This window comes from Arenibacter sp. F20364, from assembly GCF_023015905.1.
Lineage (GTDB): Bacteria > Bacteroidota > Bacteroidia > Flavobacteriales > Flavobacteriaceae > Arenibacter.
Genome location: NZ_JALKBD010000001.1, coordinates 1 through 115343 on the forward strand (window position 1 = coordinate 1; position 115343 = coordinate 115343).

Annotated in this window: 90 protein-coding genes and 1 tRNA gene; 48 read left to right on the forward strand and 43 right to left on the reverse strand. The window is 39.0% G+C overall.

From position 1 onward, the window contains the following. Positions 1-83 precede the first annotated feature (83 nt). Positions 84-1229: an IS91 family transposase gene (locus MWU84_RS00005; RefSeq protein ID WP_246896135.1), complete on the forward strand. Its 1146-nt coding sequence runs from the start codon at positions 84-86 to the stop codon at positions 1227-1229. A 274-nt stretch (positions 1230-1503) separates the two neighbouring features. Here MWU84_RS00005 and MWU84_RS00010 read toward each other — a convergent pair whose 3' ends face one another. Further along, entirely contained in the window at positions 1504-1941 is a 438-nt protein-coding gene (locus MWU84_RS00010) for a c-type cytochrome (RefSeq protein ID WP_085496281.1), read from the reverse strand. Between the two features lie 634 nt (positions 1942-2575). Here MWU84_RS00010 and MWU84_RS00015 point away from each other — a divergent pair. Together MWU84_RS00015 and MWU84_RS00020 are read left to right on the forward strand one after the other, a co-directional pair. Then, the gene (locus tag MWU84_RS00015) at positions 2576-3406 is read left to right on the forward strand and encodes a nuclease-related domain-containing protein (protein ID WP_085496279.1); all 831 of its coding nucleotides are present in this window, start codon (positions 2576-2578) and stop codon (positions 3404-3406) included. A gap of 3 nt (positions 3407-3409) precedes the next feature. After that, on the forward strand, positions 3410-3685 hold the full coding sequence (locus MWU84_RS00020) for a hypothetical protein (protein ID WP_085496277.1): 276 nt from the start codon (positions 3410-3412) through the stop codon (positions 3683-3685). Between the two features lie 367 nt (positions 3686-4052). Here MWU84_RS00020 and MWU84_RS00025 read toward each other — a convergent pair whose 3' ends face one another. The 10 genes from MWU84_RS00025 to MWU84_RS00070 form a co-directional block, all read right to left on the reverse strand. Further along, positions 4053-4655, reverse strand: coding sequence for a hypothetical protein (locus MWU84_RS00025; RefSeq protein WP_139827128.1), 603 nt, complete (start codon positions 4653-4655; stop codon positions 4053-4055). 580 nt (positions 4656-5235) lie between these two features. Continuing rightward, positions 5236-6174: an alpha/beta hydrolase gene (locus MWU84_RS00030; protein WP_111622090.1), complete on the reverse strand. Its 939-nt coding sequence runs from the start codon at positions 6172-6174 to the stop codon at positions 5236-5238. Between the two features lie 114 nt (positions 6175-6288). Continuing rightward, positions 6289-6852 carry a helix-turn-helix domain-containing protein gene (locus MWU84_RS00035; RefSeq protein WP_085496272.1) on the reverse strand — a complete coding sequence of 188 codons (564 nt, stop codon included), beginning with the start codon at positions 6850-6852 and terminating at the stop codon, positions 6289-6291. Between the two features lie 588 nt (positions 6853-7440). Next, entirely contained in the window at positions 7441-10170 is a 2730-nt protein-coding gene (locus MWU84_RS00040; protein WP_085496271.1) for a hypothetical protein, read from the reverse strand. 189 nt (positions 10171-10359) lie between these two features. Next, positions 10360-11256, reverse strand: coding sequence for a signal peptidase I (gene lepB, locus MWU84_RS00045; RefSeq protein WP_085496269.1), 897 nt, complete (start codon positions 11254-11256; stop codon positions 10360-10362). 72 nt (positions 11257-11328) lie between these two features. After that, positions 11329-13020, reverse strand: coding sequence for an O-antigen ligase family protein (locus MWU84_RS00050; RefSeq protein ID WP_085496267.1), 1692 nt, complete (start codon positions 13018-13020; stop codon positions 11329-11331). A 353-nt stretch (positions 13021-13373) separates the two neighbouring features. Further along, a complete protein-coding gene (locus MWU84_RS00055; RefSeq protein WP_085496264.1) occupies positions 13374-15581 on the reverse strand; it encodes a hypothetical protein in 2208 nt (735 codons plus the stop codon). Positions 15582-15680: 99 nt separating this feature from the next. Next, complete coding sequence (locus MWU84_RS00060; protein WP_085496262.1) at positions 15681-16121, reverse strand: DUF1573 domain-containing protein; 441 nt, start codon at positions 16119-16121, stop codon at positions 15681-15683. A gap of 34 nt (positions 16122-16155) precedes the next feature. Continuing rightward, positions 16156-17328, reverse strand: a complete 1173-nt coding sequence (locus MWU84_RS00065) for a BF3164 family lipoprotein (protein ID WP_176225580.1) — start codon at positions 17326-17328, stop codon at positions 16156-16158. A 1306-nt stretch (positions 17329-18634) separates the two neighbouring features. Continuing rightward, positions 18635-18856 carry a hypothetical protein gene (locus MWU84_RS00070; protein ID WP_085496254.1) on the reverse strand — a complete coding sequence of 74 codons (222 nt, stop codon included), beginning with the start codon at positions 18854-18856 and terminating at the stop codon, positions 18635-18637. Between the two features lie 315 nt (positions 18857-19171). On the opposite strand from MWU84_RS00070, the gene MWU84_RS00075 reads away from it, so the two are divergent. Next, on the forward strand, positions 19172-20245 hold the full coding sequence (locus MWU84_RS00075; RefSeq protein WP_111622089.1) for an ISAs1 family transposase: 1074 nt from the start codon (positions 19172-19174) through the stop codon (positions 20243-20245). A 675-nt stretch (positions 20246-20920) separates the two neighbouring features. Here the strand turns inward: MWU84_RS00075 and MWU84_RS00080 are convergent. After that, positions 20921-22168: a site-specific integrase gene (locus tag MWU84_RS00080; protein WP_085496253.1), complete on the reverse strand. Its 1248-nt coding sequence runs from the start codon at positions 22166-22168 to the stop codon at positions 20921-20923. A 226-nt stretch (positions 22169-22394) separates the two neighbouring features. Beyond that, positions 22395-22468: transfer RNA gene (locus MWU84_RS00085), tRNA-Pro, on the reverse strand. 261 nt (positions 22469-22729) lie between these two features. Between MWU84_RS00085 and MWU84_RS00090 the strand changes: the two genes are divergently transcribed. The 4 genes from MWU84_RS00090 (at position 22730) to MWU84_RS00105 (ending at position 29539) form a co-directional block, all read left to right on the forward strand. After that, the gene (locus MWU84_RS00090) at positions 22730-24649 is read left to right on the forward strand and encodes a VCBS repeat-containing protein (protein WP_246896138.1); all 1920 of its coding nucleotides are present in this window, start codon (positions 22730-22732) and stop codon (positions 24647-24649) included. An 82-nt stretch (positions 24650-24731) separates the two neighbouring features. Beyond that, positions 24732-25370 (forward strand): DUF1080 domain-containing protein, encoded by a 639-nt coding sequence (locus MWU84_RS00095; RefSeq protein WP_246896140.1) that lies wholly within the window; start codon positions 24732-24734, stop codon positions 25368-25370. Positions 25371-25417: 47 nt separating this feature from the next. Then, the gene (locus MWU84_RS00100; protein ID WP_246896142.1) at positions 25418-28300 is read left to right on the forward strand and encodes a PVC-type heme-binding CxxCH protein; all 2883 of its coding nucleotides are present in this window, start codon (positions 25418-25420) and stop codon (positions 28298-28300) included. A gap of 54 nt (positions 28301-28354) precedes the next feature. Then, positions 28355-29539 carry a VCBS repeat-containing protein gene (locus tag MWU84_RS00105; protein WP_246896144.1) on the forward strand — a complete coding sequence of 395 codons (1185 nt, stop codon included), beginning with the start codon at positions 28355-28357 and terminating at the stop codon, positions 29537-29539. A gap of 493 nt (positions 29540-30032) precedes the next feature. Here the strand turns inward: MWU84_RS00105 and MWU84_RS00110 are convergent, their stop codons facing one another. The 12 genes from MWU84_RS00110 to MWU84_RS00165 form a co-directional block, all read right to left on the reverse strand. Beyond that, positions 30033-30371, reverse strand: a complete 339-nt coding sequence (locus MWU84_RS00110; protein WP_246896147.1) for an SdrD B-like domain-containing protein — start codon at positions 30369-30371, stop codon at positions 30033-30035. A gap of 25 nt (positions 30372-30396) precedes the next feature. After that, positions 30397-32391, reverse strand: a complete 1995-nt coding sequence (locus MWU84_RS00115; protein ID WP_246896156.1) for a SusD/RagB family nutrient-binding outer membrane lipoprotein — start codon at positions 32389-32391, stop codon at positions 30397-30399. 16 nt (positions 32392-32407) lie between these two features. Further along, positions 32408-35719: a SusC/RagA family TonB-linked outer membrane protein gene (locus MWU84_RS00120; protein WP_246896159.1), complete on the reverse strand. Its 3312-nt coding sequence runs from the start codon at positions 35717-35719 to the stop codon at positions 32408-32410. Between the two features lie 435 nt (positions 35720-36154). Beyond that, on the reverse strand, positions 36155-37873 hold the full coding sequence (locus tag MWU84_RS00125; RefSeq protein WP_246896161.1) for a SusD/RagB family nutrient-binding outer membrane lipoprotein: 1719 nt from the start codon (positions 37871-37873) through the stop codon (positions 36155-36157). Positions 37874-37882: 9 nt separating this feature from the next. Beyond that, on the reverse strand, positions 37883-40984 hold the full coding sequence (locus MWU84_RS00130) for a SusC/RagA family TonB-linked outer membrane protein (RefSeq protein WP_246896163.1): 3102 nt from the start codon (positions 40982-40984) through the stop codon (positions 37883-37885). Positions 40985-41430: 446 nt separating this feature from the next. Further along, entirely contained in the window at positions 41431-42921 is a 1491-nt protein-coding gene (locus MWU84_RS00135) for an alpha-L-fucosidase (protein WP_246896166.1), read from the reverse strand. An 11-nt stretch (positions 42922-42932) separates the two neighbouring features. Then, positions 42933-45176, reverse strand: a complete 2244-nt coding sequence (locus MWU84_RS00140; protein ID WP_246896168.1) for a DUF4838 domain-containing protein — start codon at positions 45174-45176, stop codon at positions 42933-42935. A gap of 18 nt (positions 45177-45194) precedes the next feature. Then, positions 45195-47435, reverse strand: coding sequence for a GH92 family glycosyl hydrolase (locus MWU84_RS00145; protein WP_246896170.1), 2241 nt, complete (start codon positions 47433-47435; stop codon positions 45195-45197). A 330-nt stretch (positions 47436-47765) separates the two neighbouring features. Next, on the reverse strand, positions 47766-50093 hold the full coding sequence (locus tag MWU84_RS00150) for a family 20 glycosylhydrolase (RefSeq protein ID WP_246896178.1): 2328 nt from the start codon (positions 50091-50093) through the stop codon (positions 47766-47768). A 53-nt stretch (positions 50094-50146) separates the two neighbouring features. Next, on the reverse strand, positions 50147-51220 hold the full coding sequence (locus MWU84_RS00155; protein ID WP_246896180.1) for a carbohydrate-binding family 9-like protein: 1074 nt from the start codon (positions 51218-51220) through the stop codon (positions 50147-50149). A gap of 57 nt (positions 51221-51277) precedes the next feature. Next, positions 51278-52243 (reverse strand): glycoside hydrolase family 130 protein, encoded by a 966-nt coding sequence (locus MWU84_RS00160; RefSeq protein WP_246896182.1) that lies wholly within the window; start codon positions 52241-52243, stop codon positions 51278-51280. Positions 52244-52333: 90 nt separating this feature from the next. After that, positions 52334-54211: a sodium:solute symporter family protein gene (locus MWU84_RS00165; protein WP_246896185.1), complete on the reverse strand. Its 1878-nt coding sequence runs from the start codon at positions 54209-54211 to the stop codon at positions 52334-52336. 313 nt (positions 54212-54524) lie between these two features. On the opposite strand from MWU84_RS00165, the gene MWU84_RS00170 reads away from it, so the two are divergent. The 7 genes from MWU84_RS00170 (at position 54525) to MWU84_RS00200 (ending at position 63766) form a co-directional block, all read left to right on the forward strand. Then, positions 54525-55610, forward strand: coding sequence for a histidine kinase (locus MWU84_RS00170; RefSeq protein ID WP_246896187.1), 1086 nt, complete (start codon positions 54525-54527; stop codon positions 55608-55610). Next, positions 55607-56323 carry a LytTR family DNA-binding domain-containing protein gene (locus MWU84_RS00175; RefSeq protein WP_246896190.1) on the forward strand — a complete coding sequence of 239 codons (717 nt, stop codon included), beginning with the start codon at positions 55607-55609 and terminating at the stop codon, positions 56321-56323. Before MWU84_RS00170 ends, MWU84_RS00175 begins: the two co-directional genes overlap by 4 nt. A 349-nt stretch (positions 56324-56672) precedes the next feature. Beyond that, complete coding sequence (locus tag MWU84_RS00180; protein WP_246896192.1) at positions 56673-58997, forward strand: PSD1 and planctomycete cytochrome C domain-containing protein; 2325 nt, start codon at positions 56673-56675, stop codon at positions 58995-58997. Positions 58998-58999: 2 nt separating this feature from the next. Beyond that, positions 59000-60493, forward strand: a complete 1494-nt coding sequence (locus MWU84_RS00185; RefSeq protein ID WP_246896195.1) for a DUF1501 domain-containing protein — start codon at positions 59000-59002, stop codon at positions 60491-60493. A gap of 16 nt (positions 60494-60509) precedes the next feature. Continuing rightward, a complete protein-coding gene (locus tag MWU84_RS00190) occupies positions 60510-62567 on the forward strand; it encodes an FN3 associated domain-containing protein (RefSeq protein WP_246896197.1) in 2058 nt (685 codons plus the stop codon). A 93-nt stretch (positions 62568-62660) separates the two neighbouring features. Further along, complete coding sequence (locus tag MWU84_RS00195) at positions 62661-63224, forward strand: YeeE/YedE thiosulfate transporter family protein (protein WP_246896200.1); 564 nt, start codon at positions 62661-62663, stop codon at positions 63222-63224. Positions 63225-63352: 128 nt separating this feature from the next. Then, the gene (locus tag MWU84_RS00200; protein ID WP_246896203.1) at positions 63353-63766 is read left to right on the forward strand and encodes a DUF6691 family protein; all 414 of its coding nucleotides are present in this window, start codon (positions 63353-63355) and stop codon (positions 63764-63766) included. Between the two features lie 189 nt (positions 63767-63955). Here the strand turns inward: MWU84_RS00200 and MWU84_RS00205 are convergent, their stop codons facing one another. The 5 genes from MWU84_RS00205 to MWU84_RS00225 form a co-directional block, all read right to left on the reverse strand. Next, on the reverse strand, positions 63956-64231 hold the full coding sequence (locus MWU84_RS00205; protein WP_246896206.1) for an ATP-dependent Clp protease adaptor ClpS: 276 nt from the start codon (positions 64229-64231) through the stop codon (positions 63956-63958). Between the two features lie 22 nt (positions 64232-64253). After that, positions 64254-65090, reverse strand: coding sequence for a 50S ribosomal protein L11 methyltransferase (gene prmA, locus MWU84_RS00210; protein ID WP_246896208.1), 837 nt, complete (start codon positions 65088-65090; stop codon positions 64254-64256). 140 nt (positions 65091-65230) lie between these two features. Next, entirely contained in the window at positions 65231-65983 is a 753-nt protein-coding gene (gene tpiA, locus MWU84_RS00215; RefSeq protein WP_246896211.1) for a triose-phosphate isomerase, read from the reverse strand. Between the two features lie 78 nt (positions 65984-66061). Then, positions 66062-67159, reverse strand: a complete 1098-nt coding sequence (locus MWU84_RS00220) for a BT_3928 family protein (RefSeq protein ID WP_246896213.1) — start codon at positions 67157-67159, stop codon at positions 66062-66064. 130 nt (positions 67160-67289) lie between these two features. Further along, on the reverse strand, positions 67290-67838 hold the full coding sequence (locus tag MWU84_RS00225; RefSeq protein ID WP_246896215.1) for a DUF1599 domain-containing protein: 549 nt from the start codon (positions 67836-67838) through the stop codon (positions 67290-67292). A 108-nt stretch (positions 67839-67946) separates the two neighbouring features. Between MWU84_RS00225 and folP the strand changes: the two genes are divergently transcribed. Both folP and MWU84_RS00235 read left to right on the forward strand, forming a co-directional pair. Further along, entirely contained in the window at positions 67947-68783 is an 837-nt protein-coding gene (gene folP, locus MWU84_RS00230; RefSeq protein WP_246896217.1) for a dihydropteroate synthase, read from the forward strand. A gap of 113 nt (positions 68784-68896) precedes the next feature. Next, positions 68897-69682 carry a diadenylate cyclase gene (locus MWU84_RS00235; protein ID WP_246896220.1) on the forward strand — a complete coding sequence of 262 codons (786 nt, stop codon included), beginning with the start codon at positions 68897-68899 and terminating at the stop codon, positions 69680-69682. Positions 69683-69698: 16 nt separating this feature from the next. Here MWU84_RS00235 and MWU84_RS00240 read toward each other — a convergent pair whose 3' ends face one another. Continuing rightward, the gene (locus MWU84_RS00240; RefSeq protein ID WP_246896223.1) at positions 69699-71465 is read right to left on the reverse strand and encodes an ABC transporter ATP-binding protein; all 1767 of its coding nucleotides are present in this window, start codon (positions 71463-71465) and stop codon (positions 69699-69701) included. Beyond that, complete coding sequence (gene truA, locus MWU84_RS00245; protein WP_246896225.1) at positions 71458-72210, reverse strand: tRNA pseudouridine(38-40) synthase TruA; 753 nt, start codon at positions 72208-72210, stop codon at positions 71458-71460. The genes MWU84_RS00240 and truA overlap by 8 nt, the downstream gene beginning before the upstream one ends. Positions 72211-72451: 241 nt before the next feature. On the opposite strand from truA, the gene MWU84_RS00250 reads away from it, so the two are divergent. Further along, a complete protein-coding gene (locus MWU84_RS00250) occupies positions 72452-72949 on the forward strand; it encodes a metallophosphoesterase family protein (RefSeq protein ID WP_246896229.1) in 498 nt (165 codons plus the stop codon). A 285-nt stretch (positions 72950-73234) separates the two neighbouring features. Here MWU84_RS00250 and MWU84_RS00255 read toward each other — a convergent pair whose 3' ends face one another. Next, positions 73235-73645: a DUF4293 domain-containing protein gene (locus MWU84_RS00255; protein ID WP_246896237.1), complete on the reverse strand. Its 411-nt coding sequence runs from the start codon at positions 73643-73645 to the stop codon at positions 73235-73237. 197 nt (positions 73646-73842) lie between these two features. Here MWU84_RS00255 and rho point away from each other — a divergent pair, with 197 nt between their 5' ends. The 4 genes from rho to MWU84_RS00275 all read left to right on the forward strand — a co-directional run bounded on the left by rho (position 73843) and on the right by MWU84_RS00275 (position 78389). Further along, complete coding sequence (rho, locus tag MWU84_RS00260) at positions 73843-75528, forward strand: transcription termination factor Rho (RefSeq protein ID WP_246896240.1); 1686 nt, start codon at positions 73843-73845, stop codon at positions 75526-75528. Positions 75529-75764: 236 nt separating this feature from the next. Continuing rightward, on the forward strand, positions 75765-76457 hold the full coding sequence (locus tag MWU84_RS00265) for a hypothetical protein (protein ID WP_246896243.1): 693 nt from the start codon (positions 75765-75767) through the stop codon (positions 76455-76457). A 31-nt stretch (positions 76458-76488) separates the two neighbouring features. Then, positions 76489-77178: a hypothetical protein gene (locus tag MWU84_RS00270; protein ID WP_246896244.1), complete on the forward strand. Its 690-nt coding sequence runs from the start codon at positions 76489-76491 to the stop codon at positions 77176-77178. Between the two features lie 602 nt (positions 77179-77780). Beyond that, complete coding sequence (locus MWU84_RS00275; protein ID WP_246896246.1) at positions 77781-78389, forward strand: nitroreductase family protein; 609 nt, start codon at positions 77781-77783, stop codon at positions 78387-78389. Positions 78390-78393: 4 nt separating this feature from the next. On the opposite strand, the gene MWU84_RS00280 is transcribed toward MWU84_RS00275, so the two are convergent. Beyond that, positions 78394-79755 carry an NAD-dependent succinate-semialdehyde dehydrogenase gene (locus tag MWU84_RS00280; protein ID WP_246896249.1) on the reverse strand — a complete coding sequence of 454 codons (1362 nt, stop codon included), beginning with the start codon at positions 79753-79755 and terminating at the stop codon, positions 78394-78396. A gap of 86 nt (positions 79756-79841) precedes the next feature. Then, a complete protein-coding gene (locus tag MWU84_RS00285) occupies positions 79842-81131 on the reverse strand; it encodes a DUF2254 domain-containing protein (protein ID WP_246896256.1) in 1290 nt (429 codons plus the stop codon). Positions 81132-81615: 484 nt separating this feature from the next. Between MWU84_RS00285 and MWU84_RS00290 the strand changes: the two genes are divergently transcribed. The 9 genes from MWU84_RS00290 (at position 81616) to MWU84_RS00330 (ending at position 89291) form a co-directional block, all read left to right on the forward strand. Further along, positions 81616-82500: a mechanosensitive ion channel family protein gene (locus MWU84_RS00290; RefSeq protein WP_246896262.1), complete on the forward strand. Its 885-nt coding sequence runs from the start codon at positions 81616-81618 to the stop codon at positions 82498-82500. Between the two features lie 138 nt (positions 82501-82638). Further along, positions 82639-82800, forward strand: a complete 162-nt coding sequence (locus MWU84_RS00295) for a DUF1328 family protein (protein ID WP_246896265.1) — start codon at positions 82639-82641, stop codon at positions 82798-82800. A gap of 69 nt (positions 82801-82869) precedes the next feature. Continuing rightward, on the forward strand, positions 82870-83061 hold the full coding sequence (locus tag MWU84_RS00300) for a hypothetical protein (RefSeq protein WP_246896268.1): 192 nt from the start codon (positions 82870-82872) through the stop codon (positions 83059-83061). 187 nt (positions 83062-83248) lie between these two features. After that, positions 83249-83569, forward strand: coding sequence for a hypothetical protein (locus MWU84_RS00305; protein ID WP_246896271.1), 321 nt, complete (start codon positions 83249-83251; stop codon positions 83567-83569). A gap of 285 nt (positions 83570-83854) precedes the next feature. Beyond that, positions 83855-84418 (forward strand): AraC family transcriptional regulator, encoded by a 564-nt coding sequence (locus tag MWU84_RS00310; protein WP_246896280.1) that lies wholly within the window; start codon positions 83855-83857, stop codon positions 84416-84418. 12 nt (positions 84419-84430) lie between these two features. Further along, the gene (locus tag MWU84_RS00315) at positions 84431-84877 is read left to right on the forward strand and encodes a response regulator (RefSeq protein WP_246896282.1); all 447 of its coding nucleotides are present in this window, start codon (positions 84431-84433) and stop codon (positions 84875-84877) included. A 13-nt stretch (positions 84878-84890) separates the two neighbouring features. Continuing rightward, positions 84891-87470, forward strand: coding sequence for an ATP-binding protein (locus tag MWU84_RS00320; protein ID WP_246896286.1), 2580 nt, complete (start codon positions 84891-84893; stop codon positions 87468-87470). 415 nt (positions 87471-87885) lie between these two features. After that, positions 87886-88026 carry a hypothetical protein gene (locus tag MWU84_RS00325; protein WP_246896288.1) on the forward strand — a complete coding sequence of 47 codons (141 nt, stop codon included), beginning with the start codon at positions 87886-87888 and terminating at the stop codon, positions 88024-88026. Between the two features lie 233 nt (positions 88027-88259). Continuing rightward, positions 88260-89291, forward strand: a complete 1032-nt coding sequence (locus MWU84_RS00330; protein WP_246896291.1) for a response regulator transcription factor — start codon at positions 88260-88262, stop codon at positions 89289-89291. Between the two features lie 250 nt (positions 89292-89541). On the opposite strand, the gene MWU84_RS00335 is transcribed toward MWU84_RS00330, so the two are convergent. Both MWU84_RS00335 and MWU84_RS00340 read right to left on the reverse strand, forming a co-directional pair. Continuing rightward, positions 89542-90030 (reverse strand): DNA starvation/stationary phase protection protein, encoded by a 489-nt coding sequence (locus MWU84_RS00335; RefSeq protein ID WP_246896292.1) that lies wholly within the window; start codon positions 90028-90030, stop codon positions 89542-89544. Between the two features lie 347 nt (positions 90031-90377). Then, complete coding sequence (locus MWU84_RS00340) at positions 90378-91949, reverse strand: hypothetical protein (protein ID WP_246896295.1); 1572 nt, start codon at positions 91947-91949, stop codon at positions 90378-90380. A 196-nt stretch (positions 91950-92145) separates the two neighbouring features. Between MWU84_RS00340 and MWU84_RS00345 the strand changes: the two genes are divergently transcribed. From MWU84_RS00345 to MWU84_RS00375, 7 genes are all read left to right on the forward strand, one after another. Then, positions 92146-92616 (forward strand): hypothetical protein, encoded by a 471-nt coding sequence (locus MWU84_RS00345; protein WP_246896297.1) that lies wholly within the window; start codon positions 92146-92148, stop codon positions 92614-92616. Between the two features lie 238 nt (positions 92617-92854). Continuing rightward, complete coding sequence (fabG, locus tag MWU84_RS00350) at positions 92855-93598, forward strand: 3-oxoacyl-ACP reductase FabG (protein ID WP_246896299.1); 744 nt, start codon at positions 92855-92857, stop codon at positions 93596-93598. A 64-nt stretch (positions 93599-93662) separates the two neighbouring features. Continuing rightward, complete coding sequence (locus MWU84_RS00355) at positions 93663-94451, forward strand: glucose 1-dehydrogenase (protein WP_246896301.1); 789 nt, start codon at positions 93663-93665, stop codon at positions 94449-94451. 57 nt (positions 94452-94508) lie between these two features. Then, the gene (locus MWU84_RS00360; RefSeq protein WP_246896303.1) at positions 94509-95843 is read left to right on the forward strand and encodes an enoyl-CoA hydratase-related protein; all 1335 of its coding nucleotides are present in this window, start codon (positions 94509-94511) and stop codon (positions 95841-95843) included. An 86-nt stretch (positions 95844-95929) separates the two neighbouring features. Beyond that, positions 95930-97108, forward strand: coding sequence for an acyl-CoA dehydrogenase family protein (locus MWU84_RS00365; RefSeq protein ID WP_246896305.1), 1179 nt, complete (start codon positions 95930-95932; stop codon positions 97106-97108). 5 nt (positions 97109-97113) lie between these two features. Continuing rightward, complete coding sequence (locus MWU84_RS00370) at positions 97114-98196, forward strand: phosphotransferase family protein (protein ID WP_246896308.1); 1083 nt, start codon at positions 97114-97116, stop codon at positions 98194-98196. A 75-nt stretch (positions 98197-98271) separates the two neighbouring features. Then, complete coding sequence (locus MWU84_RS00375) at positions 98272-99693, forward strand: sulfatase (protein ID WP_246896311.1); 1422 nt, start codon at positions 98272-98274, stop codon at positions 99691-99693. A gap of 59 nt (positions 99694-99752) precedes the next feature. On the opposite strand, the gene MWU84_RS00380 is transcribed toward MWU84_RS00375, so the two are convergent. The 5 genes from MWU84_RS00380 to MWU84_RS00400 all read right to left on the reverse strand — a co-directional run bounded on the left by MWU84_RS00380 (position 99753) and on the right by MWU84_RS00400 (position 103911). Further along, entirely contained in the window at positions 99753-100742 is a 990-nt protein-coding gene (locus MWU84_RS00380; protein WP_246896313.1) for a bile acid:sodium symporter family protein, read from the reverse strand. 236 nt (positions 100743-100978) lie between these two features. Then, entirely contained in the window at positions 100979-102007 is a 1029-nt protein-coding gene (locus MWU84_RS00385) for a zinc-dependent alcohol dehydrogenase family protein (protein ID WP_246896315.1), read from the reverse strand. A gap of 4 nt (positions 102008-102011) precedes the next feature. After that, positions 102012-102179 (reverse strand): hypothetical protein, encoded by a 168-nt coding sequence (locus MWU84_RS00390; RefSeq protein WP_246896319.1) that lies wholly within the window; start codon positions 102177-102179, stop codon positions 102012-102014. Positions 102180-102191: 12 nt separating this feature from the next. Beyond that, positions 102192-103274: a DUF6544 family protein gene (locus MWU84_RS00395; protein WP_246896322.1), complete on the reverse strand. Its 1083-nt coding sequence runs from the start codon at positions 103272-103274 to the stop codon at positions 102192-102194. Positions 103275-103461: 187 nt separating this feature from the next. Next, complete coding sequence (locus tag MWU84_RS00400; protein ID WP_246896326.1) at positions 103462-103911, reverse strand: hypothetical protein; 450 nt, start codon at positions 103909-103911, stop codon at positions 103462-103464. Positions 103912-104068: 157 nt separating this feature from the next. On the opposite strand from MWU84_RS00400, the gene MWU84_RS00405 reads away from it, so the two are divergent. The 3 genes from MWU84_RS00405 to MWU84_RS00415 all read left to right on the forward strand — a co-directional run bounded on the left by MWU84_RS00405 (position 104069) and on the right by MWU84_RS00415 (position 106751). Continuing rightward, entirely contained in the window at positions 104069-104911 is an 843-nt protein-coding gene (locus MWU84_RS00405) for a universal stress protein (RefSeq protein ID WP_246896348.1), read from the forward strand. Positions 104912-105240: 329 nt separating this feature from the next. Then, positions 105241-105585: a carboxypeptidase-like regulatory domain-containing protein gene (locus tag MWU84_RS00410; protein ID WP_246896350.1), complete on the forward strand. Its 345-nt coding sequence runs from the start codon at positions 105241-105243 to the stop codon at positions 105583-105585. An 11-nt stretch (positions 105586-105596) separates the two neighbouring features. Beyond that, positions 105597-106751, forward strand: coding sequence for a PepSY-associated TM helix domain-containing protein (locus MWU84_RS00415; RefSeq protein ID WP_246896353.1), 1155 nt, complete (start codon positions 105597-105599; stop codon positions 106749-106751). A 162-nt stretch (positions 106752-106913) separates the two neighbouring features. Here MWU84_RS00415 and MWU84_RS00420 read toward each other — a convergent pair whose 3' ends face one another. Beyond that, on the reverse strand, positions 106914-109148 hold the full coding sequence (locus MWU84_RS00420; protein WP_246896356.1) for an FUSC family membrane protein: 2235 nt from the start codon (positions 109146-109148) through the stop codon (positions 106914-106916). Between the two features lie 201 nt (positions 109149-109349). Here MWU84_RS00420 and MWU84_RS00425 point away from each other — a divergent pair, with 201 nt between their 5' ends. From MWU84_RS00425 to MWU84_RS00455, 7 genes are all read left to right on the forward strand, one after another. Beyond that, positions 109350-110249 carry a MerR family transcriptional regulator gene (locus MWU84_RS00425; protein ID WP_246896358.1) on the forward strand — a complete coding sequence of 300 codons (900 nt, stop codon included), beginning with the start codon at positions 109350-109352 and terminating at the stop codon, positions 110247-110249. Between the two features lie 238 nt (positions 110250-110487). After that, positions 110488-111144: a TetR family transcriptional regulator C-terminal domain-containing protein gene (locus tag MWU84_RS00430; RefSeq protein ID WP_246896360.1), complete on the forward strand. Its 657-nt coding sequence runs from the start codon at positions 110488-110490 to the stop codon at positions 111142-111144. A gap of 9 nt (positions 111145-111153) precedes the next feature. Next, on the forward strand, positions 111154-112464 hold the full coding sequence (locus MWU84_RS00435; protein WP_246896362.1) for an AarF/UbiB family protein: 1311 nt from the start codon (positions 111154-111156) through the stop codon (positions 112462-112464). Continuing rightward, positions 112464-113099 carry a flavin reductase gene (locus tag MWU84_RS00440; RefSeq protein ID WP_246896372.1) on the forward strand — a complete coding sequence of 212 codons (636 nt, stop codon included), beginning with the start codon at positions 112464-112466 and terminating at the stop codon, positions 113097-113099. Before MWU84_RS00435 ends, MWU84_RS00440 begins: the two co-directional genes overlap by 1 nt. Before the next feature lies 1 nt (position 113100). Continuing rightward, positions 113101-114525, forward strand: a complete 1425-nt coding sequence (locus MWU84_RS00445) for an SDR family oxidoreductase (RefSeq protein ID WP_246896374.1) — start codon at positions 113101-113103, stop codon at positions 114523-114525. Positions 114526-114642: 117 nt separating this feature from the next. Then, positions 114643-115074, forward strand: coding sequence for a hypothetical protein (locus tag MWU84_RS00450; RefSeq protein ID WP_246896378.1), 432 nt, complete (start codon positions 114643-114645; stop codon positions 115072-115074). Beyond that, positions 115071-115343: a TIGR03643 family protein gene (locus MWU84_RS00455; RefSeq protein ID WP_246896387.1), complete on the forward strand. Its 273-nt coding sequence runs from the start codon at positions 115071-115073 to the stop codon at positions 115341-115343. The genes MWU84_RS00450 and MWU84_RS00455 overlap by 4 nt, the downstream gene beginning before the upstream one ends.

The following is a 115343-nucleotide window of genomic DNA, read 5'->3' on the forward strand; positions in this document are numbered from 1 at the left end:
ACCACGCTTACCTACCTGCACGTGGCACAATTGGGCAGGCAAAGGCCGTTCAGTCCGTTGGAGCGGCTTTACGATAAATAGGCATGGAACGCGCCGCTTACGAAGTGGCCCAGGTATTGGAACGCAACAGGGAACACCTGGCCGGCCTTTGTGCCAATAGCTGGCAGCTAAGGACCCTGCACGCCCTGCGCAAATGCCGGACCGCAGCATTGGGCGGGCATATCGACCGTTGCGACAACCCGGACTGCCATAGGCTGCACCTTAGCTACAACAGTTGCCGGAACCGCCACTGTCCCAAGTGCCAGGGACACAAACGGGAACAATGGATCAGGGCAAGGGAGGCCGAACTGCTGAACGTCCCTTACTTCCATGTGGTCTTTACCCTTCCATCGGAACTTAACAGGATATGCCTTTATGACCCCAAAACGATCTATAACCTTTTGTTCGCGACGGCCTGGCAGGTGATCAAGGGGTTTTCGTCCAACCCCAATTTTCTGGGGGCCGACCCGGGAATGGTCGCCATCCTGCATACCTGGGGCCAAAATCTGTCCCTTCACCCGCACCTGCACTGCATTGTACCGGGAGGTGGGATCTCAAGATCGGGCAAATGGAAACCCGCTAGGAACAAAGGGAAATATCTGTTCCCTGTAAAGGCAATGAGCAATGTATTTAGAGCCCGGTTCGTGGCAGGGCTGCGAAAAAGTCTGAAAAAAGAACTGCCCTGCGGATTTTGTGAAAGCCTTTTTAGAAATGAATGGGTAGTCTATTGCAAGCGTCCATTTTTAGGGCCGGCACAAGTGGTAGAATATCTTGGCCGATATACCCACAAGATTGCCATCGGTAACCATCGGATAAAGAATTTGGACGGTCAGGGCATTACTTTTTCCGTAAAGGATTACCGCCATGCAGGAAAGAAGTCCCTAATGCTGTTATCCGACAAAGAGTTCATCAGGCGGTTTGCAATGCATGTGCTCCCGAAAGGGTTCGTGCGGATACGGCATTATGGGATCCTGAGCAGTTCCAAGAAAAAAGAGTTGCTCCCAATACTGCAAAAGGTCCTGGGCGGTCAGGTGCCCAATGGACGGCCTCCCTTGAAACATCGCCGATGTCCTTACTGCCAGATCGGGATTATGGCGACCGTAGCGGTCTTCGACAGCCGTGGCCCGCCCAAAGCATGGTCGGACCGTTTGAAAAAAAGTGCCCCAAGGACAACGCTACAAGAAGCGTAAGGGGAGGCCCATGGCCAAAATTAAAATAACAGGAGGGAAAGGCCGCTCCGGAGAGTAAAATGGGCCAAGGAAATTAAAAAAGGCACCAGGACAGACCAGGAAAAGGGGCGACCACCAAATTATGGGAACCGCTCCGGCCTCAAGATCCATCTGAAAAACTCCATCAAACCATAGCAATCCCCATAGTAAGGGACAAACGGACCCGGTTCAGTCAACACTGCGTTCATGTTTGGCCGTACCGGCCACACGAACGCTTAGTTATTGTACCCAGTTTTTATTTTAAATATTCTATTAATAAATTCAGTTCTTTTTCTGTGTAATTAAATTTATGCATTGTTCCGTTATTGCCCCAAAAACCTTTAAGTTTTAATGCGTATTCATCTTTTGCTTTGAGTAAAGAATCTTGTTTGGTCAAATAAGTTTTTAAGTAAGTGGTTCCGACTTTTTCCACAACTCCAGCTAGATAGTTATGTCTCATTTCTTTTGACACGTGACATTTTCGACAATCTTCCATAAAAATTTTTTTTCCGAGTTCAAATTCAGGCGTTGTCTTTTCGGCTTGGACTACTGTTGGCTCATAATCAATTGTCTTTTGGTAAAATTCCGTAATTCCGGTTTTTTTAACCACAAAAATGAAAAGTCCGATGAGTAAAATCAGAATTATACTTGAAGCAATTAAAATCCGAAGTATAAGTTTTTTCGGGTTTTTCATTCAGATTACGGTTTTTCTCAAATTGGGTACAACTTGTTTATATAACTGTATGATACATCTTTATACCTCCAAAATGGAATAAAACTGAAGTAATAGTTCATTGTTTATTAACAGTATATAGGGTTATCCTTAAATGAATATATACCAAGTAGTGGGGGGAAGTACTTGTAGATCAAGTCCCTAAAATAGGTGTTAATTATCGTATTTTCTACGCTTTTCCATAAGATTTAGGCCCAAGCCTTATCATTTCTACGAAGTGCTATAATAATCCGATAAAATACGCAACTATTATGAGAATGGTTAATGGGTTATCTTATGAAGTTATTTGGCGGTGTTACCCACAATCATTTAAATATAGTTGATGGCTACTGATAGGTAAACCTCCTTGGGCTAACATCGAAACCTTGGTCACGGATATAAAGAAATCGCTTGCAACAGTTGCTTTAAAGATTGGTCCCCACTTGTGCAAACCGGCTACATTTTTTCATCACAAGCTACATGTTCCCACAACAATTAGGGTATAGCAACCGTTCTATACATGGTTTGCCATAACGTATAAAAAAGGGCGTGGGGATCCATTCGGCAAGCAGCATTGCATAACCATCCACACGCTACTGTCGGTAATTTACTTGTCATGACGGTCATCCACGGGCAAATAGGGACTTTAAAACAGATCAGGAAAACATTGGACGTCCATGGGATCAGTAGGTTCAATTCTACTGCCGACATCAATAGGTTCCTTAAAAACTTCGACAATGAAAGAGAGGAACTCTTCTTTAAGATCGAGCGCGATTTTGATCTGGAACTGGACAAAATGCAGGCCCAGGGGTACCACCTGGAAAAAGATTTTGATCTTTTAAAGACCACTGCCAAAGCTAATCTCAAAAACTATATAAGACGGCTGCATTCCAAATGTGACGTCTTAAGAAAACCTGCCAAGAATGCAGTTATGGAACTGCTATATTGGTATGGGTTACAATTCCTCCTCCTTATAAAGTACATCCTAGAAAAAAACTTTGACCGCATTGTAGGTCTGCGGGTACGTGGGAGTAAAAAACGGCTGGAAGTGGTCCTAAAGGCCATCAATGGGTATAGTGCCGATCGGCATGCCCTGATTTCCACACGTTGCGATGATCAATTTAGGAAGCTTCTCCATATGCGTTCGGTGGCCACCGATCTATTGCCCATGATTGCAGGGGCCGTTGGGGAAGATATGGTGGTAGGGGAACTGAAAAAATTATCCGGCAACCAGGTGTTGATCAATGATTTTTCCATTGTATTTGAAAACCCCCGCTATCATAAACAAACTAATTCGCGCATTCGTAGTATCCAAATAGACCACTTACTGATCAATACTTCCGGTATCTTTATCATCGAGACCAAAAATTGGAGCAAGGCATCCATTGCAAGCTTGGACCTTTGGTCCCCTTTACAACAGGTGCAAAGGGCAAATTTTGCGCTCTAAACCATGCTCCATGGTCATAGTACAAACACGGATCGTCTTCTAAGGGAGCACCATTGGGGAACCAAAAAAGTTCCCATTAGGAATATTTTGGCGATGATCCGTCACAGGCCCAGGGAAAAGTTCAGCAATGTCGCCGTAAAAACCCTCCAGGAACTCAATGCCTATATTGGGTATCATGAGCCCATTTTTGCGCCCGATGAGGTCCACCGGATTGCCGAATACCTACTAAAGATCAACAATAAAGGGTGTTTCACTTTCCCCGCGGGCAACCGAAAGTGATGTGTGCCCACCTAAATATGACATCGAACTCCATGCCTAAAAAGCCGCCGCCAAGCCTACTTGGAAGCGCAGCCTATAATCATGCAAAGAGGATCGGTAAGGACGATTGTTAAAACGCTAGTGCCCATGGGGGAAACTGGGGGATGGGTTTAGTTAACTGGGTGTTTTATTTCCATTCCTGTTTTAAGATACTATACACATAAGTTCCTGCACTTTCTCCATAGGATTGAACATTATAATTTCTCAACAATCCTTCTTTGACAGCTCCGAGTTGGTCTTTTCCATTTCGTTTTTTAATTCCACCCTAGTAAAAAATCCGGCAACGCAACAGTTGCATCCGAGTAAAAAGTCCATCGTACGGTTTGCATTATTTCAGCTGATTCTTCTTGTATTTTTGGATAAGTTTTTCCGCCCCTTTTAGCATAATCATATGTGAACTCGGATTTATTGTAGGTAAATTTTTATCATCAGGAAAAATAGGGTCTTGATGTTCCGTCTTTCCATAAACCTGAGAAGAAGAGATTAAAATTTGTGAATTTAAGTCATATATTGAAATTGAAACAGAAGCGCTATTACTGGAATTTTCTATTTGATTCGGGAAAGATATAGAACCAGCACCGTCACTAATAACATTTCCTCCAATATTGATAATGTAATCACAACCAGTGTCTCTTTTTAATTCTTTCAAATCCGAGTCCGATAAATCAAATTTAATTTTTGGTGCCACCAGTTTGGTACTTCGCAAATCGTTCATTTCAATCAAAGAGTCCCCAAGAATTTTTTTGAAATCTTTAAGTGAATGGTGATAGAGTTCAGTATCGAATATTTTCGAGTTTGATTGTGTTCTGTTGAGAATCCATTTCCCATTGCTAAAGTCCAATTGCTTTCCGGTATCGAAGAAATAATTGTATTTCGCACCGGCACAAGAATAAAGGGTAGAAATTATGAGTATTAAGTATATTTTTTTCATTGAAAATTTATATGCCATAATAGTTGGCAACATTATAGGATTAAATAATGTAAGACAAGGGCGCAGTTTTTTTGGTTCGCCGTTGAATTTTGAGATTTCGGTTTTGCGCTATCCTAGTGTCAAGTCAACGTTTAAATGACGGGTAAGGAATGATGGATCTTGAGTTGGGCCAAGGCGCAAAAAACGCACATAGCCGCCCGCGTGTCGCAGAAGCTTTAGCGGAGGCACTAGCTACGTAAGGATTTTTGCAACGCAGGAGCGGCTCAAGAGACACTTTAAATTACCCGTAGGTTTAGGCTTGACTGGACACTAACTATTGATTTGGATCCTTTTTATTTCTTACCAATTTAGGGAATTTTGGTTTGTGTATGGAGGATTTTTCTTTGCTTTCCTTAAGTGGTAATGATTAAATAGGAATGGCTGGCATTAATAACCGGGATATATTATTAACTGGCAGGCCACTTGGTAAGGGGAAACTAGGCTAAGGTTCAGTCAACACGGCGTTCATGTTTGGCTCCCGCAAATTTCGCGGGACAGGCCGTACCGACCACACGAACGCTTAGATATCAGCTGTAGTTATTTATTTTTCTTTGATATTGCTATTATAGTTTTCAATAATCAGTTTTGCTACCAATTCTGGATTTTGATAATATATGCCGTGGCTGTATTTTGGCAACAAAATAATTCTACTGTTATCATTGTCCTTTATCAAATCCGTGAAATGCTGTATTCTCAAATTATCGTATTCTTTCCACCAAGGCTTGAAATTAATTCCTAGATTAAGGTTCTTATTTAATTCTTCGTCTGGTTGTTCGATAGGTTTGTTATATGAAATAATTACCGTTGCAGCAATATTCCTATTCAATTCAGGTAAGTGTTGATATTCTTGAAAGTAACCCGATACACTAGATTTCAAAGCCCTTGTGGCATCATTCCTTGCTCCTTGGCCAAAACTATCATTTTCGGACATCATTTTCTGAATTAACAAAGACGTTTCCCGATAACCAGTAGCACTTTTAGATTTTATTCTTGCTTCTTCATCCTCTTCAACAGTCAACATAAAGTCGGTTGGGTCCGAAAAAACGAGCCCACAAACTTCGTTTGGGAACTTAGATGCGAATAATCTTATGTACGGTCCACCTATGGAATGCCCAACCAATAAATATGGTGGTTCAATGTTCAAGGTTGTTAATAAATTATGTAGTCGATCGGCAAGTTGAGAATCAGATGTTATTTCAGTATCTAGCTCTGATTTTCCAACTCCATTTCTAGCGTATTGAATACCCGAAATATTACTAGGTAGAAAAGGAAGAATAGGGCCAAAAGTTCCGCCACCTAATCCCGTTTCGAAAACAAGAATTGGTTCCCCTTTTTTTCTGTTTTCAATATTGAAGGATTTGTACGCTATTCTTTTGCCATCGACAACAACTAATTCGTTATCGTTATTTTGAGCATGATTTGACGGATTTAAGGCAATTACAAATAAAATGCTCAGAATTATTTTAAGTTCACTTCTCATATTTAGTGATTCAGATGTTTGTATTTTCTCCTGATGCAAAATTATTGGAGTAAATAGGAGAGAATTGAAAAAGACGTATGTCATTTTTACGCCATCTGTATGACAATGTAGGATTTAAAGAACATTTGGGACGAAGCTTAATACTTCCTTTTCTTTATTTATCTGAACTGATATATGTATTGTAATGATGATATTTGCTAACCCATAAGTTAAATAAGAGACTATTAAAATTATAGGAAATCCTCCATACCCTTTTCCTGCTAACAGGAATAGAATAACTAGGAAAAAAGGTAGTGCTAACATACTTAAAATTTGAAAATTCAAAATTTTCTTTCCAATAGTATTCATCTTTCTATCATTTCTATTCTTGAAAAATATAATTGATGGGAAAATAATATTACCAAATGGGATTACCAACATTGTTAAAACACTAAAATTCATAAGTTTCAATGTTTTTATGTTGTTTTTTACAAATAATTTGGGGTTACCTTCATCATGAAATATATCTGAGCTTTCAATGGATAAAGTTTTCGCTAAAGTTTTGAGGGTATGAGAACTTCCCGTTGACAATCCTTTTTCGATTCGCTGAATAGTTCTAATGGATATTCCAGAAGACTTTGATAACTCTTCTTGAGTCAGGTTTTTAAGTCTTCTATGCTCCTTTAAGCTATTCTTCATTGTGGTTTTCAAATTACCGTTAACATTATAGGATTAAATCAGGTAAGCCAAGGGCGCAGTTCTTTAATGTAACTATGCGGTCTCGGTTTTGCGCTATCCTTGCTACAGGGATTGGATCCTTTTTATTTTTTCCAATTTAGGGATTTTTAGTCAATAATATGCAAAGAGGTTGGACAGGAGCGGTGTTTGGCCAGCCAATTTAAGGGAAGGCACGAGCCAGTGGGGAATTTTATTTGTTTTCTTTAAAGTGGTACAATTTAAAACGGGATGGCTGGCACTGATGCATTAAAGAAAGCCTGTAAAGCGGTTTAAATAAGCTGGATTTTCTAAAAATTAGGACTTGTACAACGGCTGCCCGTGTTGGTTTTGTTGAAAGCTGGTTTGCAAAGGCCTCCAAAAATATCCGGTTACTTGCTGACCTAAAAAGAGAAACTGCCTTAAAAGGGAGTTATAGAAGTTTGTTTTTTTTATAATTTATTTGCTTGTGCAACGGTTACGTTCGTTTTATGGGACTTTAAAAAACTAGAATTTAACGTCTCACCAAACGCAGTTTCTTTTAACGAGGTGATGTACTTCATTTATTTGAACTCACTTTTCTGATACAACATAATGCTTCTTTCCATAACCGACGCGCCCGTCCCTTGAAATAGCCTCTACAACAATTATATAGTCGCCCGGAACGTCTCCATTATAAAAACGAGCCGATGCGCTTCCTGACTTATCAGTGCTCAGATGGGGTTGCCAGTGGATAAGTGCCCTAAGATCCGGCTTTTGTTCTTTGGTGGGAATCGGACTGTCGTATTTTGGGGTGTAGAATTCCATGACCGGGGAAAAGACCTCGACAGACGTATTAAAGGTGCCAGGTGTCGGCCTTATGGAAGTATTGATACCTAAACCGCCTTTGGTAACCACAGAAATGATATGTCCAAGAGATGGCGTATTCATGGGACTTACCTCTGGAAAAACACTCTGGTACAAGCTCCTAAAGGAACTGGCGTACTGGATAAGTTCTACCCGCTCTATAATTTCGGGGGACATATTGGACACCTGACCATATTGGTGTTTGTCAAGCGGTTTACCGTCGACGATCAATAAAGTCCCCTCCTTTTTTGGATTTCCCGGTACGATACCGCGTCCGGATTGATATCTTACGGCTCCATACTGTCCCGCTCTGACATGCGCAAGCATAAACCCGTCGCTATATTTTTCAATAAATACCTGATCTCCGTAATTGAAAAGAAGGATACTGTATAGCCCATAGGACCATTTTTTCTCCTTTGCCCTTAAATCATCTCCATTGACGATCCCATCTGGTTCTCCGTATTTGTCGTAAAGTTTTTTGCGCTCGGGACTTAAGAGGTTGTCGGTAACAATCACCTCGTCCAGTTGCGTAACCCCATAGAGGGAATCTAATATGGCTTCTGTTCGGACACGTTCCATTCCCGCCACGGCCACACTTCTGATCAGGGTATCCAGTTGACGAAAGGCCGGCCTACGATCATAGGTTACTTTTGGAGGCTTTGGGTTATTCAAATTGATCCTATAATCAAGTTTATTCCCCTTTTTTCCATCATCTACCGTAAGTAGGACCCGCATGGGTGGGCCATAGGTATCCTCCATCATGAACCTGAAGTTACCCAGACTATCGGTGGTTCCTGAGTAGAAGACCGGTGACTTTGAGAAGGAAGATAAGGTAAGCCCCACGCCTTCCTTAGAGAGTTTGCTCCTTCCGGGGGCCTGTACCGAGCCCCTGACCTCGAGGCGAGACTGAGGCCAATAAAGGGTCTTCTCGATGCGTTTTGCAGGATATTTGTAACGGCGCCAGCCCTGGGAGAGCATAAGGGCGTCGAGGTCCTGGGCACGTCCGGTATTCTGGGAATTAAAGTAGTAATCGGGATCCTCGATCGTTCCCCGCAGTTCCGAACTTAAAAGAAAGTAGGATTTAATGTTCCCAAACGTATGCTGGCCCTGTACTGAATTGATGGCCAAAACGGACAATTCTACGGGGCCCTGAACGGAATCTTGTCCCGTGATAAGGATATCCAATTGGGTAGGTTGGCGCCGTGCATACGTTTCCCTGTCCGTAGCCAGGTCCACCTTCAAATGGTCTTCGGTCTTTTCATTGAAGAACAGCCGCTCCGCAACGGTATTTTTGTTCTGGTCCATCAGGGTAAAGACGAGTATGCCCTCTGGCAATGCCTCCGATAAAAGGCTCTTGGACAGATATCCGTCTCGCAACGGACCCTCTATCATAATAAGATCCTGCCCCCGGCAAGAGACCTTGATATACACATTGCCGGAAAGGACATTTGAGTATACCCCCGCCCAAATATTTTTGCCAGTTCGTTGAACAGAGATAATACTTCCATTGGATGCCGATTTGGGCAAAGGGAATTTTACGATGGTTTTCGGTCCGTTCGTGGAACGAATTTCGGCATGGTAGGTACGGGAACTTTCGGCGTAAATTGAAAAATAGCCCATTCCCAAACGGTTTGACACAAAATCAATGATATGTTTCCCCCTGTCGTCGAAAACGGTTCCCTGGACCCTGCTTCCCTTGCCGTCGATGCCTATGGCCTTGTACGCTATCTTGTTGCTGTACCCCTCAATTAACGTACCGCTTTCAGGAAAGAATTGCAGGTCTACCTCGTTTTGATCCAGGACGACCGTTTCGGATAGCCCCTCTACTGTCACGGTCACCCAGCTAGGGTCTTCCAGCATCTCGTATTCAAATGCATAAGCTCCATGGCCATTTCTTTTTATAAGCAGGGTGTCGCTCCCCTTATCTCTTTCTATGGCGACCTGTACCTGCTTGGCCCCGGTCGATTCTATGGCGTCTGACCTAACCTTAGCGCTCAAAAGGAACCGCCCGTCACCTACTTTCTCCAGTTTTAGGGAATCCAATAATTTCGGGTTGTTTGAGGGCCAAGGAGCTACAATGTCCACGTAGCGCTTATAAATGAAATCATCCCCAAAGTTTCTGTTCCATTGGGTATAGGCCTGTACCAGATAGCGGCCCTCCGGCAAGCCCTTTTCGGGTTCAAAAGACCCCCTCCCTACCCCTTTGGACAACTTGACCAATTTACGCGACACGATTTTCCCGTCTGGACCAATCAATTCAACATGAAGTACACCGCTAATTTCCGTGAAACGGTGGGAAATTGCATCGGTTACGATGGCCTTGAACCAGATAGTTTGGTCGGTAGCGAACACTTCGGAGGCAAGCTGCAAATAGATCTTTTCGGGCGACCACCTATCTTGTGAAAAAACGGAGGTTGAAATCGACAATAATAGCAGAATGATAAACTTTCTTGACATTTTTATTTCGAATAGTAAACTTCTAACCAAACGCACACTTTAATATCTAGATATCTAGAGTTTGTACTTAAGTTAGTCATTTGAATTTATTTAAAATGAAATACCATCCTATTGGAAGGTATTAATGCTTTAAAAAATTTACTCTTTAAACATTAGCGACCTAAATACTTAAAGAAGAGAAAGCTTGTTTTATATTTTGAATATTACTTTTCCGATAATATTCTTTTGGGCAACAGGGCCAAATGACCTAGAGTCAATAGACTTGTTTCTGTTGTCCCCAATCATAAAATAGTAATCGTTTTTGAAAATATAAAATTCACTTTCTTTATTATCATAATAAAAAGAACATTCTTCTCCAATTTCACCCCCTTCTTCCCATTCCATAATATCACGATAATCCTTTATTTTGTTTGACTCAAAGCTAATCTTTAATCCTTTGTAGGGAATTACAAATTTATCCATGTTGTTTTCCGAATAGGGTGGGAATTGAATCATTGAGTTATTATGTTTGGCGTCTGGCTCGATTGCCCCGATCGAATCGACGCTTTTACAACCCATAAGCAATTTTTCCTGGTTCAAATCAAGATTGATTATAACGTAACCGGAATATTTCTGTATAATACTGCTTGAGTCCTTATTCATACACTCTTTTAAGTCATTAAAATTTCGGTACCAAACCTTTCGAAAATGACACGAGGTACGGGGAGGGTGTGCGTATCGCCCATTAATAAAAATATCCGTGTCTTTTATTTCAATTATGTCACCTGGCAGACCAACACATCTCTTCACGTATATCGTTGATTCTTTACCTACGCTGAAGACTAAAAGATCGTTTATTTTTGGTTTTTGCTTAAATTTCAGCTCTTTTAAGATTTTTGCTAGGGGGCTGCCGTAAAAAATCTTGCTAACAATTATAAAATCGTTTTTTTGTAAGGTGTTCTCCATCGAAGAACTTGGTATATGGAAAACATCAAAAAAAAATAACCTTAAAACAATCGTACTCAAAAAAAACCAAAATAAGACATTTAATAGCTTAAGAAAAAAAAAGCGAGCTATCTTTAGTCGTAAATTCAAACGCTTTTCCATAATTACAGTTATAATGATTTCATTTTTAATTGATTGTGCCTGCCGCAACCATAAACAACAGGTATTGTCGAATCAATCAACATAGTTCACACCTTGAAGTTTTAGAAAATTTTTTGCTCCATTTATTATTTCAAACGTTGTCTCGGAAGGAACTGTAACCTTTAAATTCAATATTCTATTAGCAACATTCACAGCATTTTCCATTTGATTGTTGTCGGAATACATTTTAAGCAATAAGTAATGGCTCCTAAAACTTCCTGGAACCATATTAATGGAACGTTGATAACATATTTCAGCATTTTTGTAATCTTCTATTTCCTTATAGCAATTCCCCAACACATTTTCTATTACGGAATTATTAGAATAATTCTTGGCTTTGCTCAATATATTAATGGCAGCATATGTATCCTTTGCACTATATAAAGCCAGACCATAGTCGGTAAGGAACTTCCCGTCGGTATCAAAAAACGGGTATATTAACCTGTAACCCTTAACTGCCAAATTAAAATCTTTATCCAAATAATTTTCGTGGGAATTATTCCAAACATAATAAGCTTTTGCTAGTTTCAGTGTCTTATAAAACAGTAAGCAAGAGATAGATAGACTAATCAATAGTATGTAAAATGATCTTGATTTTGATTTATTTTGGGGTTTAAAACGGTTGCAAAAGGAACTAGCCTGGTTTGCAGATAAAATTGCCACGTAAAGGATTAACACCAATTTAATAGGCAGAATTTTAGAAGGATACGAGAATAGTGAGAAGATAATTATCGACAAAATTCCGGCCATTGCCATCTCGTACAATGGTTCATTTTCTTTTAAAGTCCCTCTTCTAATAATTAAAAAATATAGCACTAGCAACAAAATTGACAATCCTAATATTCCATTTTCTACGGAAAACTGTAATGGTTCGTTAAAGGCATAAGCTGTATTCCCTGCCCTTAGCGCCATTTTTATGTTATTGTGTTTTTCAAAATATTCTGACTGATAAAGCATATAGTTACTATGGAACCTGTCATAGCCAAAACCCATAACAGGCCTATCTTTCAACATTTCCACAGTAGTTTTCAATATCAACAACCTCCCTTCAGTTGACCCTTTTTTAAAATTATATATAAAAATAATGGAAGTAATCATGCAACATATTGCCCCCAAAACCAACAAAACCTTTACAACCCTTTTCTTTGTGTTTTTTTCAAAAAAGGACTGAATATTCTTGCGATAGATATATCCTACAGTAAAGAAAATAACAATAAAGGCGGCTCTCGATCTTAATGCAGGAATTATTGTCACACACCCAATAATGTTTAAAACAACAGCAAAGTGAACGATTGCTTTTCGTATATTAATATATTTTTTCCCATCTTCAATTAGGAAATTACCATTCTTTAAGAACTGTAGGCCAATTGGAAAAACGGCTACCAAGTAACCACTGTAGGGGCCACTGTTAAAAAAACCACCTGTTACCTTTAAAACCGAACTGTTAGATTCTATCAAGCCGTATAATTGTAACCATCCTATAATGATTTGGATATTGGCACCGATAATGGCCGCAATAAGTAGCCAAGAATGATGTTTAGGTGTAAGCGATTTTATCACAAAATACAATGCCAGCAACCCCAGCAATTCGTAGAACCTTATTGAAAAACCGTAAGTGGGTTGAAAAAAATATCTATTGAACGTTATATAAACCACGAGTAGAAGAATTGAAATATCTATCCGGCCAATAGAAAAGGATTCATCAGAAACTTTCAGCTTTCCCAAAAATAAGCAGACGATTAATAGGGTTGCGAGTAAGAATATAATAAATTTTCCGGTCACTGGGGAGCGTCGAAATGGCAAGAAATCAATCGATGGCAAAAATACGTATAGAGAGAATAACAACAGCACTATCAATAAGTTAATACTATGTTCTAATCTTAATATTCTAATTTTGGTACAATCTATCTTAAGTGTCATTTCAATGTCCTTTTGCAAAATAACTTTCAGGATTCAAGGGGCTAAGGCTTTTTCAAATTTTATAGAAAGTGAGTATTACAATAATCGGAAATTATCCACATCTCCATATAGTCCATGTAAAATGAAAAAAATATTCACAAACTCCGAAACCTGTTAAACTAACGTTCGTTTACGAATATTTGCTTACCGTCCCTATAAACAAAGGGTAATTCTTCCTTACCGTGGTCCTTGTTTCTTAACCAGTATATCGTATTCTCGGGTACATTCTCAAATTTTAAAAAGTTATACTCTGCAATTTTGGAGCCTCCACTTTTCCATCTCTTATCGTAATATAAAAGCTCGTAATTATCCCCAATCACTATTCCATTGTTGGCATTTCTGGGGGCAAACCTTACTTGTGAAATGTGCTGAGGGCTTCCAAAATCGATACCTATGGAAAAAGTTGTAACGTATGTTTCTAGGTTGCCATCCAAGGCCCGCTCTACATCTTGGCTTGAAGGTAAAAGGTTACCATTCAATTTTGTATAAAGACCAACATCCACGTTTCTTAATTTTTCCTCAGACAAGATAGAAGGTTCCGACCCTTTGACAATATTCATGTTTTGATTTACTGAAGAGAACACCTCAAAAGTTGCAATATTAAGCGGTTTACCATTACTAATACACCTCACATACCTAAATTTCTTTTTTGTCGAAATAGGTAAGGCTTTCACTGAAAAATCCAAAATGTCTGATGAGCCAATGGAATAGAGGTCTATTGCATCCGAAAAATCCGCGCTGTTGGCCCCTTGTATTTTGGAGCCAATCATATCCTTCATGAACTCAATTAAATGGTATTTCAAGGGAAATTTACGAGTAAGTCGTAAGGTAATCGGATTGTTGTTGGGAGCTATTTCCATAACCTTTCTGTCGAAATCGATATGTAATGGGTTGGAGATTGGAATGAACCCATTGGAATCATAGATACCAACAATATAAGTTGCATTTACAGGAACTTTTTCAAAATTGATTTTTTTACGGTCATAATCAATCTCTCCCCAGGCAATGGGCTTCCAGCCTCTAGGGCTAAATATCGCCAAATAGCCCAATTTTCTATTGGTACTATCCTTCTTAAACTTGTAGGGAACTGAAAAGGTGGTAACCTTGTGGTATTCCTCGGTTACATCCTTCATATATGGGTTTTTGAATGTATTCGGGACGTATTCATTAATGCTGGCCAATGTTCTTGGGCACCTCTGTTTGACATACATATTTCTGTACATTTTGGATAATTCGTTTTGATGCCTGTAATCACCTAACTGTTGCCATTTAGGGGAATAATGGTGATAAATTCCTGAAGTATCCCGTACCGATACCCCATAATGTATTTTGTCCCTGTTAAAGTAACCCGAAGTATAGTCCAAATAAGCGGGAACGCCACATGCGTTTAATACCCTTACTGTCCATTCGGAATGTCGGTCGCAATCGAACTTATAAAACTGTAAAATATCGTAAAACCCTAAATTTCCGATTTTATGGCCATTGTCCTCGAAAACATCGAGACAATAGGTGGCAAAATTTAAGCGTCTCACGGTATTAGCAAGGTTTAAAGAATCATTAGAATGAACAATACCGTAAAAATAATTATTAATATAACTGGAATATGTATCCACAGATTCATTCATGCTCCTATATGTCAACAAGGTGTTCTTGAACTCGTTATAACTCAAATCCCTTGCAAAAGGGGACTTCTTCCAACAGGAAAACGCATTATCAATATGGTCAATCAACCAGTTGCAGGAGATATTTTTCAAATCGGGATAAATTCCGTTGGTTTGATTTTCCGTTTGGATATTGAATAGCAATTCCTTGCCAATACTATCTACAAAGTGCTCAAAATGTACAACTTTTTTTCTATGGAATTTTACGTCAACAGTATCAGGGTAAGTTCTTTTTATCAGGGAATCTACAAAGCCCTTTGTCGGAGCGAAATCCTTTGTGTCTAGAATATTATGAAGATAATCTGCAAACCGGAAAAGTGAAGTATCTGCCTCATGAAAGAAGATTACTTTGGTAAGCGAGTCAATTTTTTTAAATGATTCTTTTACTAAATCTGGGTAGGACTCAATCCTTTTTGATGAAAAATGACCCTTCATATTAGATATAAGAAAACAGGCCGCCCTATATTTTAAACTGTCTTGTGGATACTTTTTATAATGATCTAGCACTTTAATCAATTCCATTTTATTTTCCCCCGCTTTTTCTAAAGAGGAAAGCACACCTTTCGGATATGGATATCTTCTTAAATCCACACAATTATAGAATAGGAGAAGAAAAAATACCAATATTTGTAGATTTACCAAAAGAACAAATAATCTTTTACTCATTGGAAACAAAATAGAATATGAAGTGGAATAGCCCTTATGCTTAATAAATGTAACAAGCCAACAATCATTGGTTCTATAGTACTGTAAAGAGCCAAAGTTTCATTCCACCCTACCATAAAATGTCAATAAAAATGGGGATAATGGTGAATTACTGTTAACAGTCACTACTTTGTTTACAAAACCTTTCATGTGTTCATCACTTACAAAGATGCCAATTATCGAATCAGTCTTTCCAACAGGTAAAGGGCTATCATTAAAATAAGCTACCGTACAGCCACAAGTAGCCTCTGCGTTATAAATTAAAAATGGGTGTTGCCCTACATTCTTATATTTAAAAACCCTTTTAATTGTATCGCCTATCTTAACGGAACCTATATTGATAGTAGTATTTGTAATAAACTCAATCTTAACACTATCGTTTTGCACATTCTTAAATTCCAAATTATATTCATTATTCTTGTCTTTGTGTTTTTGATTACATCCAGTCAATCCAATAAAAAGTAATATTGTCCATAGCAATATTTTGTATTCATTTTCCATTTTCTAAAATAATTAAGTCACTAACTTTTACTGACTAGTTTTCAGATAATACATATTTAATTAATTTGTTAGAGTCCATCATTCCATATAAATGTGTGAAATTTTCTCTGTCGATAGCTATTGTATTCACTTTTCTGTCCAATTTAATTCTATTTACTGGATTCCCTTCCCAATCATAAACCAAGACAATATCGGATATATTGAAGTTTTCATCACTGTCGTTCAACAAAGGGCCACTGTAAAGGGCGAAGATATTTTTATCACTAACCGCAATATTGCGAAAGCCTTTTTTACTGTCCTTCCCTGCAACAATTTTCTTTGAATTTGGTCCTACAAGAAGATTAAAAGTAGGCAGATAGTATACTTTTTGATATTTTTTCTTTAAACGATAATTTTTGTCAACCGATATTATTTGAATTACTGCTCCTTTACCAGAAAAACAAGCAAATTCATGGAAGCTTCCTGGTCTATAGGCTACTCTATTATCCATTCTCATATTTAAATATTTGAAGTACAAAGAATCCTTTTCGCTTTGGGTTTTATTATTTTCATTTCCGGGTACTTCAATACCCGTTGTTAATTTGTTTGTATAGAGGTTCAAAACGCCAAAGGTTTTGTTATCCATATTTGAAGTTAAAAACTTACCGAATAGAATTGAATCGTTCAAGAAATAAGTATTCGAAAAAGTAATTTTTGTTGAATAAAAAATAGGTTTCGGCCTGTATTCAGATTTATTTAATAAACTGTCCCAATTATAGCGAAAGATTTTATGCGGAGAGTTTACCTGGGTAATACTAAAAACTGAATCATTGTTTGCGACACCATTTTCCATTGAAACTGCATTAATATTCATTTCGGATTCTCCATTGCCCGCAAAACCAAACTTCTCTACTAAACGGCCATCTTTTAAATTGACAATACTAAAACCCGCCTCACCTGTATTATCATTAAAAATGGCCAAGGTGTCATAAACTTCGAATTTACGGGGCCGAAATAGTATTGTGTCGCTTTGAAATCGGATTTCCTCACCTACCAGTACAATCTCATTATCTTTAGAAAAATCGTTTAACGGATTATTGTAGTTGTTAGCACAACCCAACAGAACACACGTTGCTAGTATTTTTAAACAGTATATATGTAGAGGCGGATGTATCTTATAAAATCCTTTATAAATATTCCTATAACATGTTCGTAAAATACGTATCATAAAAACAAAGCGCAACTTAAAATAATTAATCATCACAAGGTCGATTATACTAGCATATGTATGTTTTGATTTTTTGTGAATACATCCAAAAAATACTTTTTAGGGTGTTCCGTATCCAATTTTTTCCTTGATCTGTCATCAAGTAATTTAACTACATGACCAATTTGGTTGTTTTGCACGTTGCCCAAAGGTGAATCCTTGGAAAAATACTTTCTCAATAATTTGTTGGTATACTCATTGATGCCCGTTCCCAAGATACTTATGGATATATGAAAAATACATTACAACCGATTTCTTGGCGATTTTCATATGCCCAGAGATCTCCTTACCTTTGTCATTGGATTAATATGGATTCATTCCTTATAAAGTTCTTGTGCATTTACTGTGATCTTGAAGAACTTATCGATTGCATTTCCACCGACATTTTCGACTAACAGTAAGCTGGAGCACCTGTCCAAAATGCACCCTTATGCCCCTTTTCGATGATAAGGTCTTCCTTGAAGTTCCCGACAGTTTTCTTGTTTTCCACAATCGAGAGGAACTTATCTATGGCGACCCTTCCCAGTATGCCCACTATTGTCTTTTCTCAGTATCGTTTATATTTTACGTAAGAATTCCTCAAACTCTTGTAAAGTTTACCTCCAATAGCCTTGTCCTCCCATATCCTTATTTAGATGCGCTCACGACAGACCATATCTATATCCCTCAGACGTGCACTACTTGTTATCACTTAGAGGGACCATTAGTAATTCCAGAGCTTGTCCCATTCATAAAGCTACATCTTGGGCGTAAAACGCTTTTTCACATGTCCTTCCCTCATTCGCTCGTCTACAATTATTTCGGTATCTTTGGTATTGTTAACGCCCCGTCTTCCCTAGTTCCTTTCCTGCTCTTGGGAAAGGGACGACTCGGCAATGGATGCTTTATGAATATATCTATCTTCTTAAGGCCGTTTTTCAACTTCCACTCAACAACAGACCTTTGTTCCAAGGTCATTTGTTTGTAGCTCTTAACACAACTATTTGACTTTTTTGGGGAATTTTTCCTTCGGGGATACCCCCGAAGGAAAACTCCCATCAAAAACTTTCAATAGCAATTGAATCTAAGCCAAATTCCCCTTCTATGATATAATAAATCCAAGAGGCAAAATAACATATCTCCAAAACGTTAAAGCAAATCATACTTGGATACACTTTGAACTACAGTCTATTCATCTGAGATAAATCAATAAAATTTAGCAGAACCCCCTTAACTTGACAACAAATATGATAGTACAAAGTAAAACAATGAATAATCCATGAGACTTTTATATTTCTTCAAAATCATAAAGTGTATACCATTCACCACCACCCTCTTCAATACATGTATCCCAATCACTGTAAACACAAAAGCCAGATGCCTTGGCATCTTTAACCTCTATAACAGAAAAAGAATTTGCCGAACTACTATTAATGTTAACATAATTAACCGCCATCACAACAGCTACTAATAAACCACCTAATAATTTTAAATAATTTTTTGTTTTCATAATTAAAAATTTTTAAAAGATTAATAAAAATTACTTATGTATATACACATTAATAAAATTAGTAGATTATTTATTTAATATACACTATTTCTTACTTTTTTGTAATAAAATATTAACTATAAAAGAAAAAAAAACTTAGGTAATAGCTCAGGGCAAACTCACACTTTCCAATAAATACATCTTCAATAAAATTTCATCCAAATAGATGTAATTCAAGTAAATAAGTGTTGTTTTTTAGGTCGATTATTTGTATATTGTACTGATAATTGATTGTTGTTGAAAACAATCCACAATTTCAAGTCCATTTTCAGCAAGATGGACGACCCCAGGAGCGATATAAACAAGCTTCACAGATTGGACGATATCCTTCTTATTGGTATAATTTCGGTGATCTGTGCCGCGGATACATGGAAAGATATGGAAACATACGCCAGGGCAAAAGAGGATTTTTTACGTTCGTTCCTGGATCTTCCCAATGGCATACCTTCCGATGACACCTTCAACCGTGTATTCTCATCAATAGATCCAGAACAGTTCGAATCCTGCTTTATGGGCTGGGTATCGGGATTGGCCGATCTTACCGATGGCGAGGTTATCCCCATTGATGGCAAAACGCTAAGAGGATCCAGATCCAATGGAAAGAAGTCCCCTTTTCATATGGTAAGTGCCTGGGCCAGTGACAACAACATGGTTTTGGGCCAGGTCAAGGTCTGCGAGAAGTCCAACGAAATTACCGCCATCCCAAAACTCTTGGAGCTTATTGCCATAAAAGACTGTGTAATCACCATAGATGCCATGGGTTGCCAAGAACATATTGCCAAGACCAATGTTGGGCAAGGGGCCGATTACATCTTGGCCGTAAAGGACAATCAAAAGCGGTTGCACCGGGATATCGAAGATGAATTTAGATTTGGCAAAGCTATCGGGACCCATATCCATGACGACCTGGGCCATGGTAGAATAGAGACACGTAGCTGTAGTGTCATCAATACTTTTGACTTTATAGAAAACACGGATAAATGGACCAAATTAAAGAGCATCATAAAAATTGAAAGCATCAGGGAGTTTAAAAATAGTGCAAGATCCAAAGAAACGGCTACCCGATATTATATCTCAAGCTTGGAGAACAGTGCGGAGGCCTTCCAGAAAATGATACGCCTACATTGGGGAATTGAAAATAAATTACATTGGGTATTGGATGTCGCCTTCTCGGAAGATGCATCAAGAAAAAGAGCGGGAAATGCCGCCCAAAACTTCTCGATACTGAGCAAAATTGCCTTAAACCTGTTGAGACAGGACAAACAGACCAAGCAAGGCTTAAAAGGCAAAAGACTTAAAGCGGCCTATGACAATAACTATATGACCAAAATATTAGGAATAAAAGTGTGAGTTTGCCCTGGGTAATAGCTTACATTTAATATGTGCCTAGCAAAAGCTGGAGTATTTTTTCTTTTTTACCTTAAGTGGCACAGATTGAAACGGAATGGGTGGCACTGATAAACGGTTCTTCCCCAAATTTGAGGAAGAACCCATCACTCCGAAATAGCCATATCGCTATTAATTTCAAATTCTTCATATAAATGTTCTTCAATCTCTTTAGAAATAAGACTTAAATAGTTCTTAATACGCTCTATCATTAAACTAGTGGTAATTGATGTTTTGTGTTGAATGGTCTAAATCAAATATATCAAAATTTAACAAGTAATCGTTTACGGAAAACCGTAACATATTTTGGAGAAAATAGTAAAAATAACATTCCACACATATTACACTCCCCTCCTATTGTCGGCTAGCATAAAAAGTGTTCCATTAATTTTTTAGAAGAAACTTTTAGAAGACCACATAATTTTTGAAGATTGATAATCTTAAAAAATTTGTACGAGATGCAGCGAGGGCCTGAGAAAACAAATACCAAATACGCCAGCACACCTCCCGATAGCCATATCGGGACACTCAAAAAAGTAAAGAATCTCAATCTTTACTTTTTATGCCGCACCCAAAGCAAAGTTACATAACCTGCCTGAATGAATTCGTTCAAACAGCCGCAAAACATTATTTTATAGCTTAATAAATTTCCTCAGCTCTAACCTTTTTTAGCTTCATCGTAGCCATCAAATTCTGCATATCCTCCCCTACCTTCTTTTCAACCACTCTAGCATAGATTTGAGTAGTTGAAAGCTTGGTATGCCCCAAAAGTTTGGAAACGGTTTCAATTGGCACCCCATTGGAAAGTGTAATCGCCGTGGCAAAGGTATGTCGGGCTACATGAAAGGTTATCTTTTTACGAATACCGCAGGCGGTTGTGATATCCCGAAGGGTGCGGTTGATCATTTGGTTGCTGTATATAGGTAATAATCTTCCATTTTCAAGCAGACTAGCATGGCTTTTATATTTATCAATGATTTCCATGGCCTTGGGTAGCAAAGGAATCTTCAAAGGTTCATCTGTCTTTGTTCTTTTAGTATATAACCAATCGTTACCGTCCATTCCTTTTACCAAATGGTCAATTTTTAGCCCACTAACATCAATAAAAGACAAACCCGTATAACAGGCAAAAATGAACAGGTCTTTTATGTGTTGGGTACTTGGAATATTAAACGTGGTATCCTCAATGAGCTGCAGTTCCCTTTCCGTCAGAAATTGACGTTCTGTTTTTTCAAAACGTAGTTTATAATTGATAAAGGGGTCCTTTTCCAACCATTCCAGTTTTACGGCAAGCCTGGACATCTTCTTTAAGCGCTCCATGTGTTTCATGGCACCGTTATTGGCACAACCCATTCGTGTGGCCGGTTTATACTTCCGTATATATTGTTCAAAATCTACAATAAAACCATAATTCAGTTTTTTAAGAGGAATATCCTCAACGCCCATTTTCTCTTTTAAAAATTCCTTGATACAACGTTCCGTACTGTAATAGTTCTTCATAGTTCCTTTTCTAAGGACGCTGATCATGGAGGTATTGTGATAGCTTATCAAATCGAGCAGTGTCTTGCCCCTATCGTCCTCTCCTAAATATCGAGCCTTTATTCCGGCCGAAGTAATGTCAACTTCCTCCTGCAAAAGTTGCCGGTGTGCCTCGTGCAATCCCGTAAAAACCTGATCCAAATACTTGTTTAGAGAGATTACATATTTGGAAAACCCCTTACCTCTTTTGCGTTTTTCGTCCCAAAGGGACACTGGCAATTCCCGATTTAAACTGAATTCCGCTCTTTTTCCATCCACGGTGACCCGAGCATAGATCTTAATGTTCCCATTTTCCAAATTCAATTTTCGAGTGACAAATACCACCGATAATCTACTGTTTTCTAACATATTACATAGCTTTAAATTAATAAATAAACGGTAAAAAACACAGGGTCAAATACCCTCTAAAGCTACTTCAATGTACAAAAAATACTGTGGTTTCAAAATCCCTTTATGGACACCAGAGGGGTGTTTTCAGGTAGTTTCAAGTGGTTTCATCTGGACCCCCTAAAAACATAAAACGTTGCAAATCAGGTGATTTGCAACGTCATGCGACTAGATGAAACTAGTCAAGTCGGGATGACAGGATTTGAACCTGCGACCACACGGCCCCCAGCCGTGTACGCTACCGGACTGCGCCACATCCCGAAAATGAGATTGCAAAAATAGGAAAGATCAAACAATTTAACCCTAATCTTTTAGCAAAAAAATGAATCTTTTTTGTTTATACTCTATATTTCAGCTCATTAGTTGAACCACCCCCCTTTTTCCCAGATTCCAATAACTTGGAATATTGTACAAAAATCAATCCGTCCATATAAAAACAAAAGATTGGTCAATTGAAAAATAAATACTAATTTGAAAGTTTTAATACATCAACCTTCATAAAAATAGATAAATCTATCCAAAATGCTTAAACGATTAATCATTTTCATGTTCATAACATGTACAACTGTTTCCTACAGCCAGTCCCCTGACGAAACATTAATACGATTACAATACAAGGATACCACGACTACCAAGGATCTGGCAGTTGGTCTCTGGGCCAATCCCTTACCCATGGATTACGATCAGGATGGAGACTTGGATCTCGTTATTTCTTGTACCGATGTTCCTTTTAATGGCACCTATTTGTTCAAAAATAACAGCAAAGACCAAAATGGTAATCCCATATTTGATGCCCCCGTTAAAATTGATGACGGTATGCGCAATGTTGCCATTTCCTATGTGGAAGGCGAACCCAGGGTCTTGGGTGTTGGCCTGGAATATGACAATTTCAGAAGATATGGATATACCAGACCTATTGGGCTTTATCAGGCATCTGAACTGCTGGATCTCTACAAGGAACGATTTAGCGACTGGAAATATGTTGATTACGACAATGACGGGGATATGGACCTGATCGTTGGAATTGATGACTGGAACGAATATGGATGGGATAACGCCTTTAATGAAAAAGGGGAATGGACCAATGGAGACCTTAGAGGCTACCTATATTTATTGACCAATGACCAAGGAAAATATAGAAATGACGGAAAAATATTGGCCGGAAACCAACCGATTGATGTCTATGGCAATACCTCTCCCAATATAGCGGATTTTGATGGCGATGGTGATCTTGATATTATATGTGGCGAATTTGTAGACCGATTTACCTATTTTGAAAACACTGGTAGTCGTGAAAACCCCTCCTATGCAAAAGGTAGATTTCTGGAAAATGCTTCAGGGTTTCTAGAAATGGATTTGGAAATGATGCGGCCCGTTGCATTGGACTGGAACAATGATAATAAGATAGACCTAGTGGTGGGTGACGAAGACGGGAGGGTGGTATTTATTGAGAATACTGGTACCGTAAAAGAGAATATGCCCATTTTTAAATCGCCCATATACATTCAGCAGAAAAGCCAAAATCTAAAATTTGGAGCCTTGGTTACCCCGTTCAGCGTTGATTGGGACGATGACGGGGACGAGGATTTGATCTGCGGAAATTCGGCCGGTTATATTGGTTTTATTGAGAATTTGGACGGGGGAACAAACCCCGATTTTAAAGAACCTGTCTATTTGGAAGCAGATGGGGAAGTGATTAGGATAATGGCAGGAAACAGCGGTTCCATTCAAGGTCCGGCCGAACGCAAATGGGGTTATACCACACTCACAGTTGCCGATTGGGATGGTGACGGACTAAAGGATATAGTACTGAATTCTATCTTTGGCAAAGTAGAATGGTATAGAAACATAGGCACGGAAGGTGCCCCCAAATTAGCAAAAATGGGAGGTGTTAAGGTGGCATGGGAGAAAAACAAGGTTCCAAAACCAGCTTGGAACTGGTGGAATCCAGAAAAAGACGAATTGGCCACCCAATGGAGAACAACACCATACGCCATAGACTGGAACAAGGACGGACTAATGGATTTGGTGATGTTGGATCACGAGGGTTATTTGGCGTTTTTTGAAAGGTTCAAAAAGCGAGGTAAACTTTTTTTAAAACCAGGACAACGCATCTTTAAAAATGCGGATGGCACCATAGGCAACGATTTATTACGCTTAACAGAGCGGGAAGCTGGTGGAAGTGGCCGAAGAAAAATTCAATTCACGGATTGGGACGGCGACGGAGACCTTGACCTTTTAGCCAATAGTGAGAATATAGAATGGTACGAGAATGTGGGGAAATCCAACGAAAGTACTATCTTTAAGAAAAGAGGAAACTTGGTCAATACTAAATTGGCCGGCCATACAACCAGTCCAACCGTGGTTGACTGGGATAAGGACGGGAAACCCAATTTATTGATTGGTGCAGAGGACGGCCACTTTTACTATCTAAAAGAATAAGACCATTCCGATCCAGGGATAATTCATCCTGGATTGTGCAGTTTTAAAGGAAAATTAAGAGCTTAATTAAAATCGAATTTCAATGAAGCGTTTACTCTTAGCTTCTTTCGCCCTATTGCTTCTCATAATAGCATATAAAAATACTAGCGACAAGAAAGCATTTTCCCTTTTTGACGGGAAGACATTTTCTGGCTGGGAGGGAGATACACTAACGACATGGAGAATTAAAAATGGAACTATTGTGGGCGGTTCTTTGGACCAAACGGTCCCGCACAATGATTTTCTATGCACAGAGCGTTCCTATGCCAATTTTATTCTGAAATTAAAGATTAAATTAACCGGTCAGGAAGGTTTTATCAATTCCGGAATCCAATTTAGAAGTAAAAGATTAATAGATCCACCCTATGAAATGACAGGCTATCAGGCCGATTGGGGAGAAAACTACTGGGCAAGCCTTTATGATGAATCCCGTAGAAACAAGACGTTGATGGCCCCAGATTCCACAAAAGTACTCGAATGGATAAAGGTGGGCGACTGGAACGACTATGAGATTAGGGCCGAAGACCGACGAATACGCCTCTACATCAATGGTCACATGACGGTTGATTATACCGAAGCTGATACTACTATTCCACAGTCGGGCTTAATAGGCCTTCAAATTCATGGCGCCGGAAAAGCACTGGTTGCCTTTAAAGATATTATTATTGAAGAACTGAAATAAAACAGCATACCCCAGCCAAGATAACCAACCATTCTAAATATACCCCCATGAGTAATCAATTATCACTAACCCGTACTTCCATTGTATTGCTCCTTATGGTCTTTACGATAGGTTGCAAAACAAAAAACGAAAAAGATACTGCAGACAAAATTGTTCTGGACAGCACCATTATTGACCGGGACTATACATTGGAAGCTACCATGTTGGGCTATTTCGCTCAAGACGGGACCCGAAACCCGACCTTAAGGGCAAACCAAGGAGATCGTGTTCGAATAACAATAACCAACGGGGAAACTATGACCCATGATATTGCCATGGAGAAACTCGGTATAAAGAGTGGCACACTCCTGGAAAAAGGATCCAGTACCAGTATTTCCTTTTGGGCGAAGGACAATGATACTTATTTCTGTACAGTACCTGGACATCGCGCAGCAGGAATGGTGGGTAAATTTGAAGTAGTGGAAGGAGATCTTTCCGGACCAACAATCGCGGGAGTTTTGCCGTCCAAAAATGAAAAACCAATCAACTTGGGCTTTGAAGCGGGATCACTTATGGATTGGACAGCCACAGGCAATGCTTTTAAAACACCTCTCTATAACCAGGACCCTTCTCCCATACACGAAGCCGATGCTAAAATTTCTTTTGATGGCAACTATTTTCTAAGCAGTGGCGGCAACACTAATTACAAACTCACTGGAATATTAAATTCCGTCCCCTTTAAGGTTTCCCATCCCTATGCTTCCTTTAGGGTTTCAGGAGGGGCCTTGGCCGATACCCGGGTAGAATTAGTCCTTGCAGAAACCAAGAAAGTTATCTTTAGTTCTACTGGCCAAGGTAGGGCTACCCTTCAACCAGTAGTGGTAGAACTTGAACCTTATTTGGAAAAGGAAATCTTTATCCGCATCATTGATAACGAAACAGGTATTTCGCAAATTCCTTATATAAAGGATGATAAATGGGCACATATCAATTTTGATGACTTCCGATTCTACCCCTCTCGCCCCTACTTTCCCAATGAGTTGAACAAGGACGACATTATTGTACTACCACCTCTGGACCCTATTCTAAATTCCGGACTCTCCGGTAAGGAAGCCGCCATGGCGATGACCTTGCCCGAAGGTTTTAAAATTAGTTTGGCCGCCTCAGAGCCGGATGTAGTGCGCCCAATCAGTTTTACTTTGGATGCCCGTGGGCGACTTTGGGTAGTTGAAGCCCACACCTACCCTACCCCTGCCTCTGAAGGCCAAGGAAGGGACCGAATTCTTATTTTCGAGGACACCAATGGCGATGGCATCTTGGATAAGAGAAAGGTGTTTACCGAAGGCTTAAATCTGGTCAGTGGTATAGAAGTAGGTATGGGAGGAGTATGGTTGGGAGCCGCTCCCTATTTGCTGTATATTCCCATTGATGCCGAAAAGGATAAGCCAGCTGGCCCACCTCAAAAATTATTGGATGGCTGGGGCCTGGACGATACCCATGAGGTTTTAAATAATTTGCGTTGGGGGCCTGATGGATGGCTATATGGGGTACAAGGAGTTTTTACCCACTCCAACGTAGGTAAACCAGGCGCATCTGACATAAACAGGACTAAGATCAATGCTGGGGTCTGGCGCTATCACCCAACAAGACATGAGTTCGAAGTATTTGCCGAAGGGAGCAGTAATCCTTGGGGCATAGATTTTAACGATTATGGACATCCCTTTATAACGGTTTGTGTAATTCCACACCTCTATCATGTAATCCAGGGCGCGCGATACCAGCGGCAGGCCGGGGAACATTTTAATCCCTATACTTACGATGATATTAAAACAATAGGCGACCATGTACATTGGTTGGGAGACCGTGGACCCCATGCGGGCAATTTTAGGTCGGCAGCAGCCGGTGGCGGACATGCGCATGCCGGGGCCATGATTTATTTGGGTGGAGATTCCTGGCCAAAAAAATACCGAAATACCATTTTTATGAACAACATCAACGGATCTAAACTTAACAATGACCAACTCACAAGGTCAGGTTCCGGATATGTTGGCTCCCATAATCAGGATTTTTTAGCGATGAACGATTCTTGGTCCCAATGGCTAAACTTTAAGTACGACCCCAGTGGTTCTGTCTTTGCCATAGACTGGTACGATCAGAACCAATGCCATAGTTCCAACCCAGATGTACACGACAAAACCTTGGGACGGATCTTTAAGATAAGCCATGACAATGATAGCTGGGTGCAGGTAGATCTATACAAAGCATCGGATCTGGAACTGGTCAACTATCAATTACATCCCAACGAATTTTTTGTAAGGCAGGCAAGGACCATACTGCAAGAAAGAGGCGGTAGCCCTGAAGTACATACAGCCCTAAAGGACATTCTGGCCAACAATCCCGATGTAACCAGAAAACTACGGGCGCTATGGACTTTACATGTCACCAATGGACTAAATGAAAAAGCGCTAAATGAATTGTTGGGCAACAACAATGAATACATCCGAAGTTGGGCAGTGCAATTAATTACCGAGGATAAAAAGATTTCAACGACTACTTTGGAGCGATTTGTAGACTTGGCCAATAACGACACCTCAGCCTTAGTCAGATTATACCTGAGTTCCGCCATGCTACGTTTGGAACCCGCTAATCGATGGAGAGTTATAGAGGCCTTGCTTCAAAAAACGGAGGATGTAGCCGATCACAATCTGCCCTTAATGTTATGGTACGCTACCGAACCATTAATTCCAATGGATGCGAAACGTGCTCTAGAATTGGCTAAAAAGGCTAAAATCCCTAATATTTTATCCTATACTCTTCAAAGAATAGATGCATTGAATACTGTGGACTCCAAAAATTTATTAAAAAAATACAAGGAACAATTGACAGATGGGGACAAGAAAGAAAATCAGGCACATATAATGCTCATTGACAATTTATTAAGTGAACAATAGCAAAGAATTTTCAACTAAAAATAACTAATTTTAGAACTACAAACAGGCCATAAAATGAAAAGGAAAATAACTAGGACTATTGGACAGCTTTTAGGTAGGCTTATTTTATATATGGGCTGTATTGTGGGGGCCAATGGCCAGACCGAAACCTCAAAGGATTTCAAAAAAACCGTTCTTACAAGGGATTTTATTTCTGAGGGAGTCGCTGTGGCAGATTTGAACAAGGACGGCCAAATGGATATTATCGCAGGCTACTACTGGTTTGAAGCCCCTGATTGGACACGTCATGAAATGGCACCCTCACGTACTTTTGACCCATGGAAGGAATATTGCGAATCTTTCCTAAACTTGGGTATGGACGTAAATCTTGATGGATGGGAGGATGTAATCATCATAGATTATCCGGGGAAACCAGGTTTTTGGTTCGAAAATCCGAAAAACAATTCCGGAGTATGGAAAAAACATATTATTGCCGAGGGCATGGGCATCTCCAACGAATCCCCAGGTTTTGTGGATATTGATGGAGATGGCAGGTTGGATATTCTTTGTGGGGACGTGGAAAAAAAACAAATCGTATGGCTTCAGGCACCACTGAATCCCGGAGAAACCCAATGGAAGCGTTTTCCCATCAGTGCTGAAAACGTGCCGGGCACTGAACGTTTTTCCCACGGTATTGGCCTAGGCGATCTTAATAATGATGGAATTGATGATGTCCTAATTGCGGAAGGATGGTTTAAAGGCAAGACCGATAAAACTAGTGGCAATTGGGAATTCCAACCCACCAAGATAAGCGAACCCTGCTCCCATATGCAGGTGTTGGACATCAATGGGGATGGCAACAATGATGTGGTCACTGCCTCGGCCCATGCCCTTGGCATTTGGTGGCATGAATGGCAAGAAGGGGAAAACTTTAATACCCATTTAATAAGCACTACAACAGCACAGACCCATGCTACTATTATGGCCGATTTAAACGGAGATAGCAACAAAGAATTAATTACAGGGAAGCGATATTTGGCACATAACGGAAATGATGCCGGGGACAGCGATGCTCCCATACTACTTTACCTAGAGTTTACTCCGGACAATGCTCCATATTTCCAAGAACATATTATTGACAATGATTCGGGTGCCGGACTTAATATTGTGGTGCAGGATATAAACAAAGACCAGACACCGGATATAGTCATTGCCAATAAAAATGGAGTTTTTCTTTTCGAGAATATGATGAAAAAATAAAAGGAAACGCACCGTTCAATCTAATCCTTTTAACGCCATAAAATGCAATTGAAAAGGATTGCTGAACTATCTACTTATGACCTTATAAATACGGCTGTAAACTATTCCCAGGCCTTTAATGTCTACACCCTATTACACTTCCAACTAGTCTTTCATCAATATCACTGAAGACTACGTATTAAGCATTAAGCGCCTTTAAAGAAAAAGCCCGATACAGTAACTGCACCGGGCTTTGAGGAAATAAAATATTAGAAGTTATTTCTAAAACTGTCGACAATGACAATAATGGTTTTGAAACTGTAGATAATCTATAGACATTTCCGTAAATTTTAAAATCAACTTACTATTTGTTTCAATTCCAAAAATTATATTAGATTCAGAACTTTAATTGGCATCGTATTTAAAAAAAGAACCAAGAATTTATTTAGTAAATAAATTCTTGGCCTTTCCTCAGAACTGTTAAATCAACAGTTTTTTTAAACTCTTTTAACGCCTATTTAGCATTAAGAGTTAACGCAACCTCTTTTACGATCTCACCACTTACATAAATAATTTGTGGGGTATTACCTGTATCCCAAACAACATCACCAACTGTAATTGTAGCTCCAACATAGTAATTACCTGCATCAAGGCCGGTAAAAGAGAAATTACCTTCACTATCAGTTTTAGTATCGAAAAGCAATTCAGTACCTTCAGAATATAACTTTACCGTTATCCCTGATAAAACCTCACCACCATCTGCACTTGCCGATCCAATAATAGACGCTTCATTATTTTTATCACATGAAACAAATAAAACCAATGACATTACTATAAAAAGTATCTTTTTCATTTTTTTAATTTATAAAGTTAATAGTTTATTCCAAAACATTTTTCCATTTGGTTTGACGACCGGTAAACCAAAGTGGCAAATTGTAATCATCATGCTGACTGATTCTGCTCCAATTTTCTGGATCAGTCGCCTGAATGCTTGGATTATAAAGAAAACGCTCTTTCCACTGAAATACTTCATATGGTGATCCTGGATTATCTCCAAGATATTTGACCAAACGACGGGCAGAAGCATAAGGAGTCTCAAAATTGAACATATTATAGTGCAACTGCAACTGGTTAAATATCGCTTGAACCTTATCCTCACTTGACAATCCAGAAAAACGCTGAGTCTCATAATTGGCATAGGCACTAGGATTGAACTCCATAGTTGGTCTATCCCTGTCTATTCTAGTCTGATCCATATTACTCGGGAATGATGGAGATGTTTGCTTAGAATACTTATTATCTGTATTCAAATTGTACCAATATTGACACGATAGTTCAATAGCGTTTCTATAGTGATCTTCTGCAGACCCATTCACAGTTCCAAATCCTCTTACAGCGGCCTCAGCCAAGGAAAGTTCTGTCTCCACCGAATGAAGTGTAGGGTATCTTACATCAAAATTGTATTGTGGACGAACATTGTATTCCGAAATCATATTTTTGTCAGTTCCTATGGTCCAACCAATATCACTATATTGACTACAATGCTCACGGAAAGCCTTCAAAAGATATGCCTCACGTATGGATAAGTCAGCGGCAGCCTCAGTACTCAATGTTATCTTTTGCTCATTTCCCGGGGTACCAAATGTAATCTCAGTAACATTAATATCCGTCATAATAGGATGGTTGATGTAATATGCCCTCATCGCCTTACTAAAATAACTATTTGGGTCAGTCCCATCGTCCCATGTTGTTTCAGCGCCAACATACCTACCTAGTATATCCTTGGAGTAAATATAAGCTACCCGAGGATCTACCGTACCGTTAATTAACCCTTCTTCAGAATTATCACCATCAAAATAGTACAGCGTTTCTCCATTGACTACTACACTACTTTCTGTTGGAACACAATGCATAACATCCTGTAGGAATCGTTTAGGAGCGCGGCACTCATCTGCCCGTTCCCTAAAGGCCCTTGTTATACCAAGTTCTACCTGTAAACGGTAAGGTTCAACAATGGCAATATCAGCTAAACCAGCCACATCATTAAACTGGTTAAAAAGTGGCTTTCCGTTCAACTCGGAAAGAACAGTAGAAGTAATTCCCGGCTCCATCTCACTTATATTCATAGCCCATCTTAAACGAAGAGAATTGATATACTTACGCCACTGCATAATGTCTCCATTAAAAATAACATCCTGCTGTTGAAAAGAGGTCAATTCCGCAGAACCCAATTCTACATTCGCTAAATAGGCTTCAATTTCCTTTAATTCCTCTATAATAATAGGGTATATATCCTTTTGACCTAAATATTGGGCTTTTTCACCATCTAGTGCACCGGCAGAACCTGTTTGGAAAAATGGTACCTCATCATATAGGTCAGTAGCACGTTGATACCCGTAAGCCTTCATTACATGTAACAATCGCATATAGAGTACATCAAGGGTCGTGCGGTCTTCCTCAGCTATTTTATTGAATTCCTTTTGAGCCCAAAGTACCTGTTTTATCCAAGCGCTATTTATATTATTAAATACCCCTCGATTGAAGGAGTTGGATCCCCAGTCGTTTTCAACATTTTGCAAAGTATAAGAAAGACCATAGTCACTGACAGTATAATAAAGTTGAACTCCAGTTCCCATAATTCTCGAACCACTTCTTAATTGATGGTATGCAGAACCATAATCGCCTCTTAAGAAGAAGCCTCTAGTAAGTTGTGATGTAAAATAGCCAGCTATAATACTAATACCAGCATTATCTGCCTGCTGTTTTGAAAACCCATCGGGATCTTGATATAAATCCTCCAAATTATCCTGACATCCAACATTACTCACCAAAAGCAAGATGGATAAGATTGATTTTAAAATTATATTTTTCATATTGTTAATTGTTTTATTATAGTTTAGCCTTTACAGACAATCCTAGCGATCGCTGAGCGGGAAGTGCGGTTGTACCTGAAGCCCCTTCCGACCATCCAGTACCGTTAGACGATTCAGGAATTGTATTCGGAGCAGCTTTATAAAGATAGGCAAGATTATTTGCAAATATAGAAAGCTCAATATCCCTCAATCCTATTTTATCTGAAAGATCAGGCAATCTATAGCTTAGAGAAACATTACGTAAGGCAATGTAGTCACTCTTGAATAAGCGATCTTCTGGAAAGAAACCGTTGGAGAAATAGGAAGCGTAGTAATATTCCTCAGCAGAAACCACTTGGGAATTGGCCACACCGCTAGCGTTAACACCTGACAATAGTACACCATCATTATATGTTGGACCACTACCTGGATCAGCACCAATTACCTTCTGACCACTACCGTTCAAATGATAGGCAATACCCCCACTTTCAGCATCTCTATAACTCAAAGTTTCATTTAACACCCCTGCGGCCATCATATAGGTTTCGGCTTCATGTATAAAAGTTGCACCGAAGGAATAATCCATATTAACTATAAGGCTAAAGTTTTTATAGTTAAAACCACTAAAAACACCTCCTGTTACATCGGGCAATAATTTGCCAACTTTTCTATTACTTTTTGTTGAATAACTATAACGTTGTCCATTACTATCAACTATTCGTTCTCCATTATTGGGGTCATTGTCATCTGAAGGGTTGATGTAGTTCTGCCAACCACTTTGTTGATAAATTACACCATATTCACCACCTACTTCTGCTACAGCATTCAAGCCATTAGTACTCCATAGCGATAAAGAGGTTAATTCTCCATCCAGTCTTTCAACCTTTGTTTTACTTGATGCAAAGGTCATGTCCAAATTCCATTGAAAATCCTCGCTGAATATCGGTTTTGACTTCAGTGCCAATTCCCACCCAGTGTTAGCTACATCACCGGCATTTAACCTGATGTTATTTACACCAAGTCCCGGAGGGGCGGTTACTTTCATTATCTGATCATAAGTATTTGAATGGTATAATGAAAAGTCAAGACCCAATCTGCTATTTTCGAATAAATAAGCTTCGAGACCAACCTCGTATTCACGCTTACGCTCAGGTTTCAAATTTGGAACAAAATTTTCATCTATAGGAGGAAGGTCACTTGGAGGGGAAAGGATAAACCCTCCTCCAGATGCTGAAATTCCCAAATTTACATTACTGAAGTAACGTGGTCCAGGACGCCCTACATCTGCCCAAGAAGTTCTAAATTTCAAAAATTTAACGACTTCTGGCATATCGAAAGAACTTGAAGCTATCCAAGTTGCACTGGCTCCTGGATAGAAATAGCTGTTGTTCTGTGGTGGCAATATTGAAGACCAGTCCTGACGACCTTGTACCTCAACATACAATTGATCCTTCCAATCTACCTGAAAAGAACCAAGTACACTATACAATACATCTTCTCCATTATCGAAGGTATATTGCGGTTGAACGCCGGAAGGAAGGTTAGAGAAAGAAAAATAATTAGGAATTACCATACCTCCGATCACTGTGGCTCCTTTTTTCTCTAAATAATTATTTCTTATAGCGCCTCCAATAAAACCTGAAAGACCGAAATCTTTGACATCTGTATCAAAATTAAGGGTAGCTTGACCGTAAGTTTTACGAATATCCCTACTTTCATCGGTATAGATGGATCCACTATTAGGTCCTATCAAACTCGGATCTTGTAATTTCCCTTTGTACTCATTATGTTCGTTGGTATTATCTATACCTCCCAAAACAGTTGCACTTAAAAAATCACTAAATGTAAAGTCCAATGTTAACGACTGTATATTGTGAACTCGATCAAATATAGATTCGTTCTGAGTCCAGTCCCATAAAGTTCCTATAACGGACGACCTACCTTGAGAAATAAAATTGCTCGTTAAATCTGGATTTGCAAAATAATTATACCCATTTTCAGTAACCATGTAACTTCTTAACAGATCAACGTCTATATCAGCTGAATAAGCTCCCAAACTAGAAGTTGCCCCTTGAGCATCGAAAGAGCCCGCATAGGCAGCATTAAGATTTGTGGTCGTATAATAATTACCTACATACTTTAAAGATATAAAATCGTTCAAATCATAGGATGCACTAATACTGAAAGTATTCTTTTTATACTCGGCATTTGGAATTATGGGCTTTACATTCATATTAGTATATGAAAATCGCACAGATCCCTTGTCATTACCTGAACTTACAGCAACATTGGAAGTTTGCTGCACACCAGTTCTGAACAATTGGTCAGTTACAGATTGATTGCTCCCTACCCAGGGTCTTTGGGATCCGTCCCACCAATTTAAGGTAACGCTAGGGTCAAATTTCGGTCCAAATGCAGCTCCAGCAACGTCCAACGCTCTTTGGTTATTGTCGTCAAGATAATAGCCTTGCGCATCAGTTTGACTATTGCTAGGACTTCTGCCCGTACCATATTGGTTTTGAAGCTCTGGCAAAAAAGCACTTTTATCCATTGAAGTAGTAAAAGAAGCGGAAACACCAAGCCCCTGACTTTTAGAACCACTCTTAGTAGTTATCAATATTACCCCGTTTGCACCTTCACTTCCATACAAAACTGAGGCTTTTGCTCCTTTTAGGATTTGAAAGGATGCAATATCATCTGGATTAATATCATTAATCCCAGTACCATTATCCCTTCCGCTTCTTGCGTTTTGGCTAATACCCGTGTTTTCATCATGGATAGGAATCCCGTCAACCACTATTAATGGCCTTGTAGTAGAGTTAGAATCAAACGACACAGCATTACGAATATTAATTTTCATTCCCCCGGAAGGCCCAACTGCAGTCGAAGCTACGCTAACACCAGAAGCAGCACCGTAAAGTGACTGTAGGGCATTAACGGGCGTACCACTAGACATAATACGGTCAGAATCCACTTGAGCTACGGAATAGCCTAATGCCTTGGCATCTTTTTTAATTCCTAAAGCAGTTACTACCACTTCACCCAATTGTTCTGCATCTTCTTCAAGAACAACATTAATTGTAGTTTGTGCGCCTACGGCGATTTCCCTTGTGCTAAATCCTAAAGAAGAGAAAACCAAAGTAGCATTAGTCTCTACATTAATAGAAAAATTTCCATCAAAATCGGTAGAAACACCATTATTCGTACCCTTTTCTACTACATTAACCCCGGGCAATGGAGTTCCAGTATCATCAGTCACCGCACCGGACACGGTCTTGTTCTGAGCCATCATTCCTTGTACCATAAGAAATGACGCCAGTAATAAATAGTAATGAAATTTTTTAATCATACTAATAATTTTTAGTTAGTTAATTAGATGTTAAGGGAGTTACCCCCAATGTTAAATAATTACTAAATTTTAATTTTCGAGTTTAGGTGGAGAAATTAATTCGACTAATGACAATTGCCAAAAGCCTAATGACGTATTATCGAAAACGTTTTAGTAGAAAATTGAAATACTATTTTGATATTAATGTATAAAAAATACCTTATTAGGTAAAAATAATATCATAATAGTGGTGGGGTTTTTGATTTTGGATAACCGATTTGATTGCACACAATGAAAACATATCGATTATAAGTGATATTGGCCAGGGCAATATCAGCAGTAAGAAATAAGAAACTTGCAAATACCTTAACAATATCGAAGCTTAAATACTTCACAAAAAAAAGAGGAGGGCAACCCCTCCTCTTCTTTAATTTAAACAAACTAAAAATAAATTTATTACTTGGCCCACCAGAGTTTGGTACCCTGAACATCTGGCCCTTGCTGTTGTAGTGCAGCATTTGTATTGTCACCATTGGTGTTATAAGCACCATTCCCATAGCGCATGCGTTGGGGATAAGCACCATTTAAGGTAGTTCCCGCTGCGAAAATATCAAAATCACTTACTCCTTCATACAACTCAGTCGGATATCCGGTATCACGAACTACAGCCCAGGCTTCAAAACCATCGGTATAGGAAACGATCCATCGCTGTATCGCAATCTTCTCTAGATTCTCGTCTACCGATCCGTTCAATTGTGCCATATCCTCCGTTCCTAGAAACGTAGATATATCCCCTTCTGGAACATCCCACATGGCCATAGCCTGGCGAATACCTTCCTGATAAAGTGATTGGGCATCTCCTGAGGCCAAGCCTTTTACAATTGCCTCTGCCTGTAGAAAATTACCTTCCGCTGCGGTCATTACCACTTCAGGAAAAATTTCCTTTCCCTGGTTTTTAGGGTTAATTACAATATCTGCCGGTCTGGAAAACAGCTGTTCCTTTACCTGGCCATAGACAAATCCGTTCAAGCGAGTAGGCTGACCAACGTAATAATCTCCTGCTGCTATGGAAATACCTACGGTATCAATAGTAACCCCATCATCAGTTTTAGTCCCAGAAGTAGAAGAATAAGATACTCCGGCGTCATCGAGTTGTTGCAAGATAAAAGCGGAATGCTTGGAAAATAGATCCCTTGAATCACCTTCTGCATCCTGCGTTAAAACTACATCACCGCCATCAATTGGCTTTGCGTAGTATGTCAATCGCGGATCGTTATTGTTTCTTAGGTAGTCGATCAACGTTTTACCTACATTCCAATTTGAACCAGTTCCAAAATTCCACCATACGTCACCATATGCGGCATTGGCCCATTGGCTAATATCCGGATCCTTTTCCATCAATGCATTTTCGTCAGAAGCGGTCAATAGTGGTGCCGCCAAAGCCTCCTCAATGGCACCTTCCGCAAATGTAGCACCATCGGCCCCTTCAGCCCTTAACGCCATTCTCAATTTTAAGGTATTGGCCAATTTCTTCCATTTTTGCATATCACCACCAAAGAACAGGTCGTTATTGGTCAATAATTCAACCCCTTCTCCTGATACTTCGGCATCTCCTATAATTGCCATGGCCTCATCCAAATCAGCGATCGTCCCTTGATAAATGGTGGATAGATCGTCATATTTTGGCGTAATATTGTCTGGGTCGAAAGCTTCGGTGTAAGGAGCCATACCAAAAGTATCCACATACATTTGATAATACAGACCCTTCATTATAAGACCGATGGCATAGAATTTCTCGTTTTGAAGATCACCGCCCTCTTTCACAAAATTGATAAATCCACTTAATTTACCAAGATACCCCGACATCCAGTCGTATGCAGCATCTGTATAACCGGAATTGTAATCATATCCCAAGGCATCTGTCCACCAACTACCGCTAAACCCAAAGGTAAAATGACCGGCATAACGATCCGCGTGGATAAGTTGTGCTCTCCAATAAGGATAACGGTTTGGAGCGTATAACTGAATCTGTAATTCCGTCATAAAAAATTTGGCACTCACTTCATCCGAAGTAAAGGCATTTGGATTTTCATTGATTTCGTCAAAATCCGAACAACTGTTAAATCCAAGAATCACCAAAAAAACAAAGGCTATCTTTTTTAATATACTTTTCATAGTTTTTTTTTAGAAATTAAGAATAAAATTCAAACCAATACTTCTAATAGTCGGTACGTTGTTGAGTGAAATACCTTGACCACTAAGTCCAGTTCCAAGTACAGCTTCTGGATCGATATCCGGTGCATCTTTATAGAAGAAAAATAAATTTCTACCTATTAATCCAAGTGAAGCAGAATTTACTCCTAAAGATTTTGACACCCTATTTGGCAAACTATAAGTTAAAGAAAATTCCCTCAACCTTACATTGGTTTGATCATAAATATAATTTTCAGCTATTCCTGACATTGCTCCCCAATAGCGCTGTCCAGAGACGTTTACTGTATTCTGGGCACCAGTGTCGGTATTAATGGCATCAACTATAATACCATCTTCCCTATAAGCCAAACTTCTTTCAGAAACACCTGTACCGTCCAGGGAAGAAGAAGTGGCGGAATATACCTTACCACCAAATCTTCCGTCCACTAAAAAGCGCATGGACAAGTTTTTGTATGTAAACGTATTGGTAATACCCCCTTGCCAATCCGGTTGTGAATTTCCTATCAATACGGTTTCCGAAGAGGCAATTGGTAATCCTTCGGCATTTACCAATAGATTTCCACTATCGTCTGTATCCCATACCGTTCCATAAATATCGCCTATACCACCATCAATCTGAGCTCTAATGGAAACGTTACCACTATTGGTCGTATTTAATGTCACCGTTTCCAATTCCTGAATCATTTCGTTTACAGTATTCTCATTCTTGGAGTAATTTAAATTAACGTCCCATGAGAAATTATCCGTTCTTACAGGTGTACCTCCAAATTGCAATTCAATACCCTTATTCTGTACCTCTCCAAAATTATCCAGGAAAAAACTGTACCCGGTAGCCGGATTAACAGGAGTCCTGAAAATCATGTCTTTGGTAATAATGTTGTAATAAGAGAAATCAGCAAATAATCTATTTTGGAATAGACGCGCCTCAAAACCTATTTCAGAAGATGTCACATTTTCCGGTTTAAGATTTGGATTGTATTTCACATCTGGAAAACCCAATACAGTTAAACCCAAATAACCGATCGTACTTACAGGATAGGTTTGTGAAAGTTGATAAGCTCCAGTATCATTACCCACTTGTGCCCAACTTCCCCTGATCTTAAGTAGGTCCAAAACCTTTCTTTCAGGATCTATAAAACGGTTCGTCAAGAACGACAGGTTAACCGAAGGGTAGAAGAAAGATCTATTTTCTTCTGGCAAGGTAGACGACCAATCATTTCTTCCCGTAACATCAAGATAAAGAAAATCGTCATAGGCAAAATTGAATGCGGCATATAAGGAATTTACCTTTTTAATGGCACTTGGTGAGTGGCTAGTGGTCTGCTCTTGTGTATTCGCCAAAATATGTCGGTTAGGTATCTTGAAACGAGACCCCGATACACCAATGCTCTGGGCAGAAGTTTTAAACAAGTTACCACCAAGGTTGGCTGAAAGATTCAACTTTTCTGTAATATCAAGATTGGAAGTAAATAAAAAGTCCGAATTCAATTCTGAAATCTTAGTTTCCGAAAAAGAAAGTCCTCCAAATCTGGAAAAATGATTTCCTTCAGCTGTTATCCGTGCATTGCTTATATTGGTAACATCACCACTCATGCGCACGAAAAGGGAAAGCCAATCATTAAACTTATAATTTACCTTTGCCAAGCCCAAAAAGCGGTTTCTTGACTCTTTGTTACTATCCTCATTTAAGATCCAATAAGGGTTTCCAGTACTATTTCCCTGACCTGTGTAACTAATAACATCGTAATCACTGATATTGTTATCCGGGTCATATAAGCTCGGATTTTCAACTTGATAATTTTTAAGATCGGCAGTTCTTACGTTACGTGGCATATAAAAAACATAACCCAACACCCCTTCAGAACCGAGTGATATCCTATTGTTAAGGTTTTGTGTAAAATAGGTCACCTTGGTATCAAAGCTCAATTTATCGGACAGATCTGTCATTGCCCTTAAATTAAAGTTATGGCTTTCAAGTCCCGAATTGGGCAAAATAGTATTTGTATGGTTATTGGTATAAGAGAACCTAGCGTTGAACTTCTCCCCGCCACCAGTAAGTGCAAAGGAGTTAATATTCTGAACACCGGTTTCGAAAAAATCGGATACATTATTTTCCTGTTCTACATAAGGCCTTTCCGTGCCATCAAAATAAATTTCAGGTGAACCATCCAATCTTGATCCCCATGAAGAACCTCCCAGACTTCCCATATCCGGATAAACGGTTCCACTAGTGCCTTGACCATATTCATTTTGATAGTCCGGCAAAAACATTGGGTTTTCCACGGTAATATTGGAATTAAGGGTTACTCCTAACCCTTTGGACCTTGTACCACTCTTAGTAGTAATTACAATGGCTCCGGAAGCCGCTCTAGAACCATACAGAGCCGCTGCGTTTGGACCTTTAAGTACAGAAACCGATTCGATATCCTCTGGATTTATATCGGTAATACCTCCTCCGGAAACAGAACTATTGTAAACACTACCACCAGATTCGTTACCCGAATCATTGATCGGGATACCATCTACTACAATTAGCGCCTGGTTTCTACCGGTAATTGAGTTATTTCCACGAATAACTATTCTAGATCCTGAACCTACGCCTCCGGACTGACTAACCGTTAAACCGGCAACCTTACCCACAAGGGAATTGGCCACGTTATAGTTCTTAACGGTATTGATCTCATCTGACTGGAGTTCCGTCATGGCATAACCTAAGGACTTTTTCTCCCTGGAAATACCCAAAGCTGTAACCACAACTTCCCCAAGTTGTTCCGCATCTTCAAGTAAAGAAACGTTAACGGTGGACTGCCCATTAATCGAAATTTCCTTAGGGGAAAATCCAAGGGAAGAAAAAACCAAAACACCATTCCCATTGGTAACCTCTATAGTATAGTTACCATCAAAATCGGAAGATGTACCATTGGACGTACCCTTCTCCACAACGTTTACACCGGGCAATGGAACTCCCTGGTCATCGGTCACCGTCCCGGTAACCGTAATATTCTGAGCCATTAATCCCTGAACACAGAAAATGGTCAGAACCATAAAATAGTAATGAATTTTTTTAATCATACTAGTAATTTTAAGTTAGTTTAATTTATAAATTATAGGGTGTTACCCTAAAGTTAAATAAATACTAAATGTTCCAATTATTAGTTAAATGAAGAAAATAATTCGACTAACAACTTAAGACAAAAGCCGAACAACGAATTTAATAGGCAAAAAAAGAATCTCGGAAAGCATAAATTGTATCAATATTCGCATAATTTTCGCAACTTTATCATCTGCCCCAAGAATAAGTAGCCCCCTGTTTCATAATTATGAAACAGGGGGCTACTTATTTTTACAATGGACAAGTCCCTGAAGTCAATTATTTCAGGGCAAGCCCTTGAGGTATCAGAAGGAAACTACCAATAACATTTCGACGCCCGCCTGAATGGAACGGGCAGGCCAGCCTGAACACGGGCAGGTAAGCGTCGGAGCATTTTAATCTCGATTATCGAGTAAAAGTTGTTGCACTATTTAATTTTAATAACAAATGCTTCGGTATCCAACAATTCACCCCACAATTCCTTAGGGAGCTGAATAGCCATTCCATCTTCTTTTTGGGTCCATTTTAATTTTTGTTTGGACCCAAGTAATTGTGCCTTAGCACTCCTTTTTGGCTCATAGTCCGGAAAAATTATTTCGGAAGGCAAGGAAGTCTGCCCTTTTTCAACTAAATGTGTAAGATACACACTGCCATCAGGCTTGGCCGTAACACAAACATTGTCAAACTTAAAGGGAGCCAAAGACCGAGTACCATAAATGGCTTCCTTATTTATAGCCATCCAATCGCCAATTTCAGTCAATAGATCATACGCTCCCTTGTCCCATTCCCCTTCTGGGCTTGGCGCGATATTCAACAAAAGATTACCTCCTTTGGCCACAATATCTACCAGTGTGTGAATGGCTTCCCGTCCGGACATGTACTTGGCATCAAAAGAATAGGACCAACCGCCTCCTGCTATAATACAGGACTCCCAAGGGTAAGGAAGTGGTTTTTCGGGCACCCTATTTTCCGGTGTTAAGTAATTTTGATTTTTACCATGAACGGCACGGTCCACTACAATTAACCCTGGTTGCTTTTCCCTGGCCTTTACTACCAGTTCATCCATCTTAATATCTTGATTAACAATACGGTTCTTCAGATATCCATTGTCATTGTTGACCAACTGTTGCTCATACCAATTGGTAATTTCAGATTTTGGTGTTTTGGCCACCCAGCCACCATCCAACCACAAAATATCTACCTTGCCGTAATCTGTTAGCAATTCCAATATTTGATTGTGGGTAAAATCTATATAAGACTGCCACTTTTCTGGATTTGCCTCGGGCTCATAATTAACATTCCTATCCCTTGGAGGATAATAAGGATCCCAATACGTAGGCGTATTCCAATCCGGCTTGGAAAAATAGGCTCCCGCCCATAACCCTTGACCCCTGAAGGAATTGAATATTTCCTTAGTAATATTTGCTTTGGGGTTAGTTGAGAACGGAGTTTTTGGGTCCGTTATTTTATAATCCGTGTATTTGGAATCGAACATTGAAAATCCGTCATGGTGCTTGGTGGTGAACACCACATACTTCATACCTGCGTTCTTAGCCGCCTTGGCCCATTTATCTGGGTCAAATTTTACGGGATTAAAGGTTTTCTGCAAGCCTTCATACTCTTTTTTGTAGGTATTATAATCACTGGGGTTAGAGCCCTTTGTCCGATCGCACCAACCGTACTCTTCGGGACATAGCGACCATGATTCCACAATACCCCACTGACTATAGGTCCCCCAATGCATTAAAAGACCGAATTTCATATCCTGCCATTGCTCCAATTTTTCCAATACTAAAGGATCAGTCTCCGGAACATACCTTTCATCCTCATAAATTGCCTGTGCTCCCATTTCCTGAAAAAAGAAGGCAACTGCCAGAGTGGTCAAAAAGATTTTATAACTGTTTTTGGTAATCTTCATTTTTAACTGCTTTAATTAATTATTATTTCATCCGCAAAAAGCCAAGAAGGCAGTCCGGCCGCATGGTGCCAATAAGGTGTTTTTGTATTGGTAGCCTTTACTTTTATATAGCGAGTATCTGTTTTATCAAAATCCAACTTAAAATATTGAATTTGGTTTACCTTGCTTTCCTTAGTTAGGGGCATGGGATTAGTAATGGTTCCAAAATTTTCAAAATGCTCATTATCCAAGGAGCCCGAATAAGTAACTCTTTCCGGAAAAAATACAATGTGATTGGTCACTTGTAAAAAGGCCAAGGAAATGGTACTTATGTCCATTGGCCCACCTAAATCTACCACCACCTCCATATCATTACCTTCATACCCCAACCAGTTGGCGTAAAAACTGCTTCCTCCCAGAGCTCCATCCGTTAGTGCCATTGGGTCCTCCTTTGCATATTTTTTGGGTTTTGTAATGGTAACGACCTTCTTTCCCATAGCCACATTGGGCATTCTTATCACCTCTAGTGCCGACATATAATTTGCCAAATACTCGGTCACCGTAAAACCCATCTCATTCATTAAGGTAATATTGTTCTTGTCACTGGTGGCCCTAAAATTATCCAGCAATGTTGTTACCAATGGATTTATAATCTTTTTACCTTCTACATTGGGAACCAAAAGTCCATATACGTCTGTAATATTCTTCCTACTGGCCTCCAATACAGCAAAATCCACCCCCAAGCGCGCCATCTTTACCCGAGCCAAAATTTCCGGTTTTTCGGCTACAGCCTTTTCGGCTTTATCAAATAGTTTAGAATATTTTGAAAGCATCTCCGGGCTTAAATAAGATGAAAATGCCTCCGATGGATCTCCGTAGAGGAATAGAAAAAATTCCTTGTCCTCCTTTAACTTGGCATGAATTTCATCTATGTATTCTTTTATAAACACACCCGCTTCTTGGTAATAACCCGTGGTGAAATCGGTCAAAAGCATATCAAGATCTTGATCCGGATTCCATAGCAGTTGGGCCGTTATATAGGATCTAAGTTCAAAAAGTTCACTGGGATTGTTACTGTGCTGTTCAAACACCCACTTGGCATTATTGTCCCTAAACAATTTAATATTGGGCTGCAGCGTCTGAATATTGGGAAAGGGGGTAAAAAAATTGGTAAACTGTGTAGTATAATCCCATATTCTAATGTTCTTGGTTAGTTTACTCCATCCTATTAGATCGTTTGCAAAATCGGTACATTTTTTGGCAATGGGCGCGCTTCTATCACATTCTATAGAACAAAGTGTAATCAATACATTGTCCAAGGGTTTCGTCTTACATGGCTTCCGCGTATATTGATAGGCCAAGGTAGAAATCATCTTGTCCGGGAAAGTAGCCGCCACCTCATTTACAAATCGTATCATAGTTCCCGATGGGCTACCTTCTTCTTCATCTATTTTACTGCAATTGTCGCACTGACAATGCTGCTGATTATCATCCTGACTTACCGATAGAACCTTTGCTTTAGGATATTGTTGAAACAAAGAAGCCACGGAATCCTTTACAATTGAAAGCACCTCGGGATTGGTAAGGCACAATTGTGTCGGCAGACGTTCATCGCCCCTTAGTGCATAAAACTCCGAATGGGACTCATAAAATTTTTCCTCCGGTATAAACTTATGGAAAGTGTGTACCCTTGCACTTGGAACATAACTTGGAAACGATTCATGGGTTACTTTTTGCTGGTCCGCATAGTCGGGATTGTCATAAAACAATCTTGAATGTACGGTTCTAGTAGTGATATCCGGGCTGTAACGAAAATCCAAAGCTGGTAGATCAATAGTTTTAGAGGTCGGAATTTTTTCTGCTCCGGGTGCATACCATCTGCAACCCAAGTAGCGTTCCAAAAATTCATATATGGCATATTTTGTTGCCCGATTAGATCCGCCATAAATTAACAAGTGCTTGTCTTCTGTCCTAATAACAATGTCTTCCCTTCCCAAATTCTCGCCCTTTAAATTTCCGATATAGAGCTTGTTTTTTTTTATGTCCTGAGAACTTTCATCAACCAAGGGCAATTCCACCCCACTAATATCCAGAATATATTTTTGGAGAATTTCCGCTGATTTGTATTGACCTTCTGTTGCACTGCCCATGAAGACAATCTCGTAGTCCGACTGCCCATCACGAACCAATTCAATTCCATCCTTTTCACAGGAGGTTAAGATTGATAATATTAATAAGAAACCTAGTAATTTGAAATTTGTCCTTAATATTTTCATTCACAATGCTGTTTTGATCTATTTATTCAATTTAAACTCCAAAGTTTTGCCATTTACCAGTTCGTCATGGTTTATAAAGTAACCCTTGTGCGGTTTTCCATCAACCGTAATATTCTCAATAAACTGGTTTTGCTCCGAAAAATTGGAAGTTATTGTAATTTTTTCCTGTTGATAATAATCACTATCCAAATGTATGGTTATCTTATTAAACCGAGGTGTTGTGAGAGAATAAATTGAATTTGCCGGGCTTATGGGATATATTCCCATCATTGAAAAAACTGCCCAGGCGGACATGGTGCCCGTATCATCATTACCAGGGAGTCCGTCAGGTGAGTTCTTATAATACTCGTCAAGCAAATGCGAAACCATTTTTTGGGTTCTCCTCTCCTCTCCCTCCACGTAATTGAATAAATAGGGATATGCGATATCTGGCTCGTTGGCCATATCATAATGTCCCTTATCAAAGACATCCTGTAATCTTTTCACGAAAGGTTTTGCCCCTCCCATAAGCTTTATAAGACCTTTGGTATCATGAGTAACCATAAAAGAATACTGCCAGGCATTACCTTCAATAAATCCTAGATTTTTTACAAAGTTGGCCCCGGCTTCAGGGTTATAGGGAGTCAACCAAGTGCCATCATCATTCCTGGGCCTCAATAAATTAAATTCCTTATCGAATAGATTTCTGTAGGAAACGGACCTTTTGGAGAAGCGGCGATAATCCTCCTTTTTACCCAAAGTCTTGGCCAATTGGGCTATGGCATAATCTGAAATATTGTACTCCTGAGTAGTAGATACGGATCCGCTATTGGTTGTCTTGGTGGTAAGGTATCCTTGCTCCAAATAATCCTGCAGTCCCGGACGAAGGGGATTATCCTGAATCTGATCTGCGCTTTTGACCATTGCGGAATACGCCTTTTCCACATCAAAATCCTGGATACCCTTTAAATAGGTATCGGCAATAACAATACCTGCCGGATCACCTACCATAGTAGTCGTTTCCGTGGCATTCAACTCCCATTTTGGCAACCACCCGCTCTCATCATAGATCTGCAGCATACTCTTCACCATATTGGATTGTTGCCTTGGATAAACCAAGCTCATAAGCTGATGCAAATTACGATACGTATCCCATAAAGAAAACACCGTATATCTAGTATCCTGGGTCCTTAAAATTTCCCTGGTTTTCATTTTGGGATAGTCTCCATTATAATCATTCAAGGTACTGGGGTGTATCAGTGTATGGTATAAAGCCGTATAAAACTTAACCTTATCCTCTTCCTTACCTCCTTCAACCTCAATTCTGGATAAATATTTATTCCAATTTTGCTTAGCCTCTGCCAAAATTTGGTCGAAACTTTCTATTGCTGTTTCCTTTTCCAAATTTTCACGGGCATTTTCAATGCTAACATAAGAGACCCCAACCTTCATTTCCACTACCGTGGGTTCTTTAAAATTATATCGCATATAACCACCTATGCTATCGCCTACAACTTCCATGGCATACCCCGGCATTACCCGTGTCTTTCCGTTGTAACCCATCCATTCAGCCTCGGCACCTTTGTAGGTGGTCGGCTTTTTCCAAACCCCAAATTCGTCCGCAGGCCGGGAAAACCGTGCTACAAAGTACACCGGATATGCTTCCTCCGGCTTATAATAACAAAACGAACCAACAGAACGAATCCCTTCAATTTCGGTTGGTGAAACGACCTTAAGGGTGGCTCCTTGTTCATTGGTAAGACCCAAGCCCAAATTTATCAAGATGTTGGCATCTCCTTCTGGAAAGAAAAATTTGCTTACCCCTACTCTGGTCGTTGCCGTGGCCTCAACTTTTATATCATATTTGTCCAAAGTATTGGAATAATAGCCAACTTCCGAAACCTCATTGGAATAGGACGTTCCATATTTTAAATAATCCACTTCCAGGCTACCCGTGGTGGGCATGGCCAAAATTACTCCAAGATCAGGGCAGCCAACACCGCTTAGATTAACGTGGCTAAACCCTGTTAAGAAGGTGTTTTCCTCTACATAGGGGGTCGACAGCCATCGACTGTCCTTTTCCAAAGGTAAATTTTGGGAACCAACCACATTAAATGGGGAAACACTAACCATTCCCCTTACCGCAATAGGTCCCGGATTGGTGGTTCCAAAGTTTGAGGTGCCAATAAAGGGGTTCACGTAGTCTACGGGTTGCTTTTGTGCATAAGCCACAAGGGTAAAAACCGTCAGTATTAATAATATTATACGTTGTAATCTCATTGTTCTTTTTTGATAATTTTACCTATGTTGATCTGGCTTCAATCTTTAATTCACACACCCCATACCCCACTCTAAAGGGGAGTAATCCCTACCCAAATCACAAAGTTTAACCAGTCCATATAATATCTATCCTAATATTAAATGCTAAGAAAATCCAGGTCAACTAAAAAATCCAAAACACTTAGACTTTAGCTTTTTTAATGCTACTTCTATTAAAATTCATTCCCTTTTGAGGGGAGCCTGCCCGGCCCTTTGGCGGGGCTAGGGGCTGTTTTCTACAGGAGCTAGAGGTATATGTTCAAAAGCTTTTTATTATTTCAATACTTCCATCTATTCCACAACCACCTCATCAATAAACATCCAGGAACCTCCCCCATTGGGAGGAGTTCCTAAATTAGTTGCCACGACCTTAATATATTGGGCGGATTGCTTATCTATATCAATAACAAAATCCTGTAACTCCGAACCAATATTGTCCGCAAAATCCCTTTTTAGGATTCCAGCACTTTTAAAAGCTTCGCCATCTTCCGATAGCAGAACCTCCATTTGAACAGGAAAATAGATACCTGATCCCTGGTTTTCCATGGCTCCGACAGTTATCTTTTCCAATTCCGTAAGAGATTCCAGATCGATTACCAATTCCATATCGTTATCCAACCACCCTTGCCATTGTCCGTCGTGAAAATTTTTGGAGCCGCGAACTACATTTACCATCCCCAAATCCTCAGCTCCCTTATAACTATCGTGATATTTATTTATGTAGGTTACAGGTTTCCCCACAGCCTTATGATATTTAATAGTTTTCTCGAATATGGCACCCACAGGTTCACCATCTTTAAATACCTGGGCTTTGATATTGGTTGTCCTATCAATATCTACTGGAGCGGAATATTTTTCAGAGGCCGAAGTAATATCGCTACCATCTAGGGAAAACCGAATATCCGCTTGGGGAAATTCTGATTTAAGGGCAATTGATATAACACCATTTTCAGTATTGACCGAAGTTTCAGTAGTTACCTGATAGGCACTTTTGGCATAATGGACTCCCATTATCCCATATCTTTGAAATAGACTACTTACCCGGTTTGAAAAATCGTCCCAATTTCTATTATCCTTACTACTCCAAACAGCTTCCGCCAAGGCAGCCAGACGTGGATAGGTCATATACTCCGCTTGGGCATTGGAAGGAACATATTCTGTCCATAAATTGGCCTGGCCTCCCAGAACATGCTTGGCCTGCTCCTCGCTCATTCCCTCAACGACAGGGTCAAATTGATAGACCTTGCTCAGGGGCAGGTTTCCGCCCCACGCCAAAGGTTCAGCATCTTGATCGCCTTGATAATAATCAAAATAACAATGTGAATTAGGGGTCATGACTACATCGTGACCAGCATCGGAGGCCTCCAAGCCTCCTTTTACACCGCGCCAACTCATAACGGTAGCGCCCGAAGCCAAACCGCCTTCCAAAATTTCATCCCAACCCAGCAAAGTTCTTCCTTTGGAACTCAGAAAACGTTCCATACGCCGGATAAAGTAGCTTTGCAATTCCTCAACATTTTCGAGACCTTCCTCTTGAATTCTTTTATTGCAATCCGGACAAATTTTCCAATTGGTCTTGGTAGCCTCATCCCCTCCAATATGAATGTATTGGGAAGGAAATAACTCCATAACTTCCAGCATTACATTTTCCAAAAACTCAAATGTGGTATCTTTTCCTGGACAGTAAATTTCGGTTATGGGCCACACTCCTCCGGAAGGGACCATAATAGGTTTTTGAAAACAGGACAATTCAGGGTATGCAGCTATGGCACTCATTACGTGTGCCGGCATTTCTATTTCCGGAACTACCGTAACTCCCCTACTACTGGCGTAAGCAACTATTTCTTTAATATCTTCCTGGGTATAAAATCCACCGAAGGTAGCGTTTGTCCCAAATTCGGCTGTAGGCCTGGCATTCCACGGCTTGTCTTCTTGATCCACTCTAAAGCCACCTACTTCCGTTAATTTTGGATATTTCTTAATCTCTATGCGCCACCCTTGGTCATCAACCAAATGTAGGTGCAGAGTGTTCATTTTTAACAAGGCCAATTGGTCTATGGTCTCCATAACATAATCCTTATCGAAAAAGTGCCTGGAAACATCCAACATGAAACCACGCCATTCAAATCGTGGACTATCTTTGATATCCACATTTGGAATATCCCAAAGTACATTGGAGGCCAAAGATTTGCTTTCAATTTCTATAGGAAGTAACTGTCTGATCGTTTCCAAAGCATACAAAAAACCATTATATCCTTTGGCATTTATTACAACATTATCATCCGTCACATGTAAGGAATATTCCTCCTCGCCCATAGATGGATCCTTGGATAATTCAACAAAATTCATATCGGGAACGGTAGATACCACCTCCATATTCCATCCGGCGGCTACGGAAAATTTATCCTGCAATATTTCCAAGGTTTTCACCATGTCCTCTTCCACCACAAATTTTGTATCCTTGGTAAACCGAAAAGCCCCTGGGCTAAACTTCACTTCCGTGGGCTTGGGAACGATATTTATGTCACTTTGCGCAAAAATCGTTTTGCTTTCCTCTCCACAGCCCACTAAAAATACCAGCAGGAATACACTTAAGCCTCGCGCTATTACGTTTTTCATTTTAACTCCACTATTTACTTAAATCGACCCCTCCTAAAATTTACTGGAACGAATTAATTTTTATCATCCATACTTCGAAATTCCCCGTCTTCCTTAATCACCAATACTTTTCCTGTAAATGGACTCTTTACCCAAATATTATAACCAAATCCATGCTTTTCCAAACTAGGTTTTATGGTCTTTCCCAAAATATTCTTTGGCATTGCCACTGACTTTTCAGCATCTTTTTTCCCCTGCAAAACTCCCCTGTAGAGCGAATACAAATGCCATTTTATATAATCATCATTAGGAATTGAAAAACTGGCAATTCCACCTGCTTCTTTGGAAGAAAAATAAACGTAACCCCAATGCTCCGGCTCATGCATGTTAATAACGCCCTGTGGTGACCACACCCAGTTATACTCGGGCAGGAACTTTCCTTTATCGTCTTTTTTTCTGGAATAACGCCCGTCCGTTAGATCGAATTTCCAATTGACCCTGGAAAAGTTGATCCTCCAAAAATCGTTCTCCGGCACATTACCACCGCTGCTTGCCTCGGTTATCACCTTCCATGGAATAGCTATTTCTACCATCCAACCTTTGTCGGTATCCGATGAATCATTCAATGTTCCATCTATACTCACGGCCGATTTAACCCCTTGAATATCCCAACTATCCACCACTTTACCATGATTTCTATAAGGCTTGGTCAAAAACAAATCCCAAAGAGTATTATGGGCATTCATCTCATATTCGTAATAATTGTGTGTATCCCCATCCGGGTCTATAAAAATCTCAAAATCATTGTTGTAAAAAATAACGGTGTCCCTTTGTTTTAAAGTGGCCCATACATGGGGCTCCTCCATTTCCGCCAAAATATATAGGTAGTCATTGTCCCACAACATTTTCATTCTGGTCCTGTAATCAGGTATCATTTTGCCTTCGATATCAATATAATCCTGGGACCAAGTCGCTTTTTGCCAAGAAGCATCATCGCCTTTCCCGTCTATACTCAGGGTTTCACTTGCCTTATACGCAATATAGTTTCTTGGCACAAGCTCTTGCCCTTTTACAGTGGCAATGCCAGCGCAGAAAAGCAAAAGCGCTAATGACCAGGTTCTGCTGTGGATTGAAAAAGTGGTCTTCATATTTCGATTTTAATGATTTCTATTTATTAAGCACAAGCTGGGCAGAATAAACCCAGATTACAGACTATTCTCCTTCGTAAATTTTACAATTTCAGATATACGTCCAAATGCCAAGCCGGTAACCGTATCAGCAGCCCCATAATAGATGGCGACCTTATCCTCTTCCGTTGAATGTAGCGCAGCACATGGAAAAACTACATTTGGCACATCACCCACACATTCATAATTCGTCTGAGGTGACAACAAATAGGGTTTGGTTCTATACAAAACCTGATCTGGCCGCTCTTTATCCAAAATAGCCGCTCCCATGGAATATCTAAATCCGTTGCAAGTATTTATTACCCCATGATAAAAGGTTAACCAGCCCTCATCCGTTAATATGGGAATTGGCCCGGCACCAATTTTGGTACACTGCCATGCACTGTCCACAAAAGGGGTTACCTTCATTACACAGCGATGCTCTCCCCAATATTTCATATCAGGACTATAGCTAATGTAAATATCCCCAAATGGGGTGTGTCCATTATCACTTGGGCGACTCAACATGGCATATTTCCCGTCTATTTTCCCAGGGAACAATACACCATTTCTATTGAAGGGCAGAAAGGCATTTTCACATTGAAAAAATTCCTTAAAATCGAAAGTATACCCAATACCAATAGTTGGGCCATTATAACCGTTGCACCAGGTTATCCAATACCTATCCTCTATGAAGACCACCCTGGGATCGTACTTATACTCAGATTCTATCATATTGGTATTGCCCGCCTGAAATTGAATGGGCTCATGGTTTATGTCCCAATCTATCCCATTCTTACTAAAACCGGCAAAAATATTCATTTGAACCGCCTTGTTATCACAACGGAATACTCCGGCAAAACCATCTTGGAACGGTACTACCGCGCTATTAAAAATACTGTTGGAAGATGGAATTGCATCTCTCTTAACCACAGGGTTCTCTGTATATCGCCAAACTACATCTGCACTATTGGCAGGCCTTTCTTGCCATGGAATGTTACTCACTATGTTTTGATTTAAAAATTACAATTAAACTCTTTCACTACCTAATGTACGCCCTCCAAAACTTTGATCAAGGGAGTGATCCCTTTTATTTTAATTGGGTATTTGCCTCACCTTATCCAGCCAGGTAAACTTTAGAAATGTAGTGGTTACCCCAAAAACTGCCAATGCAATGATCGCCTTTGGGTAATCCCTGATCATAAAATATATGGGCAGAACGATCATACTAGACTGCCAAATGATACCAACGGCACAGTTCATCATGTCCCACCAAAACTCGTTGTTCTTTTCAAAACTAGGATCCTCTGCCTTTAATTCTTTATAGACAGGATTCCACCAGCCCCAAGGCTTCACATTTTTATAGAACGATTTAAGCACTTCTTTATCCGTAGGGGGACTAAAATAGGTTCCCAAAAATGACCCCAGCATTGAAACCCCAAAAATAATTGGGAAAAGATAAATGGCGTGCACATGGGAAAGATCGTACAACAAAGTACCCTCCATAAAATTGCCCTTGTTGTTATCCAACACAAATTGCAATGAAGCTATAATCAAACCGGACAGCATTCCCCAAAAATAGCCCCATCCGTTAAATCGCCACCATATCCATTTTAAAAAATTAGCTGCCACGTACCCCCCAAATAAGGCACTTGTTATCCAAAGCGTCAGCGAATTGATGGAATCTGCAAAAAAACCCATAAAAACACCAAGGAAGACCACTAAAAAGGAGGCAATATGACTCACCTTAATATAGTGCTTATGTGAAGCATCGGGTCTAAAATATTTTTTATAGATGTCATTGACCAAATAAGCCGGGCCCGCATTTACAAAAGCGGAAAAAGTAGACATAAAAGCTGCGAGCAACCCTGCCAACAACAATCCCTTTATCCCCACCGGTACATGAAAATTAATTACTTTGGGTAGTATAACCTCTAATTCCGCACCTGTAAGTCCAGGGTTTCCAATCATTTCAGGAGTCAGTACCACCAAGGCGATGACAACAATCCCAGTAATAAGCAAATATCTGGGGATAAACAATACCAGATTGGTAAACCCGCTCATATATGCAGCATCCTTTACCGTTCTGGTAGACAATATTCTCTGGAGGTCATAACTAGGGGTTGGTCCCGCTATACTGGCAAAGAAACCCTTAAAAAGAGTCATTCCTATCAAGGCACCGAACATCTTATAACCCTCAGAATCTATCAAATGGTTGAAGGCCTGAAATTCCTTATCCCAGTGAGTACCCAATTCCCAGCCAAAAAATACATTTTTCCATTCGGCACTTATTACCGAATTGATCTCTACATCGGAAAAAGCAAAAAAAGCGTAACCTGCCACAAGTATTCCCGCAACGACCATAATAATGTATTGCAATACTTCTGTGGCTACTACCGAGAACATCCCGCCCTTTATGGTATAAATGGTCGTGAGAAATATAATGACCATCGCGTAGGCCTGTTCGGAGTTCAACAAAATCATCTCCCCTATTTGCAAAGTCATGTCCCATGGTAGGATAATCGTCAAAAATTTACCGACACCTTCAAAGAAATAAGCTATAAAGCCTACGGCTGCAACAATAGCGAAGACAGCAACAATACTATGGGAAGCCCTCCCTGCCCTATCGTCCCCGAAACGGGTAAGTATCCATTCCGATCCAGTCATAATATTGGAACGCCGAATCCAAACGGCCAAAAACATCATAACAAAAATTTGGTTCCATATTGGCCAAAGCCACATGAACATAAAGCTCTTTACTCCATACAAAAACAGGATACCGACCATCCAGGCGGTACCGGAAACATCAAACATACCAGACCCATTACTGAGTCCCAGGTAATACCATTTTATATTGTTCCCCCCCAAAAAATAAGACTTAAGTCCCTTGGATGCTTTTTTGGACACCCAAATACCTACGAAGAGGGTCAACACAATATATGCAACAATTATTGCTACATCGATTACATTCATACAAATTAATTTTTAGGCTGAAGCAAAAAGCTTATCAGCCAGGAATATTTTTCAAGATAGTGGTAAAAAAACACTACAACCCTGTGTTTTTTCTCTCCAATAGTCAACTACTCTTATTTTTTTTATAAATTCCCCAAATTTTCAAGACTGTATTGGCGGCAATTCAAAAAAAAGAAGTTAAACCAACATGGTAATTCCGCTTACCAGAACTAAATATTCGATTTTTTTTCAGGAAGAAGAATAAAATTAGACCAACAACCAACCCGTAAAGCCGAACGCCAATTTTTAGAAATATAGACTGTGATCAAGACTTATGCTAATCAAAAAACTAAATTATAAATTACTTAGTAGAAATAGTTCCGGCGATTTCAACATAAATTACAGGCACCATATCATTTTTTGGGCGGTATATATCCTATTCAATATTTTCCGTTGGGGCAATCTGCATCAAGATTTTGCCTATTCCATAAAAACCAACTTGTTGGGTTTCCCCATACACATGGTCTTGGCCTACTTCAATATATATTTTCTGATGCCAAAATTTGTATATACAAAGCGCTATATCACCTATACCGTTTTGCTTGTGGCATCTTTATTCATAGGTCTATTGATAAAATTCAACCTCACCTATTATCTGGTAAGCAATAATGTAATGCCTGAAGCCGGGGATGTTGAAAGCCTCACTCTCAATTATGCCATAGTTACCATGTTGGGAGAACTTTATGTAATGTCTTTTGTTACGGCCATAAAAATTACGGTGGACTGGTTAAATGAAAATAGCAAACTCCATGAACTGGAAAAAAGACAGTTGACCACAGAATTAAAATTCCTAAGATCACAGGTCTCCCCGCATTTCTTTTTTAATACACTAAATAATATTTATTCCCTGACCTTGGAAAAATCGGACAGAGCACCCCAAATTGTACTGAGGTTGTCAGAATTAATGCGTTATTTGCTGTATGCCACGGACAAACCATATCAAGATTTGACCAAAGAAATTGAATGTATCCAAAACTATATTGATTTGGAACGAATCCGATTTGACAATTCCTTAAAAATTGATATGAATGTTTCGGGGGATATTGAAGGAAAAGGCATAGCTCCCATGCTATTGATGCCCTTTGTTGAAAACTGCTTTAAACATGGCGCCAGCAAAAATATTGGCAAAATGTACATTAAAATAAAATTCGAGGTAGTGGACGATATCCTAAATTTTGAAATCAGCAATAACATCCCTCCAAGCAAAACACGGGAAAAATTAAAAAATGCGGATTGCGGCATCGGTCTCAACAATGTAAAAAAACGTTTAAAATTGGGGTACGAACCACAGGATTACAATCTTTCCATATTTGAAAAAGACAAAATGTTTAATGTTATTCTTAATTTAAAAGTGAAATGAGTTTAAAGGCTATAATAATCGACGATGAACCACTGGCAATTAATATATTAAAAAATTATGTAGACCAAATTAAGGAACTGGAGTTAGTACAAACCTTCACCAATGCTATTGATGCTTCCACCTTCTTACAGAGAAATGAAGTAGATATTGTATTCCTGGACATCAATATGCCCATAATGAACGGTCTTGACCTACTGGGAAGTGTCAATTCCAAGGCCATGGTAGTCATGACTACCGCCCATGAGGACTACGCCCTTAGAAGTTATGAATTGGAGGCCATAGATTATTTGGTTAAACCTATTCCATTCAACAGATTCCTAAAAACCATTAACAGAATTATAACATTAAAGGAAGGAGTTACAAAAAACGAAGTCAATAACACGAATGACAATTCTAGTATTTTTGTAAAGGTCGATAAGAAAAAATTACAAAAAATTTATTTGGATGATATTATTGTCATAGAAAGCCTCAAGGATTACATCAGGATAAAGACCAAAGCCAACAAACATATCATTCACAAAACCTTAAGTAGTTTCACCGAAGAACTCCCTTCGGATAAATTTATTAGAATACATAGATCCTACACCATAGCCATTAATAAGATCGATGCTATTGAAGGCAATAGCGTAGAAGTGCAAGGCATTAGATATACCATTGGCCGAAGTTACCTAAACGAGGTAAAAAGCAAAATTCTTGATGTCGATTCGGAATAAGAAACCATAGGGCAAGCCCACAAAGACTATTAAGGAAATTGTTTTCTTTTGTATTTTATAAGCTAACCTTTAGGCCCTCGGCCTATTTATCCCGTTTAAAGCGGGTTTATTTCTATGAATGCTTTAAATTTGTTACAAAGCAACTTTTTATAACAGGGTTTCACTGATAAACCGTATTAATTACACTTCTTTCCTTTTTTTTAGCTGCATTTAGCTACTACGGACTGTCATTTGTCGAAATTTGCTGTTAATTAATTGTAAACTAGCTAATTTAGAAGGTGTTAATATCATTTATAGTCAAATGTCGATAAGCCCCCTAAGAAATTCTTGTAAGCCGTCAATAAACAGGATGTATTTACTTCTGGCAATCGTTCTCGCCTTAGCGACACAAGGCTGCAATAGTGGAGTTAAAACCTCTGAAACTATTGCTGGCAATGAAAGTCACGGAAAAATTCCAGATAAGATCGACTTTACCTTTCATGTAAAACCAATTATATCGGACCGATGCTTCAAATGCCATGGCCCCGATAAAAATGCCATAGAGGGTGGACTATCCCTGAACACCGCTGAAGATGCCTATATGGCATTGGGCAAAAAGAAAGACCATTACGCCATTGTTCCGGGCGATGTCGAAAAAAGCGAATTGGTACATCGATTATACACTACGGACGAATCCTTAATGATGCCCCCACCGGAATCCAACCTCACTCTTTCCAATTACGAAAAGGAAATCCTTAAGAAATGGATAGAGCAAGGCGCTGAATATAAAGAACATTGGGCATTTATAGCCCCGGAAAAACCCAGCGTTCCCAAAACAAATAATACTACATGGGCTCAAAATGAAATTGACCTATTTGTTTTATCACAATTGGAACAAAACAATTTGGAACCCAATGAAAAAGCCTCAAAAGAAAAGTTGTTGAGGCGGGTGTTTTTCGACCTGACCGGTTTACCTCCCAGTGTGGAACAAATTGCAAATTTCCTGAACAACGATTCCCCTTCAGCCTATGAAGAAATTATAGATTCATTATTGAATACGGTCGACTATGCCGAGCACATGTCAGCAGAATGGATGGATATTGCCCGATATGCGGACACCCATGGATACCAGGACGATTTTGAGCGCATTATGTGGCCCTGGCGCGATTGGGTAATTCATGCCTTTAAGCAAAACATGCCCTATGATCAATTTGTAACCTATCAATTGGCCGGGGATCTTTTGCCCAACGCCAATGCGGAACAAATTCTCGCTACGGGCTTTAACAGAAACCATAAAATTACGTTTGAGGGTGGAGTTATCCCAGAAGAATATCGTATTGAGTATGTTGAAGACAGGGCTGTGACATTTGGTACTGCTTTTCTAGGTCTAACTTTTGAATGCGCCCGTTGCCATGATCATAAATACGATCCCATAAGTCAAAAAAACCATTTTGAACTGTTCAGCTTTTTCAACAATATAGATGAATTGGGACTGACGCCCGGGGGAGCTGGAAAAATTCCAAAGCCTTATATGACTATTACGGAGAAAGAAAAGAATGGGGTGTTGAGTTTTGTTCAGCTTCAAAAATCCAATATGAAAGAAGTTCCTGTAATGGTAATGAACGAAATGGAGGAAATTAGGCCTTCGTTTATCTTGAACAGGGGCGTGTATGACCAACCCACCACTCAGGTATACCCAAATACACCCGAATCCATACTCCCTTTCCCGGAGGAATATCCTAAAAATCGATTGGGATTGGCAAAATGGCTTTTCCACGAAGACAATCCATTAACCGCCAGGGTTACCGTAAATAGATTTTGGCAACGCATGTTCGGTACGGGCTTGGTAGCCTCCTCCTTCGATTTCGGTAATCAGGGTTCATTGCCTACACATCCTGAATTATTGGACTTCCTAGCTATTAAATTGAAGGAAGAAGGTTGGGATTCAAGAAAATTGTTAAAATATATGGCACTTTCTGCCACCTATCAACAAAGCACCAAGGTGACCAAGGAATTACAGGAATTGGATCCAGAAAACCGTCTATTGGCACGTGCCCCAAGATTAAGGCTTACAGCCGAACTAATTAGGGACCAAGCATTAAAAATTAGTGGATTGCTCAACAAAGAGGTAGGAGGCCCAAGTGTAAAGCCCTATCAACCCGAGGGTATTTGGGAAGCTACCACTGGAGGTGGAGGTGGAAGCACGGCCACTTATATCACCAGTACCGGAAAAGATCTATATAGAAAAAGTCTGTATACCTTTTGGAAAAGAACAGTTCCTCCTCCAAGCATGATGACCTTTGATGCGGCATCAAGAGATCTTTGTACGGTAAAACGTCAAGAAACAAATACGCCCTTACAGGCCTTGGTCTTGTTAAACGATCCGCAAATCATCGAGGCATCGAGACTAATTGCCAAAAACGCTATGGACCTAAAAAAAGAAATAAATGACCAAATAATATACATTTTTAAATTGGCAACCTCCAGAGCACCTGATGAGGAAGAATTGTCCATGTTGAACAACTATTACAATAACATGCTCCAAAAAGTGGATGATGAAGGTATAACGGCTCAGGAATATCTTTCCATTGGAGCTTTTGAAATGGATAAAAATTATTCAGAAAAAGAATTGGCTGCGTTGGCATTAACGGCACATACCATTTTAAATTTAGATGAAACTATAACGAGGGGTTGATCATGAGCGAAAAAAAAATTATAGAGGAACGATCCTTGATTCTGAACAGAAGGTCTTTTTTAGGCAAAACAGCCTTGGGCGTGGGCGGGGTTGCACTCGCATCCCTTTTAGGTGCCAACCTATTTAGAAAGGATAAAAACGGCATACTTACCAAGGATGATAGTTTAAACGGAGTTAAGGGCATACTAAACTCGCTGCACCATCCTGCAAAAATTAAAAGGGTAATCTACCTGTTTCAAAGCGGTGGACCTTCCCAATTGGAACTTTTTGACTATAAGCCTCTGTTAAACAAACGCCGTGGGGAAGATCTCCCCGAATCTATACGGAACGGACAACGGCTTACTGGTATGACCGCCGGTCAGGATTCTTTTCCCTTGGTAGGATCTCTTTTCAATTTCAATCAGCACGGCAAGAACGGCACCCACATCAGTGAACTTTTGCCATACACGGCCAAGATGGTGGACGACCTATGCATCATAAAATCTATGTATACAGAGGCCATCAATCATGACCCTGCAGTAACATTCTTTCAAACTGGCTCCCAACAACCCGGAAGACCCAGTATTGGTTCATGGTTGAGTTATGGCTTGGGTAGTGAAAATGAAAACCTCCCGGCATTTACGGTTTTATTGTCCCGAGGAACAGGTAGACCCAATGGACAACCTTTATATACTAGATTATGGGGCAATGGATTTTTACATTCCCTGCACCAAGGGGTCCAATTCAGGGCAGCCAAGGATCCTGTATTGTATTTAAATGACCCCAAGGGTATTACCAAAGAGGTTAAACGTGAAATGTTGGACAATTTAGCCGCCTTAAACGATAAACATTATCAAGAATCCGGTGATCCAGAAATAAAAAGTAGAATTGCCCAATATGAAATGGCCTATCGGATGCAAACCTCTGTCCCCAATGTGATGGATACAGCCAGCGAACCCGATTATATCTATGAGATGTACGGGCCAGATGCCAAAATCCCCGGTACCTACGCGGCAAATTGCCTCTTGGCCAGAAGATTGGCGGAACAGGATGTACGCTTTATCCAATTGTACCATATGGGATGGGATCAACACGACAATCTACCAGGAGCCATTGCCAAACAGGCCAAAGATGTAGACCAAGCTTCAGCAGCACTAGTGGCCGATCTAAAACAACGTGGGTTATTGGAGGACACTTTGGTGATTTGGGGAGGAGAGTTTGGAAGGACCAATTATTCCCAAGGGCTTCTAACAGATACCAATTATGGTAGGGACCATCATCCTAGGTCTTTCACCATCTGGATGGCAGGTGGTGGCATTAAGCCCGGCATGGTCTATGGGGAAACCGATGATTTTGGATACAATATCGTAAAAGATCCTGTCCATGTCCATGATTTCCAGGCTACAATGTTACATTTATTGGGCATAGACCATGAAAAATTAACCTACAAATACCAGGGAAGAAGGTTTAGATTAACAGATGTGGAGGGACATATCGTAAAGGATATTCTAACCTAAACCTATAAACCAAAGAATGATACTACAGATTATAAGCCTTGGTCGTTTACATCCTCTATTGGTACACTTGCCCATAGGCATATTGGTATTGGCCTTTTTAATAGAACTATACTCTAGAAAGAAAGATACCGGAACGGAGAACAATATTATCAACTTTTCCCTTGCCATTGCTGCAGTGAGCACAGTACTATCCGTGGCCAGTGGTTGGTTATTGGGTGAAGATGGCGGTTATGATGAAACCTTATTGTTTAGGCACCGCTGGATGGCCGTTGGATTGGCTGTAGGCAGTACCCTTTTATATTTTATTAAAAAGTACCCTAAGGCCTGGTCTAAAAATGTATACCTACCCCTTTTTGTCGTCGTAATAGTTCTTTTAGGCCTAACCGGACATTATGGGGGGAGTATGACCCATGGGGAGGACTATCTTTATAAAAATAAAGAAACCAAAAAAATTGTTATTACCGACGTTAGCAAAGCACTGGTATTTAACGATATCGTACAGCCTATTCTGGATGACAAGTGTGTAAGTTGCCACAATCCCAATAAGATCAAAGGAGGTTTGGTAATGACCAACAAAGAGCAACTACTTCTTGGGGGTGACTCGGGTAGTTTATTAATGGCAGACGAAGGGGAATCACCGAGATTGATACATCATATTAAACTACCGATGGAAGATGATGATCATATGCCCCCTAAGGGAAAAGTACAACTTACAAGTCATGAAATTGCGCTATTGGAATGGTGGTTGAGCCATGAAAATTGCTTTGATTGTGTGGCCGGGACTTTGGATAAAACAGAAAAGATCAGTGATATTTTAAATTCCTTGGAAGAAGACACCTCCACAAGGGCGCTTATTGCAAAAGAAGTGGCAATGGTTCCCGAAGACTGGTTGGCCTCCATAAACAGCAATAAACCCATTATTACAAAATTGGCGGAAAAAAATCCCCTATTGATAGCAAACTTGTCCGGCAATAAAAGTCTAGGGAAAAACGATCTTAAAGCATTAAAAGAACATGCCGAAAATATTGTTGAACTCAATTTGGCCAACTCCAATTTTAATGACACCATTTCTGCACTTCTATCGTCCTTTACGAATCTCACCAAACTACAACTGCAAAACACCAAGATTACGGATAAGTCTATGGAGTCTATACGGGATCTGAAACACCTGGAATCCCTCAATATTTATGGTACGGACATTACGGATGAAGGTCTGGAAAAATTAACTGGCCTAAGTAGTTTAAAAACATTATATCCCTGGAATTCCAAAATAACCAAGGAAGCTCTAGATCGCTATAGTAGTAAATTAAAGGCTGTAACAGTTGTAAGTATTAATGAGGATCTTTTTACCCCCACTGGATTGGAACCACCTTCCATAATTGCAGATACGGATTTCTTTCGGGATTCCATGGAAATTAAAATGGATTATTTTTATAAGGGAGTAGACCTATACTACACCTTGGATGGCTCGGAACCCGACACCACTTCCACTAAATACGACCAACCTATTTTGCTTACCAATTCCACCCTGGTCAAAGCTGTTAGCCATAAAGTCGGATGGGAATTAAGCCCGGTCAGAACGGTAAGTTTTAAAAAATCGAATATTCTACCCAATTCCATTACCCTAAACAACAAACCCAATGAAAAATACAAGGGCAATGGCGGAAATACCTTAATTGATCTCAAAAGGGGAACCAGCAATTTTATCGATGGCAATTGGATTGGTTACGAAGGCAGTAGTTTTGCCGCCACCTTAAAGCTACAGAAAGAAGAATTGATATCTACGGTATCGGTAGGGGCATTTTCTTCACCTGAAAAATGGATCTTTTACCCAACTGGTTTCAAGGTATGGGTATCTATGGATGGCAATAATTTTAAGCTTGTACACACGGAGAAAGTTCCAACGGAAAAACCCAACTCCGATACTAAATTCCAATTTTTCGACATCAACATACCCCCAACGCAATCCAATTTCGTAAAGATAGAGGTGATTAGTCAGACCAGGAACCCTTCCTGGCACACCAACCCGGGAGGAAAAAGTTGGTTATTTGTGGACGAGATAGTTCTTAATTAAATTAGAGGGTGTTTCAAGCTCTAAAATTCTCTGTGTAACAATTGTTACACAGAGAATTTTAGATACCTTTATATTTGCATCTTAATAAATAATATGGATTATATACTTCAACCCTGGCCCTGGTATGTATCCGGGCCTTTAATTGCCTTTGTGATGCTTCTTTTGGTATATTTTGGCAAAACTTTCGGCATGTCGTCCAACCTACAAACACTATGTTCCATTGGTGGTGCAGGGAAATATTCTGATTACTTTAGGTTCGATTGGAAGGCCAATCGCTGGAACCTGACCGTTGTTCTCGGTGCTGTTCTTGGTGGGTTTATTGCTACTCAATATTTATCCGATGGTTCAGCGATTGCATTGAGCAGCGAGACCATTTCGGATTTAAACGCCTTAGGGTTTAATGAGGTTGGCGAAACCCTCTTACCCCCTGAGATCTACAAATGGGAAAATATATTGAGCCTTAAAGGAATCTTGATATTGGTCATAGCCGGTTTTTTGGTGGGCTTTGGCACAAGGTATGCAGGCGGATGTACTTCGGGACATGCCATTACCGGTCTGAGTAACCTTCAATTGCCCTCACTTATAGCCGTGATAGGATTTTTTATAGGTGGCCTAATAATGACGTTCTTTATTCTACCCCTTATTTTCGGGTCTTAAAAACGACTTTCAATGGAAAATCATTTGTAGAAAGGAGTAAAATAATTCTCTTGCATGTATCAATTAAATAATAATCAGCTTTAGGTGGAACAAAAAAATTTCAGCCAAAAGTAGAAAGCATAAAAGAAATGAAATTCTTAAAATTCTTGTTGGTAGGGGTATTCTTCGGAATAGTTCTTGTAAAATCGGAAGCAGTATCCTGGTACCGTATCTATGAAATGTTCAAATTTCAATCCTTCCACATGTACGGAATTATTGGTTCCGCGGTATTCCTTGGCATCCTATTTATTTGGCTTTTCAAAAAATTTAAGGTCAAAAGTACTGAAGGAAAGGAAATAGACTTGATTCCAAAAGATAAAGGAGTAACGAGATATATTCTTGGTGGCACCATCTTTGGATTTGGCTGGGCTTTGGCTGGTGCTTGCCCAGGGCCCATGTTCATTCTGGTGGGCACCGGAGTTTTTAGTATGCTTATCGTAATAGCAGGAGCACTATTGGGTACTTTTGCCTATGGGGTACTTATGAAAAAACTGCCTCATTAAGCAAATTCCGTTGTGAAAATTGGAAATTGAATTAAAAAAAATAATTTGATCCAATTACCATAATAAGAGAAATATAAATGATTGTGGCACCATTTTGGCCTTAATTGCTTTTTTCAGTAATTGCCAAGCCAAATTTCCAAAAAAGTGAATCACTTTTGGCGAAGAAATTAACTATTTCAAATAATCCCTTTAAACGATCTCTGCGCTTAAACCCGCATTTAAGAGCTTACTGCACCTTGGCTTTAGATCGTTGTATTCTCCAGTCTTAACGGTACACTTACCATTGTAATGGACAATTAGCGAGCATTGCTCCGCCTGTTCCGGAGTGTGGTCACAGGCCATTATTAATGTTTCAATAACGTGGTCAAAAGTATTAACGTCATCATTGAACAAAACAATTTCATTTTGCTTTATCGTCTCCTCATCCAAAAGTAATTCTTCCGAGACTTTTTCTTTCGTACTCATAGAATTCATTTTTTAATACCTTCTAAAATACATATTTTACCGCAACCCAATTATTCTTTTCCAGATTTTTTTTAAATTTTAACCCTACAGCTTCGCATCTTTCCGAAATCTGCGGAATATCCTCTTTATAAAAACCACTTAAGAACAAAATACCGGCATTTTTTAGACATTTCACATAGGCAGGAATGTCTTCCAACAAAATATTTCTGTTTATGTTGGCTATGATAATGTCGTATTTCTGGTCCACCAATAAGTCGGCAGTCCCTTCATAGACATTAATATGGCTGCAATTGTTCCGATCAACGTTTTCTTTGGCATTTTGATAGCACCAATTATCAATATCTATGGCATCTACGTCACTGGCTCCCTTCATGGCCGCCAAAATGGCCAAAACCCCAGTTCCGCTTCCCATATCCAAAATGGATTTTCCGGTAAAGTCATGATCCAAGATATGCTGTAACATCATATGGGTAGTTTCGTGATGGCCGGTACCGAAACTCATCTTTGGCTCTATAATAATATCATAATCTACCTCGGGCTTTTCATGAAAGGGCGCTCTAATGATACATTGCTGCCCAACTTGAATAGGGTTGAAATTACTTTCCCAAGTAGCGTTCCAGTTCTCCTGCTCAATCTCTACAAAATCATAATCTATATTAAACAAGGGATTAGTAAGGATATGTAGGTCGTCCAGGATATTCGGATACCAATCTTCCTTTTTGATATAGGCCTGAACCCCATCTTCAGTTTCCACGAAACTTTCAAATTCAACTTCTCCCAATTCGGCAATAAGAATATCCGAAGCTGGCTGAACAGGCTCTACCTTAAAGTTATACTCTAAATATATCGTATTCGACATTTTGACTGAAACAAATTAATATGGATACCCTAATATAGGAAAAGAACCCGTTGATGATTCAACGGGCCTTTACAATCTTATTGCTTACCCAAAATCCTTGTAAAACATAAATTTCACCTGGCCTGGGCATAAATTAAATACTATGCTATTGCCTTTATTATAGCGACAAAATCGTCCGCTACCAGTGATGCTCCCCCTATTAAACCACCATCAACATCCGGCTTAGAAAAAATCTCAACGGCATTATTAGGTTTTACACTACCGCCATAAAGTATGGAAACATTGTTTGCTATGCCTGCGTCATAGGCATTTGTAATGGTCTTACGAATAAAGGCGTGCATTTCCTGTGCTTGTTCCGGGGAGGCTGTTTCTCCTGTTCCAATGGCCCATACAGGCTCATAGGCAAGGACGATCTTACTCCAGTCTGCCGCATCCAAAGAAAATAAGGCATTTTTCAATTGACTTTCCACAATTTTAAAGTGGTTTCCAGACTTACGGTCTTCCAACTCCTCTCCAAAGCAAAACATTACCCTCATATTTTTTGCCAAGGCAGCAACAACCTTTTTGGATAAAATGTCATCGGTCTCCCCAAAATAAGCCCTTCTTTCAGAATGACCTATAATAACGGTATCTATACCAACCCCCAACAGCATATCAGCAGATATTTCTCCAGTGTAGGCCCCATTTTCAGCAAAGTGCATATTCTGTGCAATTACCTCAATAGTAGACGTTTCTAATTTATTGACCGCTGCGGCCAAGTTTACAAATGTTGGTGCCACCATTACTTCTGCATTGGTCTCCGGAAGTTTAGCCGAAAGTTCTGCCAACAACACTTCCGTTTCCGCCAAATTCTTATTCATTTTCCAATTACCTGCTACTATTTTACTTCTCATTTTGATTCTATTTTATGTTGTTCTCTTATACTATTTATGGGTGATTTTCTTTGTGTATTGTAAAGTTCTCCACTTAGACTATTCAAACTTTAGATCCCCCAAGTCGTTGTAATGAACTTTTTGGATAATAGTACCCTGCTCCAACACCAACACCCCTGGATTGGACCGCACAATGGTTTTTAAGGTAGTCTCATCAGTAAAATAAAAATCGAAACCCAATTGATATTCGCTTTTCATTTTTTGAGTATAATCCACTCCGGAAGCCGACATTCCTATTACCTTAAAACCATTCTTCATGGCCCTATCGGTTACTTCCTTTATTTCCCGAAATGCTCCGTAATGGCTCTTGGCCAAATCATAAGCTATTACCATAACCAATTTAGGCTCCTGCAATAAGGAGATGGCCATATCCTCCCCGTCTCGCTCAATAGTAAAATCATGGATAGGGGGCTCATATCCCTTTTGAATTTCTTTGGTTTCCACACCAATAAACTCTCCATCAACAGAAGGGTAATCCCCGTTGGTAACCACCACTTTTTCTTCTCCATTTACATTAAACTTCCAACTATAATCAAAAATGGCAACAGGTGCATTTTCTGGAACGCTCATGCCTTCTTCAATATTGGCCCCAATTTTATAAGGTCTAAAATCCAAAGCAGGCAAATGATTAAGCACATAATAGGCAAAGATAGCACTAAACAGCAAACTAAGCCCAACAATAAGTCTTTGAGCCCTATCCCCAAAAGGCGATTTGATATACTTTATTCCTAAAAAAAGAACAATTATAAGCACTAATAAAATTACATCCTTGGTAAAGGACTCCCAAGGGGTCAGCTTTATGGCATCACCAAAACATCCACAGTCAGTAACCTTATTGAAATAGGCAGAGTAAAAAGTTAGGAATGTGAAAAAGACGATCATTAAAAGTAGGCTCCAAATAGTAATTTTAGCCCGAAAACCGATCAACAGCATAACCCCTAGCAATACCTCCAAAACAACCACAAATATGGAAATTCCTAAGGCATAAGGCATTAGCAAATCCAAATCCAACACTCCGGGACTAAAATATTCCTCCAATTTAAAGGAAAATCCGACCGGATCGTTCAATTTAATAAATCCACTAATGATAAATAAAATGCCGACAATAATTCGACTCAATGCCACTATATATTTCATATGCTAAAACAATTCCATTTTAAATATTTTGTTAAACCAAATCTAATTTGGACATAAACTTTGATCATTATTTTCAATAGCGATATTATCACTGGATTTACTTCAAATTCCAATATCGAATTATGGAAATCTAGGACCTGTTTTTTTGTCCCAGATGTATCATTGCAAATACGGCATAATTGATCATATCCTGATAGTTGGCATCTATGCCTTCGCTAACCAACGTTTTTCCTTTATTATCCTCTATTTGCTTTACGCGCAACAACTTCTGCAAAATTAAATCTGTCAGGGAACTTACCCTCATTTCCCGCCAGGCCTCCCCGTAATCGTGGTTCTTATTTTCCATTAAGGTCTTGGTGATAGCAATGTGTTTATCAAATAGGGCCACCGCTTCCGAAGGGGAAAGATCTGGCTGATCTACAACCCCTTTTTCGATTTGAATCAATGCCATTATGGAATAATTAATAATCCCAATAAACTCTGAAACCTCATCCTCATCTACCTTGCGCACTTCATTTTCCTGCAAACTCCTAATGCGCTGTGCTTTGATGAAAATTTGATCTGTAAGTGATGGAAGCCTTAGAATTCGCCATGCACTGCCGTAATCTTGCATCTTTTTCAGGAAAAGGTCCCTACAAATTTTAATAACGGCATTGTATTGCTCGGAAGTATTATGCATTTAATCTTTCTAATTTGTGTAAATTTCGCTTAAAATTTTAAACTATTCAAAAATCGAGGTTTAAACTTAACTACCCAAAGTTTTACTCCCATTTATCAAATAAATAACATGACTATTAACTGTAAAGGTAATTTATTGGATCTGAGCACGCCCGTAGTAATGGGTATCATCAATATTACCCCGGATTCGTTCTATGATGGCGGCAAATACAAGAACGAAGCAGACATTATTGCCCAGGTAAAAACCATGCTGACCAATGGGGCGAGCTTAATAGATATTGGGGCCTATAGTTCAAGGCCGGGTGCAGACCATGTAGATGAAGAAGAGGAGTTGGGACGCATTATTCCAATCGTAAAATTATTGCTCAAGGCTTTCCCGGAAATTCTTTTATCCATAGACACCTTTAGAAGTAGGGTTGCCGATGAATGCCTTAACCTTGGAGCGGCAATAATAAATGATATATCCGCCGGAAATCTTGATTCTAATATGTTACCAGTAGTAGGGAAGCATAGAGCTCCATATATTATGATGCATATGAAAGGTACTCCCGGCACCATGCAGGGCAAAACCAATTACGAAAACCTACTAGGAGATATACGCTATTATTTTTCGGAAAAAGTAGCCGAGGCACGGACTTATGGCATTAAGGATATTATTATAGACCCAGGCTTTGGATTTTCAAAGACCATGGAACAGAACTATGAAATTCTGAAAAAATTGGAATTGCTACATGCGCTGGACCTACCCATTTTGGTGGGTATTAGCAGGAAATCCATGATTTACAGACTACTTAAAACCACTCCTGAAAATGCCTTGAACGGAAGCACGGCCTTACATATGTACGCACTCAACAAAGGTGCGCACATATTAAGGGCACATGATGTTAAGGAGGCTATGGAATGTATTCGTTTATTTAATGCCATTGACGGAACCAGTGATCACTAGGGATCAATTTGAATTCTTGATTATCAGAAAATTGTTGAAAAAGTGGCCAAAACATTTTTTCGAAATTAATTTGAGGTTATAGCTTATTTCCTATTTTTACAAAAACCACAAGATTGGATTTTTTAAACTTCTTAGATTTTAGTGTTACCGATATTATAGACATCTTTTTGGTGGCTGTGCTAATGTATTATGTTTACCAATTAGTTAGGGGAACCGTAGCCATTAATATATTTATTGGTATCGTTATCGTCTGGGCGTTTTGGAAACTGACCGAAGTTTTGGAAATGAAAATGATCAGTAGTATGGTCGGGGGTTTTATGCAAGTGGGACTAATTGCCCTTATCATTGTTTTTCAACAGGAAATCCGAAAATTTCTGTTAATGGTAGGATCTACCAATCTTGCCTCCAAACGCAACTTTTTAAAACATTTTAAATTCCTAAAGGAAGACGCACTGACTATTGGGACCAATGTAGACGCTATTTTAGCTGCCTGTGAGAAAATGGCAAGTTCCAAAACCGGTGCCCTGATCATTATTGCCCGAAATAATTCCTTGGATTTCGTTAAATCGACTGGCGATAAAATGTATATAGAAATCACCCAGCCCATTCTGGAAAGCATTTTTTATAAGAACAGCCCCTTACATGATGGAGCCGCCGTTATTGAGGATAATTATATAGTGGCCACCCGCGTAATCCTACCTGTTTCAAATGAACGGTCCATACCACTTCGTTTTGGTCTTAGACATCGGGCCGCCGTTGGCATTACCGAAAAAACGGATTCCCTGGCGCTAATCGTCAGCGAAGAAACGGGCCTAATCTCCTATATTAAAAATGGGGAGTTTGTATTGTTTAAGGATTTGGCCGAACTGGCCAGTTTAATCAAATCCGATCTAGTGTAGTGCTATTTATGAATTCCTAAACTACCTCTTCCGCCAAGAATTGGGCCTCATATAAGTTTTGATAGTACCCTTTTTGTTTCAATAGTTCTTTATGGGTTCCGGTTTCTACGATCAATCCGTCATGCATCACCAATATTTTATCGGCCTTTTTAATGGTTGCCAATCGGTGGGCTATAATAATGGAAGTACGTCCCTCTGTGATTTTTTCCGTAGCACGCTGTATCAATTGTTCTGAGTAAGTATCTACCGATGAAGTAGCCTCGTCCAACACCAAAATACTAGGATTGCTTACGTAGGCCCTTAAAAAGGCGATCAGCTGCCGCTGCCCACTGGAAAGCATGGTTCCCCTCTCCTTAATATTATAGGTATATCCCCCTGGAAGACTTGAAATAAACTCGTGCACCCCTATCTGCTTAGCGGCCTGTTCCATATGCGCTATGGTTATTGCATCATTCTTGAGGGATATATTATTGGCAATGGTATCGGCAAAAAGAAATACATCTTGTAAAACTACTGCAATTTTAGACCTTAAGGATTGTAATTTATAGTCCTTAATATTAACCCCATCAATCAAAATAGCGCCGGAATTAATTTCGTAAAACCGATTGAGCAAATTAATAATAGTCGATTTTCCAGCTCCCGTTGCCCCTACAATGGCTATCGTCTCTCCCGCTTTGACCTTAAATGAAATTCCGTGCAACACCTCTTCATTTTCCAAATAGCCGAAGTGTACATTTTTAAAGTCAATATCCCCTTTAACGCCTGCTTTATCTATTGTTCCTGCATCTTCAATATTACTGTCGGTATCCAATATTTTGAACACCCTGTTCGCTGCCACCATCCCCATTTGAAGGGTATTGAACTTATCCGCAATTTGACGCAACGGACGGAACAACATACTGGATAACAGTATAAACATGAAAATGGTTCCATATTCCTCCTTACTTATGTTGGCGACATTCTGCAATCCCCCGTACCACACTATCAATCCCACGGTAATAGAGGATACAATTTCAGCAACCGGAAAAAAAATGGAGTTGTACCATACTGTTTTTAGCCAGGCATTTTGATGTCTTTCATTGATTTCCCTAAATTTTTCCTTCTCTATTTCTTCCCTAGTAAACAACTGTACTATTTTCATTCCGGTGATTCGTTCCTGCACGAAGGAATTTAGATTCGACACTTGTGCCCTAACCTCAATAAAAGCGACCTTCATAGCCTTTTGAAACAAGCGCGTAGCGTACAAAATGATCGGTAATACGGCAAATACTATTAATGAGAGTTTCCAATTGGCGACAATCATTACTATTGCCACTACCAACATTTTAAGTAGGTCCGATACTATTACAAAAAATCCTTCACTAAAAATCTCACCTATCCGTTGCATGTCCGTCACCGCACGGGTCACCAATAGGCCTATGGAGGAATTGTCATAATACTTCATCTTGAACCCCATAAGATGGTTAAAAAGTTTTATCCGTATATCCTTTATTACCGACTCCCCTAACCAATTGGCATAATAATTAAAATATAGCTGGCTCAAAACTTCCCCTATCAAAACACCCACCATGATCAAGGTCAAGCTCAACAATTTTTGACCGTCCCTATTGGTAATGGCATTATCAACTATCTCCCCCACCAAGATAGGCGTAAGTACCGCAAAACCTGATAGAAGTATTGCCGCTATGGCAACTCCGTAAAAAGTCACTAAATATGGCCTAACATGCCTAAGCAATCGCTTAAACAATCTATAATCAAATGCTTTCCCCGTATCCTTATCCATTGTAATCAATAATATTTTTTGGATATTTTATTGCTGTCAAATATAATCCTTTTGCAGGCACCGACACCCCTGCTTCACTTCTATCCTTGCTGGCCAATATAGATCTTATGTCCGCCAGGGTGGATTTGCCCTGACCAACATCTATAAGGGTTCCAACGATGGCTCGTACCATATTCCGCAAAAATCTATCGGCGCTTATGGTAAAAATCAACCTACCTCCCTCATTTTCCCATTGGGCCTTTCTAAGATCGCAGAGATAAGTTTTTACATCGGTATTGGACTTTGAAAAACACTCAAAATCCTTATGAGCCACTAAAATAGCTGCAGCTTCGTTCATCTGCTCTATATTTAACGGATATTTCACATAATAGGCGGCATCCACTAAAAAGGGATCTTTGTTTTGAACCACCCAATATTCATATGTACGTTCCGAGGCATCAAAACGGGCATGTGCATCTGCCCCAACTAAAAATATTCCAATAACCGCTATATCTTCCGGTAGAAAAGCGTTTAAACGGTGGATTAATTCCATATTGCTGAAATGGGCATCAGTATCAAAATGTGCAAACATTTCCCTGGCGTGGACTCCAGCATCCGTCCTCCCGGCCCCCACCAAAGACACTGTTTCCCTTAAAAGTAAGGAAAAAGCATTTTCCAAAACCTCCTGCACGCTTATTGCATTGGGCTGTTTTTGCCAACCGTGATACGACTTGCCTTGATAAGAAAATTGGACGAAATATCTCAAAGGAAAAATTTAGTATATGGTTGGCAAAGATACTTTTTCTAAGGCAGAAAAAAATACTGGGCTTCAAAATACAGTTTAAGTAATATAGTAAACTAACAAGATGGACACTCATTGGCAGGGGAGGCTTTAAATAATTTTGCAATAATAAATTGACTCCACCCCTTTCAATTGATCTCCATAGCATACTTTGCAAAACCTTTAAACCATTAACTTTGCCAGCCTGCTAATTTCAAATCGTAATATGAAAAAAATACTGTTGCTTTCGGACACCCATAGCCATTTGGACGAAAAAATATTGAAATATGCCAAGGAGGCAGACGAAATTTGGCATGCCGGGGATATAGGGACTTTAGAGGTAATGGACACCCTAAAAAAAATAAAGCCCGTAAGAGGAGTCTATGGAAACATAGATGAACATAAAATCCAGTTGGAATATCCGTTGGACAACAGGTTTAAATGCGAGGATGTTGATGTCTGGATGACCCATATTGGTGGATATCCCAACAAATATAATGTACGGATCAGGGAAGAGATAAAAACGAATCCGCCAAAGCTCTTTATTTCTGGACACTCCCACATCCTAAAGGTAATGTGGGACAAAAAACTAAACCTTTTACATATGAACCCCGGAGCATGTGGTATCCATGGTTTTCACCAAATACGGACCATGCTGCGATTTGCCATAGACAAGGAGAATATTAAGGATCTGGAAATAATAGAACTGGGGAAAAGGGGGTAAAATAATCACAAGCGGGAATGAGGTAAGGGAATTTAGAATTTGGATGGAATAATCTATTGCCTGTAAAAACTTCGGGGCAAGCCCGGGAGGCTTTGTATGGGAAAAAAATAAGTCAATGAAACAAGCTTCTAGGCATATAACCTAAATATCACGCTTTTTTCGGCGGGATTAGTTTCACTAACTGCTTTAAATTAGCTGCAAGCCACTTTTTAAAACAGAGTTTCACTAATAAAAAACCCGGGCACTACCCCGGGTTCACGCACTAATACTACTAAGATGTTAGGCTTAACGCAATCGATCAACAGATTTTACAAGATCTTCATCCTTTTTTATTGCCCTGTTGGCCAGGACTAAAAAAACGATAGAAAATACAGGAATCAGCATCCCAATACCCTTCTCAGAAACAATAGTTTCTCCGGATAAGTTTAGTGATCGGTAAACGAAAAATCCTAGTAAAAAAAGATTCAATATCATATTCAACCTGTTCACTACAAATTGATTTTGTCTATTCTTATATAAAACTATTCCCACCAGTCCAAGGACCGCCACGGCATAAAAAGCAATTGAAATAAACACTTCATTCTCCGCGAATATTTCATTTCCAGCAGCATCAGACCATAGATTTACAAAAAACGGAACAACCGCCCCTAATATTATAACTACGATTAAATAAACTGTCTGAATTCTTTGAATCATACTTTTTAAACCAATTTAAAAGCAAAAATAAGCGTCTTTTTAAAAATTATCACCTTAATATTGAAAATAATTTGTAATATTGCTACGTTATAAGTCAGATTACTTACCAACAGGGGATCTCATTCCCTTTATTATCCAAAAAACAAGTACAACATACACTTCATATTTTCGTAATAGTATAATTTATTCAAAACTTAATGTTTGAGATTTCAGATTTAAAATCAAAAAAGCTTCCTGAGCTTCAGGAAATAGCCAAGGGCCTAAATGTTGCCAAGTTTAAAACTTTGAAAAAGCTCGATTTAGTCTATCAAATTTTGGATGTACAAGCATCGAATCCAAAAATTGTTCAAGAAAGAACCGATGTAACTACAGAGGAAAGCAATACTCCCAAACCTAGAAGATCTAGAATAGTCAAGTCCAAGCCAAAAGAAGCGGGGACAAAAGCTGCCGCACCCAACAAACCAGAGAGGAAACCTGTTGAAACAACAGAAAAAACAAATACTCCCAAAGAGACCTCTACTGTTGTTGAAGAAAAGAAAGAGGACGGCAAACGTGAAAGAAAACCGCGCCAACACAGTAATCCTGTTCAGGCGAAAAAGGAATTTCAGAAAGGTGCACCACAACAAAATGCAACCCAACAAAATACCCAACAAGCCAACAAGCCACAGCATAAGAAAAATCCCCACCATCAAAAAAGCAATGTTGACAAAAACAACAGCAATTTTGATAAAGACCTAAAAAACAAATACAAAGAACCGGAATTTGAGTTCGACAGTATTATTGAAAGTGAAGGTGTGCTGGATATTATGCAGGATGGCTATGGGTTTTTAAGGTCTTCGGATTACAACTATCTTTCTTCACCGGACGATATTTATGTATCCCAGTCACAAATTAGACTATTTGGCCTAAAAACCGGAGATACCGTACTTGGAAATGTACGTCCGCCCAAAGAAGGTGAAAAGTATTTCCCACTTATTAAGGTCAATAAAATAAACGGAATAGATCCCCAGATAGTTAGGGATAGAGTTTCTTTTGAACATTTGACCCCATTATTCCCACAGGAAAAATTCAATCTTGCCGAGAGGCAAAGTACCATTTCCACAAGAATAATTGACTTGTTCAGTCCTATTGGCAAAGGTCAAAGAGGTATGATCGTATCCCAGCCCAAAACTGGTAAGACCATGCTTTTGAAGGATATAGCAAATGGTATTGCGGCCAATCATCCAGAAGTATACCAGATAATTCTTCTAATAGATGAACGCCCGGAGGAAGTTACGGACATGCAGCGAAATGTTCGAGGAGAGGTTGTTGCCTCTACCTTTGATAAAGAAGCCACAGAACATGTGCGTGTTGCCAATATTGTTCTTGAAAAAGCAAAACGCTTGGTAGAATGTGGTCATGATGTAGTTATCCTATTGGATTCCATTACCCGTCTGGCCCGTGCCTACAACACGGTACAACCTGCTTCAGGAAAAGTATTAAGTGGAGGTGTTGACGCCAATGCCCTTCATAAACCAAAGCGTTTCTTTGGTGCAGCCCGTAATATTGAAGGCGGAGGTTCGCTATCTATTATAGCTACCGCCCTTACTGAAACTGGCTCTAAAATGGATGAAGTTATTTTTGAGGAATTTAAAGGAACTGGTAACATGGAATTACAATTGGATAGAAAAATATCCAATCGAAGAATATTCCCGGCCATTGATCTTACATCGTCAAGTACAAGAAGGGACGACCTTTTACTGGATGAAAACACGATTCAAAGAATGTGGATCATGAGAAAGTATTTAGCGGACATGAATCCGGTAGAGGCCATGGAATTTATTGAACAAAGATTCAAGCAGACCAAAAACAACGAAGAGTTTTTGTTGACCATGAATCAATAGAACCCATAAGCATTACCCCTGTAAAATAAGGGACTGTCTTAAAATCCCATTTGGCTTGTTAGCCGAATGGGATTTTTTTGTTTTCACCCCACAAGTAAAAATGTACTTATTTTTTAAGTGATTTTTTTAGATGTACAATAATCAGTAATTTAACCAATAATTTAACAAGTGTTTTCCCCCAACGCTTACCACTAAATAATTACTTTAATTAACAACTAATTGTAAACATTTAACTTATGAAAAACCTAAAAAGAATTCAGGCAAAATTATGCTTTGGGGCCCTTATTATTTTTGGCTTCACTTCCTGCGAGCAAAAAAAGGAAAAAACACCAGTGACCGAACCTGAACCGATGGAAGTTAAGGCTCCGGAACAGATCGTTACGGTAACCCAAGCCAAAATTATGTACGACGCCTACGGAGAGCGAAGGGTGGGCCTAATTGAAAACTACGAAAATGAACTTGCGCCGGAGAAGAAATTTGATGTGGCACGTTTTGGCTATTATGACTACAAGACCATAAAGGAGTACATGAACTACATTGAACAAGAGGCTAAAAAGGCCAATGTTGAGATATCCTCCCTGCGTTTTTATTTTTCCAATTATCCTGATAAAAAAACTTTTGAAGACGGCAGGGAAATAAAACATCCAAAACAAAATTCATTTTTTATCATCCCTGCTGTAAAGGACAGGAATGATAGGGAATACGGATTCTATATAAGGGAGGAGGACGATGGCAAAAATGTCCCCGTATTACTGACAGATAATTTGGAACCCAAAAAAGATGGAGCAATGGACAAGATGCAGTCCGGGGAAAGTAAATCTGAGGCTTCATTTATGCCGAGCGCTTCCCCTACTCCATTCTACGCCAGAAATAAAAGTCTGGTTTTAAACGAAGCCAATATGGTTCCACCACCATATCATGAGGATTAACAAGACCAATTAACCCCAGATCGAAGCAACAATGGAAATATTGGATACTATTTTAGAGAATTCCAGTCAACCTCTCTATGCTGTAACCTTATTAATCGCTTTAATAAAATACCCAAAATATTACAGTACTCCTTTAAAGTATTTTCCAATACTTTTAATGTACACTTTCCTAACGGAATTATTGGGGTATTTTACAAAGCACTATGAGGTATTCCATATTTCCATTTTTTCCTCCTTCATTAGGCACAATGTTATTATTTACAATATCTACAACTTGGTCTTTTTTAGCTATTTTTTTTATGTGTATTGGAGCTACATTGGCAACAAAAAGTATAGAAAATTTATAATATTTGCCGCCATATTTTATCTATTGGTCTCCTTAATTAATCCGTTTTTTCAAAGCTTTAAACTAGAATCACAGGTTTATAGTTATTTGGCGGGAGCGTTGGCCATTATAATATGCATTGTACTCTTCTTCATGGAGCACCGCAATAATAGTAAAACATTGGACTATAGGTTTACAGGTATTAAATGGATAAGCATTGGGCTATTAATTTTTTATGTAGGTTATTCCCCCATCAAAGCCTCTAGATTTTATAATTATACCTACCAAATAAATGAATATGTTCATTTAAGAAGAATGCACCTTTTATTGATCCTATTAATGTATATCAGTATTATCATCGGGTTCCTGAGAATGAAACGAAAGTTTTGGATCTGAACTAGGTTTAGTAAGTACCGAATGCTTTTCTATTTTTTAGCAAGCCAATGTCAAAATAGCTCACCCATTATTCCCGGCACTTTTTCGATTAGCCAAGATACAGCGCCCGTAAAATATTCGGGCTAATTCCCATTTAGCCCAGAAAACCCACCAAAAATCATTGTTGAAAGAATCAAAGATTATAGGTTTTGGGTCAATAAATCAATAACCAAGTTATTAATATTGATAGAGAATTTAAGATTTGCCTTAGTTAAAATCTTCATTGGCGATTAGTTTGGGAATCGTACAAATAATGGTCTAGACATCTCTAACACCCATTATGGGCAGCAAAAACAACTCAAAAAAATTTAGAACAAAAAAGCCCAATAAGCCGCGCTAAGCCATAAAGTTTGTTTCCCCAATTAAGGTAAAATCAATCGAGGGCTTTTTGATAAAAAAGAAAAACCAATGAAACCAAATCCCAGAGCAAGTCCAGTAAATTTTCTTAAGAGCAGAATACCTGCACAATAAGAAATAGCTTTGGTACAACCCTTACCCCTATCGGCCAATTTAATCGAAAAGAAATAGAACCCTAATAACAGAAAAATGCTAAAACAAAAAATATGACAGCTCCAGAACAAATTCAGTTAGAAAATATTGCAGACTCCGATTACGAAATATTTGCACTCCTTAAACAGCGATACAGCCCTAGGATTTTTAAGGATAGAAAGGTTACCGAACAACATTTACATCAACTATTTGAAGCTGTACGTTGGGCACCAAGTTCCAACAACCTACAGCCATGGCGATTCCTTTATGCGGAAAAAGGTTCAGAGGCCTATGAAAAAATTGTTGATAACCTAACAGAGTCCAATAAGACTTGGGCCAAAAATGCCCCGCTACTAATGCTAACGGCATTCCATAAAAAAACTGATCAAGGAAAAGAAAATTTCCATGCCCTTCATGACTTGGGCCTTGGATTGGGAGGGATGACGGTACAGGCACAGTACATGGGCATAGCCATGCACCATATGGCCGGTTTAGACCATAAAAAAGCCCAACAAGTCTTCAATATCCCGGAAGAATTCCATATTGTATCGGCGGTTGCCATCGGATACTATGGTGGGGAACTGGATGATCTGCCTCAAAAACTTCAGAAAAAAGAAATTAGAGAAAGACGACGTATGCCCCAAAACGAATTTGCGTTTAAAAATAGATGGGGTACAGACTAGACTTTTACTTTCTTATATAAACTGTCTTTTTGTTCACAAACTCCAAAATACCTTCTATGGAAAGCTCACGACCAAATCCCGACGCTTTTGTACCTCCAAAAGGTAACCTTGGATCGGATTTCACCATTTCGTTGATAAAAAATGCACCATCCGGTATATCCCCAACTATCTCCCTAGCAGATTTTATATCCTCGGTGAAAAGCATGGACCCCAGACCAAATTTAGAACTTGTCGCCAAGGCAATAGCTTCTTGCCTATCTTTTGCTATAACAACAGCCGCCACCGGGCCAAAAAGCTCTTCATCAAAGGCGGGCATACCAGGGACTACCCCAGTAAGAACCGTAGGTTCGTAATAGGCACCGTCACGTTTGTTTCCTAACTTAACTTGAGCTCCTTTATCCAAGGAATCTTTGACTTGTTGCTCCAAGGTTTTTGCCAAGTCCTCCCTGGCCATTACTCCTATATCCGTATGTTTATCCAACGGATCTCCAGACTTCAGGGTCTGAATTCTCTTGGAAAATTTGGCTAGAAACTCCTCATATATGGCTTCGACCACTATGAATCTTTTTGCAGCAATACAACTTTGACCGGTATTTTGCATTCTGGCCATTACCATAGTATCCAAATACTTATCCAAATCGGCATCTTCCCAAATTATACAGGCATTGTTCCCACCAAGCTCCATAACGCATTTTTTCAAATGCTTTCCTGCCTGGGCCGCAATTGACCTTCCTGCCTTCTCACTCCCTGTAAGGGTTACCCCCTGGACAATTGAATTACCTATGATTGATTCTAGCTGTTTATGGTCCGCAAGTACATACTGAAAGCTACCTTGGGGATAACCCGCCGAAAGAAAAAGCGCTTGAAGGGCTGCGGCACAACCAGGAACATTACTTGCATGTTTTAATATTACGGTATTACCGGCAGTTAGAGTGGGTGCCGCGAAACGGATAACCTGCCAAAATGGAAAGTTCCAAGGCATAATAGCCAATACACAGCCAATAGGGTCATAACTTATAAAACTTTCGTCCGCTTCAGTATCTATGAGATCGTCTGCCAGAAACCGAACGGCATTCTTGGCATAAAAATCGCAGACCCATGCACATTTTTCAATTTCTGCAATACCCTGGGCTATAGGTTTTCCCATCTCTTTGGACATTAGTTGGGCATAGAATTCTTTATTTTTCAGCAATGCGTTTGCCAGTTTTTTTAACAGTCCAGACCTATGTTCCACGCTTTCATTTTTCCAGCCTGGAAAGACCTGTTGCGCCTTATCCAAGACTTTATTGATATCTTCATCTGAAAATTCTTTGTATTTTCCCAATCGCTTGCCATCATAGGGGCTTACAGATTCTATATTTTCCATTCTACTTTTTTGTTTAATAATTTTAATTAAAACAGCTAAGATGTTACTATTACATTGTTCAGTACTTTATTCAGTAATGGGTCATTCTAAATCGAAGCCAAGATATTTTCCCTGTCCAATTTATTGGTAATACTTTCCTCAACATCCATTCTTAAGGCCTGCAATTCCTTTTCCACCACTTCTTTATTTTCCTTTGAAATTTTGATATCCTGTAAAATATATTTTAAAGCTCCCAAAAGGGCCAGTACTACAGAGCTATCTTTTTTTCCATACAAGCGGATGGGCTGAACAATCATTTGCATTAATTCTTTGGCCATAAGGTTGTTCTTAACCAGAATCATCTTTCCTTCCCTCAAAGAATTGGATGTTTTGTTTGGAAACCTCATCGTTTTCATAAGTAAGGGGGCCAATTTGTTAATAGAATCAATAGCAGTTCCCGGATCATTGATCCCTGGGGACATGGCCTTGACCGCTATCTCCATTAATTTAATAAATCCGCCAATACCATTATCTTGGTCATTGCGGTTATTGGACAGATTAACACACAATAATAAACCTTCTACCTCCTTGGCTTCAATCGATTTCTTAACCAGCAATAGGGGCATTCCCCTATACAAATACTTGCCTACATAAGGCAGGATTTCTACGTAGCCGCCCTTTTCATAATAGGAATCACTTATCAACGATGCGTCAAATCCCCTAAAATAGCCGGATTTGTGTGAATAAATTGTTTCAAAGTCCTCCAGATTATCCAACTGCAGTGCTTTAAGTCCTACTTTTGAAGCTTTATAGTCTTCGTATTCCTGGTCCAAAAATCTCGCGCTAGATCGAAAAATATTGTCTATAATATTTTGAATTTGAATGGATGTGGAAATACTATGTATAAAATAAACGAACAATCCAACACAAAATACCCCGAAAATTGAGGCTAACATGGTGGAAAATCCTACCAAGTCGCTATCCAACCCCTTAGCGCCAAGAAAAATTAAGACGATAATGCAATATAGAAGTGTACCTATGTAAACTCCTAAAATTAATTGATGTCTTTTGTTAGAAACCAAACTGGGCAATAGCCTTGGTGAAAAATTAGATGAGGCTTGGCTCAGTACTACCATGACCATAGTAAAACTAAATACGGTCAAAGAAAGAATGCCCCCTATAAGTGTGGTTAAAATAGCTCTTGCAGTTTCATAATCTCCAATAAAAAAATAAGGAGTCCGCTCTTTAATGGTTTTGGCCAAATTCCAACTTTCAAACTCCAACATCAGCAAAGCAAACAGAAAAAAACCAAATGCGATGAGCACCGGATAAAACGCTATGCTCTGTAACACCCTACTATAAAGCACTTTCAATAATTTGATGATGGACTTCAACATCTTGCATTCAGATTAATGTTACCTAAAGATAATCAATAGCCCTTCTTCGTTTAGCCCATTCCCATAAAATAGTAATCTAAATGATGATTGTTTCGGTATCAAAAAAGTCTGTCCCCTGATTAAAAAACAAACCGCGAATCTTGCATAAGAGTTAACAATAGTTAGAATACAGCACATTTATTATACCTCTCCAACCTAACTTTGAGATCAAGAAAGAAGTTTGCACTATTCCATTGGCAATCAGGTAAGCCTAAATTTCGGGGGACATTTGGGAATAATCGTATTCTTCGTTGAATTACTGTGAACTACAAAAGTAATTCATGTAGGATGGTTAGGTTGGTTGTTAAATAATGGTTCCGATACACTTAAATATCGGAGCCATTTTTTTTGGATAAGCTCCTATTATAGCTGTATATTTAATAATCAAGAAGGTTTTTCATAAAAATCTTCTTAACTTCTAAACAACATCAAAAAAGTACTATTTATGGATTTAAAGATCGATGAAGCCTGGGAAGAAATGATTAACAGACTGGCGTCTTGGGTAGACAGTTTAATAGTGAATTTACCCAATATTATTTTGGCTCTGCTTGTATTCACCATCGTGATTATACTTTCCAAATACTTTACCAAACTTACTTGGAAACTATTGGAGAAAAGTAGTTTACAAAAATCCATGAAGAATTTAATTGCCAAGTTAATATCAGTATTGGTAATTCTGACGGGATTATTTTTAGTTCTAGGAATCTTGGACCTGAGTAAAACTTTAAATACAATTCTTGCCGGCGCAGGGGTGGCGGGACTGGCTGTAGGTCTAGCCTTGCAGGGTGCCCTGGCCAATACCTATTCTGGAATAGTGTTGTCATATATCAAGCACATAAAATTTGGGGATTGGATAGAGAGCAACAGTTATGAAGGGGAGGTGATCGATATAGATCTAAGGGCGGTAACCATAAAACAATCGGACAACAATTTGGTTTATATTCCGAACAAATTGGTTTTGGAAAACCCAATCAGAAATTTTTCCACTACGTCCCAATCACGGGTTATCCTTACCTGTGGTGTTGGTTATTCCTCCAATTTGGAATTTGTACGAGACTTGGTATGCAGGACTATTGCGTCTAATTTTGATAATGTTGAAAATAGCAAGGAAGTTATTTTTCTTTATACCGAATTTGGGGATAGCTCTATTAATTTTGAAACTCGATTTTGGATTCAATCCACCTCGGCCATAGAGGTACTAAGGGCCAAGACAATTGCCATGATCGCCATAAAAAAAGCCTTTGACGAAAACGATATTAATATTCCATTCCCTATACGAACATTGGATTTTCCTGAAAATTTTAAGCTCAACAACAACACAAACAACTGACTTAAAATAAGTTACAACAATGCCATCTGTGTTAACTATTAATGTGATAAAGTTAAACAATGTGATTCTATAGCCCGAGATTTGTTATACAAATTGTTTTAAGGACAGTTTATAGTAATAACCTAAAAAACATATATCATGCTACGATGGACAGTAACATTTGTAATATTGGCAATAGTTGCCGCAATTTTTGGATTTGGGGGAATTGCAGCGGGAGCAGCGAGTATTGCCAAGATCTTATTTTTTCTTTTCCTGATTCTGTTTGTAATCTCATTATTTACCGGAAGAAGAAAGATATAAACGGGGCAACTCTGTAAAAATTCACAAAAAAATTAAGTAAAAAAGGTACATAATCCTAAAACTACAACAATGAAAAAATTTATAATATCCTTTTTATTCGCTTTACTATTTACACTTTCATTATCCACTTTAAATAGCTGTAGGGAAGAAAAAACTGCAGGTGAGAAAATTGAGGATGGAATAGAAAGTGTAGGCGATGGTATTGAGGAAGGTGTGGAAGAGGTTGAAGATGAAATAGATGATGCCACAGACGACAATTAAAAAAATCTTTTTATTTGGTTAGATTTTGTTATCAACGGGCATTTTCCTTTGCGGATCTTGTCCGTTTTCAATTATGCTTAAAATAATTGACTAGGCAAAAGACAGGTTGGTAGGAGTAAAACGGCCAAAACTATTACCAAGAAATTAAATTGAAAGATAAGTTGTAATTAAATTAAAGAATATAAAGATGAAGAATGAATTCGCTAAGAATGAAAAAGAAATTATTGAAGAATATCAAAAAAAAGGCTTTAAGGGCAGCTACAGGGTAGAGAACATGAAATTGATAGATTTGAAGACAAAAACTGCGTATTCGCCCCAAAACGTGACTATTTTGGAGGAATATCGCTTTGAAGGAATGAGCAACCCTTCTGACATGTCCATTTTATATATTTTGGAAACCAATGATGGCAGTAAAGGAACTGTCTTGGCCAATTATAGCCCATCCAGCAATATTGAAACAGCGGAATTTTTCAAGGAGATCCCCAAAGAAAACTACTTAGCCAACTAAAAGAATATTTCCCATGGTAAAGCTATCAAAGTTTAAAAAGTCATAAAATGTATTCCCTTTTTCCATAATGGCCGAAAAAATTATGATCTGTCTTACAAACCCAATAAGCCATGGAAAGTATTGGTCATAAAATTTGCCTTGGGTATCAGTGAGCAGTACAATTGACAAAAAGTTCAATGAGCGGTTTAATTGAATTTAAAAATTCATCATCTTTGTGTATATCGCCTACATTGTTTTCCTAAGTTTGTAGGAAAAGCTCTAAATGGCCCTTATTACACGCAATCAATGAGAATCTACCTGAAATTTGATTTTAAACACATCTGTAGAACGGTGTTAAAGGAGCAATTGGACTCCCTAGGACTGAAGTACACAATTTATGGCGTTGGAGAAATTGAATTTAATAAAATACCCACCCAAAAAGAAGAACAGGAAATGACCTCGCTTTTGGGACATTACGGCATAGAAATTATGGATGACCAACAAATGGAATTGGTGCAACGTATAAAAGATGCGGTTACAGAATGGATTCATGATGAAGAGAACCCCAAACTATATAATTTTTCCACATATCTTTCTGAAAAGTTAGATTATTCATACACTTATTTGTCCTCTGTATTCTCTGAAGCTACCTATTCTTCTATCGAAAACTTCGTAATATTAAGAAAAATAGAGTTTGTTAAAAGTTTTATCCTTCAAAACAACCTGACCTTAACGGAAATAGCTTTTAAACTCAACTATAGCAGTGTATCCCATTTATCGGCACAATTCAAGAAAACGACCGGACTAACCCCTTCCGCTTTTCAAAAAATCATCCTTAAGAGGAAAGAAAGAGCATTATCACAAAAATAACCAGACCAAAATATGCCCCTAAATACACTAAACATAGCTTTGGCCGATGATGACGAAGATGACAGAACATTGTTCAAGGAGGCTATGGATGAAATAAAAATCAAGACCAAGCTATCCCTCTTTAATAATGGAAAAGAGTTGATGGATTATTTGATCTTGCCAAATGTGATCTTACCGGAAATAGTATTTCTAGATCTAAACATGCCCATCAAAAACGGAATGCAATGCCTTGATGAAATTCGAAACCACCCTAAACTTCAGGACCTATTGGTGGCCATATATTCAACATCCTCTTCTGAAAGCGACATTGAAGAAACCTTTGTGAACGGTGCCAATATTTATATCAATAAGCCCAATAGTTTTGGGGCCTTAAAACAAGTCATAGAAAAGGTTTTACAACTCAATTGGCAATACCACACCTCGGCCCTTAATAGGGATAATTTTTTATTACGGATCTAAAATGGGTTAAGGCATGCCAATAAGAAAAATAACATCTTCTCCAAAAGTACTTGCCGTCTCCCTTATTTTGGCCATTGCCCTTCTTATGTTTCTAGGAAGCATAAGTTACAAGCAGATTGTACAACTTGGCGAATCTGCAGACATGGTTTCCAATACCTTGGAGGTCGACATGGAAATAAATCAACTTTTTTCCTATTACGCCCAAATGCAATCTACGGAGCTTAAAAACTTGCTATCCCAGGATACCTTGGGCATTTCCTCATATGAAATATATAAACCGGAAGTACAGGGCTCCTTTCTTAAACTTAGGGAATTGACCCAAAATAATCCCGTTCAGCAGAGAATTCTACATTCCGTAGAATCATGGCAGGACAGCCTTTATAATTCACTAAGTATTATAGCGAATATTCCATTTCAAAAATCCAATTATTCTTCAAAAGATCGAATAAAAATAAACAATGTTTCCCGGTCGATTACCCAGCTAAATTTGCTAAGAAACCAAATGTATCAAGAAAAACAAATACAACTTGCAAAGCGTAAAGAAGAATATAGATCCCAAATTTCATTTACGCCCATGATGACTTTGCTCTTGGGTATGTTTGCCTTGTTCATTTTCATTATCTCCTTTCTGCAGATCAACTCACAGCGAAAAAAAACTGCTACCGCGGAAAAATTCCTTCAAAATATATTAGGCAGTACGGACAATGTCATCAGTTATTTTTCGCCTATCTACAATACTGCTGGCCAAGTAAAAGATTTTACCATTGAATTTTCCAACGAAAAAATAGAGTCCGTCCTCGGGCGAAAACCCATCAAAATAGCACAAAGAAAAATGTCGGAACTTATTCCCATCAATTTTAAGAATGGCATCTTTGATGAATTGGCAGCTGTTATTGAAGATGGGACTACCCGTAAATTCGAAAAATATTTTGCCTATAATGGTAATAAGTTTTGGTTTACAACCACTGCCGTAAAAATGGAAAACGGGGTTTTAACCACTTCGGTCGACACAACTTCCGAAAGAATGTTCACACAGAATTTAAAGAACTTGAACGAGCAATTGGAAGAACAAAATAACAATTTGGTCGAAACCAAAGCCTTTTTGAATAATATCCTTGAAAGCACCAGTAACACCGTTAGCCATCTGACTACAGAGCGGGACGCCAATGGTAACATATTGGATTTTAGATATTTGTTTACCAACAGCAATAGTGAAAAGTTATCCGGTAAATTGGTAAGTGAGGTAATAGGTAAAACCATATCCACAATCTTCCCTTATGTCCATGAGGCAGGACTCTTTGACCTCATGGTAAAATGTGCCAACAATGGTACCATTGAAACACATGAAACCCAATATACTTTAAAGGGGAAGCGCGTGTGGATTCACACCACCATTAACAAACTTAATGACGGCATTACCCTTACTTCCTACGAAAGCACCCAGATAATTCACGCCAAACAACGTCTACTGGAACTCAATGAACAATTAAAGGTGCAGAATTCCATTTTAAACGATGCAGAGGCCGTTGCCAAAATTGGTAGTTACCGATGGAATATTAAAACCATGGAGGCCACCATGTCCGAAAATTTTTTCAGACTATTGGATTGCGAACCCAATGAGTTTATCCCAACACCAGAAAATTACAGACCCTTTATTCATCCTAAAGACCTTAAGGTTTACGACGAAAAACTAAACCTGGCCTTGGAGAAGAAAATAATCAGCAATTTTACCTATCGCATTATAACCAAAAATGGGAAGGTAAAACACCTTCAGAATTCAGGCCATTTTTTAAAGACCGAATTCATTGGAGTTGTAAAGGATATCACCAAAGAACTAAAAAACGAACAAAAACTAAAGGACAAGAATCTAGAGCTAAAACGTACCAATAGTGAATTGGAATCTTTTAACCGTGTTGCCAGTCATGACCTCCAGGAGCCTTTAAGGAAAATTCAGATGTTTATCTCAAGGATAATGGATTCCGATTCAGGAAGTTTAACGAAACAACAAGCGGAATACATTGATAAAGTTAAATCCTCTGCCAACCGAATGCAGACCCTTATTAAATACCTCTTGTCCTATTCCAGAATTAACAAGAAGAAGAAAGATTTTGTAAACGTAGATCTTAATCTTGTTATGGAAAAAGTACAGGAAGATTTGGAAGCCTCTATTAAAGAGACCGGGGTAGAATTTGTTCTGGAAGATCTTCCAGAAGTAAAAGGTGTCCCTTTCCAGATAGAACAACTTTTCAACAACCTGATCTCAAATTCCATCAAATACCACAGCATTCTTGAAACTCCGAAAATAGAAATCTCCTGTAAAAAATTGGAACGTACCGAAATTCCTTATGATTTTCAGAAAAAAGCCAAGCTGTACTACTGTATTTCGTTGAAGGACAACGGTATTGGTTTTGATCAGGTAAATTCCCATAAGATATTTGAACTATTCCAACGCCTTCACCAAAAAAACGAATATTCAGGCACGGGAATTGGATTGGCCATTTGCAAAAAAATTGTGGAAAAACACAAGGGGCATATTGTAGCTCACGGTCAAATAAACAAAGGAGCGACCTTCAACATCTATTTACCTACCTAAATAGATCATACTCCTACGGTTTCTATTTACCCAGACTATTCTCCCTTTAGGCGAAAATTGGTCATAAAACTATCCACATGGCGAACCATTGTTCTTGGTTGGCTACTTCCCTATACATCATTACGATAACATCTTAGCCTATTAAATGTTGCCATGGCTTGAATCTAAGAAAAAACTCCCACTTTTGGTACTGATTCTAGCTCCTTGGCTACATTTTACCAATCAGAAGTGCTATTGCAATTGCTACAACAATCTTACTCAAGTGTTGATCCTACCCATTATAATCTTGCCTTTTTTAATGGATTTCAGGGTTTTTCATGGAATTATATAACAGAATAAAAAAATTGTATAACACACAGGGCTGCTTCATTTTGGAACTTTGTTCTAGACAATTAGAAATTTAAAGACAACCAACATGAACAAGACAACAGATCCATATCAATTGAATTCTAAAATCGGTAAAAGTTGGACTTTGGATTCCAAGGACAGCAGAAATAATGGCCTCCCGGATAATTTCATCATGGGTATGACCAATCAAAATATAGAAAGCAACTAGATATAAGATTTATATCATTCGAAAGGCTATTTAAACCTTTACAATCATCATAATATAGAAAATGTCGAAAATGTTGGTTATAGCAGCAATAATAATGTTCTTACTATGGGCTATAGGCTTTTTTATATTCAACATTGGCATGCTAGTACACATTTTCCTCTTATTGGCAGTGGCTCTTTTTATAATCAGGGTAGTAAGGGATAAATGAAGTAATAATCTTAAAATACGAAATCATGAAAATTGTATATCTTAAAACAAACAATATTGCTAACATATTCAATCAGTTACAACAAGACTTGGGTGGAAAATTAAAAATTCGACCCCAGGAGTATAATCTTGAATTACACAATAATTTGGTAAGCGGTGTCATCAGCGGAGTGTCCTTTAAGAATAATATATCTTTTATGGAATACGACATTGTCTTCAAGGAAGATATGCTTCTTATCAATAACATGCCGATTACCAATCCTATTCATTTTATGTATTGTGCCAAGGGGAGAATTAGTCACAGTTTTGGCATTAAAGGAGAAAAAAGACATTTAAACCAATTCCAAACAGGAATTTTCTCCAGTGACCCCAGCAAGGATACGACCTTGTTCTTTAAGAAAAATGAAGCCGTTAAACTTTCCAATATAATGGTGGACACACATGAAGTTGGTCCAGATGATGAAGGTATAGATCTATTAAGAAATCAGTTGCTGAAAACCTTTATGCCAAAAACAGGACATAACATTTTTGCCTATTCCGGTTCCTATAATCTAAAGATTGCGGAAAAAATGCAACAATTAAATGCCCTTACCGAAAAGGGATTGGTCCGAAATCTATTAATAAAAGGTATTGTACATGTTATGTTGGCAATGGAAATTCAACAGCATAAAGAAGATAAAAGGAATGCAAAAAATAATTTTGGGTCCTTGACCAAAGATGAGATGGATGATATAAAAGAGCTATCAAATTTCATTAAGAATTATCCAGAAATTCAGTACAGTTTAAAATACCTTAGCAACAAGTCCGGACATTCACCTGCAAAATTACAGGAAGGCTTTAAACTGTTATTTAATAGGACAGTTACTGATTACATCAGAAACATTAGGGTAGAAACGGCAGAAAATCTCATTAAAACCACAGACCTCAACATTTCCGAAATTGTTTATAGTGTGGGGCTTACCAGTAGAAGTTATTTCTCTAAAATTTTCAAGGAAAAATATAATTGTAGTCCTAAGCACTATCAGGATCACCAAAATTCGGTAGCTGTTACAGCCTAATATATAGCTAAGTTTAATTACACAACCAGTCTAATGACTGGTTTTTTTGTTTATTAAATCCTGTTCATACTACATTCATCCTTATTGGCCCACCTGTATTTTTCCCCTAACCAAACTTGGTTAAAGTCTTGGCCGGAATATTCATTTATTGGATTCGGAACCACCATCATATACAGCTTTAATAAAAAAAAAACGGCAGGAGATAATTTCCTGCCGTTCCAAATAAGTTGTAAATGTGTCTAATTACTTATTAAAAGGTTTTTAAGGAAGCCCTAAGCATCCAGGACATCTGCTCATGTAATTGCATGATTCCGGTTATAAAATCTGCCGTACCCTCATCATTGTGCTCCTCTGCATTTTCACTGATACTTTTTCTGATGAACTGAATAATGGTAGCATGATCCGCCAATAAAATTTCCATAAAACTAGCGCTATCGTTCTTTTTCGGATTTTCATCCTTCAAATGTGAGAGTTCTAAAAACTCCTTTAAAGTACCGGGAGAATAAAACCCCAGCATACGGATCCTTTCGGCAACCTCATCCACAATTTTTTCTATTTTATTGTATTCTTCCTCAAAAAATACATGCTTGGTATGGAAGTCGATTCCCTCTACATTCCAATGTGCATTCCTTAGTTTTGTATAAAGCAAATATTCGTCCGCCAAAAGCTTACGAAGCATTTCAACAACGGCTTTCCTATTTTCTTTTTCGATTCCGATAGTTGCATGTGTTGTTTCCATAATATCTATATATTTTTATTTTATTGTTAATAACAACAAGTTAAGGCGCTTCCATCGGAACCATTGATCGAAACAATTTTTTGCTTTGCTCTTTTAAAATGATGCCCATGTTTTTGGTAGAACCAAGCTAGAAGAATACAAAACTGACTGTCCCATGCTCTTTTTAGCATGATTTTCTCTTTGTAGTAAACTAGCTCGGGGCAAGCCTGTCTACCGACAAAGACAGGCCCGAAAAGCATTGAAAGGAACCTTATTTTAGATTTCGAAGCCTGCCTGAACGAGCAAGCCCGCCTAAACGGAACGGGCAGGTAAGCGCCGGAGCGTTTTAATCTCGCTTATCGCGTAAATTATTCCTTTTTGCCATTACCGGTAAGTGTGTTGACGATCCCGTCCATTACATTGAGCCATAAATAATTAAAAAATGATTTGGTATTATCCCTCTCTGCATATATTTCCCCATACCTGTAGCCCTGTTTGTCCGTTTTGGAGCCGTCATTGGTGAAAATATTACCAACGAAGGTTAGCAGTTTATTTACTCCCGTTCTATCCTTTTTAAGAACGGTAAATCGAAAATCCTCATAGTTCATTTTCATATCGCCACTAGAACTAATTGCATCGCCACTAACTGTAAAATACAATTCTTGTACATCCCCTTCGGCCTCTGTACGAAGATTGGATCTTAAGAATTGATTGATGCTTTCGGATTTAAAATCGGTGACAACGCCAGATACGAAAAATGCATCGTTCTCCTTGTTGGCATCAAAATTCCATGTTAGCTCAATCGGGGCTTCACCCATGAGTTGGGCCATAACTTTAATTTGGGTCTTTTCTCCATTTTCATAAGTATTGGAAACATTGTACATGGTAGCCTCAAGATCGGCAAATACAATCTCTCCAGGTAATGTCCCGCTTTTTACCAATTCGGAATAGGCAATATAACCATCGTTGATCTTTAGCTCGGAAACATTCAGATCAAAGGGCAACTCGCGTAACATACGGCTGTATAGTTTTTTTTGTTTATGGTCATCCTGAACTAGCTTATCGCGATATATTTCCATTTTTGGTTTTTGGAGAGCCAACGATGAGGAGTTTAGAAAAAATCGCTCTTTATTAAATCCAAAGTCCATATTGACCATCCTAAGCTCGGGGATTTTCAAATCTATGTGATCGTGCTCTTTGTCCAATTTACAGGAAAGGGCAGTCTTATTATATTTGGACTTCAAGGATAAATTACTAAGTTGCAATTCTTTGTTCTTGATATTTGTGTCGCTTAATGTTAGCCCTTCGTATGGTCCAAGATCTGCAAATACCATGCCCGTACTCAAATTGTAATCCACATAGGAAAATGGTATTTCCCGTTCTATAGTTTCCTTATCCAATTTTAGATTTTCAAGGGACAAATTCAAATTTTCCACCGAGAAAACTATAGAATCCCTGCCCTTTTCCAAAATCCTGAATTCGCCATCCTCAATGGACAATCGGGCTATGGACAAAGTTCTTTCCATGGAACTGTACGTTGCTGCAATCCCATTGTTTTTAACTTGACGTTCTCCTTGATAATAATCTGTTTTTGGTTTTGACAATCGAATTTCACGAATACTTATTGTGTTTCCAAATATGGCTTGGTGAAAGCCTATACCCTTTAGGTCAATAGCCTCGAGGCTCATCCCCGCTTTTCTAAAATTGGCATCCTTTTCCAAAATATCCAACCCAACCTCAGTTAATCTTACCGAACCCCGTATCAGATTTACCTGAATTTGGTCATAGGTCAAATGGATATGATCTGGTATTTGTTTGCTTAGATAATTTTCAATATAACCCTTGGCCCTCAATTGTAGGATGGTCAACAAAAGCAGTATCAGGACTACTGAAACAGTGATGATCCAAACTATTCTTTTTTTCAGTTTGCTGTCGGCCATAATCAAGTTAAAAATAAGAACTACTATCCGCAAAGTACGCGCATGCAATTTTTAATTAATGCTCCAACCAAATTAAATATTGACTTTTTCCAAAGAGTTAGTCTATGAATCCAATGGAGTCATAATTAGTATTGATGGGGACAATACGGTAGCCAAACAATATCTATTCTTGTAAAAAATAAAAACAGTCATAATCATGAAGAAGATATTAAGTGTTTTAACAGTTATAACAATGACAATTGTGGCGGCCAATGCCCAATCCGTTTCCAAAAACGCCCTAGGTTTAAGGCTTGGGGACAATGACGGATTTGGAGGGGAAGTATCCTATCAAAGGGCAGTATCGGACAATAACAGACTTGAATTTGATCTAGGTTGGCGCGATTCCAACAATGTTGATGCTTTTAAATTGGTTGGACTCTATCAATGGGTGATGCCAATAGAAGGGCTGTTTAACTGGTATGTGGGCGCTGGGGCCGGGATAGGCTCCTTCGATTCCCCAGGAGGAGATGGCGCTTTTGCCCTTGTGGCAGGTGACATAGGTATAGAGTGTAATTTTGATTTTCCGCTTTTGCTGTCCTTGGACATACGTCCAGAACTTGGTTTTAATGATGACTACTCGGACGATCTGGATTTGGATATCGCCTTAGGTATCAGGTATCAGTTCTAAAACTGATTAAAAATTAAAACAACATATACCCTAGAATCAAGTTCTTTGATTTCTAGGGTATTTTCATTCTATAGTAGCTTAAAGTGAACCCATAAATAATTTCAAACTTTTAATTATCCAGATCACCAGTAGTAATTACCGCTGTTGCCCCCTATCAATAATACTTGTTACTTCATTAGAGTTTGTCTTCAAAGTTTTTTAAATTACTGAATTAAAATCAGTTAAATAATTAATAAGAATGAAAAAACTAGAGGGGCAGGTTGTAATCATTACCGGTGGGGCAAGAGGCATAGGTGAGGGAATCTGTAAAGTCTTTTGTAATGAGGGGGCCACTGTAGCCCTATGGGATGTGCTGGAAGAAGGCCAAAAAACCGCGGACAGGATTGCTAAGAACGGTGGTAAAATATTCTACCAAAATGTGGATGTTTCCAGCCAAGAATCTGTTGATAAGGCTGTTGCCAAGGTCATTTCCGAATATGGAAAGATAGATGTACTTATTAACAACGCCGGAATAATTCGTGACCGATCTATTTTAAAAATGAGTCGTGAGGAATGGGACCAAGTTATGTGCGTAAATGTTGATTCCCTTTACATTACCGCCAAAGCGATAGTACCACATATGAAGACCGCCAATTATGGCAGGATTATTTCCGCCTCCTCCGTGAATGCCTTTCAAGGCGCCTTTGGACAGACCAACTATAGTGCCAGTAAGGCTGCTATAGTAGGCTTTACACATTCCCTGTGCAGGGAAGTTGGCAAATACAATATTACTGTTAATGCCATTGCCCCAGGATTTATTAAAACTGAAATGACGGATTCCATGCCTGAAGATGTCATACAGACAGGAATCTCCATGATTCCGGTGGGCCGCATTGGCACCCCGGAAGATATGGGACATGCCTATCTCTTCCTGGCTTCCAAGGAAGCCGGATTTATAAGCGGGCATACCTTGCACGCCAATGGTGGTGCCATGCCAATGTAATACAAGCCCATTGCACAACCAATAAAACACTCAATACTAATAGTACTTTAATATTACAAGTGGGATGCAAACTAGGATAAAACAAAAATTCGATTTAAAGAACAAGGTAGCCATTGTCACCGGTGCCAGTAAGGGTATTGGGGAATCTATTGCCAGAGGTCTAGCCGAATACGGAGCCAAGGTGGTCATTAGTTCCCGTAACCAAGAAGCAGTTGACCAAGTGGCAAACAATTTAAAAAAGGAAGGGTACGATGCCTTGGGGATAGCCTGCCATGTTGGTGATGAAGACCAATTAAAAAAATTGGTTGAGGAAACAATGAACGCTTATGGAGGGGTGGACATCCTAGTGAACAATGCCGCCACCAATCCGTTTTATGGCCCCTTGGACACCATGGAGAACGCCCTATTCGACAAAATAATGAACATAAATGCCAAGGCCCCTTTCCAGTTGGCCAATCTATGTTATCCCATTATGAAAAAAAGCGGAGGCGGTAGTATCATTAATATTGCTTCGGTGGAAGGAATGAAACCAAGTGTTGGATTGGGATTGTACAGTGTTAGTAAGGCGGCCTTGATCATGTTAACCAAATCACAGGCAGTGGAATGGGGCAAATTTGGAATCCGTTCCAATGCCATCTGCCCAGGACTCATCAAGACCAAATTTAGTTCGGCCCTATGGCAGAACAAAAAAATATTGGATCAAGTAACCCGTCATTTACCTACAGGAAGAATGGCCGTTCCGGACGAAATGGCCGGCCTGGCCTGTTTTTTGGCTTCTGATGCTTCCAGCTATTGTACCGGATCGGTTTTTACGGCCGATGGCGGGCATATGATTGCCGGTGGATTCAATTAGTCATTGGACAAAGCTTAGTTCAATCCAAACAATTTAAAAGGACATATATCAAACCAAATGGAAGAAGAAAAATCGATCAATAAGGCGTACTCCACAGAAATTTCACAACTGTCGGATCTGACCCATTACCTAGGCAAGGAATTGGGGCTATCCAATTGGATAACTATAACCCAGGATATGATCGACACCTTTGCCAGAACAACGGACGATAACCAATGGATTCACGTGGATCCAGAAAAATCCGCCAAATATTCCCCCTATAAAAAAACGGTGGCACATGGATTTTTGGTCCTTTCCCTAGCCTCAAAATTCTGCTTTGAAACCCTCAAGATAAAAGATATTGCGATGGGGGTAAATTATGGATTGGACAAAGTGCGGTTTATGAATGCCACCCCTGTGGGCGCCTTATTAAGGGCTCGTGTATCTTTAATGGAATTCAGCCCTTTTGAAGGCGGGGCCAAATACAAATTAAAGCTTGTATTTGAGCTTAAAGGGGAAGAAAAACCGGCTTGTGTAGCCGAGTTTATTGCCCAAGCCTATGCAAACCCAAATAGTAAAAAAACAAGTTCGGCACCTAAAAAGGTCGCTCCAGAAAAAATTGAAAGCAACAATAATGAGAGTGTTCTTTTTGAAAAGGAAGGCGATATTGGAATTATCACCCTTAACAGGCCGTCAAGATACAATGCGGTTACTGACGATGTCGTGCACGGAATTACTGCCGCTATCAACATAATCCGCAAGGACGATGACATTCGGGCAGTGGTTATTACAGGAGCCGGAAAAGGTTTTTGTGCCGGTGCGGATATGGCGGTATTCGGCCAAGTTACACCCGAAGAAGGCAGGGCATATATTACCAGTACCTACCAACCTTTAATGCGTACACTTTTTACACTTCGCAAACCCATTATCGGGGCCATTAACGGAACTGCGGCCGGAGTAGGAGCTTCCCTGGCCCTTGCCTGCGATTTTAGGGTAATGTCCAAAAGCAGTGCTTTGCTGTACGCCTTTATTAATATAGGCTTAGGCCCAGACGGAGGGGGCAGTTGGCTTTTGGCAAGACAAGTAGGATATAGCAAAGCATTACAAATAGCCGTGGAAGGCAAAAAAATAATGGCTGCACAATGCCTGGATCTTGGCCTCACCAATAAATTGGTACAGGACGATGCCGATTTGCTTAAAACCGCCAAAAATTGGGCCCATGAATTGGCCAAACTGCCCACTTTAGCTGTTGGTGTTACCAAAGAAGATATGTTCTATGCCATGGGACATGATCTATATGATACCATTGCTTATGAAGCGGAAAAACAAGTTGCCACTTTTGGGAGTCGCGATTTTGCAGAAGGTGTCAATGCCTTTTTGGAAAAGCGTCCCGCTAAATTTATTGGCAAATAACTCATTATTTAAGATAGAGCTACCATTTTCAAAAGATATCCTAAGCTGATTATACATGAAGAACGGAGCTTCCAAAGACTAAACAAATGAATTTCGAAGATATAAAAAATAGGATAAAAGCCTTTGTTAAGGAGGAACTATTTCCTTTGGAACCATGGATATTAAATTGTAGCTGGGATGAAAAACTACCAAAGCTGAATGAACTTCGCAAAAAAGTAAAAGACGGCGGACTTTGGCTACCCCAGGTCCCAAAGGAATACGGGGGTTTAGGGCTAAGCAATACCCAGCATGGGGAAATCAGCGAAATTTTAGGTGCCAGTCCCTACGGACATTATTGCTTTAATTGTCAGGCCCCTGATGCCGGCAACATGGAAATATTGATCGAGTTCGGGACCAAGGAACAGAAAGAGGCATACCTCTACCCTCTTCTAGCAGGAGATATTAGGAGCTGTTTCGCCATGACCGAACCCGATTATGCAGGCTCCAATCCTGTAAATATGGGCACAATGGCCTTTAAAAAGGATGGCCATTATATAATAAACGGTCATAAATGGTTCACCACCGGTTTTGACGGGGCCTCATTTGCCATTGTAATGTTGATAACCAATCCAGAAGCATCAGAAGCGCATAAAAAGGCCAGCCAAGTAATTGTACCAACAGATGTTGCAGGCGTTGAATTTGTTAGAAACATCTCTATTATGGGCCATTCCGGTGGTGGCTGGGAAAGTCATTCCGAAATTAAATTCCATAATGTAAAAGTGCCCTTGACGAATGTATTGGGCGGAGATGGCGAAGGATTTACCATTGCCCAAAAACGATTGGGACCGGGACGTATCCACCATTGCATGCGTTGGATGGGAATATGTGAACGCTCTTTTGACCTAATGTGCCAACGGGCCGTGTCCAGGGAATTGGCACATGCAAAAACCTTGGCCGATAAACAGACCGTCCAAAACTGGATCGCAGAATCCAGGGCCGAAATTAATGCTGCGCGATTATTGATCCAGGATGCTGCCCATAAAATTGATACTCAGGGAGCTTATGAAACCAGAAAGGAAATATCCATCATTAAGTTTTATTGTGCCAACGTGCTTCAAAAAGTGGTAGACCGTGCCATTCAGGTCCATGGTGCCTTAGGCCTAACGGACGACACCATCCTGGCTTTCTACTATAGGCATGAACGGGCTGCCCGAATTTACGATGGGGCCGACGAGGTGCATAAGAGCAGCTTGGCCAGACAGATTTTAAAAGAATACAGAACCTAAAAACCATGTTGAATACTTGGAACGATAAATCCACAGCCGTCCGAAAAGGGGAAGAGTTGCGAATGGACAATTTGCAATCCTATTTGCAGCAATTTTTTACCACCAATGGAGATCTAACAGTGACCCAATTTCCAAGTGGTTATTCCAACCTTACCTATTTGGTACGACTTGGCAATATAGAATATGTGCTACGAAGACCGCCCATTGGTGCCAATATAAAATCCGGTCACGATATGAAGCGTGAATACGACATATTAACGGCCTTAAAACCAAATTATGGTAAAGTACCCACGCCGATACTTTATTGCCAAGACGAATCCATTATAGGCTGCCCCTTCTACTTGATGGAACGGGTGGAAGGGGTTATTTTAAGGGCAAAAATGCCGGTTGAAATGATTCCCTCCAAAGTACTGATGCAGGGCATATCGAACAGTTTTGTAGATACATTTGTTGATCTTCATCAACTGGATGTAAAGGAAATAGGTTTGGATGATTTTGGCAAACCCCAAGGATATATGGAACGTCAAATTGAAGGTTGGACCAAGCGATATTACAAATCCAAAACCGATGAAATTCCCAGAATTGAAGCTGCCGCCAAATGGTTGGGAGAGAATATGCCCAAGGAACCAAAAGACTATTCCCTGATCCATAACGATTTTAAATACGACAATTTGGTGCTTGATGCCCAGGATTGGACCAAAGTAAATGCGGTGCTGGATTGGGAAATGGCCACAATAGGAAATCCGTTGATGGATCTTGGCACCACCTTGGGATATTGGGTCAACCCCAATGACCCTGACTTTATGAAGGCCTTAAACCTAACCCCAACTCATCTTCCCGGTAATCTTACACGGGAAGAAGTAGTGCATCAATACGCAATAAAAAGCGGAAGCGAAGTAGGCAATATTATCTTCTATTATGTCTACGGCCTGTTCAAAATAGCAGTAATCATCCAACAAATATACTTTCGCTATAAGAAAGGATTTACTCAGGACCAGCGCTTTGCAAAACTCATCGATGGAGTAAACCTGCTTGGAGAAATAACACAAATGGCCATAAACAAAAAACGATTGGACCGTCTTTTTTAAACCTTTTGTGCGTTCTTAAATCTTCCTTTGCCATTTTTTGTTATCTTCAAATCCAAATAATCAATAACCAAAACAATGATCGAACAGAGGCAAAGAACAAGGGGATATTCTCAAATTATTGTAACCTTATTGCTATTAGCTATTTACACCAATTTTGGCTGGAGTCAAGAAAATCTTGGCAAAAGCCCCAATTTCATCATCATCTTTGCTGATGATCTGGGATATGGTGATCTGGGCACCTATGGGCATCCCACCATTAAAACACCTTATTTGGATCAAATGGCCGCAGAGGGGCAAAAATGGACCAATTTTTATGTAGGTGCCAGTGTGTGTACGCCCAGTAGGGCGGCATTATTAACTGGAAGATTGCCGGTAAGAAGTGGCATGGCCAGTGATAAGCATAGGGTATTGTTTCCAGATTCTAAAAATGGTTTGCCAAGTTCGGAGATAACCTTGGCGGAACAATTAAAAAAAGTAGGTTATAGCACCGCATGTGTTGGCAAATGGCATTTAGGCCATAAAGAAGAATACCTCCCTACCAACAATGGTTTTGACTACTATTTTGGTATCCCCTACTCCAATGATATGGATTTTGTGGGCGATTATAAGGCCTTTAAGGAAACAAAAGGAAGTTTACCCACAGAAAATTTCAATGTTCCCTTATTGCGGAATACGGAAATAATAGAAAGGCCCGCCGATCAGAATACCATCACCAAAAGATATACGGAAGAGACTATTTCCTTTATCAAAAAAAACAAGGACAATCCTTTCTTTATATACTTGGCCCACAACCTTCCCCATATTCCGTTATTCGCCTCAGAGGATTTTTTAGGTAAGAGTAAAAGGGGTATATATGGCGATGTAGTAGAGGAAATTGATCATGGCATTGGACAAATAATTGCTGCCCTAAAGGAAGAGGGATTGGACAAAAATACCATTGTAATCTTTACCTCGGACAATGGCCCCTGGCTTTCCTACGGAATTAATGGCGGAAGTGCGGGTCTCTTAAAAGCTGGGAAAGGCATGACATGGGAGGGTGGAATGCGGGAGCCCTGCATTTTCTGGTCGCCCTCCAACATTAAACCGGCAGTAGTCACCGAACTGGGTACCACCATGGACCTTTTTACCACCTTTAGTGCCTTGGCCGGCGTACCCATGCCCGAGGACAGGATTATGGATGGTTATAACCTAAGTAGTACACTTTTTAAGAACGCTCCCAGTCCGCGAAAGGGGGTTTACTATTATAGAGGAACCCAACTATACGCAGCCCGACTCGGAGATTATAAAGCGCATTATTTTACCCAGGGATCTTATGGCCAGTTTGGCGAAAAAGAAGTTCATGACCCCCCTATCCTATATAATTTAAGCGTTGACCCATCAGAGAACTTCGACATAGGGTCAATTCATCCAGAAATTCTAGGGGAAATCAATGCCATGGTCAAAGAGCACCAGTCCAATTTGGTAAAAGGCAAAGACCAACTAGCGGATAGGGAATAAACTGTTGTCGTGCAACATCAATAAGGAACAAAGGGATCTTAAGCCAATAGATTATTACCTTATCCCTGTACAATTGATTCCTGTTCCTCAGGTCTATTGGCCCGTATCCCTGCAATTACGCTCAAGATCAAAATCTGAGTGGCATGGAAAATCATTAGTGGCAATAGAATTATGCCTATGGAAGCCATATTCCCGAACAAAATTTTGGAAAAAACGGTCCCGTGCACCAAAGATTTTTTGGTGCCGCAAAACTGGGCCGTTATTTGGTCTTCCGTATTGAATTTTAGTTTTTTGGCCACAAAACCAGTTAAAAAGAATGCCAGGTAAAACAGTACCAAAACCGCTACAAATAGTATCAATAAATCCAAAAGGGATACCGAACCAAATATGTTTTCTTCAAACGATCCTGCAAAACTTTTATAGATAATGAGCAGGATAACGGATTTGTCGAACAAGGACAAGCGCCTATTAAACCTTTGTGCCAATTCGCCAAGAAAACGCTGTAAAAGAATTCCCAGTACTACAGGTAGAATTATTTGCAGAATGAGTTTGGAATAGATTTCGGAAAAATCAAAATCAGTACCGGAACCTTGTACAAAAAACCCCATCCAAAGTGGTGTAATGGCAATTCCGATTATCCCCGAAATACTGGCATTGAATATTGCTGCAGGAATATTACCCTTGGCCATTGAGACCATTACCACCGAGGATGAAACTGTAGACGGTAAGGCAGCCAAAAAAAAGAAGGCCAACCAAAGTGTCTCCTGTTCTTCATTTTGCATAAACGGATAAAAAGCCAAAACAATCAGTGGAAAAATAAAAAAAGTGGATCCCTGCACCAATAAGTGCAACTTCCAGTTCTTAAGTCCGGCTTTTAACTTTTGGGGACTTAATTTTAATCCATAAAAAAAGAAGATTAAAGAAATCCCTATTGCACTCATAGTATCGATAGGAATGCTACTTTCTCTTGCTCCCCACTGAGGAAATAAATAAGCAATACCAATAACAGCTATTATGGAGAGGACAAAGCCATCAATCTTTAATTTCATATTCAATCTGTTTTTGCCCTTTGCCCAATACGGCACTTGAAGTAGTACCATCAAGGAAAAATTCACGTTTCAATAACTTAAAGTCATTAGAAATCTGATTCCAAACAACTTTGACTCCAAACCGGAAACCATTAAGTCAGCAAAATTAAGATATAATTTTAGAATTTATAAAATGACTATCAGATTAAATATAATGCTTGAAAAGTATGAAAAACGCAACGGGAAATAGGTGACAATCAACTTATTTTTAACACCTTAGCCCCAATGATATGTCGCTCCTTCAGTTCTACAAGTGCCTTATTGGCTTCCTCCAAAGGATATACTTGTACCTTTGGTCTTATGGAGGCCTTTGCGGCCAGAATTAAAAAATCTTCTACATCCCTTGCTGTTAAATTGGCGACCGACTTAATTTCCTTTTCCATCCAAAGATGATCTTGATAGTTTAGGTTTTGAAGAACGCTCTTATCCTTTTCCTCCTTGCGAATGGCATTGATTACCAGTCTACCTCCTTTTTTAAGATTTGCAAGAGCTTCCACGACAGGTTTCCAGGCCGGGGTGGTATCTATAATACTATCCAATTTCTCCGGGCAGGCATTTGAGGTATCTCCGGCCCATATCGCCCCCAATTCCTTGGCAAAGGACCTTTCCTCCTCCTTCCTTGCAAAAACATATATCCGGGCCTTGGGAAATGAATACCTCAGCATTTTAAGGACAAGGTGGCCGGAAGCCCCAAACCCGGTAAGACCCACATTGTCACCATCCTTTATTTTGGCAAGCTGTACGGACCTAAATCCTATTGCTCCAGCGCATAAAAGGGGAGCTGCTTCGGTATCGGAAAAAAAATCAGGTATTTTATGGGCATATTTTTCGGGCACCACCATGTACTCGGCATAACCGCCATTGACATCCTTGCCCGTCGCCAGAAATTGATCGCACAGGTTTTCCAGTCCCTCAAGACAAAATTCACAGTAGCCACATGCGGAATAAATCCAGGCCACCCCTACCCGATCTCCCTTCTTAAACTTAGATGTCCCAGAGCCCAATTTATCCACTATTCCAATTACCTGATGTCCTGGGACCACAGGAAACTCCATTGCGGCTATTCTCCCCTCTATTTCATCCAGCTCCGTATGGCAAACCCCACATACAGAAATCTTGATCCTTACTTGGTTGTCCTTAGGCACAGGAACTGGAATATCTACCAAGTCCAAAGGAAATTTATTCTCCTTTAAGTCGCTTATTCCATTCAACAACATTGCTTTCATAACATCATTTTATTTTAATTCCCCTTTTCTCCATTTCAACTCTTAGTTTTGCAGGAATATCAATTCTGAACTGACAATTTTTAAAGTGTTCCAAATGCCATGCAATACGTTGATCTACCGTTGCGTTTTTAGGCATTTTATGTTCCATATACCTATCCTTGTTTAATTTCATGATCCAAAGATTTTATTCGGAAACATTATACACTATATCAACAACCCTAAATTTGCCATAGACAAATTCCCCGTCAGGATAATGCCAAATAGCTTCGCCATAGGTTGGCAATTTGTAGCCATTTATATTTTTATAATTACTTACCGGTGTGGAAAAAGGAAAGGCTTTCATTTCTGAAACGGAATAGCGGTCGTTGGATATAAAATTCACCAGCTGCCCCTTTTCATTAAAATATAAAATAGCAGTTATTGAAGTGCCGTTATTGTTAAATGTAGCCTTTGCACTTAATGCATCCAAGTTTACCCATGTAATGCGCTTATCTATAAGTGCCGCAGGCGCAAATAAACATATATCGTTAAAGAAAGTTACCGTTTCAGTGGGGTATAGTTCAGGTTCGTCCAAGTCCACCACTGAAAAAAGGGACAATAATTTTATGTGCATGCTTGCGCTTTGGTCAGTATATTTATGATAGCCATTTGTAGGTAGGCCCATTACCTTAGCTTTCATAAAAAACAAACGCTGTGGCGAAGCCATGAAATTATATTGTTCCGATGTAAAATGGAACCAATCCTTATCCTTGTCCCTCATTTCACCCTTGAATACAATTTTCATATTATATACTTTGGGCTTTCCCACCACACCAGCGTTCTCCAGGTACTTTTGTACACATACTGGTAAGGGTGCCAAATCTTCCTTACTAAGAATTTCATTGATTGGGGCTACTGCCTTCATAGCAGACTCAACATCCTTTTTATAATTCCCTTCAAATGCCAAGTTGCATTGACCTAAAATTGCCATGCATAAAATAATGGCGTTCGCAATAGTCCCATATTTGGCATCTGCCCACATTGTAAAAATTAAGCCTTGTGACAGGACTACGGCGACAATACCCAGCATTGGCCACCAGTCCTTTTTGAAAAACATTCCTGTTGCGGTAACTAAAAACAATAATGCCGTCATCAACCAAAGTATCCCCAGTGGCCTAGAAATTTCTTTGGTAAATTGAGCCATATTTCCCCAATTATAAGCCTTGGCAAAACCCATAAAATGTATAAGGCCATGAAGAAAAGTAATTATTAAAAGCAATATGCGCATTTCCTAAGTTTATTAATTAAAAAAAACTCTATTAAGAAACCCTTGGCATTACAAAAACTTCCTGAAAATAGGTAATGCCAAAAAGGGATAGGCCCAATAGCTGCCAAATTAAAAATTGCCGGATTCAGATGTTGTTAAAATCATAATGGCACCGAAACGTAACTAGTGTCGGCTAGGTTTAAATATTTCAGTTATCCATCAAATTCGCAAGGGACTCGCTATCGATAATATACTCTGTAATGGCAAAGACCTCTTTTCTATTACCGCGAAAATGGCTTACGAAATTTGCAATCTCTTCCTCAAGATGTTCATGTTCAGTCTTGATTATACTGGCATCAGTCTTATTATAATCTTCGACCATCTGACCCAATTGTCCCATATGTCTTCCAACTTTCTCCAATAGATCCTTATTCTTTTTCTTCAAGAGTGATAATCCGGCTTCTAGAGCTTTTACCATATCCAGATTCTCCTGTTTGGTAATCCACATAAAATATTTATCTATTAAATGATGTAAAAAGCGGAGATCATCACCATAGAACTCTAGATCCGATTTCCAATGCCCGCACAGCACATACAGTTCGGACCATGGTCCTTCCTTAACAAATTGAGTTTCCTTATTGCTTTCTGTATATTCCATGATGATAAATTTTAAAAATTACAGCTCTAAAATTAATTAGGTTATAGCTCTTTGAACATGACATATATCATGTACCCTTGATTTTCGCATGACAATGGTCATTTTGCATATTGGATTTATAACTTAGTTTCGGGAAAGAAATCCAAATCATCAAAAGATGAAAACCATTCTCTACGCAACGGACTACTCCCAAAACTCGGTCGCCGCCTTAAGGCTGGCCCACCTTATGACTAAAAAATTCAATGCAAAATTGATTGCTATGCACGTTTTTGACATTCCAATAACCCTTAGCACCGTTTCCATAAGTCATCTAAAAAAAGAGAAAAGATTATTGGAGGAAAACCACTCTAAGTTAAAAAAGTTTTGTACCGAGCATCTCGGGGATACCTGGGAAGGTTCAAATATTAACTTCGTTGTGGAAGAGAACGCATCAATAATAGACGGTATCTTGGAGAAAGCAATAAAATTTGATGTCGATCTTCTTGTTGTAGGAACCAAGGGAGCAAGTGCAGTTAAGGAATTTCTTTTGGGTAGCGCAACTACCGGTCTGATAAAAAAGGCATCTTGTGCTGTTATGGCCGTGCCTGCCATGTACATCCTCGAAAATTTCAAAACTGTGGTCTATGCCACCGATTTTGAACAGGCCGATATTTTTGCTATCAATAGGCTGGTGGAAATTGCAGAGAAATTCAACTCTAAAATACATATCGTTCATATATCCACCAGTGGGGAATATGCCGGCGATCAACAGATGGAATGGTTCAAAGAAATGCTTAAGCAAAAAGTAAAATATAAAAAAATAGCATTCGATTTAATCTTCGCCAATGACATTTATGAAGAGTTAAACGGGTATTTGGATAAATCGGAAGCCACCTTGTTTGCCATGTTGGAAAGAAAGGATAGCTCCTTTGTCCAAAAATACCTACAAAAGGATATGGTCAAAAAGATGGTATCGGGTATTAGTATTCCCCTAATAAGCTTCAACATTGGAGGACTTTAAACTTTAAGTTAAATGTAGTAATAGCTCTTTATCGCCATGTTAGTATTCTGTCAAAAAAAAATGACAGTATATAATCCTGCAGCTTCACCTTTAGAATAGTTTTTAATTTCCCTAGATTCCAACTTTGGAAAACACTTACTAGGTCTATATGAAATATATTTTCTAATAGATTTTTGGGATATCCACAGCTACCCATATACTGTCCAAGATTTAAAATAGGCTCTCTAATTTATTAATTATTATTTAAAATTATTCTAAATAATTTTGGGCAATAGAATTTTCCATTTTATTTTAGCACCTTATTTAAATTAAGTCTAATTTAAAATATAATGAAAAAACTTCTTTTGTATGTTCATTTGTTAGTTGTTGCTACACTTTTTGCACACAATTATGGGACGGTCATCGGAACCATCATTGCGGGTAACACCAACCCTGTTCCATTTGCAAATGTCATTGTAGAAGGCCATAAAAAAGGCGGAATGGCCAGTGAGTTTTGGCATTATACACTAACCAAAGTCCACTGTGGTGAATGGCAAATTACATTGAGTTCGGTTGGTTTCAGGACCATAAATTTCCCCTTGGGCATATCTACTTCCGATACAAATGATCTAGTAGTCAGACCGATCCTCGATCTTTTACCAGGATATTACTATAAACACCATAACCCTTCATAAATATTTTAAACATGTCTAATAAAAGTAAAAAATATACCTTGAGAAAGTTTATCAACGATGCACACCTTTGGTTGGGTATTGGAAGTGGAATTATTTTATTTCTTGTCTGTTTAAGCGGCACCGTGTTGACATTTGAAGAAGAAATTAAAGACCTTTTTGCCAAAGAATTTGTGATTATGAATACATCGGGAAGCCCGCTATCCATAGAGAAACTCTCGGAATCTATATCCAAGGAAGGAGTAGTGAGCAATGTTACCATTCCGGCAGCGACAAATGAAGCATTAAAATTCCAAGTAAAAACTTCCCCTAAGGATAGACGTGGCACTACCTATTTCGTAGATCCGTATTCGGGGGAATACCAAAAAGAACAAAAATCCAATTTGGATGGATTCTTTATGACCATGTTCAAAATGCACAGATGGTTATTGTTGGAAACTGAGGTGGGAAGACCTATTGTTGGTGTTGCTACCATAATATTCTTATTCTTGGCCATCAGTGGTATGGTATTGTGGTTTCCCAAAAGAATGAAGTGGAAGAGTTTTAAACCCGGCTTTAAAATTAAGTATAAGGCTAACTGGAAAAGGATTAACCACGACCTGCACAATACCCTTGGATTTTATGCCTGTATCTTTTTGGTTATCATGTCTCTTACCGGGCTATTTTGGTCTTTTGAATGGTATAGGGATGCCGGGAGTACCGTTTTGGGCACCAAAGTTTTTGGGAATCGTGGTGGCGGACCAAATTTTAAATCGGCCCTAAATCCCGGTGCCAAGGAAATAACCTTTGAAGAAATACTTCAGCTAACATCAAGAGAATTGGACTTTGAAGGTAAGACCACTATTTCTATCCCGGTCTCGGAAAACGATGTTTATACGGTAACCAAAAATAACAATTCCAGATTTTCGCCTATAACAACCGATAAACTTATATTTGATAGGGATGGGACACTTTTGCACAAAGAGCTCTTTGCCAATAAGCCATTGAACGTTCAGATCGCCTCTTTGATAAAACCCATTCATATAGGCACTATTTATGGCACCTTTTCAAAAATAATCTACTTTTTTGCTTGCCTAATTGCCACAAGTTTGCCGATTACAGGAACCCTCATTTGGATTAATAAACTCAAAACAAAAAAGTCGAAAAAGAAACAACCAGTCCTGGTCTAACCCTTTCAAAAGGAGTCAACATCTTTCAGTTATTAAAGGGTCATTATTGGCCCTTTTCCTTTCTAAAACTTATTGAAATTCAGTTGATTGCAGAGCATCCATAAAAATACCAATAATGCAACCATTTGCAGAAACCATGAGTAATTCCATTAGGAATAGGGTTTAATCAAACTCAATTTTTGAAATTAGTACCAGCATTTTCCCGCTTAACGAAAACAACCACTGTAATTGCTCTGTGACCAGATGGGCCTCTTTTAGTTCCCGCTCCAATTTTACGTCCACCTCGGAGGAAAGATCTATATTCTGTGGTACAAAAGTAGGAAGTTGTTCCTTGGCGAAATGATTGTTCTGGGGATCAATGGGTGTCTGGTCGGACTTTGAATTCTCTAAGGCCTGAAGTACCTGCTCCAGATTTTCATCTATTTTAGAAATAAAGTTTTTAAACTTTAAAGAGGCCTCAGTAGTAGGATTGTTCTGAATATAGGTACTAAACGATGCCAGTGACGCTAAAAAGGTGTGGTTCAACACTACCAGTTCATATATTTTATCCAAATATTTTTGTTTGGACACAGGTTCTTGGGCCATTCGTTGAAAGGCCGAACTAAGATTGGAAGTTTCTACAAAGGCTTCTTTACGGGACACCTTATAGGTAGTAGTCACTTTTCCTTTGCGTTCGTAATAATTGGCAATTTGGCCAAGAAAATCCCTATTGGCCTTTACACTATTTCTAATTTGTTGTCTTATCTCCATGTATCCCCAAGCCGGCCATATCCACAACATGGCCACAAAAGACAGTCCGGCACCGATCAGGGTATCCAATATTCTGTATTGAATAACGGTTAGAACGTCCGGACGGATAATGGCATAGATGAAAACCACACTTAGCGTAATAAACGTTGCCCCTGCCCTATAATTCCTTTGGACCATTGAAAAGGCAATAACCAATGATACCACTCCCAATACCCCAAATACATAGGGGTCCTGAATAAGAAAAACAAATCCTGTTGCAATAGCCCCTCCTAGGAGCGTTCCAATAATTCTGTCTTTTGTACGCGATTTTGTAAGACCATAACTGGGCCGCATTATAACGATTATAGTCAGGAGTATCCAATAAGGATTTTGAAAATCGAAGAAGTTACCCAGGGCATACCCTATCATAACCGTCACTGCCAGCCTCAACGAATGTTTAAATATGGTGGACTTAAAACTAAAGTTGCTTGCCAATAATTTGGGGTCATAATCCTGGGCAACTACAAAACGTTTGGCCGATGACTGATCTACCATATCCACGGAACGCATATCGGGATTCCCTAAAAGCCATTTTATTTTTTTAATTTTTTCAAATTGTTTTTCCAGATATTCCAATATGTTTTGAAGCATTAGGAACCCCTCATAATCCATAGTGCCTTTCTCGTTTCTAAGTACAGCAACTTCCTGTTTCACCTGAACAAAACATTGGGCCAGTTTCGAATTCCTGGGAAACTTGCTCTTGTCGCCTCCCATTTCGGCGATTAGCCTTAATTGACTGGCCATTTCGAAAATTAGTTTTTGAAAGCTCTTTATAAACTCTGGATGATGGACAAGAAGGGTATCCATTTTATCATAATTTACCGGGTTGGCGATGGCCGTTTCGAGCATATCGATCAATTCAACAAAAATCAACAGTCTCTTGGCCTGATAACTAGATCTTCCAGAGCTTTTCCTGGAAAGCAGCAAGATTTCTCTCAAGGTTTCATGATGCTCGATTAACTTATCCTGTATCTCATACAATTTAGACTGCAATTCCAATCGGTCTGTCTGTGGACAAACCAATTTACCTCTGGTTTCCAAAAATTCAGCTGTCAGTATATAAGTTTCCCAAAAAAGCTCCTCGGTCTGTGCTCTGGGGTTTATACGGTACCAAAGCACTGCCAAAAACAAATACCAAAGTCCCCCTGCCCCTATCAAAAGGGCATATTGGAATATTTCGAGTTCTTGCGATTCATGGGCGAAACCCAGTACCAAGGCAAGTAATCCAGAAAAACTGATCAGAGAGGCCCTAAACCCATATACAGATATAAAGGCGATTGCAAAAGTTAAGATTCCCAAAACGGGAATCAACAACCAAGTTTCAAACTTTAAATAACCACCTATAAAACTAACTAGCATTACTAATACTGCAGAAAATAGGATCCCAAACTTTTTGTGTCGAAAATTTCCACTCACATCACTTGGTGAACTCCAGAAGGCTCCAAAGCACAGGGCCAATCCAATTTCTAAATATCCAAATCTAATGGAAAGTATTATCGGTAGGGTAACCGCTATGGCAATCAAAATAGCCTTTGAGAAATTGGTACTTTTTAGAAAGTGAAGCAGTTCCCTAAAATTATCGAAAATGATGTGGCTAAATGATTTCAACAGCTAATTATTCTGCCATAAAGATACGATTTGCCATGTCTACAACAAATATAGAAATCCGGTATTTAGAAAGCATTCCCCCTATTTCCATTATCTCATATGGAAACATACACAAACCCATATCATATAAATTAAGCTTCACCCAAAACTTTGAAATTGACTAGAAAAACCATACTTTTGTTTAACTTTTTATTTAAATTGATGAACAACGTTAAAAGTAACTTCAGCATCAAAGACCTTGAAAATCTTTCAGGTATTAAGGCGCACACTATTAGAATATGGGAAAAGCGCTATAATCTTTTTCAACCAAATAGAACGGACACCAACATAAGATGTTACAATATAGAGAACCTTCAAAAACTACTTAACGTAACTTTTCTCTATAACAACGGCTATAAAATTTCCAAAATATCGCAGTTAGGCGAGGAAAAAATCCCCATGGTAGTAAGGGATTTAGTTTCTGAACAAAGCAACAACGGACATGTTTTGAATTCCTTTAAAATGTCCATGATGAATTTTGACCAGAGCCAATTCTTTAAGACTTACAATTCCCTATTAAAAGAAAAATCCTTCAGGGAAATCTTCTATGAAGATTTTATCCCTTTATTAACGGAATTGGGGCTACTATGGCAAACAGATACAATAACACCCTCCCATGAACATTTTATTTGCGCCCTGATTAAGCAAAAGATTTTGGTAAATACAGAAAAGTTGCAATTCAGTACGCCTACCAATGCCTCCAAAACCTTTGTCCTATATCTTCCAGACAACGAAATACATGAATTGGGGCTAATGTTTCTCAATTATGAAATCCTCTCAAAAGGGTATCAAGCTATTTTTCTTGGACAAAGCATCCCTATTTTTAGCTTAAAGGATTTAGTGCCATTATATGACAATATTGTATTTGTTTCCTATTTTACTGTACAACCGGACAAAGACAACATTATGGCCTATCTAGAAGATTTTCATGATTTGCTGCTGAAGGACAGTACTTCCGAGCTTTGGATATTAGGAAAAATGCTTGAAGAAATTAATCAAAAAGATTTGCCCAAAACTATTATTGGTTTTTCCCAAATAGATCATTTGGTCCAAAAACTTTAATTTAAAAAAGCTTTAACGAATTTAAATATTCTACAAGCTTCATCCATGTAAATTATTCTTAGAAGCAGTTTGGATAGAAATCCCTATACCATAATTGTGCTACAGGGACTTGCTAACTACGCCCGTAAAGATTCTTGGGCATTTAAAAGGTCCCTTCCCTAAAACCAAGTTAAATTTTGTTTAATATTATATTTAAAACGTTAAACATTTTGTATCTTGTGCCATACAATTGATAGTCATGGCAAAAAAGAAAACAATTTCAGAAAACGACATTATTTCATCTTATATGGATTATGTCCTTGAACATAACGAAAACCCAAAATCGGTTTATGCCTTTGCAAAAGCCAACAACTTTGAAGAATCAAAATTCTATGCATTTTTCGGCTCTTTTGAGGCTATCGAAAAACACATTTTCAAAGCTTTTTTTAACAATACCGTTTCCATTTTGGAAAAAAGTGAGGATTACAAATCCTTCGATGCCCGAAATAAATTATTGAGCTTTTACTTTACCTTTTTCGAAAATTTAACTGCCAATAGAAGTTATGTAATATATGCACTGCATCAGCATAAAAATGGCCTCAAAGGACTAACACTGCTATCAGAACTTAAAATTGGCTTCACCTCCTATATAGAGGATCTGGATATTGAAACTTTGGATATTAAACAAGAGCAAGTAGACAAAATTCAACGTCGAGCCTTGCAAGAATCGGCCTGGCTGCAATTGTTATTGACCATTAAATTCTGGATTGACGACACCTCAGCTGCCTTTGAAAAGACCGATATCTTTATAGAGAAATCTGTCAACACTAGTTTTGATATTTTAAATATCGCGCCTCTTAAAAGTGTGCTCGACTTTGGAAAATTCATATTCAAGGAAAAAATGCACACTAAATAAAACCTGTAGATGAAAACAATCGACAATATACCTGTTTCAAAAATACATCGTGCCTCAAAATTAGTATCCACGGGCGCTCGCGTTGGGGTTAATTATCTTAAATACTACGGGGACAAATTCACTAAAACTGAGCTTGAAGCCCGAACCCGGCTTAACGAGAGCAACGCTGAAGATATTTATGACAGCCTTAAACAGCTAAAGGGAAGTGCTCTAAAAGTGGCTCAAATGCTGAGTATGGAAAAAAGCATAATGCCACAGGCCTATGTGGAAAAATTTTCCTTGGCCCAGTTTTCGGTACCCCCTTTGTCGCCCCCTTTGGTGCTTAAAACTTTTAAAGATTATTTTGGCAAGCTGCCAAATGAATTATTTGATTCCTTCAACACAACTTCAGTAAACGCTGCCAGCATTGGCCAAGTCCATGAAGCAGCAAAATATGGGAAAAAACTTGCTGTGAAAATCCAATATCCTGGAGTTGCCGAGAGTATAGCCTCCGACTTGGCCCTAGTTAAACCTATTGCTATTAAAATGTTTAACATTAAAGGCAAAGATTCGGACAAGTATTTTAAGGAAGTTGAAGGAAAGTTAATAGAGGAAACAAATTATGTGCTGGAAATGGAACAGAGCAAGGAAATTGCTGATGCCTGCTCATACATTCCCAACCTTTTGTTTCCTCAATATTACGAAGAATTATCCTCTGACCGTATTATTACCATGGACTTTATGCAAGGTGAACACCTTTCAGAGTTTACAGCCTATAATACCGACCAGGAGAAAGCCAATCAATTGGGACAGGCATTATGGGACTTTTATATGTTCCAAATACATAAGTTGAGAAAAGTACATGCCGACCCACACCCAGGAAATTTCCTAGTATCCAAGGAAAGTAAATTGATTGCCTTGGATTTTGGCTGTATGAAAATTATTCCGAATGAATTTTATATCCCTTATTTTGAGCTGGCCAAACCAGAAAATATTACCGACCACAAATTCTTTGTATCCAAATTATACGAATTGGAAATTTTACGCAAAGACGATACCAAAGAAGAAATCACATTCTTCACGGAGATGTTCCATGAACTGCTAAGCCTGTTCACCCAACCGTTTCATGTAGAAAATTTCGACTTTTCAGATGGTGATTTTTTTGGGAAAATTACGGAATTGGGACAACGATATTCGAAGAATACCGAATTACGAAAAATGAATGGCAATAGAGGGTCCAAACATTTCATATATATTAATCGGACATTTTTTGGTCTGTACAACCTTATGTTCGATTTAAAGGCCAGCAACATTAAGATCAATAATTTTAATCATTTGTAATGACACATTTTGACCAACGGGACTTTCAAAAAATGGATCGTTTATTCAGAATTAACCTCATCAATAGTTGTTCTGGATACAAATCCGCAAATCTGGTTGGCACCAAATCCCCTGAAGGCGTTTCCAATTTGGCCGTGTTTAGTTCGGTTACACATATCGGTTCCGATCCGGCCCTTTTGGGACTTATTTTTAGGCCTACCACTGTGGTCAGAAATACCTACAACAATATCAAAAAAACTGGGTCGTTTACCCTAAATCAAATTCATGAGCCTGTGCTGGAGGATGCCCATCATACCTCAGCCAAATACGCAGCTAATATTTCAGAATTTGATGCAACAAACTTGGAGGAGGATTACAGGAAAAATTTTCCAGCGCCTTTTGTTAAGGCATCGCCCCTTAAAATAGCAATGGGCTATCTTGAAGAGTATTCTTTAAAGGCGAACAATACCATACTCATGATCGGAGAAATTAAGCATCTGTTCGTAGATGACCAGTTACTTCAAAAGGACGGTTTCCTTAATTTATCTAAAGCAAAAATTGCGACCATTAACGGACTTGACGGATACGCCATACCAAATTTAAAAACTAGGTTGGCATACCAAAGACCAAAAAATACATCTCAAAACACTGTATAATATGAAAATTCTCGTTACCGGCGCCACTGGCTATATTGGAAAAAGATTGATTCCAATATTAAGCAACGAAGGTCATGATGTGGTCTGCGCTGTAAGGGATAAGTTGAGGGCGGACAAAAACTATCTTGATGATGAACATATAAGTGTTGTCGAGGCAGATTTTTTAAAACCTGAAACACTAATTAATATACCTAAAGACATTGATGTTGCGTATTATTTAATCCACTCCATGTCCAATTCTTCCAGTAATTTTGAACGTTTGGAAGCAGCTTGTGCTGCCAATTTCAAGGCCTACTTTGCAAATACCCAATTAAAGCAAGTTATTTATTTAAGTGGTATTACCAACGAAAAACAACTTTCTAAACATTTGCAGTCCAGAAAAAATGTGGAAGAAATTTTGTCTGCAGATACGTACGCACTTACAGTTTTTAAGGCAGGAATTATTGTAGGATCAGGAAGTTCTTCTTTTGAAATTATTAGGGACCTAGTAGAAAAATTGCCGGTAATGGTAGCCCCAAAATGGCTAAATACCAAAACACAACCATTGGCGGTAAGGGATGTATTGGCCTTTTTATCACGGGCAAAAGGAAGAAAAGAACTTTACAACACCTCATATGACATTTTTGGTCCAGAAATTTTGACCTATAAGCAAATGCTTTTGGAGTTTGCAAAAGCAAGGGGATTAAAACGCTATATTTTAACAGTTCCTGTCATGACGCCAAAACTTTCTTCATATTGGCTTTATTTTGTAACCTCCACCTCATACAAATTGGCTACAGCACTAGTTGATAGCATGGGTGTGCAGATTGTTGGGAAACCCAGCAATATCAACCAATTATTAGAGGTGAACCCCATAACCTACAAAGAGGCTGTGGAATTGGCTTTTGAAAAAATTGAGCAGAACAGTATTGTATCCAGTTGGAAAGACTCCATGGTGAGCAGTGGTCGTCTAAAGAATAGTTTACACAAATATGTTAATGTTCCCAAATACGGATGTTTTAAAGATTATAAAGAGCGTAAAGTCGAAAATGAGCAGGTAACCATTAGCAAGATTTGGTCTATTGGAGGTACAACGGGATGGTACTACGGGAACTTTCTATGGAAAACAAGAGGATATCTGGACAAGTTGGTCGGCGGGATAGGACTACGCAGGGGAAGAACCCATATTTCCGAATTGGACGCAGGCGACGCCCTAGATTTTTGGCGAGTTATTTTCAGTGATAAAAAAGAAAAAAAGCTACTGCTATATGCCGAAATGAAGCTCCCAGGAGAAGCTTGGCTCGAATTTAAGATTGAAGACGGGCTCCTTAAACAAACTGCAACCTTTAGGCCACGAGGACTTGCTGGAAGATTGTATTGGTACAGCGTATATCCATTTCATGGCATTATCTTCAATGGGCTGATCAATAAATTGGTCGCCGATTAGACTTTTTTTTACATAGTTATAGCCTATAACGTCATAAGAAAATAGAATCCAATTATGTTTAACTTTTTTTTAAAATAGTTAAACATTATGTATATTTGAGTACCGTTTGAGAGAAAGATGATATTAGAGACTTCACATAGCAATAAAGATGATTCCTTACTTATTAATGATTTGGTAGGGAAGCCTTTTGGCCTATTAAAGACTATTCAACTCAAAGGAGTAGGTTCTTCAAGAATGATCATCGAAGAAGCTAGTCCAAATATGAAGTCCTTTTTAAATACCACCTTCGACGCCACCTATGCCAATATAGAACTGCGCCCCTTTGGAATACTATTAAGAATACTTAACGGACTAAGAAATTTTACATGGGTAATCCCCTATTATCAATTGGTTATTTACAAAAGCAACTGCAGTAGTATTTATGCACAAGGCCGCTTTATCCACTTTAGGGAGGATCATTATTTTAAAAATAATAAATCCTTCCTTAGAAAGCTTTTAAGACTTAAAGCAAAATATGAGACCAAATATCAATTTTTGAATTTCAAATGAATTTAAGCGAAAGGGATATAGACAGAATTATTGAAATGGCTTGGGAAGACAGGACTCCCTTTGAAGCTATTACGTATCAGTTTTCAATTTCCGAAACAGAAGTTATAAAACTCATGCGAAAAGAAATGAAGCCCAGAAGTTTTAAAATGTGGCGTATACGAGTTAAAGGAAGGACTACCAAACACCAACAACTAAGAACCTTTGAAAAAGGGCGCTTTAAATGCTCTAGACAAAAACAGATAACGAATAATTCAATTTCAAAACGATAA

Excerpts from the sequence above, each read along its gene's own strand:
- MWU84_RS00305 (WP_246896271.1), top strand. The coding sequence starts at position 83,249 with ATGAAGAATGAATTCGCTAAGAATGAAAAAGAAATTATTGAAGAATAT.
- MWU84_RS00020 (WP_085496277.1), top strand. The coding sequence starts at position 3,410 with ATGCTCCATGGTCATAGTACAAACACGGATCGTCTTCTAAGGGAGCAC.
- MWU84_RS00190 (WP_246896197.1), top strand. The coding sequence starts at position 60,510 with ATGATACTACAGATTATAAGCCTTGGTCGTTTACATCCTCTATTGGTA.
- lepB (WP_085496269.1), bottom strand. The coding sequence starts at position 11,256 with ATGGAAAAGCGTTTGAATTTACGACTAAAGATAGCTCGCTTTTTTTTT.
- MWU84_RS00250 (WP_246896229.1), top strand. The coding sequence starts at position 72,452 with ATGAAAAAAATACTGTTGCTTTCGGACACCCATAGCCATTTGGACGAA.
- MWU84_RS00440 (WP_246896372.1), top strand. The coding sequence starts at position 112,464 with ATGACACATTTTGACCAACGGGACTTTCAAAAAATGGATCGTTTATTC.
- MWU84_RS00080 (WP_085496253.1), bottom strand. The coding sequence starts at position 22,168 with ATGTTAGAAAACAGTAGATTATCGGTGGTATTTGTCACTCGAAAATTG.
- MWU84_RS00270 (WP_246896244.1), top strand. The coding sequence starts at position 76,489 with ATGGAAATATTGGATACTATTTTAGAGAATTCCAGTCAACCTCTCTAT.
- MWU84_RS00315 (WP_246896282.1), top strand. The coding sequence starts at position 84,431 with ATGCCCCTAAATACACTAAACATAGCTTTGGCCGATGATGACGAAGAT.
- MWU84_RS00165 (WP_246896185.1), bottom strand. The coding sequence starts at position 54,211 with ATGAATGTAATCGATGTAGCAATAATTGTTGCATATATTGTGTTGACC.
- MWU84_RS00400 (WP_246896326.1), bottom strand. The coding sequence starts at position 103,911 with ATGGAATATACAGAAAGCAATAAGGAAACTCAATTTGTTAAGGAAGGA.
- MWU84_RS00200 (WP_246896203.1), top strand. The coding sequence starts at position 63,353 with ATGAAATTCTTAAAATTCTTGTTGGTAGGGGTATTCTTCGGAATAGTT.
- MWU84_RS00380 (WP_246896313.1), bottom strand. The coding sequence starts at position 100,742 with ATGAAATTAAAGATTGATGGCTTTGTCCTCTCCATAATAGCTGTTATT.
- MWU84_RS00105 (WP_246896144.1), top strand. The coding sequence starts at position 28,355 with ATGAAAAGGAAAATAACTAGGACTATTGGACAGCTTTTAGGTAGGCTT.
- MWU84_RS00370 (WP_246896308.1), top strand. The coding sequence starts at position 97,114 with ATGTTGAATACTTGGAACGATAAATCCACAGCCGTCCGAAAAGGGGAA.
- MWU84_RS00430 (WP_246896360.1), top strand. The coding sequence starts at position 110,488 with ATGGCAAAAAAGAAAACAATTTCAGAAAACGACATTATTTCATCTTAT.
- MWU84_RS00275 (WP_246896246.1), top strand. The coding sequence starts at position 77,781 with ATGACAGCTCCAGAACAAATTCAGTTAGAAAATATTGCAGACTCCGAT.
- MWU84_RS00015 (WP_085496279.1), top strand. The coding sequence starts at position 2,576 with ATGACGGTCATCCACGGGCAAATAGGGACTTTAAAACAGATCAGGAAA.
- MWU84_RS00335 (WP_246896292.1), bottom strand. The coding sequence starts at position 90,030 with ATGGAAACAACACATGCAACTATCGGAATCGAAAAAGAAAATAGGAAA.
- MWU84_RS00135 (WP_246896166.1), bottom strand. The coding sequence starts at position 42,921 with ATGAAGATTACCAAAAACAGTTATAAAATCTTTTTGACCACTCTGGCA.
- MWU84_RS00125 (WP_246896161.1), bottom strand. The coding sequence starts at position 37,873 with ATGAAAAGTATATTAAAAAAGATAGCCTTTGTTTTTTTGGTGATTCTT.
- MWU84_RS00395 (WP_246896322.1), bottom strand. The coding sequence starts at position 103,274 with ATGCGCATATTGCTTTTAATAATTACTTTTCTTCATGGCCTTATACAT.
- MWU84_RS00120 (WP_246896159.1), bottom strand. The coding sequence starts at position 35,719 with ATGATTAAAAAATTTCATTACTATTTATTACTGGCGTCATTTCTTATG.
- MWU84_RS00090 (WP_246896138.1), top strand. The coding sequence starts at position 22,730 with ATGCTTAAACGATTAATCATTTTCATGTTCATAACATGTACAACTGTT.
- MWU84_RS00005 (WP_246896135.1), top strand. The coding sequence starts at position 84 with ATGGAACGCGCCGCTTACGAAGTGGCCCAGGTATTGGAACGCAACAGG.
- MWU84_RS00385 (WP_246896315.1), bottom strand. The coding sequence starts at position 102,007 with ATGAAAGCAATGTTGTTGAATGGAATAAGCGACTTAAAGGAGAATAAA.
- MWU84_RS00220 (WP_246896213.1), bottom strand. The coding sequence starts at position 67,159 with ATGAAATATATAGTGGCATTGAGTCGAATTATTGTCGGCATTTTATTT.
- MWU84_RS00225 (WP_246896215.1), bottom strand. The coding sequence starts at position 67,838 with ATGCATAATACTTCCGAGCAATACAATGCCGTTATTAAAATTTGTAGG.
- MWU84_RS00075 (WP_111622089.1), top strand. The coding sequence starts at position 19,172 with ATGGACGACCCCAGGAGCGATATAAACAAGCTTCACAGATTGGACGAT.
- MWU84_RS00345 (WP_246896297.1), top strand. The coding sequence starts at position 92,146 with ATGAAGAAGATATTAAGTGTTTTAACAGTTATAACAATGACAATTGTG.
- rho (WP_246896240.1), top strand. The coding sequence starts at position 73,843 with ATGTTTGAGATTTCAGATTTAAAATCAAAAAAGCTTCCTGAGCTTCAG.
- MWU84_RS00065 (WP_176225580.1), bottom strand. The coding sequence starts at position 17,328 with ATGATACGTATTTTACGAACATGTTATAGGAATATTTATAAAGGATTT.
- MWU84_RS00295 (WP_246896265.1), top strand. The coding sequence starts at position 82,639 with ATGCTACGATGGACAGTAACATTTGTAATATTGGCAATAGTTGCCGCA.
- MWU84_RS00030 (WP_111622090.1), bottom strand. The coding sequence starts at position 6,174 with ATGAGAAGTGAACTTAAAATAATTCTGAGCATTTTATTTGTAATTGCC.
- MWU84_RS00175 (WP_246896190.1), top strand. The coding sequence starts at position 55,607 with ATGAGTTTAAAGGCTATAATAATCGACGATGAACCACTGGCAATTAAT.
- MWU84_RS00145 (WP_246896170.1), bottom strand. The coding sequence starts at position 47,435 with ATGAGATTACAACGTATAATATTATTAATACTGACGGTTTTTACCCTT.
- folP (WP_246896217.1), top strand. The coding sequence starts at position 67,947 with ATGACTATTAACTGTAAAGGTAATTTATTGGATCTGAGCACGCCCGTA.
- MWU84_RS00390 (WP_246896319.1), bottom strand. The coding sequence starts at position 102,179 with ATGAAATTAAACAAGGATAGGTATATGGAACATAAAATGCCTAAAAAC.
- MWU84_RS00410 (WP_246896350.1), top strand. The coding sequence starts at position 105,241 with ATGAAAAAACTTCTTTTGTATGTTCATTTGTTAGTTGTTGCTACACTT.
- prmA (WP_246896208.1), bottom strand. The coding sequence starts at position 65,090 with ATGTCGAATACGATATATTTAGAGTATAACTTTAAGGTAGAGCCTGTT.
- MWU84_RS00290 (WP_246896262.1), top strand. The coding sequence starts at position 81,616 with ATGGATTTAAAGATCGATGAAGCCTGGGAAGAAATGATTAACAGACTG.
- MWU84_RS00445 (WP_246896374.1), top strand. The coding sequence starts at position 113,101 with ATGAAAATTCTCGTTACCGGCGCCACTGGCTATATTGGAAAAAGATTG.
- MWU84_RS00110 (WP_246896147.1), bottom strand. The coding sequence starts at position 30,371 with ATGAAAAAGATACTTTTTATAGTAATGTCATTGGTTTTATTTGTTTCA.
- MWU84_RS00185 (WP_246896195.1), top strand. The coding sequence starts at position 59,000 with ATGAGCGAAAAAAAAATTATAGAGGAACGATCCTTGATTCTGAACAGA.
- MWU84_RS00285 (WP_246896256.1), bottom strand. The coding sequence starts at position 81,131 with ATGTTGAAGTCCATCATCAAATTATTGAAAGTGCTTTATAGTAGGGTG.
- MWU84_RS00355 (WP_246896301.1), top strand. The coding sequence starts at position 93,663 with ATGCAAACTAGGATAAAACAAAAATTCGATTTAAAGAACAAGGTAGCC.
- MWU84_RS00115 (WP_246896156.1), bottom strand. The coding sequence starts at position 32,391 with ATGAAAAATATAATTTTAAAATCAATCTTATCCATCTTGCTTTTGGTG.
- MWU84_RS00140 (WP_246896168.1), bottom strand. The coding sequence starts at position 45,176 with ATGAAAATATTAAGGACAAATTTCAAATTACTAGGTTTCTTATTAATA.
- MWU84_RS00280 (WP_246896249.1), bottom strand. The coding sequence starts at position 79,755 with ATGGAAAATATAGAATCTGTAAGCCCCTATGATGGCAAGCGATTGGGA.
- MWU84_RS00425 (WP_246896358.1), top strand. The coding sequence starts at position 109,350 with ATGAACAACGTTAAAAGTAACTTCAGCATCAAAGACCTTGAAAATCTT.
- MWU84_RS00035 (WP_085496272.1), bottom strand. The coding sequence starts at position 6,852 with ATGAAGAATAGCTTAAAGGAGCATAGAAGACTTAAAAACCTGACTCAA.
- MWU84_RS00375 (WP_246896311.1), top strand. The coding sequence starts at position 98,272 with ATGATCGAACAGAGGCAAAGAACAAGGGGATATTCTCAAATTATTGTA.
- MWU84_RS00180 (WP_246896192.1), top strand. The coding sequence starts at position 56,673 with ATGTATTTACTTCTGGCAATCGTTCTCGCCTTAGCGACACAAGGCTGC.
- MWU84_RS00340 (WP_246896295.1), bottom strand. The coding sequence starts at position 91,949 with ATGGCCGACAGCAAACTGAAAAAAAGAATAGTTTGGATCATCACTGTT.
- MWU84_RS00450 (WP_246896378.1), top strand. The coding sequence starts at position 114,643 with ATGATATTAGAGACTTCACATAGCAATAAAGATGATTCCTTACTTATT.
- MWU84_RS00150 (WP_246896178.1), bottom strand. The coding sequence starts at position 50,093 with ATGAAAAACGTAATAGCGCGAGGCTTAAGTGTATTCCTGCTGGTATTT.
- MWU84_RS00240 (WP_246896223.1), bottom strand. The coding sequence starts at position 71,465 with ATGGATAAGGATACGGGGAAAGCATTTGATTATAGATTGTTTAAGCGA.
- MWU84_RS00265 (WP_246896243.1), top strand. The coding sequence starts at position 75,765 with ATGAAAAACCTAAAAAGAATTCAGGCAAAATTATGCTTTGGGGCCCTT.
- MWU84_RS00100 (WP_246896142.1), top strand. The coding sequence starts at position 25,418 with ATGAGTAATCAATTATCACTAACCCGTACTTCCATTGTATTGCTCCTT.
- MWU84_RS00455 (WP_246896387.1), top strand. The coding sequence starts at position 115,071 with ATGAATTTAAGCGAAAGGGATATAGACAGAATTATTGAAATGGCTTGG.
- MWU84_RS00325 (WP_246896288.1), top strand. The coding sequence starts at position 87,886 with ATGAACAAGACAACAGATCCATATCAATTGAATTCTAAAATCGGTAAA.
- MWU84_RS00330 (WP_246896291.1), top strand. The coding sequence starts at position 88,260 with ATGAAAATTGTATATCTTAAAACAAACAATATTGCTAACATATTCAAT.
- MWU84_RS00195 (WP_246896200.1), top strand. The coding sequence starts at position 62,661 with ATGGATTATATACTTCAACCCTGGCCCTGGTATGTATCCGGGCCTTTA.
- MWU84_RS00055 (WP_085496264.1), bottom strand. The coding sequence starts at position 15,581 with ATGAGTAAAAGATTATTTGTTCTTTTGGTAAATCTACAAATATTGGTA.
- MWU84_RS00415 (WP_246896353.1), top strand. The coding sequence starts at position 105,597 with ATGTCTAATAAAAGTAAAAAATATACCTTGAGAAAGTTTATCAACGAT.
- MWU84_RS00010 (WP_085496281.1), bottom strand. The coding sequence starts at position 1,941 with ATGAAAAACCCGAAAAAACTTATACTTCGGATTTTAATTGCTTCAAGT.
- MWU84_RS00405 (WP_246896348.1), top strand. The coding sequence starts at position 104,069 with ATGAAAACCATTCTCTACGCAACGGACTACTCCCAAAACTCGGTCGCC.
- MWU84_RS00170 (WP_246896187.1), top strand. The coding sequence starts at position 54,525 with ATGCTAATCAAAAAACTAAATTATAAATTACTTAGTAGAAATAGTTCC.
- MWU84_RS00060 (WP_085496262.1), bottom strand. The coding sequence starts at position 16,121 with ATGGAAAATGAATACAAAATATTGCTATGGACAATATTACTTTTTATT.
- MWU84_RS00310 (WP_246896280.1), top strand. The coding sequence starts at position 83,855 with ATGAGAATCTACCTGAAATTTGATTTTAAACACATCTGTAGAACGGTG.
- MWU84_RS00070 (WP_085496254.1), bottom strand. The coding sequence starts at position 18,856 with ATGAAAACAAAAAATTATTTAAAATTATTAGGTGGTTTATTAGTAGCT.
- tpiA (WP_246896211.1), bottom strand. The coding sequence starts at position 65,983 with ATGAGAAGTAAAATAGTAGCAGGTAATTGGAAAATGAATAAGAATTTG.
- MWU84_RS00205 (WP_246896206.1), bottom strand. The coding sequence starts at position 64,231 with ATGAGTACGAAAGAAAAAGTCTCGGAAGAATTACTTTTGGATGAGGAG.
- MWU84_RS00300 (WP_246896268.1), top strand. The coding sequence starts at position 82,870 with ATGAAAAAATTTATAATATCCTTTTTATTCGCTTTACTATTTACACTT.
- MWU84_RS00025 (WP_139827128.1), bottom strand. The coding sequence starts at position 4,655 with ATGAAAAAAATATACTTAATACTCATAATTTCTACCCTTTATTCTTGT.
- MWU84_RS00360 (WP_246896303.1), top strand. The coding sequence starts at position 94,509 with ATGGAAGAAGAAAAATCGATCAATAAGGCGTACTCCACAGAAATTTCA.
- MWU84_RS00095 (WP_246896140.1), top strand. The coding sequence starts at position 24,732 with ATGAAGCGTTTACTCTTAGCTTCTTTCGCCCTATTGCTTCTCATAATA.
- MWU84_RS00435 (WP_246896362.1), top strand. The coding sequence starts at position 111,154 with ATGAAAACAATCGACAATATACCTGTTTCAAAAATACATCGTGCCTCA.
- MWU84_RS00255 (WP_246896237.1), bottom strand. The coding sequence starts at position 73,645 with ATGATTCAAAGAATTCAGACAGTTTATTTAATCGTAGTTATAATATTA.
- MWU84_RS00155 (WP_246896180.1), bottom strand. The coding sequence starts at position 51,220 with ATGAAGACCACTTTTTCAATCCACAGCAGAACCTGGTCATTAGCGCTT.
- fabG (WP_246896299.1), top strand. The coding sequence starts at position 92,855 with ATGAAAAAACTAGAGGGGCAGGTTGTAATCATTACCGGTGGGGCAAGA.
- MWU84_RS00040 (WP_085496271.1), bottom strand. The coding sequence starts at position 10,170 with ATGTCAAGAAAGTTTATCATTCTGCTATTATTGTCGATTTCAACCTCC.
- MWU84_RS00130 (WP_246896163.1), bottom strand. The coding sequence starts at position 40,984 with ATGATTAAAAAAATTCATTACTATTTTATGGTTCTGACCATTTTCTGT.
- MWU84_RS00320 (WP_246896286.1), top strand. The coding sequence starts at position 84,891 with ATGCCAATAAGAAAAATAACATCTTCTCCAAAAGTACTTGCCGTCTCC.
- MWU84_RS00365 (WP_246896305.1), top strand. The coding sequence starts at position 95,930 with ATGAATTTCGAAGATATAAAAAATAGGATAAAAGCCTTTGTTAAGGAG.